This window comes from Streptomyces sp. BK79, from assembly GCF_044142145.1.
GTDB lineage: Bacteria > Actinomycetota > Actinomycetes > Streptomycetales > Streptomycetaceae > Streptomyces.
The window spans coordinates 1-114113 of sequence record NZ_JBHVOC010000020.1 but is presented as its reverse complement, the minus strand read 5'-3'; the positions used below and the strand labels follow the sequence as shown (position 1 = coordinate 114113).

The following is a 114113-nucleotide window of genomic DNA, read 5'->3' as shown; positions in this document are numbered from 1 at the left end:
CCGAGCTGCACATCGTCAACGGCCTGCACCCGAACCTGCCGTGGCGCTACTACCCGCGCTCCCTGCGGGAACTGAAGGCCGCGCTGCCGGACGTCTCGCTGAAGGCGTTCACCGCCACCGAGATCCACCACTTCGAGACCATCTCCGGGATGTCCGCCTCCGACATCCTCGACGAGCTGATCGACGCCGGTCTGGAGTCCCTGACCGGCGGCGGCGCCGAGATCTTCGACTGGGAGGTCCGGCAGCACATCGTCGACCACCGCACCCACTGGGAGGACTGGTCGCGCATCCACCGCCTGGCGCACGAGAAGGGCCTGAAGACCCCGTGCACCATGCTCTACGGCCACATCGAGGAGCCGCGCCACCGCGTGGACCACGTGCTGCGGCTGCGTGAGCTGCAGGACGAGACGAACGGCTTCCAGGTCTTCATCCCGCTGCGCTACCAGCACGACTTCGTGGACATGAAGGACGGGAAGATCAGGAACCGCCTCCAGGCGCGGACGCAGATGGCGACCGGCGCGGAGGCGCTGAAGACCTTCGCGGTCTCGCGGCTGCTGTTCGACAACGTGCCGCACGTCAAGGTCTTCTGGGTCATGCACGGCGTGCAGACCGCGCAGCTCGCGCTCCAGCACGGGGCCGACGACATGGACGGCTCCGTCGTCGAGTACAAGATCACGCACGACGCGGACGACTTCGGCACGCCGAACAAGCTGACGCGCGAGGACCTGCTCGACCTCATCCGCGACGCCGGATTCCGGCCGGTCGAGCGGAACACGCGGTACGAGATCATCCGGGAGTACGAGGGGCCCGACCCGGCGCGCCGGGAGGCGCCGCAGCCGATGCGGGTGTGAACGTCCGGTCGCTCTCCGGGGGCGGCTGAGTGGGGAACCGCGCGGCCGGCCACACACAACTCGCGGCCGACGCGGGTCGGGGCCCCCGCGGCGGGTAGTCGGACCACATGAGCGGCACCGTGTCTCCAGAGGACGCCTACACCGCGGCCCCGTTCGTGCCGGACCGCGGCGGACTCCCCGCCCTGCGCGAGGCCGCCGCCGGGTGCAGGGGCTGCCCCCTGCACCGGGACGCCACCCAGACCGTGTTCGGCGCCGGTGCGGCGACCGCCCGCGTCATGCTCGTCGGCGAGCAGCCCGGCGACCAGGAGGACCGGCAGGGCAAGCCCTTCGTCGGTCCGGCCGGCAAGCTCCTCGACCGGGCGCTCGAGGAGGCCGGCATCGACCCGGCGGACGCGTACGTGACCAACGCCGTCAAGCACTTCAAGTTCACCCGGGCCGAGCCCCGCAAGCGCCGTATCCACAAGTCGCCCACCCTGCGCGAGACGACCGCCTGCGGGCCCTGGCTGGCCGCCGAACTGGCCCGGGTGGAGCCCGAGCTGATCGTGGTGCTCGGCGCCACGGCCGGCAAGGCGCTGCTGGGGTCCTCGTTCCGGGTCACCGAGGTGCGCGGCACGGTGCTGGAGGAGGAGATCCACGGGCACCGCGAGCGGCTCGTGCCGACCGTCCACCCCTCGGCGGTCCTGCGCGCCGAGGACCGGGACGGGGCGTACCGGGGGCTGCTCGCGGATCTGAAAGTGGCGGCACGCGCCCTGGGGTAAGGGTTAGCATGGCTGTGTGTCCCTTACCTTCACCTTCGATCCGCCCGTCACCCCCGACCTGCGCGACGGTGTGCTCGACCTGTGGACCGACGTCACCAACGCGGGCGGTTCCGTGGGCTTCGTGCCGCCCGTGACGCGCGACGACGTCCGCCCCGAACTGGTCAAGCACCTGGTGGGCATGGCCGAGGGCCGCACCCGCCTCCTCGTCGGACGCGACGAGGAGGGGCAGGTCGCCGCCACCGCCTTCCTCACCCTCAACACGCACCGCCTGATGACCCACTGGCTGTGGCTCTACACGGTGATGGTCCACCCCCGCCACCAGGGCCGGGGCTACGGCCGCGACCTGATGGCCGCCGCCGCGGACGCGGCCCGCTCCGTCGACGGCATCGAGGCGATCCGCCTCACCTGCCGGGGCGGCCTCGGGCTGGAGCGCTTCTACGAGTCCTGCGGCTACAAGGAGGTCGGCCGGGTGCCCGGCGCGATCCGGGTGGCGCCGGGCGACGACCGCGACGACATCTTCATGCTGCTGCCGCTGACCTGAGCCCCGCGCCCGGGTGTGACCCCCGTGCGGGGCGCGCTTCCCGGCATGCTTCACTGGACAGTGCCTCTTTGTGCCAGAAACGGAAGAGTGGATTGAGATGCTCCGCTACACGCTGATGCGCCTCGGAATCTTCGTGGGCTGCCTCGTGGCCGTCTGGGGGCTCGTCTACGTCGGCGTGTTCCCGCGCGGACTCGGTGACTCCAACGGCATGTGGATCCTCCTGCTCTCCCTGCTGATCTCGGCCCCCATCAGCTACGTCGCCCTGCGCAAGCAGCGGGACCAGGCGTCGGCCCAGGTCGTCACCCGCGTGGACCGCATGAAGGCCAACCTGGACGCCAACCGCGGCCAGGAGGACGTCGCCGACGACACGGCGCGGGCGCAGGGCCAGGCGCAGGGCCAGACCTCGTAACGTACGTCACGCACGCGCGCGCCCCGGTTTCCGAACTCACCGGAAACCGGGGCGATCTGCGTTTTACGGGCAGTACGCGTCTCCTGCCTCTCAAAGAGAGGCTTTGGGGGTCTCAAAGCACAGGTGTTAAAGTCGTGTGCATGAAGCACGCAGCCGCGCCCCACTCACCCGCGAGCCTCGCGCTCGTGGCGCGCCTGCACGTGGACCTCGGTCGGTGCGCGTCCGCGAACTGTCGCCCCTGACGTTCCCCCTCATCCCGTCGTTCTCCACGTCAGCCCCGCGCGTCCGTCCCCGCGTCCCGTCCCCCTACGGAGTCCGTCCGTGTCCTCACCCGCGTCTTCCTCCGCGAAGTCCTCCGCCGAGAAGTCCCCCGAGAAGCCCTCGAAGTCCTTCGGGCTGCCCTTCAAGGTGCCCTTCTGGGCCCAGATCATCGGCGGTCTCGTCCTCGGTGTCCTGCTGGGCTGGCTGGCCCGCAGCCAGGACATATCGTGGCTGGTCACCACCCTGGAGAAGGTCGGTGACACCTTCATCGGCCTGCTGAAGCTGGCCGTCGCACCGCTCGTCTTCTTCGCGATCCTGGTGTCGATCACCAACCTGCGGAAGGTCAACAACGCGGCCCGCCTGGCGTCCCGCACCCTCCTCTGGTTCATGATCACCTCGCTGATCGCGGTGGCCATCGGCCTCGTCATCGGCCTGGTCACCAACCCCGGCGCCGGCACCGGCCTCACGCCCGCCGACGGCGCCAAGCCGGAGAACACCGGCTCCTGGATCGACTTCCTGACCGGCATCGTCCCGACCGACGTCATCACGCCGTTCACCGAGCTGAACGTCCTCCAGATCGTCTTCATGGCCGCCGTCGCCGGCATCGCCGCCCTCCAGCTCGGCGAGAAGGCCCAGCCGATCCTGAACCTGAGCGAGTCGATCCTCGAACTCCTCCAGAAGGCCCTGTGGTGGGTCATCCGCCTCGCCCCGCTCGGCACCGTCGGCCTCATCGGCCACGCGATCGCCACCTACGGCTGGGACCTCATCGGCAAGTACGCCACCTTCACCGCCGACATCTACGTCGGCTGCGCGATCGTGATGTTCGTGGTCTACCCGGTGCTGCTCGCCACCGTCGCCAAGGCCAACCCGCTCCAGTTCTTCAAGGGCGCCTGGCCCGCGATCCAGCTGGCCTTCGTCTCCCGCTCCTCCGTCGGCACCATGCCGCTGACCCAGAAGGTCACCGAGCGCCTCGGCGTGCCGAAGGAGTACGCGTCCTTCGCCGTGCCGTTCGGCGCGACGACCAAGATGGACGGCTGCGCCGCGATCTACCCGGCCATCGCCGCGATCTTCGTCGCGCAGATCTTCGACATCCAGCTCGGTGTCGGCGACTACCTGCTGATCGCCTTCGTCTCGGTGGTCGGCTCCGCCGCCACGGCCGGCCTCACCGGCGCCACGGTCATGCTGACCCTGACCCTGTCCACGCTGGGCCTGCCCATGGAGGGCGTCGGCCTGCTCCTCGCGATCGACCCGATCCTGGACATGATGCGGACGGCCACGAACGTCGCCGGCCAGGCTCTCGTCCCGGTGATCGTCTCGGCCCGCGAGGGTCTGCTCGACCGCAAGGCGTACGACGAGGCGCACAGCTCGCCGATCGACGAGCCGGAGCGGGACGAGCCGGTGTCGGACCGGGTGCCCGTCGCCGCCTGACCCTCCCGATCCGGGCACCGGCGTGGCGCCGACCCGGCGCCGACCGGCGCCGACGTCCTGGACACCGCCGCACGGACCGTACGCTGATTCGCATGGGTGCTGGAAAGACCAAGCGGATGCCGCGTGCGGTCCGTGAGCAGCAGATGCTCGACGCCGCCGTGCGCGTCTTCGGGCAACGCGGTTACATGGCGGCGTCGATGGACGAGATCGCCGAACTGGCGGGCGTGTCCAAGCCGCTGGTGTACCTGTACCTGAACTCGAAGGACGACCTCTTCTCCGCCTGCATCCGCCGCGAGGCCCGCGCCCTCACCGAGGCGGTGCGGGCCGGTGTGCGTCCGGGGCTGTCCGCCGACGGACAACTCTGGTCGGGGCTGCGGGCGTTCTTCACCCACACCGCGCGCGATCCCGACGCCTGGCGGGTGCTGCACCTGCACGCCCGCACCCACGGTGAGCGGTTCGCGGCCGAGGTGGCGTCGATGCGCGAGGAGATCGTCGCGTTCGTCACGCAGCTGATCGCGGCCGCGGCCCGGGACGCGCACCGGGACCCGCACCTGGCCGAGGGCGAGGTGGCCGGGCTGGCCGAGGCCCTGGTCGGCGCCGCCGAGTCGCTGGCCGACTGGGCGGGCGCCACCGAGGGCGTCACCGCGAAGCAGGCGGCGGCGACCCTGATGAACTTCGCCTGGGCGGGCCTGGGCGGCCTGATGACCGGCCGGCCCTGGTCCCCGCCGGAGGAGACCGGGCCGGGGAGCGGGCCGGAGCCCGTCGCTCAGGCCGCCGGGTAGGGCTCCACCGTGCCGGTCAGGTGCAGGCGCCGTCCGGCACCGCCGCGCAGTTCGAACCGCCCGTCCCCGGCCCCGTACGTCACCGTCCCCGGCAGCAGGACCGGGGCCCGGAACTCGGCGCGCACCACGGCCGCGTCCGGTGTCCCGTGCTCGGCGAGGCACCGGGCCACCGTCCACATGCCGTGCGCGATGGCGCGGGGGAAGCCGAAGAGGCGGGCGGTGAGCGGGTGCAGGTGGATGGGGTTGCGGTCCCCGGAAGCGGCGGCGTAACGCCGCCCGATGTCACCGGCGAGCCGCCATTCGGCGCCGGTCGGCAGGGGGGCCGCGGGGGTGCTCTCGCGGTCGCCGGCGGCCAGGGCTCCGTCCGTCCGGTGCCGGGCCAGGTACGTGCTGCGTGACTCCCACACGAGGTCCGCGCCGGACCGCAGCTCCGTGACGACCGCGGCCTCGGTGCCGCGCCGGTGCGGGACGAGGCCCTCGACGTACGTGGTGAGGTCGTACGCGGCGGTCGCGGGCAGGGCGGCCCTGCGGGTGAGGGCGATCGAGGTGTGGACCAGCCCGAGCAGCGGCAGCGGGAAGTCCCGGCCGCTCATCAGGCGCATGGCCACCGGGAAGCCCAGGACGTGCGGATACGTCACCGGGAGCGCGTCCGCCCCGGTCGGGATCCCGCACACCCGCTCGTAGGCGGCCAGCCGCGCGAGGTCCACCCGCAGGCCGGGGACCGTCAGCCGGGTGCGGGGGAAGTCCGCGTCCGGGCGGGGCCGCTTGAGGGGGGACAGCAGGGCCCCGCGCAGGAGGAGCGGGGGAAGGGCGGGGACGCCGGTCAGCGCGGTGGTGGCGGGCGCGGTGGTCATCACGCCCCCAGCAGGCTCTGGCCGCAGACCCGGACGACCTGGCCGTTGACCGCGCCCGAGGCGGGGTGGGCGAGCCAGGCGGTGGTGCGCGCCACGTCGACGGGGAGGCCGCCCTGGGCGAGGGAGTTCATGCGGCGGCCGGCCTCGCGGATGAACAGGGGGACCGCCGCGGTCATCTTCGTCTCGATGAATCCCGGCGCGACCGCGTTCACCGTCACCCCGTGCCCGGCCGCCGCGCGCGGGGCGAGGGAGCGGACCATACCGACGATCCCCGCCTTGCTCGCGCCGTAGTTGGTCTGGCCCGCGTTGCCCGCGATCCCGGCGATCGAGGCGGTCGCCACGATCCGGCCGCCCCGCTGCACCGCGCCCGCCGCGAGCAGCGCGTCGGTGGTGCGCAGCACGCTCGCGAGGTTGACGTCGAGGACGGAACTCCAGCGGTCGGCCGGCATGTTGACCAGGCGCCGGTCGCGGGTGACGCCCGCGTTGTGGACCAGGACGTCGAGTCCGCCGGGCAGGGCGGCGGCGATGCGCTCGCCCGCGTCGGCGGTGGTGATGTCGAGGGCGAGGGGGGTGCCGCCGAGCCGCTCGGCGACCTCGCGCGCCTCCTGCTCGGCCCGCGGCACGTCGAGGACGACGACGTGGGCGCCCTGGCCGGCCAGCGTCTCGGCGACCGCCGCGCCGATACCCCGCGCGGCGCCGGTGACCAGTGCCGTGCGGCCGGCGAGGGGGAGGTCCCAGTCGTCCGGGGCGGCCGTCGCGTCCGCCGTGCCGACCTCGATCACCTGGCCGCTGACGTAGGCGGAGGCGGCGGAGAGGAGGAAGCGCAGGGTGGACTCGGCGGCGCCGGCGTCGGTGAGCCGGACGAGGTTGACCGTCCTGCCCCGGCCGATCTCCTTGCCGAGCGACCGCGTGAAGCCCTCCAGCGCCTGCTGGGCGGCGGCCTGGTGGTGGTCGGCGGGGTCGAGCGGGGCGCCCAGCACCAGCACCCGGCCGCCGGCCGCGACGGACTTCACGACGGGGTGCAGGGCGGCGTGCACCTCGGTGAGCGCGTCGACGTCGCGGACGCCGGTGGCGTCGAGGACGACGGCGGCGGGGCGGCCGGTGTCGTCCGGGCCGAGTCCCGTGCGGGCCAGCACCGGGGCGAGGCCGAGGCCGGTCTTGCCGGCGGTGAGGTGCAGCAGGCCGCCGTCGAGGGTGTCGCGCCGCAGTTCCGCGGGCTGCGGCAGGCCGAGGCGGCGGGTGAGGAATCGGCCGGGCGCGGTGCCGGTGAAGCTCAGGTAGCGGTCGGCCATGTGCTCTCTCCCCAACGGCTGTGTCGTGTCCACAGGTGCTTACTCTGGAGTAGGGTTACCGAAGGTAAGCCTACGTCACGGGTGAGGAGCAGGTCGAGATGAGCCCTCTGGCACCGCAGCCGACGCGCCGCGTCGCGGTCATCGGCGGCACACGGATCCCCTTCGCCCGCTCGGACGGGCCCTACGCCACCGCCTCCAACCAGGAGATGCTCACCGCGGCCCTCGACGGCCTGGCCGAGCGGTACGGGCTCCAGGAGCCGGGTGCGGTCGGCGAGTTCGTCGCCGGCGCGGTCCTCAAGCACAGCCGCGACTTCAACCTCGCCCGCGAGACGGTCCTCGGCTCGGCACTGGACCCGCGCACTCCCGCCTACGACATCCAGCAGGCCTGCGGCACCGGACTCCAGGCCGTGATCGCCGCCGCCAACAAGATCGCCCTCGGCCAGACCGGGTCGGCCGTCGCGGGCGGCGCGGACACGGCGAGCGACGCGCCCCTGGGCGTCAACGACCGGCTGCGCCGCATCCTCCTGGAGGCCCGCCGGGCGAAGTCCCCCGGCGGCCGGGTGAGGGCGCTGGCGAAGATCCGGCCCGGCCACCTCGTCCCCGACATCCCGCGCAACGCCGAGCCGCGCACCGGCCTGTCCATGGGCGAGCACGCGGCGGTGACCGCCCGCGCCTGGGGCATCACCCGCGAGGCGCAGGACGAACTGGCGGCCACGAGCCACCAGCGGCTGGCGGCGGCGTACGAACGCGGCTTCTTCCAGGACCTGGTGGTCCCCTTCCGGGGCCTGGCCCGCGACCAGAACCTGCGCCCGGGCTCGACGGCGGAGAAGCTGGCCGCGCTCAAGCCGGTGTTCGGCCTGGACGGCCCCGCCCCCACCATGACGGCGGGCAACTCCACGCCCCTGACGGACGGCGCGGCGACCGTGCTGCTGGCGAGCGAGGAGTGGGCCGAGGCGCGCGGGCTGGAACCGCTGGCGTACCTGACGGCGTACGAGACGGCGGCCGTGGACTTCGCCGGCGGTGATGTCGCGGGCGGCGAGGACGGGCTGCTGATGGCCCCGGCGTACGCGGTCCCGCGCATGCTGGAGCGGGCCGGGCTCGGCATCGAGGACTTCGACCTGGTCGAGATCCACGAGGCGTTCGCCTCCCAGGTGCTGGCGACGCTGGCGGCCTGGGAGAAGCGGGGCCTGGCCCCGGTGGACCGCGCCCGCCTGAACACGGCCGGCTCCTCCCTGGCCACCGGCCACCCCTTCGCCGCGACCGGCGCCCGCGTCGTGGCGACGCTGGCCGCGGTGCTCGCCGAGCGGGACGGGCCGGGGCGCGGGCTGATCTCCGTGTGCGCGGCGGGTGGCCAGGGCGTCACGGCCATACTGGAACGAACGTGACTTACCCGCAGGTAACCCCCGGAGCTGCACACGCCCGGCGCGGGACCACCTTGGAACCCGCACCAACTCCCCACGAGGGGCCCGTACGATCCCCGGACTGACCGCCGGTAACCCACCTCTCGCGGACCGGCGATGAACGCCTCGGCGCGCGAGGCACGTACGTCACGCAGCCAAGCAGTGCGGCAGCGGTGTCGCCGCCGCACGTCCCAGGAGCCGCCCGTGTCCACCCCGCTTCCCTCCTTCGCAGCGTCCGCCGCCTACGCCGACTCGCCCGGCCCCGCCCTGGTGGCGCCCGAGATCCGGCGGCTGGACGGGGCCGTACGGGAGGCGTACGTACCGCCGTTCGCCCCGCCCGTGCGGCGCGGCTCCCTCGCCGACCTGCCCTTCGACAACGCGGCCGCGGTCCCCGGCCAGGTGGTCCTCAGCCGCAGGTCGCCGGAGGGGAACTGGTCCGAGGTGACGGCGGCCGAGTTCGCCGCACAGGTGCTGGCGGTGGCCAAGGGCCTGATCGCCGAGGGCCTGACACCGGGCGACCGCATCGCCATCATGGCCCGGACCACGTACGAGTGGACGCTGCTCGACTTCGCCGCGTGGGCGGCCGGCCTGGTCACCGTGCCCGTCTACCCGACGTCCTCCCTCTTCCAGACCCGCTGGATCCTCCAGGACTCCGGCGCGGTCGTCCTGGTCACCGAGACGTCCGCGCAGGCCGCGGCACTCGGCCCCGAACTGGACCGCATGCCCGACCTCAAGCACCTGTGGGTGATGGAGAAGGGCCACGTGGAACAGCTCGCGGAGGTGGGCGGGCGGGTACCGGACGCGGAGGTGGAGGTCCGCCGGGGCATGCTGAGCCCCAGCACCCTCGCCACCCTCATCTACACCTCGGGCACCACCGGCCGCCCCAAGGGCTGCGCGCTGACCCACGGCAACTTCTTCGCCGAGGTCGACAACGCCATCGAGCTGCTCTACCCCGTCTTCAAGGCGAAGACCGGCGAGGAGCCCTCGATCCTGCTCTTCCTCCCGATGTCCCACGTCTTCGGCCGTATGGTCGCCGTGGCCTGCGTCCGCGCCCGGGTCCGCCTCGGCCACGCGCCGAGCCTCAAGCCGGAGGACCTGCTGCCGGACCTGGCGGCCTTCCGCCCGACCTGCCTCCTGACCATCCCGTACATGCTGGAGAAGATCTTCAACACCGCCCGCGCCAAGGCCGAGTCGGGCGGCCGGGCCTCGGCCTTCGACCGCGCCGTCTCGGTGGCGGTGCGCTACGGCGAGGCCATGGAGGCCCGCCAGACGGGCGCGAGCGGCGGACCGGGCCGCGCCCTGAAGACCGCCCGCTCCTTCTACGACCCCCTGGTCTTCCGCAAGATCCGGGCCGCCATGGGCGGCCGGGTCCGCTACGTCATCTGCGGCGGCTCCCCGCTGGGCCGCCGCCTGGCCGCCTTCTACGCCGGGGCCGGCATCGAGATCTTCGAGGGCTACGGCCTGACCGAGACCACGGCCGCGGCGACGGTGACGCCCCCGCTCAAGCCGCGCCTCGGCACGGTCGGCTGGCCGCTGCCCGGCACCCGCATCCGCATCGCCGCCGACGGCGAGATCCTCATCGCCGGCGACCAGGTCCTGCACGGCTACTGGGACCCCCAGGCGGGCGGCGTCGTCCAGGCCGCCCCCGACGGCTGGTTCGCGACCGGCGACATCGGCAGCCTCGACGACGACGGGTACCTGACGATCACCGGCCGCAAGAAGGAGCTGCTGATCACCGCGGGCGGCAAGAGCGTCGCTCCGGCCCCGCTGGAGAACTGGCTGCGCGCCCACCCCCTGATCTCCCAGTGCGTCGTCCTGGGCGACCGCCGCCCCTACGTCACCGCCCTGCTCACCCTCGACCCCGACGGGCTCACCCACTGGCGCCGCATGAACGGCAAGCACCCGGTGCCGCCGGAGCTGCTGACCGAGGACGAGGAGGTGCTGGCCGTGCTCCAGCGCGCGGTCGACGAGGCCAACAAGCTCGTCTCCCGCCCGGAGTCCATCCGCCGCTTCGCCGTCCTGCCCCGGGACTTCACCGAGTGGGAGGGGCACCTGACCCCCTCCATGAAGCTGCGGCGCGAGGCGATCATGCGGGACTTCGCCGAGGCGGTGGAGGGGCTGTACGGGGGGTAGGGGGGTCGGGGGTCGGGGGTCGGGGGTCGGGGGTCGGGGGGTGGGGGCTGGGGCAGAAGGGCTGGGCAGCGGGGCCGGGGGGGAGAGAGAGGCGAGGGGCCTCAGCGGCGGGCGATGAGGCAGGCCTGCGGCACCTTCGCGGAGGTGTCCTCCTCCTGCACGCGCACCGTCCGCGACAGCACGGTGAACCCGGCCCGCTCCAGCAGCTCCGCCATCGGTTCCGGCCGCCGCCGTTCGAAGTGCAGGGCGACCGGCCGGCCGAAGGGGCGGTCGAGGTGCAACGGCTCGTCGCCGACCTGGAAGGCGAGCAGGAAGTGCCCGCCCGGTGCCAGCACGCGCCGCACCTCACCGAAGAGGTCCGGCAGCCGCTCCCACGGAGTGTGGATCGACGAGTACCAGGAGACGGCCCCCGCGAGGGCGCCGTCGGGCAGGTCCAGCTCCAGCATCGAGCCCCGCTCGAACCGCAGGCCCGGGTGCTCGCGGCGGGCGATCGCGAGCATGGCGGGGGAGAGGTCGAGGCCGAACACGCGCAGGCCGAGCGAGGCGAGGTGCGCGGTGACCCGGCCGGGCCCGCAGCCCAGGTCGGCCACCTCGCCCTCGGGCCCCACCAGCTCGGCGAAGGCCCCCATCAGCGCCCGGTCCAGCGGCGTACCGGCGCCCGTGGCACGGTGCAGGCCGGCGTAGTCCTCGGCGATGGCGTCGTAGAAGGCGCGGGTGGTGTCCAGGAAGCCGGAGTCGGAGTCGGAGCTGGAGTCGGAGCCGGAGCTGGTGTCTCGGTTCATGGGCGGGAACCTTAGCGGCCTGCCGGACCGGAAGGGCGGTCGGCCCGGAAAGGGCAGGAGCCCCGTCGCCGTGACCGGCGCGGGGCTCCTTGGGTACTGCTGTGTCGATCAGACGATCAGACAGGAGTGACGTTCTCCGCCTGCGGGCCCTTCGGACCCTGCGTGACGTCGAAGGACACCTGCTGGTTCTCCTCGAGGGAACGGAATCCCTGAGCGTTGATCGCGGAGTAGTGGACGAAGACGTCCGGGCCGCCGCCTTCCTGGGCGATGAAACCAAAGCCCTTTTCGGCGTTGAACCACTTCACGGTTCCGGTAGCCATAAGCCCTCCTTGGGCCCAAAGGGTTGCCCTGCTCCAGAACCAGCAAGTGTGAAGACTTTGAATGCCGCACAACTGCATACGTCTGAGAACGACGAGAGCCCGCGGTCACATGCTCCGCAGGCTCTGTACTGCAAGGGAAACCAAACTGCAACTTGCTGTGAGCCTAGCACGCAGGCCCCCGAGCGCAACAGAGGCCAAGATCACTTCACCCGGATGTTTGAACACCGCCGCCGTTCGGCTGACGCCGGGGCCCGGCGGGTGCGCCTGATGGGCTCGGCGGGTGCGCCCGATGGGGCTCGGCGGGGGCGGCGGGGGGTGGACGCCGGGGGAGGGCTAGCCTCGCGATGTGGACAATTCTCGCACCCGGCCGCGTGTCGGCCACATCCAGTTCCTGAACTGCCTGCCCCTGTACTGGGGGCTCGCGAGAACGGGGACGCTCCTCGACTTCGAGCTGACGAAGGACACCCCGGAGAAGCTCAGCGAGCAGCTGGTGCGCGGCGACCTCGACATCGGTCCCGTCACCCTGGTCGAATTCCTCAAGAACGCCGACGACCTGGTCGCCTTCCCCGACATCGCCGTCGGCTGCGACGGCCCGGTGATGTCCTGCGTGATCGTCTCCCAGGTCCCGCTGGAGCGGCTGGACGGCGCCCGCGTCGCCCTCGGATCGACCTCGCGCACCTCCGTACGCCTCGCCCAGCTGCTGCTCGCCGAGCGCTACGGCGTCACGCCGGACTACTACACCTGCCCGCCCGACCTGAGCCTGATGATGCGGGAGGCGGAGGCGGCCGTGCTCATCGGCGACGCCGCCCTGCGCGCCAACATGCTCGACGGGCCCCGCTTCGGCCTGGAGGTGCACGACCTGGGCCGGCTGTGGAAGGAGCACACCGGCCTGCCGTTCGTCTTCGCCGTCTGGGCGGCCCGGAAGGACTACGCCGAACGCGAGCCGGTCCTCACCCGCAAGGTGCACGAGGCGTTCCTCGCCTCCCGCAACCTCTCTCTGGAGGAGGTCGACAAGGTGGCCGAGCAGGCGGCCCGCTGGGAGGACTTCGACGAGGAGACCCTGGCGCGGTACTTCACCACCCTCGACTTCCGCTTCGGCACCCCGCAGCTGGAGGCGGTCACCGAGTTCGCCCGCCGCGTGGGCCCGACCACCGGCTTCCCGGCGGACGTGAAGGTGGAGCTGCTCCAGCCCTGATCCACCCCTGATCCGCTCGCGGGAGCCTTCCGGAGCCTTCCGGAGCCTTCCGGGGGCCTTTCGCGGGCGGCGCACTACCCTGCTGGCAGGTACTGACGTACTGGCGTACGGGGGAGGGGTGGCGCCATGCGGCCGCTCGACGTCGACGAACCCACCGTCGTGGGGCCCTACCGGCTGCTCGGCCGGCTGGGCTCCGGCGGCATGGGCCGGGTCTACCTGGGCCGAAGCGCCGGTGGCCGCACGGTCGCCGTGAAGATCGTGCACCCGCACTTCGCGCTCGACGAGGAGTTCCGTGCCCGGTTCCGGCGTGAGGTGGACGCCGCGCGCCGGGTGGGCGGTGCCTGGACCGCGCCCGTGCTGGACGCCGACCCCGAGGCGCGCGTCCCGTGGGTCGCCACGGCGTACGCCGCCGGCCCGTCCCTCACCGCGGCGGTCACGGACGGCGGCCCGCTGCCCGCCCACTCCGTACGGGCGCTGGGCGCGGGCCTCGGCGAGGCGCTGGCCGCGGTGCACGACCTGGGCCTGGTCCACCGGGACGTGAAGCCGTCCAACGTCCTGCTCACCCTCGACGGCCCCCTCCTGATCGACTTCGGCATCGCCCGCGCGACCGACGGCACCGCCTCGCTCACCTCGACGGGCGTCTCCGTCGGCTCGCCCGGCTACATGTCGCCCGAGCAGATCCTCGGCAAGGGCGTCACGGGCGCGGCGGACGTCTTCTCCCTGGGCGCGGTACTGGCGTACGCGGCGACGGGCGAGCCGCCCTTCCCCGGGGACTCCTCGGCCGCGCTCCTCTACAAGGTCGTCCACGAGGAGCCGCGGCTCGACGCCCTCGACGGCGCCCTCGGCGGGGAGCTGCGGGACCTGGTGGCGGCGTGCCTGGCCAAGGACCCGGCCGCCCGGCCGTCCCCCGGGGAGGTCGCCCGGCGCCTCGCCCCCGAGGGCGCGGCACGCCTGGTGTCCGGCGGCTGGCTGCCGGGGCCCCTGGTGGAGCGGGTCAGCCGCAGCGCCGTACAGCTCCTGAACCTGGAGGCGGCGGAGTCGCCGTCGGGGTCTTCGGGGCCGTCGGAGTCGTCGGAGGCGTCGGACGGGGCGTCGGGCCCGGTGGGCTTCAGCCGGCCGTCGGTGTGGGCGCCGGAGGCGCGTGACGCGGCCGGACGGCCGGGAGCGGGCGGCGGGGCGGGGCGGGGAACGGGCGGCGGGGCCGGGCCGGGAACGAGTGGCGCGGCCGGACGGCCGGGAACGGGTGGCGGGGCGGGGCCCGGCGTCTTCGGGCCTCCGCCGGTGATGCCGCCCACGCCGACGGCGCCCGGGGCGGCGGACGTACCCGCGCCGCGCGAGGGCGACCGGGCTCCCGGGCGGCTCTCCGTCTCCGTGGCGGCCACCTCCACCCGGGCGGGCGAGGGCCGCGGGGGCCGGCGGCTCAGCTGCACCGTCGCCCTCGCCGTGGCCGGGGCGATGGCGGCGGTGACGGTCGGCTCGGTCCTCGTCCTCGACCTGCTGCCCGGCGGGGAACGCGGCAACGACGCCGACGGGGGCGGCACCCCGTCGGCGTCCGCACCGGCCGACCCCGGGGCGGGCGGGAGCGCCGAGGCAGTCCCCGACCGCTACGTCGGCACCTGGGAGGGCCAGGCCGTCGCCGTCGAGGGCAACCTGCCGCTGGGCACGTTCCGGCTGACCGTCCGCGAGGCCGCGGTGGGCGAGCGACTGGGCACCCTGCGCCACACCGACCTCTTCGGCGGTACCTGCGACGACGTACTGACCGTGAAGAAGGTGACCGGGAAGGAGGTCGTCGCCGGCGCCGTGGGGGCCGAGGGCAACCGCGACGTCTGCAACCAGGCCCTCCACACCGTCCGCCTCACCCCGGTCGGCGACGACCTCCGGTACGAGTCCGACAGCGAGGACTCGGGCCGGCCGAAGGCACGGTTGTCGAAGGTCGAGTAGCGGGTGACGGCCACGGTGCGGTCCACCGTCGCGCTCACCGTCGCGTTCGGCGGTGCCTCCGTCGGGCCCCTGCAACCGGGCCGGTCATTCCTGTCACTACTGTGTCTGCGACAGCGAACACCCCCACAGCATCCAGGTGTTCGTCGACGCGTCGCGACGGAGAAGGCCGGCCATGGAGACACTGCAAGCGGACGACCCGCGGGAGTTGGGCAGTTACCGCCTCCTGCGAAGACTGGGCGCCGGCGGTATGGGCCGCGTCTACCTCGCCCGGTCGCCCGGTGGCCGCACCGTCGCGGTGAAGGTGGTCCGCCCCGATCTCGCGGCGGACGGCGACTTCCGGACCCGGTTCCGGTACGAGGTCGAGATAGCCAGGGCGGTGTCCGGCCGCTTCACCGCCCCCGTCGTGGACGCCGACCCGGACGCGCCGGTGCCGTGGCTCGCCACGTCGTACGTCCTCGGCCCCGACCTGACGGACGTGGTCGCGGTCCACGGAGCGCTGCCGGAGCGGACGGTCCGCGCGCTGGCGGCCGGGCTGGCCGCGGCGCTGAAGGACATCCACGCGGCGGGGCTGATCCATCGCGACCTCAAGCCCTCCAACGTGCTGCTGGCGGCCGACGGACCGCGTCTGATCGACTTCGGCATCGCGCGGGCCGTGGACGGCAGCCGGATGACGCAGACCGGTGTGGTGGTCGGCTCGCCCGGTTACATGTCGCCGGAGCAGGCGATGGGCAAGGACGTCGGCACGGCGGGCGACGTGTTCTCGCTGGGGTCCGTGCTCGCGTTCGCCGCGACCGGGCGCAGCGTCTTCGGCGACGGCACCGCCTCGCACGCCGCGCTGCTCTACCAGGTCGTGCACGGCGAGGCCGACCTCACGGGCGTACCCCCGTCCCTGCTGGGGCTGATCCGCGCCTGCCTCATGAAGGACCCGGCGCAGCGGCCGGCGCCCGCGGAGATCGTGGCCGCGCTGGCCGGGGAGGGCATCGACACCGCCCTGCACGACTGGCTGCCGTCGGCGGTGGCCTCCACGATCGCGACCCACGCCGCGGGGATCCTGGACCTGGAGGGCCCGGGAACATCCGCCGCCGCCCCTCACGCACAGGCCGCCGCCGCGTTCGGTCCCGCGCCGACGATGCCGGCCGGCCCGATCCCGCCCGGTACGCCGCCGGCCGGTACGCCGGCGCACGGGACGCCGCCCCCCGCCGGATACGGCACCCCGCCCGGTGGCACGCCGGCACCGGCGCCCGCCTACGGCACCCCGCTTCCCGGCACGGTGCACGTCGGCGCCGACGGCGCGTCCCCTCCGGCCCCGGCCCGGCGCCGGGTGCTCGGTATGGCGCTCGGCGGTGCGGCGGCCGTCGCGGTGGCCGGCGGCGCCACCGCGTGGGCGCTCACCTCCGGCGGCGACGACTCCGACGGGGCGGTGGACGCTCCGGGCAAGGGCGGTTCGGCCGAGCCGGCGGACGACACCTTCAGCACCCCGCCCGCCGGGGTGGCCCCGCAGCCCCTGTGGCACAAGTCGGCCGCGGAGGACAGCACCAGCACGGGCGTACCGCTCCTCACGCACGACGGACTGCTCCTGGTCAGCGGCGACCCGCTCGTCGCCTACGACGTCACAACGGGCAAGGCCCGCTGGACCCGGCCCGGCATCTGCCGCCCCGGAGCCCAACTCCTCTTCCACGACGGCAAGGTGTTCCTCGCCGACGGCGACTACGACGGCGTCCTGGTCGCCTACGACGCCGGAACCGGCGAGGAGGTCTGGCGCAGCCGCCTCGGCAAGGAACTGTCCGTCGAGGACACGATCGCCATCGACGACAAGAACGTCTACGTCACGGCGACGGACTACGGCCAGTCGCGAAGCGCCACCAAGTACCGCACGGCCGTCGCCGCCATCAGCCACACCACCGGCAAGAAGGCGTGGGTCCAGCACCGCGACTGGGGCACCAAGGACTACGACGTCCAGGGCAGCGTCTCGGGCAGGTACCTGGTCTACGCCGACTCGAACCTCAACCTCACCGTCCGCGACACCGCCACCGGCGGCCAGTTGTGGACCAGGAAGATCGGCGAGGAGTGGACCTGGCGGCCCACCGTCGCGGGCGGCCTCGTCTTCCTCCCGGGCGCCGAACTCACCGCCCTCGACGCGGACAAGGGCAGCACCGTCTGGACCCTCGCCCCGGCCGGCCGCCGCGGCTTCAACAACCCCACGGTCATCGACGGCGTGCTCTACACCAGCGACCACGACGACGGCGTATGGGCGGTGAACGTCAAGACCGGCAAGCGGACCTGGCTCTGCGACGAACTCGACGTCGAGGGCCCGGAAACGTTCCTGCGCGCCGGATCGACCCTGTACGGCGCCACCGGCTCCCTGGACGGCGGCATCGTCGCCCTGGAGACCCGGACGGGCAAACTCCGCTGGACCTACAGCGACAGCAAGGCCACCGGCGAGCCCTGGCAGACCGCCCTCTCGGGCAACCGCCTCCTGGCGACCCACGGCCACGAGATCTACGCGCTGCCAGCCGTCTGAGACACGGGCGGCCGAGCCTGCCGGCGAGGACGGACAGTAGTCTCCGTTTCCGGAGCAACGAACACGGCCGCGGAGGCCGACGGGGAGGAAGACCACCATGCGGATGCTGGTCACGGTCGTCAGCGGGGGCGGTGCACCGCACGATGTCGTCGTCACCGCGGACGACACCGCGACGGCCGGCGACGTCGCCCAGGCACTGTCGACAGAACCGGGCCTGAGCGGCACCCCGGCGGGCATGCCGACGAACGTCAGGGTCCTGCCCGGCATGGCACCGCCCCCGCTCCCCGGTTACGGGGCGGCCGGGACCGGCGGGCCGTCCCTGTGGGCCGACGGCGTGCTCTGTGACCCGGCGGCGCCCGCCGCGCAGGTGCTGCAGGACGGCATGCGGATCACCGTGGACGACTCGATGGGCCCATTGCTGCGCAAGGGCGAGCCCGTCGGCCAGTTCGAGCTGAGGGTGGCCGGCGGTCCCGCCTCCGGGCGGGTGGTGCGTCTCGGCGTCGGTGTGACCACCCTGGGCTCGGCACCCACCTGCACGCTCGCCCTGCCGGGAGGCTCGCTGCCGCCGGTCGCGCTCCGGGTGGCGATCGACATGCGGGGAGACGCCACCCTCACCCCCGAGGGCGGCGCCGACGTCCGGCTCGACGACGAGACGGTGCCGGCGGCCGGGGCGCCCTGGCCGCCGGACGGCGTCGTGCGGATCGGCGACTCGCTCCTGGTCCTGGCCCGCGTCGCCGCGCCGGACGCGCACCTGTCCGCGATGAGTGAGGGCGGCCTCGCCTACAACCGTCCGCCGCGGCTGTCCCCGCTGCGACCCCGCCGCCGGCTCGTGGTGCCGGTGGCACCGAGCAAGGGGGAGCGTGCCCGCTTCCAGCTCCTCATGGCGGTCATGCCCATGGCCTTCGGCATCGGCATGTACTTCCTCACCAAGCAGATCTACATGCTGCTCTTCTGCCTGATGAGCCCGCTGATGATGGCCGCCCAGTGGATCAGCGAGAACCGCGAGGGCAAGAAGAAGCACCGGACCTCCCTCAAGCAGTACAAGAAGGATCTCGCCGCCCATCAGGCCGAACTGGCCGCCCTCGCCAAGGAGGAGCAGCGCGCTCGCCGGGCCGACGCCCCCGACCCGGCCGAGATCCTGCTCTTCGCCACCGGCCCCCGCCGCCGGCTGTGGGAGCGCCGGCTCACCGACCCCGACGCCTTGCAGCTGAGGATCGGGGTCGGCGACCTGCCCTCGGACGTGGAACTCGTCCTCGGCCGCGGCGGCTCGATGTACGAGGAGGACGCCCCGGAACCGCCGGTCCTCACCGACGTCCCGGTCACCCTCCCCTTCACCCAGCTCGGTGTGGTCGGCGTCGCCGGTGACCGGGAACGGGCGCTGGCCACGGCCCGCTGGCTCGCGGTGCAGGCCGCGGTTCTGCACAGCCCGCGGGACCTCTCCCTGGTGTCGCTCACCGCCACCCCGAACGCCGGCGCCGACTGGCACTGGGTCCACTGGCTGCCCCACACCAGCCCCGACCAGGGGCAGGAGTGCGTCGCGCTGGTCGGATTCGACCCGGAGACGGTCACCCGCCGCGTCAACGAGCTGCTGAACGAACTGGCCCGGCGCAAGGCGGCCCGCGAGCAGAACACCACGACCGGCCAGCTCTACCCCGACCCCACCGTCCTGCTGGTCCTCGACGGCGCACGCCTGCTGCGCCGCGTCCCCGGCGTGCCCCAGCTCCTCAGCGAGGGGCCGCGGTACGGCATCGTCGCCCTGTGCGTGGATGAGGACGAACGGCTGCTGCCCGAGGAGTGCAAGGCCGTCGTCGCCTGGTCCCCGGACGCCCCGCACCACGTCCGCGTACGCGGCCACGGACTGGAGTCCGCCGGGGACGTCCTGGCCGACCGGGCCACCCCCGAGTGGTGCGAGTTGCTCGCCCGCTCCCTCGCGCCGGTGCGCGACGTCAGCCGCGACGACGCCGGCGGCGCCCTGCCCACCTCCGCGCGACTGCTGACGCTCCTGGGCATGCCCGATCCGTCCGGTGTCGACGTGGAGCGCGTCTGGCGGGCGGGCGGTTCGACGACCGCCGCGCCCGTCGGCATCGCCGCGGACGGCACGTTCGTCCTCGACATCCGAAGGGACGGCCCGCACGCGCTGGTCGCGGGCACCACGGGTGCCGGTAAGTCCGAGCTGCTCCAGACGATCATCACCTCGCTGGCCGTCGTCAACCGGCCGGACTCCCTGAACTACGTACTGATCGACTACAAGGGCGGCAGCGCCTTCATGGACTGTGCCCGCCTGCCGCACACGGTCGGCATGGTCAGCGACCTCGACGCCCACCTGACCGAGCGGGCCCTCGCCTCGCTCGCGGCCGAGCTGCACCGCCGGGAGAGGATCCTCTTCGACGCCGCAGCCAAGGACATCGAGGACTACAACGACACGCGCAAGCTCCGCCCGGAGCTGGAGCCGATGCCCCGGCTCGTCCTGGTCATCGACGAGTTCGCGTCCCTGGTCGCGGAACTCCCCGACTTCGTCGCGGGCCTGGTCGACATCGCCCGCCGGGGCCGCTCCCTGGGCGTGCACCTGATCCTGGCCACCCAGCGGCCCGCCGGCGTGGTCAGCGCCGACATCCGCGCCAACACCAACCTGCGGATCGCGCTGCGGGTGACGGACGCCTCGGAGTCCATCGACGTCATCGAGGCCCCCGACTCGGGAGCGATCGCCAAGTCCACCCCGGGCCGGATGTTCGTCCGTTCCGGTGCGCAGTCCCTGATCGGCGTGCAGTCCGCCCGCATCGGCGGCCGCCGCCCCGCGACGGGCGGCACCGGCCCGAAGGCGACCCTGCTGCCGCTGCCGTGGCACGCCTACAGCCGCCCGCTGCCCAAGCGCGACGAGGCCGAGGACGACGGCACCATGGTCACCGACCTGGCCGTCCTCGTCGACGCCGTGCGCGACGGCGCGCGGCGGATGGGCTTCGGCGAACAGCGCAGCCCGTGGCTGGACCCGCTGTCCGAACTGGTCACCCTGGACGAGGCGACGGCGTACGCCGCACCGGCCGGTCCGGAACCGGCGGCGGACGTCGCGCCGATCCCGTACGGCCTGATCGACCTGCCGGCGCGGCAGACCCGCATGCCGCTGTCCCTGGACCTGGTCCACGGCGAGCACACCATGATCCTGGGTGGCGCCCGCTCCGGCCGTTCGACGGCCCTGCGGACCCTGGCGGGCTCGCTCGCTCGCAACACCTCCCCGCACGACGTGCACGTGTACGGCATCGACTGCGGCTCCAACGCGTTGCTGCCGCTCATGCGCCTGCCCCACGTCGGTGCCGTGGTCACCCGCGACGAACCGGACCGCGTCCGGCGCCTCATCGAACGCCTGCTGGCGGAGATCGCCCGGCGGCAGCAACTGCTCGCCATGGAAGGCGCGTCCAGCGCCGCAGAGCAGCGCGCGACGGCCGCGCCAGAGGACCGCCTCCCCTGGATGGTGCTGCTGCTCGACGGATGGGAGGGCTTCGCCTCGACCTTCGAGGCGTACAACTACGGCCAGCTCCTCGAAGCGGCTCAGCGCATCTTCCGCGAGGGCTCCGCGGTCGGCCTCAAGGTCGTCATGACCGCCGACCGGACCGGCCTCAGCGGCCACGTCTCGTCCGCTTTCGCCGACCGGCTGATCCTGCGCTTCGCCGACCCGAACGACTACTCCACCGCCGGGCTCCAGGCCCGCGAGGTCCCGAAGAACATGCCCCCCGGACGCGCCCTGCGCATCACGGACACCGGCGTGGACGAGACGCAGATCGGCCTCCTCGCCCCGGATCCGGCCGGTCAGGCCCAGGTACGAGCCCTGCGCGAGATCGCCGAGGAGGCCGTCGCCCGCCACGGCCGCGTGCCCGCGGGCCGCCGCCCGATGCGGGTGGACGCCCTGCCCACGCACATCACGGCCTCCGACGCCCTCGCCCTCGACCCCGACTTCGCACCGCCGTCCGCCCTCTGGGCGCTCATCGGCGTGGGCGGCGACGAACTCCACCCGATCGGCGTCGACCTGGAGGAGAGCGGCCCCGGCTTCGTCATCGCGGGCCCGCCGAAGTCCGGCCGCTCGACGACCCTGATGGCCGCGACGGAGTCCCTGCTGCGGGTCGGCACCCCGGTCGTCCTCGTGGCCCCCCGCCGCTCCCCGCTGCGCGACCTGGAGGGACGGGACGGAGTCCTGGGCCTCCTGAACGCCGACAGCCGCGAGGACGACCTGGAGGAACTGATCTCCAAGGCCTCCGGTGATTCCTACGTCGTGATCGTCGACGACGCCGAACTCCTCTACGACACCAGCCTCGACGAGGCCCTGGAAACGGTGGTCCGCAAGGGTGCCGACGGCGGCGTCGGCCTCATCGCCGCGGGCTCCACGGACAGCCTCTCGGGCCAGTACCGAGGCTTCGCCGTAGAGGCCCGCAAGTCCCGCAACGGCATGCTCCTGACCCCCCAGAGCCCGTCGGAAGGCGAACTCTTCGGCATCCGCCTCCCCGCAAACGCCGGCGGCGGCCCAGCGGGCAGCGGCCTGTTCGTGACCGGGGGGTCCTTCATGCCGATCCAGGCGGTGACGAACGGCTAGCGCCCCTCCACGACGCGACTACGGGCCCCTGCCTGGGAGGCGGGGGCCCGCGGGGGTTTTGGGCGCCTACGGTTTAGTGAGGCGACCGGGGGTGGTGGGGGCTGTGTCGGGCTTCTCGGGGGGCCAATTGCGGAGTACCCAGCGGCGGCGAAGGATCAGCGCGACGGTCCCCACTAGAAAGAACACCGCGATGAGTGAGGTGCCGAACACGGGGAAATTCGTCGGGGGAATGGTGACCCAGTGACGAGAGAGGAGGTGGGAAGGTTTTTGCGGGTCATATGTGGCCCACATGCGGTCACCGATGTGAAAGTCGGGATGCATGCCAGAAAAGTCTGATAGGTCAACTTCTTCCCCGGCCCGAGAGCCAAGGGTGAACTTGATTCGTACGTAATTCGCGTTCTCGTTAACGTCCGTAACGATGGCGGGTGCAGCTACGCCACGCTCGCGCAAATCCTGCAGCAAAGAGTGTGCCGGAATCCAAAGGAAAAGGGCCATGCTCAGAGCTAGTAAAAATCCACCGAATGAGCCCAAGATGTGGCGGTAACCGGGGAGTGGCGGTTGTTCTCTGTAGGCCGCAAGTCGGGCGGCGGACTGTCGATTCATTGCGACTCTCGGCGGTAGTGTGTACTCGCCGGAGCGCTTCCTTCTCTTCTTCTTAGCCAGCCCTGTCTGCTTCATGAAAACCATCCAGTCACGCTCTTCTTGACGTCGGATGCGGCATCGCCGATGGCGGCGCCTGTCTGCTTAACCGCTCCTGTGACCGCATTAACTGCAGGCTTGCCATACTCGCTCTTGATGACGTAAGAAACCCCGTATCCGGCACCGAAACCCACCGCTACGCCTGCGGCGATACCCCAGCCGACTGGCCCTCCGGCCAGCGCTACAAGTCCCATCGCACCCCACGTGCCGACTGCACCGGCCGCCATTCCCCCTACGTTGGCGGCGATGGCAACGTCCGTCTCGGTACCGTGGGTGACATCCCACCCGATCGCCCCGATCGTGAGCACCGTCCCCACCAACGGCAACTTCCCACCCGCATGCAGCGCGCGTCCGAAGAGCGACGCCGAGCTGGGCGGTCGGAGCCCAGGTACCTTGCCGACCAGCCAGCTGCCACCATCCGCCACGGACGCGTCCAGCAGGCGGGAGAACGGCCCCATCCCGAATCGGCCCAGGATCCGTTCCGCCTCCCGCGCCGACTGCCGGGAGGCCCGGGCCGCACGTTTGGTCTCGTTCTTGAACTTCCTCTTTTCCTCCCTGCTCATCGCGGTGACGCGCTGCTCGTACAACCGACTCGCCTCGTCGGAGAACTTCAGCGACCGCTCCCAGAAATGCCCCGCGTACTTCGCCTGCATACCGATGACGGAAGCCAGCAACCCGGCCGTGTCCGACCAGGTGTCCGCAGGATCGCCGAGTTTCTTCACAGCGATCTCCGTGTGCGTCCAGGCCATGTCCCACAGGCCCGGATCGTCCCCTTGCATCAGGGCCCGGTTGAACACGGCGGTGGGCTGGTCCTCGCCGAAGTCGCCGTGGAACAGCGCGGCCGCCTTCTCGAACCCCGGCGCGGGCGCATGCGCGCCGATCGCGGCGGTGAACGCGGAGCCGAACACCTTCACATCGTTCTCGGCGGTCGGCGCACCGGCAGCGGCGACGGTCACCGGAAGAACGGCGAGCAACTCCGGGTCCATCGCGGCGTAGAACGCCGACGTGAAATCCGGATCCCCCTTGTGTTTCGCCAATTCCGCAGCGATCCGGTGAAACGCCGCACCGGCCTGGCCCTCGCCCGGCTCCACAGCGTCATTGATCTCTTCGGCGAGCTTCCTCCCTCCTGCCCGCGCTTCCCCCACGGTCGCGACGGGCTCGCGCAACCGCACCATGGCACCGCGCTTGAGACCCGACTGATCCAGCTCCATCGCCGCCGCCAGCGCGTGCCGGCGACGCAGCATGGGAAGCTCGTCGTCCACCCACCCGGCGATCTTCCCGATCTCCGTGAGGTGGGTGGTCTCCAGCCCGAGCCGCTGGAACCGGGCCGTGTAGGAGGACTTGGCGTCGCGCAGCGTCTTGCTGCCGCGCGCGAGGTCATCAATGGTCCTCCGGAGATGGTCCGGATTGATGCCGGTGAAGTGGGGATCAACCACGGGCCGACTCCTGCTCCTCGCCGTCACCCAGCCGCGGATCGATCAGGACGGACCGGACTTCGGACCCGGCCAGGCAATTCTCCAGTTCACCCGTAGGGATGATCACCCACGGCTGCTGCTCGCCCATCGCCTCGACCAGGAGAGGTACGGACGTGAAGGCCAGAGCGGTGAGTCGAGTCGCGCCGTCGTCGCCGGTCACCGGCAAGAGGGTCACTTCGACGGGATCGCGGCCGGCCGGTGTGCCGTCAGTGATCTGCGGCGCTCCGGTCACCGTGGGCAGCACGAGAAACTCGGGATTTTCCCGAGTTGTGTCGCTGGACGTCATCGCCTCAGATTAGGCGGCGTGAGAGGCGGACCGGCATTCGCTGATGCGCAGCTCACCAGTGCGTTGACCAGGCAATGGTGAAAATACGATAAAAGCGGGAGGGCCTTGTGGCAGACGAAGGGGCGAAAGTAGCCAACCCGAAAAGGGCGGATCTCGAGAAACTCCGCAGCGACCTCGCCAAGGAGGTGGAAGGCCTCCGCAAGACGCTCAAGACCCCGACCGAGGACATCGGCGGCGGCAAGGTCTGGGTCGGCAAGAACGCCCGTGCTTGGCACCGCGAGTTGGACGGACGGCACCGCAGACTCGCGGAACAGGTAGGCAAGTTGCTCCCCGTCGTCGACGCGGCCCTGCGAGGCGAACCCGAAAAGGTGTCGGCGACCGAGGCGCGCTCGTATCACCAGGACCGGTGAACGCCGACGGGGCGCCGAGGCCACGGTCCCCCAAGGACACGGCCCCGGCGCCCCGGCCGGTCACCCGCTGCGCTTGATGCGCCTGCGATCAGGTGGCGCGCTCGATGTTGTCGGCGCTGGTGTTCGCGGACTTGCTGGCGTCATTCAGTGTGTCGACCCACTTGTCGAAGGTGGGCTTCACGTCGCGCCAGTCGTCCCGGAACCGGTCGGCCTTCGGACCCTTCCAGTAGCCGGAGCTGTCCGCCGTGGCCGACTGAAGGTCCTTGATCAGGAGCTGCAGGTCGTGGGCCTTGCGGGCGTACAGCTTCGACAGTTCCCGGAGCCGCGTGAGATCTGCACCGCGATCCATGGGCGTTCCTCCCCGTGTCATCAAAGGCAAGCGGACTGTCCGTTCGCAACAGTGGACGCTACAACACCAGCAGCAGTTCCCGTCCACTGCCGTTGCAGATGGGATCCTCCGGTGAACAACCGGTGTGCACGGGGTGTGACCAGGCAGATCAGGGCTCCTGCGGGGGCCCGGGGGGTGCGACAGTATCCTGGGTCTCCGGAGACAGCGGGGGAGAGCTGCTATGGCAAATCCTGACATACAGGAACTCAACCAGCGCGCCAACCAGTTGCGGTCGCTGGCCGACCACATCGAAGAACTCGTCGACGCCGCGAAGAACCACAGCACCACGGGCATGAAGACCTGGTCGGGCCCGAACGCGGACGACGTGCGCGGCAAGCTGAGGACCTGGAAGACGAAGTGCGGCACGGTCGCCAAGGCCCTGCGGGACGAGGCGCAGAAGTGCGCCCAGGACGCCAAGGACCTTCAGGACAAGAAGAAGTAGGAGAGGAAGAGACCAGTGCCCTCCTACGACAGTTCGCGCGCGCGTTTCCGGCTCGCCGATCGCCACATCGCCGTGTTCGCGCATCTCATGGACGGTGGGACACCGCCGGACGAACTGGGGGAGTCACTTGCCGAACTCCAGGGCATCGGCCTGGTGGGCGAGGAAGGTGAACTGACCCCGGCGCTCGGCGATGTGCTTCGCACGCTCGCCGATCCCGTCGTGGTGATCCAGGTGGAGGTCACCGGTGCACACGGCCCGGTGAACCACGGCGTGGTCGTGGGCCAGGACGCGGTGATCGCCCACGACGGCTGGCCCGGTGAGGAGGAGTCGGAGTACGTCTCCATCGAGCCGAGGACCCTCGTCTGGGAGCTCGCCCGCAAGGTCAACCTGCACCGCGGCACGAGGCCCGAAGAAGGGCTGCCCGAGGTGCGTGTCGAGACGACGATGGCCGCCCTGGACGCAGCATTCGTCGCCCTGGAGGAACCGGGCCCGGACGACGACGCCACCCGCGAACTCGTCCGCGAGGCCGTCGTCGAGGCCGATCCCAGCCTCACGGGCGAAGCTCTCGAAGCCTTCCGCGACCTGGTCGTCTCCCTGAACGCGACCTGGCGCATCACCACGACCTGGGCGGGCGAGCACGACGGCGAACGCGCCGCCATGATCCGCGCTCTCGCCGTATGGGACTGCGGTCCGCTGGACCACTGGATCCGAGAGCAGCCGGAGGAGCCCGTCCTGCCGGGACAGGTCGGCCCCGGCACCCCCCTGGTACTGGTGCGTTCGCACGCCGCGGAGATCTGGCGGAAGATCACCGACCTGCTTCCCGACCGGGAGGAACTGCTGACCGAGGGCGGTTCCACCGCATGACGGCCACCCCCCTGGCCACCGGCGTGGAGCCGCGTCCTGCCCGGACGCCGGGACGGCGCTGGTGGTCGGCGACCCTCTGGGTCCTGATCGGCACCCCGCTCACCCTGGCGGGGTGCGGCTGGCTAGCACAGGACTCAGGTCTGTTCTCGACGCTGGCGGGCGCGTTCGTGGCCCTGGCGGTCCTGGCGGCAGCCTGGATCCTGTGTGGTGCGAAGGCCGGCGCGGGCGTCGCGGTCCTCGGGTTCGCCTTCCTGCTCTTCGTGGGGCCCGCACTGGGTGACCACGTGATGAAGGAACGCGGGGTACGACAGGACGCGTTGGTCGCCGAGGTCAGCACCTACCGGGGGAAGGGCGGCGAGAGACGCCCGGTGTGCGAGGTGGTTCTGACCGGCGTCGACCGAGGACGCACCGTCGAGGTCGGTGACGTCGGTGGCTGCGAGCGCGGCTTCGCTCCGGGCACCCGTGTCACCCTCGTGGAGGACCCGGCAGGTTGGCTCACCCCACGACTGAGCGGCAGGACAACGGGAGTGGCGCCCTACCTGATGTGGACCCTCGCCGGCCTCCTGGTCGCGATGGAGAGCTGCGCCCTGTACGGCAGACTGCGGCGGCGCCGACACCACGCCTGACGCGTCCGGGTATCTCTGCCGGTCTGCCCGCCTCTTGCCCCTCTTCTGGCACTCGCCGAGCGAAGCCACCGGACGAAGCCGCCCGGGCGTTCTTCGCGCCGGATCCCCTGCTAGGCGCTCGTGCGGGTCAGCTCGACGGCCTGTTCGGTCAGCGCGGACACATCGAACAGCACCCCCGCGAACTCCACCGTCTCCCCGACCCGTACGCCCTCGTACCCGGCCACGGGGATCGCCGCGCAGTTGGCGTCGATGCCGGTGGTTCCGGTGCCGGGGTCGATGTAGGAGACGGTGAGGGACAGGCCCGTGGGGAAGCGCTGTACTCCGCCGTTGTCGAGGAGTGAGAGTGTGCCGCCCTTGGCCGGGAAGCCCTTGGCTGCGGCGGCCAGGACAGTGGAGTTGGTGGTGAAGCAGAGGCCGTCGTCGGCGGCGCCCTGCCGGGGCTCGAGCGACTCGGGTGCGGCGGCGAGCGCGGCCCGGTCCTCGGCGGCCTTCGGCTCCAGGACCACCCGGTAGGTGCAGATCTGCCGGACCGTGTAGCCGTGGCCGGAGACGGTGATCTCCGTTCCGGGCTCGACCTTCCACTGCCGCTGGCCGGACGCGTACCTCGCGCCGTCGCGCAATGTCGCCGTACGCGTCGTGCCGTCCGCGTCGGCGGCGGTGTACTGCACGCCACCGCCGCCGGGCAGCTTGAAGCCGCCGCCGCGCAGGACATGTGCCCCGTCGGCCGGGGCGGTGCCCACGCAGGCGGGACCCTTGTCCCGTGCCGCGGGAGTCGCGCCGCCGTCGCCCCCCTCGTCGCCGCCGTCGGACGACGCAGCGCAACCGGTCAGCGCCAGGAGTGCCAGGGCGGCGGCGGTCACTCCCGCGCCCGTGATGCCGTACTTACTCACCGGCCTGAACACTGGTCTCCTCCTCGTCGGCGTCGTCCTCGATCACTCGTTCCAGGACGACACGGGTGCGGTAGTCGACCTCCGCGACCCGCCACACGTCGCCGGTGACCTCCACGGTGTCACCCGGCGTCAGCCCGTCGTACTCGACGGGCGGCCGCCCTTCGCAGCTGATCTGGATACGGCCGTGTACCGACGGCTGCGCGAAGACCGTCGCCACGATGCGGTGCGGTAGTCCGTCGTGCTGGACGGTGTACGGGATGTGGTAGCGCAGCACCCACCGTCCGTCGAACTCGAAGGGGTACTTGACCTGCGGTTGATCGGGCACTGCACTCACCTGTGGGGCATCGTCACGGGACATCGAAGGCCTCGGGTCCCTGGAAGTACTTGTCGAGCTGGTCCTGGCTGACGGTGATCGGCGGATAGCCCTGGACACCCCAGGGGTTGCCGAGGATGACCTTGCCGTCGTCGGTGAAGCCGCGGACGTAGTAGGCGTGGTTGCTGTGGTACGTGCTGCCCCACTCCGCCGGGTGGTCCTTGTCCAGGCTCTCGTCGTCCGGTGTGGAGAGGGTGACGACCTTGCCGGACTCGTAGACGCTCCGGAGCGAGTCGATGTTCTTGTCCTCGTCCTTGCCCATGCCGAGGAAGCCGCCCGACTCCAGGTCGTCCCCCTCCTGGCCGGTCAGGTAGGGGGCGGCCTTCTTCGGGTCGTCGCCCTCGATGCCGCCGTACCCGCGCTCGCCGTCGCCGTCCTCCGAGTAGGTCATCGCGAAGGCCTTCTCGTAGTACGCCGGCCAGGTCTCGCCGTTGCCGTACGTGCTGATCGGGTCGCCGTTCTGGTCGGTCGGCAGATCGGCGGTCATGGTCACCCAGTGGTGATTGCCCTCTTTGTCCCAGACGCGGACGCTGACCGTGCCGTTGGGATTCTCCTTGATGCCGTCCTGGATGAACTTCGGGTCCTTCTGGGCGAGGCCGGCCAGCGAGGCGACGTACCAGCAGTCACCGAACTGGTTCTGGCTGACGTCGTCGGCGGAGACCCCGTTCTGGAACAGCGGGTCGGAGGGGGGTGCCCAGTGGATGCCGTTGTTGGTCTGGCCGTTCTGGTCGTTGCCGCCGCTCTCGTAGGCGCCGGTGTTGGTGAAAGTGGGCTGCATGCCGGGGAAGGCTGCCTGGAACTTCCCCACGTTCTGCGGGCTGACCTTGGACAGCATCAGGCTCAGGGTGTCCCGGCGTGCGGCCTCGGGCAGGCCGTTGTGGTCGAACGGGGTCCAGTTGGAGTCGTCGGTGTCGGTGATCAGCTCGTTGTAGAAGGCGAGGTCCTCGGGGGGCGCCTTCGTCATGAACGCGTCCAGCTCGGCCGCGGTCAGCCCGTCCAGTTCGCCGGAGATCCTCTCCAGGTCGTCCCGGTTGCCGTTGGCGCCGAAGTCCTTGCCGTCCAGGGCCCGGAGGTCGCGCAGGGCGGCGTCGATCTTCTTGGCGTCGGGCGGCTTCTCGTCCAGGAAGACGCTGCCGTCGCTGACCGGGTAACCCAGCTTCTCCAGCTCCCGAAGGCCCTCCAGTTGCCGGATGCGACGTTTCATCGACGCCTGCATGTCGCCGAGCTCCCCCTGGAGGGAGCCGGGCAGGCGCCGTCGGCCACCGAAGAACGACGGCATGGGGATCAGATCGCCCACGAGGGCCTGGAGGCCGGGGTCGCGGGACGCGCTCTGGCCGGGCGGCAGGTTCTGCTGGGCGGTGGTGAGCAGCGACGCGAGCCGACTGTGCAGTTGTCCGGAATGCCCGGCGAGGCGGTCGAGATCCCCGGCCAGCGCTCTCAGCCCCGCGGCGTCGAACCCTCTGAACGTCATCGGTCGCCGCCCGTCCCGGCCTTGGCCTTGTCCTTCTCCTTGGCCTGCCGGTCCAGTTCCTCCGCCTGGCCCTCCCAGCGCGTCGCGTCCGCCAGCAGTGCCGTACCCATGCCGTTCAGCGTCCGCTGTCGCTGCTGGAGCGTGCCGGTGCACTCGTCGGCGAACGGTCCTTGCCAGATGGCGCCCTCGTCGTCACCGGTACGGAACCCGGCGGCGCGCGGCGTGGCCTTCTTCACCGCGTCGTCGAGGTACGGCCCGAGGTGCCGGGCGAGCGCACGCGCTTCCCGGGCACACTCGCGCAACCGCTTCGCCCGCTCCTTCAACTCGGCGCCGTCCTCGCTGGGCCCCACGTCCGCGTCCTCCCCCGTCGTCTGTCTCCCGTGCGGTACCGGGCCCTCAGGGGGTACCTCCAGTACCGGTGGTGCAGCATACGGGGGCAGTACCGAACCCTCAGTGACGGGCGACCCGTCTCCACGGGTGACACACAACCACCACACCTGCCGCGCCGACCGCCTCAGAAGCCGCGCGGACGGAGACGACCCTCCTGCCCGCGACAGGCGTGCTTCTCCCTGGCACCCTGATCTGATGCGCCGGCGGCGAGGGCCGGGCCGGTTGTCGAGGGACGGGGGCAGCGAATGTCGTTCCGAGGGGCGAACCCCGAGGACCTGGAGCACTTGGCGAAGCTCCTGGACGGGCGCGGCGGCACGGCGGAGCGCCTCGACGAGGCGTTCACCCGTGCCGCTCGACTGGGGGTGAGCGGAGAGCTGGCGGTTCTCAAGCCGATGAGATCCTGGGCGCGTGACGGGGCCCAGGACCTGCGCAAGCGTGCCGTCCTCCTGCGCCTCGAGAACGGCGACCCGATGGCCGGCCTGTTGTGGGCGGGGTTCACGGCGAAGGACCTGGAGAAGTACAAGGGCGAGGGGATCAAGCCCGAGACGCTGCTGCTGGCCAACTCCGTGGCGGCGAGCGATCACCCGAAGGCGAAGGATCTGGCGCGGCAGCCCGGGGAGAAGCTCGGTGACTGGGTCGCACGGCTCGAGGCGCACGCGCTGTCGAAGATCCCCGGTCTGGAGCCGCACGAGGAGACCCTCACCGAGATGATCAAGTTCGGCGCCGACGCGTTCAACGTCGCCGCCGCGACGCAGGTCGTGGCGGCGACCGGCTTCTCGGGGACCAAGGTACTGCTGGGCAACGCGATCAAGACCGGCAAGCTCGGTCCGATGAAGGACGCCCTCGCCACACGGTGGACCGCGGCCGGCAGCAACCCCGTCCTGCGCTGGGCGGGCACGAAACTGGGCAACTACAACCCGCCCATCCGCTCCCTGTCCGCCCCCGGCAGCTGGCTTCCCGGACAGCTCGGCACCATGGCGTCCCGGAGCCAGACGTATCAGAGGGTCGCCAATGTCCCCTTGAGCTCCGGCTTCCTGGGCGATCGCTGGGGCGGCGGATGGGACCTGCTGCGCCGACGCGGCTTCATGAACGCCAAGCTGCTGGGTGTCACCCCCAACCAGGCCATCAACTTCTTCGCGGGGTCGGACGACATGGCCCGTATGTACGGCGGACTGACGCACTCCGGGCAGGCGGTCACCCGCGCGGGACAGGCCAGCCTGGTGGCGGTCGGCAAGGCCGGCGGGTTCAGCGCGGCGGCCAAGACCGCCGGTCTGTGGCGAGGGGCGGGCATCGTCGGGTCGGCGGGCGCGACAGTGTTCTCCGTGGCCAACATCGCCACCATGGACCATGAGAAGGAGTGGGAGAAGAGTAAGGCGGGATACCTGGCCAACTACGCGGAGGTCGGTTTCAACGCCACCTTGACCGCTGCGATGGTCGCTCCCAATCCGGTCACGATCGGTCTCGCGGTCGGGACCGGGATCGTCTACGGAGGCCTGAAGGTCGTCGAGCACTGGGACGACATCACGGAAGGCGCGGACAAGGCCGCGGACTGGGTGGGCGACAGGGCGAGCGACATCGGGGAGGGCATCGCCGACGGCGCCAAGGAACTGGGCAGCGCCCTCAACCCGTTCGACTAGCGTGAAGACGCTCGGCACACGTCCGTCCAGAGCTCTGGAAAACCCGATGCACGAAATGAGCAGTCGTCGCCATGGAAACGAGCAGTGAGTCCCTGACGTTCGAATTGTCGCCGTACAGCGTCCGTCCCAAGAAGGAGCTGCCCACCACCGGCATCAAGGGGGACGTGGGGCACTTCGGGGCCGTAGTCGTGGAGCGCTGTCCGCTGCACCGGCCGCTCGCGCAGGGGATGGACACCGCTCGGCTGACCGGTCCTGCCTTCCCGGAAACGATCTTCAGGGGGAAGCGCAGGTCGGGCCGGCCTTCGCTGTTCAAGGCCGAGCTCACGCTGGACGGCCGGCCGGCGAACCTGCGGTTCAATGCCCGTGCCCTGCGCAAGGAGGACCGGGCGTTGCACATCGCGTACGAGGGACGGGATTACGTCTACACCGTGAAGGGCTTGGGCAAGGAGAGGGTTCTGCAGAGAGAGGGCGTTCAGGTCACCATGGCGCCCGGCTGCCACGTCCCCCCGGCAACGACCTACAGCGCCGGTACCGCCACGGGTCCGGTCGACGCCGTGGATCTGGCGATCGCCATCGTGCTGGAAGAAGTGGACACGGACGCTCTGACTGTGGGTGGCGCCGTGCTGTCGTCTCCGTTCGCCCTGATGCAGCGCTGGTCGGACGGGGCCGAGTAGCGGGCGGGTCTCGGCTCCGTGCTCAACGCGGGGCCGAGACCTCGGTGGTCCGCAGTACGCGGCCTGAAGACCACGCGAAGGGCGCGGATCTGCCGCAGGGTGCCGCTTCGAGCGTGGAGTGGTAAGTCCCTTTTGCTACTGGGTCGTCATGTCGATCGCTCGGGTGGTCCGTAGGCCCTCGGCTGTCTTTGCTTTACTGTCCTGTGGCGCGGGGGCCGAATTGGGATGTGCAGTTCGGGGCGCCATCGAGGCGCACCTCCTCTTGCCGGATTGCACGGCATGTGTGTCGACCAGTCCGGTTGGCGAGACAGGTGCGGTCCGGGCTGACTGAAGACAGGAAGGCGTCAAGCGAATGAATGGGGTTTCCTTTGAGCTCCAGCGCGCGGCATCCACTCGAGGGCACCGGGGCAGGGTCTTCTCGTGGAACGGCCAAGTGGACGGCCTTGGCCGCATCGAGTTGACCTTTCCAACGGAGTACAGCGACTATCCGACGGATTACTGCGAAGTCGCGGTGACCGGTGACAGCTTCCCACTTGTCACCTACCTCGGTTTGGGGTATTTGGATCGCCCTCTGCTGGCCAGAGGGGAGCTGCGAGTCGATTGGGATCCAGCAGACCTCTCCCGGAACGTCTACTGGCCTGGACGGCAAGGGCGAGCTCTGCGTATCCAGGTGAAAGGGCGCTCCTACTCTTACGCCCAGCTGAGTGGCAAACGCGTCCATGAACTGACACGTACAGGTGCAGGCGTACGTATGAGGCGTTCGAGTTGGAACAAGCCGCAGAAGCTGTCTGGGACCTGCTCGGGCGCGGCCGATGCCCTAGATATCGGCATCGCTGTCGTTATGGAGGGTGTGAATACGAGGAACCTGTCGGCTCTCGGCGCGTTGGTCTCGTCGCCGGGGCGCTTCGTGAACCGACTCAACGATATTTAGACGCGAACAATTCACAAAGGGGAGTTCAAAGTGCCTTCGGTAGATGCGGCAAGGCGCAGAGTTCGCCTGTCCGACGCTCACATCAGTGTGCTGGGAATTCTGGTCGAGGAGGGGCAGATTCCGGGAGGATTGTCGCAAGCGCGAGATGAACTGCGCGAATCAGGGATTCTCGACGCTGAAGGCAAGATCCTTGCCGACCTGTATCCGCTCGTCTCGACGCTGATGGAGCCCCGAGTCATCGCACGTGTCGAAGTGACCGGCCCTCAGGGCGTCACCAGTAACGGGGCTGTCATGGGTGATGAGTTCATCTTCATCCACGAGGCATGGCCCGGTGCGGCGGAGTCGGAATATGTGCCTGCCGAACCTGAGAGCCTAGTCTGGTCACTGGCCAGAATGGTGGACCTGCACCGCGACTTCAGTGACGAGGTCGACAGCGGTGAGGTGATCGAGGCGACCATGGGTTTGCTCGATCAAGTGATTGAACGCATGGAACGCGGAGGAACTCAGGAACCAGAGGCCGTGGCCGAGGTGACCGGTGCTCCTGTGCGGCTTGCAGAAATTCTCGCCGAATTGAACTGCATGTGGCGGATGACGGTGGCCTGGCAAGGTGACGGTCCGACCCGCGCGGACTCAGGTCTGGGTGTCTCGGCGTTGGCGGTGTGGGACTGTGGCGTCGAGGGTTACTGGGTGCGCGAACAGCCGACCGAGCCAGTGTCGGAAGGACAGGTCGACGCGGCGAGCGAGCTGCGGGTGCGGCGTGCTTCGGCCAAGGAGTTGTGGCGGCGCGTCACCGATCTTCTGCCGGACGGAGCTCAGCTGACCTCCTCGCCCCAGAAGGGCTAGAGGGCCTTCGATAGCCGGTCATCGCGCGCAATACCAGCTTACTTTTGCGGGGAAAAATGGGCGACAATTCCAAACGCATGGGGAATCCTGAAGACCTCGAGCACCTGGCGAAGCTTCTGGACGGAAGAGGGAAACTGCAGGACCGGTTGGATGAGGCGTTCACTCGAGCGTCCAACCTGGGCGTGCGGGACAAACTGATCCCTCTGAAACCTATGCAGTCATGGACCCGGGAGACATCCACTGATCTGAGGCGGCGTGGCGCGATCCTTCGGGCGGAGAACGGTGACCCACTTGCAGCCGCTCTTTACGCAGGCTTCAAGCCAGAGGAGGTGAAAGGCAAGCAACTCCCTCCAGATGTCATGCTCATCGCTAACGCGTCGGTTGCGAACGGCGCTCAGTTCGACAGTGAATGGTTGCAGCGTCGAGACGGTGAGACGTACCAAGATTGGATTCAACGCGTTCAGACGGATGCCGTGGCCAAAATATCAGGCGACGAAAAACTGGGTGAGGTGGTCGGCGATTACATTGATCTGACTGCGTTGGCATCGACAGTGCCAGGTGCCTTTGCTGCGGCGGCCTCGGGGACCATGGGGCTTATCAGAAGGTTCAGGAAGGGTAAATTCCTCAAGGCGCCTGGTACGACACTCGCTCAAATCCTCAAGGGTCATCCGCCATCGTACATCCCGTCTCGAATTGCTCGCCTGGGTGCGAGCATTGGTGCTCGCACACCCGCACCCATCCTTAGCGCCCTCGCAGGTTCGGACCGCTTGGCTCAGATCCATGGCGGTAAGTTGTGGGCCTGGGAAGCCAATCTCCTCAAGGTCGGCAAGAATGTCGGCGTGCTGGACAGGGCGGCCGGCGCCAGTCGACTCAGCGCCTTCACTTCCGGGGCGGGGGCCGCCCTGCGAACCGCCGGCTGGTGGCGGGCCGCCGGTATTGGTGGAAGCGCGGTGACCACCGCGATTGGGGCCTACGATCTCTATCAGGAAGGCCACCCCGTTGAGGCGTTCAAGCGAGACAAGCTGGGCTACGTGTCGAAGGCCTCAGGTGTAGCCTTCAATGCCTCGCTCACCGTAGCAATGGTGGCTCCCAACCCGGTGACCATCGGTGCAGTGGTGGTCACGGGGGCAGTCTATGGCGGCGTGACTCTCTGGCAGAATCGGGACAAGATCAAGGAGTTCCCCGGCAAGGTCGCCGACGCCGGAGCCTGGGCGGGGAAGAAGATCTCCGAAGGGGCCGGCAAGTTGGCGGACGGCGCCAAGAAGCTGGGCAGTGCCCTCAATCCCTTCGACTGACGCGTCAGGACAGTGCGAGATGCTGGGTGCAGCACAGGCATGACCCAGCGCAGGTGCCCACATCGTCGTGGTGAAGGGGATTCTGGCCGCCTCTTGGGTAGGCCGAGCTTCGGGTGAGCTCGTTTCCCCACTGGGTCGGGAGTCATGCTCTCGATGCAGAGAGGGATCGCGGCGCACCTGTCGGGATGCCCCGCAACTTGACGTCGGATGAAGTGCGCAGGGTGCCCGATTTCGGGCCGCCAGCCTCTTCGCCGCGCACTCAAGTACGGACGTCGGCCCGCATTTGGATGCAGCTGAGAGTGGTGGTACCTGCTCGATGAAACTTCAGGAGAGCCCGGACAGTCCGTCCAGGAACCTTCCAGGGGTCGATATCAGCGCGCCTCGGAGAGACAGGTTGCGCGTGTACACGGCCTCGAACAGGATCGAGAGGCTGATGTCAATGGAATCCACTGCCCCATGAGCAGTTCCGGAGATGCTCCTGGGATTTGTCCCGCTGGACCGGGTCACGACGATGTGGGACTCGCGGCGTTCGAGTACGTGGTGCCGTCGGTTCCCTTCCTCTCGGTATCGGTACTCCCGGCCTACGGCCCGGATCTTCAGAGCGCGGGCGCGTCTGCTCATCCGCAGAGTCTTCCGGGAGAGGGACGCCGGCTGCCCGGCCACGGTCAGCTGCCCCTCCGAAAGGCGGGGGAGCCCTCCGTAGCGAAGCCCTTTGAAGGAGGACACCGGGATGTTCTCGCCGGTCACCATGGCGCCGATGATCTCTCTGGACTCCCTCGTGCCCACGACTTCCAGCGCGGGCACGATCAGTTCAACGTCGCCCAGCTGTCCCACAGTGCCGCGCCAAAAGGTCACCCGGGCCTGTTCCCGTGACGTCACGGTGTTCGAGTGCCGCTGCAGGTCGAATGAAAGGTGGGGCATTTTCCGGACTTAACCTCTTTCGTCCTCAAGTGTCAAACGTAGGCACTGTCGGCGAAACGTAGAGCATGTTCCTCATCGGGTCGCGTCCGCCTCCGCCGTGCTCACCGGTTGATGGCCTGGATCTCCTGGACGGTGACCGCCTGGGTGGTCCCGAAGGTTCCGTCGGGCAGGTCGCCGCCCGTGCCGCCGGTGCCGGTCCAGGCGATGTCCCAGGTGATGGTGGCCTGGAGGTCATACGTGCCGTCGCCGGAGGAGCGGAGGTACTTGATTCCGCAGGGCGGGGTCTGGTCGGCCTTGCCCTTGGCGTAGGGCTCGCCGATGGAGCCGTCGGCGTTGATGGTGCATTCGCCGGAGGTTGGGTAGGTCTCGGCGTCCGGCGTGCCGGGCTCCAGTTTCAGTGACACCGGCTTCGCGGTCGTCGTGGCCTGCAGGGCGAAGCCGGGGACGTTGATCGCGGCCGTGGCCTGGACCTCGTTGAAGACGGCCTTGTCGAGCCAGGCCCAGGTCGGCAGGTTCACCTTCGTGGTCTGCTCCGGGGCGAGGCTGACCTCGGTGTCGGGAAGCTGCATGTGCTGATAGGCGAGGGCCGCGAGGATTTCCGGGGTGATGGCTTCCTCGTACTGGGGCGGCGGGGCCTCGCCGTTGTCGACCCAGAAGGGGAGGTCAGTGCAGGAGCTGCGCTTGAGGAGGTCCGGCTCGTCGGGGTTCTCGACGCCGGCCCAGAACATTCCCTCGCCGTCCTTCTCGACGTTGTAGTCCTTGTAGCCGGGGGTGCCGGTCCATCCGTACTCGTCCTCGTAGTGGCGCTCCGTCTCACCGATCGCCGCGCCCGCGGTGCCGCCCATGCCGGGTGTGTTTCTGGCCTTCTCGAACTCCTTGGACATCTTCTTCTTGAAGTCCTTGGCGCCGAGGTAGGGGGCGTACCAGCAGGGTGGCGGCGTCCAGTTGACGTCGGAAGACGTCACGTTGCCCGTGCCGCCGCCCGGGGCTACGGCACCTGAGTACTGGATGCGAGCGGCGGCGTAGATACCGGATTTGTCGCTGCCGGCTGATTGCTCCGTGCTGGCTCCTTCTCCGGACCCCACCGGTTTCGCCGCGTAGGCGGGCATGGGAAACACGATCGCGCTGAGGGCCAGAGTCAGTGTCGCGGCGCGGATGAATGTGCGAAGCGATCCCTTCACCGGCACTTCGCCGCCTTGGTCTCGACGAACACCTTGGACGCCTGCCACAGATCGGTGCCCGTGGGGTACTTGACCATGATGATCTTGTAGTGGTCGAAGTCCTCGATGCTGGGCTCAGTCTTCAGGATCTTGTCGGTCTTGATCTCTTTGCCGAAGAACTTGCCCGAGTCCGCGCAGAACGCCACCTCCACCGACTTGCCGTTGGGGGCTGACCGAGTGGTGGCGTCGTAATGGCGCAGCGTGCCGGTGGCGGTCCAGCCGCCTTCGATCCAGGCGTTGATCTGTGTATTCGCGTAGTTCAGGCCTTCACCGGTCGCATATGTGGTGACGGATGCGTCCTTGGTCGTGCGCTTGTCGACGCCCCTGTAGATGGCACGGAAGAAGTTGGCCGTGTCGGACATCGCAGCCGACTCGTTCGCATTCTTCGGCTTCTCCCAGTCGAAGACCAGGTTCATGTCCTTGGGAAGGGACACGTCCACGCCGTCCGGCTTGGCCTGCGTCGGCGCTCCCGACGGCTTCGGCGACTCCTTCGGTGTCTCCGAACCCTGGTCGGCACCGGCGATCTTGTCGTTGTCGGACGCTTTGTCCTCCCCGCTGCCGCAGGCCGTCAGGAACAGGCCTGCGGCGGCGACGAACGCGGCAGCAACGGGCAAAGAGCGGCGCTTCACAGTGGTCTCCCCGTGAGACATAGGTGCAGTCGAGTGCAGTCGAGGGAACTGAGGCTAGCTGTGGGGTTCTCGGTTTCACCAGAGTGAACTACTTCGAGAAGGGGGACGAACCGGGATCTACGGGCGCCTGAGGTGGTGCTCCGTCAGTGGACATGTGTCGCCTCTCGGACAGCGGACGCCAGTCGGTCGACCCCGTCGGCCAGCACCGACAGAGGGCTGCCCTCCGGCTCGTCGTACGGCACCCGGGTGTCCGCCGGGCCGGGCAGGGTCAGCGTCAGCTCGCGCAGCTCGCGCGGTGCGGCGACAGCGGTGTCGAGGCAGAGGGGGCAGAGCGGCAGCATGCGCCTGCGGTTGCCCTCGGCGCTCACCCGTACGTGGCGGCGGCCTGCCGCGGGGCCGTGCAGCGGGTTGACGGCGCAGCAACGGTCCCCGGCGTCGTTGTCGAGGGCGTCGCGGGCCGCGCGGGCGAGGACGATGACGGTCAGGAGAGTCGCCGGGTCCGTACCCGGTGAGCGCAGGCCGTCGATGTCGCCGCCGACGAGGAGCAGGGCGGCGTCGAAGCGGTTCCGGGCGAGGCCGGTGCGGGACGCCGAGCCCCCGTCCGCCGCGCCGAGCGCCTCGGCGGCAGCCGTGAGCGCCCGCGCCGCCGCCTGTAGCTCCGTACGGGCCGTGCGGCGCAAATAGGTCTCCGACGGTTCCCTCGGGGAAACCAGGGGCAGCACCTCCGTCGGCAGCGGTTCCGGCCTGCGCCGGCGGAGCACCGCGGCCAGGATCCCCAGGGTGCCCGCGACCAGGCCGAGGAGCAGCAGCGCGGCCACAACGCCGACGAACAGGCCGGGCTGGAAGTCCGTGGCGAAGAGCTCCGGGAGTCTGTTCTCCGCCTCGGGGCTGGGGGCGGGCAGGGGCTCGCCCGAAGTGGTGGGCTCGTCGGAGCGCGGCGTCCTGTCCAGGTACGTCATGAGCGTGTCGAGGCGCTCGCCCAGGAGGTGGTCGTCGGCCTCGTCCGCCCGGTCGTCGCCGTACGTGACGGACTCGGGGAGGTCGAAGAGGGGACCGTAAGCGTCCAGGCGCAGGCCGTGGTTGAAGACGTCGATGTAGCCGGTCAGCGGATCCGCGACGACGTACAGACCGTCGGCCGTGCGGACTCCGTCGGCCTTGCTCAGTTTCGACCGTACCGAGGCCGCGAACAGCTCCTCGTCGCCGGCGGACTCGTCCTCCGACAGGTGCGGTACGACGGAGACGTACACGGGGCCGCCGCCGTCCGAACGGCCGAACCGTTCGATGCGGTCGTGCAGCCGGGAGAGCTGGGCGGAGTCCAGGAGCCGTGGGCTCTCCGGGTCGATGTAGACCGGGTCCCGGGCCAGGCCCTCCGCGACCCGCTCGACGCGTGCCGTCATGTCACCGCGGGTGGGCGGCGGAGCGGCGCTGCTTCTCGTCTGGTCGAAGACAAGCGGGGCGGTGAGCGCGATCGCGACCGCGGTGGTGAGGGCGAGGCCGGGGACGAGGAGACGCCGCCGCCACCGGCGGCTCGCGTCCGGGCGCTTCGCGGGCGGGCGGAGTGCGGTCGGCCGGGGGAAGCGGCGTCGTGCCCACCGCACGCACGGCGTCAGCAGCAGGATCGTCAGCGGTACGCCGGTGAGCAGGATGCCCGTGAGGAAGGACTGGTTCTGCCGGTCGGTCGGGCCGATGTACATCTCCTCGGGCTCGCCGGCCCGGTACTTCTCGCGGGCCGCGTCCGCCCGTGCCGCCGCCTTCTCGGGGCCCTGCGCCACGACGTCCACGAAGCGTTCGAAGCTGCGCAGCGCGCCCGCGTCGTAGGGGAGTTCGTAGAAGGACGCCGTGACCGCGTCCTCCGCGGCGGCGCGTACGCCGTGGGCCGCCGCATGCCTCACGCCCGACTCGTCGAGGAGCACGAAGAGGCCGTCGCGCCCGAGCCGGTCGTGCACCGCGCCCAGCAGATCCCCGTCGGCGCCACTCTGGTCCGGGAGGACGAGCACGTACGTCGGGACGCCGGTGCGCTCGGCGAGCCGGGCGAAGTCGGGCGCCATGGACCGTGGGATCTCGCGGGGGAGCTGGTCCGTGAGGTGGACCGGGTGCTCGCGGAGGCGGTCGGCCAGGTAGGCGGCCTGGGTGGACGCCTGGTCCGCCGCAGACGATTCGGCGGCGCGGGCGGGGGCGGCGGCCGTCAGGACCGAGGCGGTCGCGGCGGTGAGGAACAAGGCGGTGAGGCCGCAGAGGGTGAGCAGCAGGCGGGCCACGCCGCCTCGGATATGGCCGGTCCGCGGCCGTCCGGTCGTCGTGGGTGTGGTCACCACTCGCACTCCCCGTGTCCCCCTCGTCCCCGGTCGCGGGCTTCCTGCCCGCGGCACTCTACTTATGGCTTCGCTGCTCCAAATCGCCGTTCCTCAACCCAGCTTCGCGTTCTGGGCTTTCACCACCGTCGCGTTCATCCTCGCGTCGCTCGTCCTGCCGTTGGCGATGGCCAGGCCGTCGACCGAGTAGTACACGGCCAGGACGTCACCGCTGCGTACGGCCTGTGCGTGCGCGGTGTGCGTGACGCCCCGGAAGGTCAGCCGGGACCGGAACGCGAGCGACTCGTCACCGGCCGTCGCCACGGGCTTCTCGGCGGTCACGGAGTCGTACGCGCCCGTGTTGCCGTTCGCCTTGGCGGTGAAGCCGCCGGTGCAGGCGTCCACCGCTTTCGACAGTCCGGCCATGGCGGACTCGGCCCCGCCGGGCTCGTAGGTCGTGAGCATGACGTACGTGAACGAGTCGTTGATGTCCCGGGAGACGGAGCGGGTGACGTCGGCCTGGGAGCGGCCGAGGGGGAGCTGGTTCATGGCGTAGGCCAGCGGGGCGCAGACCGGCTTCTCGACCGTGACCTCCTGCGGGGACTTGGCGAAGGCGAAGTCGCTGTTGTCGGAGGTCGCCACGTCCGCGTCGGACACCTTCATGCCCTTCACGTCCGCCTCCGTGATCACCAGCCGCTTCAGCCGCTCCTCCGGGGTGAGCTGCCTTTCCCCTGCCTCGGTCGCCGAGGGCTTGCCCGCCGCCGCGTCCGCGTCCGAACCGGAGCCGGAGTCCCCGCCGCAGGCGGTGAGCGCGGCCAGGGAGAGCAGGGTCAGGGCGGAGAGGGAGAGGGCGGCTGGTGTGGCGCGCTTCATGGGGGAGGGGCTCCTCAGGGGTGGGGGGAGGGGAGGCCGTTGGGGCGGGACGGACTCGGGGAGAACGCCCTCGGGCCTCCCCGAGTCACCGATCCGAGCGAAGATCATGGCACGGTCGATGCGTTCCCTCGTGAGTGAAACGTGCAGGCATCATGGCCGCGCCGTGACGAACGGCACGGGCGCGGTGCTCGGTGGTGGTGGTTCGGTATTCGCACGCGCACAGTTGGGTCGGTGGCTCGCGGCGGGGTGCGCAAAGGGGGCGACGGGGCGCGGAGTTGCAGATGAGTAAGGGTGGGTGGGTGAGGTTCGCGGGGGCGGGCGCGCCTTGAGGGGCTTATGTGCTGCTGATACGGTGCGATGGCTTGACACTCGCCTCGCTGCTGGTTATTCGCCCAGGTCGGGCGGGTGCGTCAGGGGATGTCCCTGGACGCCACCGGTCGGGCGGGCACGGGTGGAGTGTCCGAATGTGCGGGGAATCCCGCGCACTTGAGCAAGTACTCGAGCAGTGCTGCTCAAGCAGTGACGTGGCAGACAATTTCTTGGGTGTACGGGGAGCGGTTGCGTGAAGATCCAGGAGCGTACGGGGGCGGGCGCGGGACGTTCCGCGGCTCCGGTTCAGCCGTCGGTCGGTGACCGGCTTCCCAGCCCTCCTCGCGAGCGCAAACCGGCGCTGGCCGCACTGGCGGTGCTGCTGATCCTGGTGGGCGCGCTGGGCGCGACGATGCTGGTGCTGCGGGCCGGGGACCGGGTGGAGGTCGTCAAGGTGACGGCGGACATCCAGGCCGGCGAGTCCGTGGGCGACAAGGTCACGTCCGTGATGGTGGCCGCCGACGAGGGCATCAACTACGTCGAGTGGACACAGCTGGGTGCCCTCAAGAAGCTGAAGGCCAAGTCCACGATCTACGCGGACACGGTCGTGATGGGGCAGATGTTCGCCAAGGGTGAGCAGCTTCCCGCGGGCAAGGCGTCGGTCGGCCTCGCCCTCAAGGAAGGGCAGTACCCGGCGGGCATCAAGCCGGGTGACACCGTCGCCGCCTACCGCGTCGGGGCGAACGGCTCCAGCGCCTCCGGCTCCTCCGGCTCCTCTGATTCGTCCGGGTCGTCCGGCAACGACTCGTCCTCGGCCTCCGGTGGCGCCATCGTCGCCGACGCCCGGGTGAACAGCGTCAAGGACGACAGCGACGCCACCGTCAGCACCGGCAGCAAGTCCCTCACCCTCCTGGTGAACGAGGGCGAAGCCGCCGCCCTCGCCTCGGCGGCGTCCGCCGGCGAGGTCGCCATCGTGCGCGTCCCCGGCAAGTAGAAGGCGACCGAAGCAGCCATGGCCCTCATCGCTCTCGCCGCCGACAAGGGTTCCCCCGGCGTCACCACCGCGGCCGTCGCCCTCGCGGCGGTCTGGCCGCGCCGCGTCCTGCTCGCCGAGACCGACCCGGCGGGCGGTGACCTGGTCTACCGGTCCGCCGCCGCGCACGGCGGGCCGCTCAACCCGAACACCGGCATGCTGTCGATCGCCGCCACCGCGCGGCGCGGCCTCGTGCCCGACCAGCTCTGGGACCACGTACAGCCGCTCAGCGGGGGCCTGGAGGTCCTCGTCGGACTCGGCATCGCCGAGCAGGCCGCCGGTCTCGCGGGCCTGTGGCCCACCCTCGGCCGGGCCTTCGCCTCGCTCGCCGACTCCCCGAACGCGCCCGCCGACGTCATCGCCGACTGCGGACGCGTCAGCGGCGACACCCCGGCGACCGAACTGTTCCCGCACGCCGCGCTGGTGCTGCTGATCTCCCGTACCGAGCCGGAGGCCATCGCCCGCGTCCGGGACCGTGCCGCCGCCCTGACGGCCAAGCTGCACGGCGGCCCGCGCGGCGCCGCGAGCCTCGGCATGCCGATGGTCGGCGTCGTCCTGGTCGCCGACACGAACAACGCGGCCAAGCTCTCCGGCCAGGTCAACGACATGCTGGTGCACGCCCAGACCGGCGCCCGCGTGGTCGGCACCATCGCCGACGACCCGGCGGGCGCGGAGCAGCTGGCCGGACGCAGGCGCGGCCGGCTGGAGAAGTCGCTGCTCATCCGCTCGGCCCGCAAGGTCACCTCAGACCTGTACCAGCAGTTCGGCGCCGCCTGGTCCGTACCCACCGGCCACGACATGAACGGCCACGCGGGGGCCGGCCGATGACCGCTGTCGACCACTCGTTGGTCAAGCGGTTCCGGCAGGACGCCGGCGACCGCATCGCCGAGCAGCGCCGCCAGGACCAGGTCAGCGGCGTCACGCCGATGTCGACCGAGGACGAGCGGCAGTACGCGCGCGCCGTCATCGCGCAGATCCTGGAGGAGTACGCCCGCGCCGAGATCAACGCCGGGCGTACGCCGCTGGACGCGGAGACGGAGGAGGCGTACGCCGCCGCCGTGCACGCCGCGCTGTTCGGCGTGGGCCGGCTCCAGCCGCTCCTCGACGACCCCGAGGTCGAGAACATCGACATCAACGGCTGCGACCAGGTCTTCGTCGGCTACTCCGACGGACGCGAGGAGCGCGGCGAGCCGGTCGCCGAGACCGACGAGGAGCTGATCGAGCTGATCCAGATCCTCGGCGCCTACTCGGGCCTGTCCTCCCGCCCCTTCGACTCCGCCAACCCGCAGCTGGACCTGCGCCTGCCGGACGGTTCGCGTCTGTCGGCGGTCATGGACGTCGCCCGCCGCCCCGCGCTGTCCATCCGTCGCGCCCGCATGGGCAAGGTCTTCATCTCCGACCTCGTCGGCAACGGCACCCTCACCCCCGAACTCGGCCACTTCCTGGCCTGCGCGGTCCGCGCCCGCAAGAACATCATGATCGCGGGCGCGACGAACGCCGGTAAGACGACGCTGCTGCGCGCCCTCGCCAACGAGATCCCCCCGCACGAGCGGCTGATCACCGTCGAGCGGGCGCTGGAGCTGGGGCTGGACACCTTCCCCGACCTGCACCCCAACGTCGTCGCGTTCGAGGAGCGGCTGCCCAACTCCGAGGGCCAGGGCACCATCAGCATGGCGGAGCTGGTCCGCCGTTCCCTGCGTATGAACCCCTCCCGCGTCATCGTCGGTGAGGTGCTCGGCGACGAGATCGTGACCATGCTCAACGCGATGTCGCAGGGCAACGACGGCTCGCTGTCCACGATCCACGCCAACAGCTCGCACGAAGTCTTCAACCGCATCTCGACGTACGCCCTCCAGGCGGCCGAACGGCTGCCGATCGAGGCCAGCCAGATGCTGGTGGCGGGCGCCGTCAACTTCGTCGTCTTCATCCAGCGGCGCAACAACTTCCAGAGCGGCGGACGCCTCCAGCGCATGGTCACCTCCGTCCGCGAGGTGAACGGCGTCGACGGACGCGTGCTGTCCAGCGAGGTCTTCGCCGAAGCGCCCGACGGCCGGGTCGTCCCGCACGCCCCCATAGCCTGCCTGGAGGAACTCATCGCCTACGGCTACCGGCCCAACGGAACGTGGGGGTGAGACGGACATGACGACATCCATGGCCTCCATGAGCGGCCTGTTCTCTCCCACGGTCTTGTACGCGCTCGGCTGCGGTGTCGCCGTCGGCGGCGGTCTCGCCCTGCTCGTGATCGCCGTACGCGGTCTGCCCGCCAAGCCCGAGCACGAGAAGCGGCAGGCCAGCGAGCGGGCGAACGAACTGATCCGCTGGGCGGGTCAGCGCGGGTCCCTCGCGGCCATCGTCGGCCTGGTCGTCCTGCTCCTCACCCGCTGGGCGGTGCTGGGCATCGCGGCCGGCGTCCTCGTCTTCTTCTGGGACCGCCTCTTCGGCGGCGCCGCCGAGGAACGCGCCGCCATGAAGCGGGTGGAGGCCCTCGCCTCCTGGACGGAGTCGCTGCGCGACACCATCGCCGGCGCGGTCGGCCTGGAGCAGGCCATTCCCGCCTCGGCCCGCGCCGCCGCCCCCGTACTGCGCCCGCACCTGGACGCCCTGGTCGACCGGTTGCGCTCCCGCACCCCGCTGCCCGAAGGGCTCCAGCACCTCGCCGACGAGATCGACGACGCGTCCGCCGACATCATCGTCGCGGCGCTGATCCTCAACGCCCGGTTGCGCGGCCCGGGTCTGCGCCAGGTCCTGGGCGCGCTCGCCAAGTCGGCCCGCGAGGAGGTCGACATGCGCCAGCGCGTGATGGCCCAGCGCGCCTCGACCCGCCGCTCCGTGCAGATCGTCGTGGCGGTGTCGGTGCTGTTCGTCCTCGGCCTGTCCATCTTCAACCGGGAGTTCGTCGAGCCGTACGGATCGCCCGTCGGCCAGCTCGTGCTGGCCTGCGTGTGCGGGCTGTTCGCGCTCGGCTTCTGGTGGCTGCGCAAGCTCTCCACCATCGAGACGCCGGAACGCTTCCTGGTGCGGGACGGCTCCGACATCCAGTTCGTGCGTCCCCGTACGGCGGACCGGACGGGCCAGCAGGGCCAGCCCGCGCAGCGCCTGCCGCAACCGTCCCAGGCGTCGCAACCGTCCCAGGCGTCGCCGGCGTCTGGGGACGAGGGGGTACGACGATGAACCTGACGATGCCGGTCCTGGTCGGCGCGGTCATCGGCCTGGGCATCTACGCCCTGGTCCGCGCCCTGATGCCGACCAGGCGGAGCCCGCTCCAGCAGGTCGCGCGGATCGACGCGATGCGGGCGCGCGGGACGGCGTACGAGTCGGCCCGCCCGGTGAAGGACACGGGCCGCCTCGGCTCGCTGCGCGCCCAGGTCGGCGCGCGCGTCGCCGAGCTGTACCTCCAGCAGGGCTGGGAGCAGCGGTCGCTGCGCGCCGACCTGGCGGTGCTGGACCGGAGCTGGGAGAACTTCCTGGCGACGAAGGCGCTGCTGGCGGCGGGCGGCCTCTTCTTCGGCCCGTTCCTGTTCGCGATCGTCTGGCAGCTCGGCTTCGGCGACAGCCCGATCATCCCGGTCTGGCTGGCCCTGCTCTGCGCGGCCCTGTTCTTCTTCCTCCCCGACCTGGAGGTCCGCCGGGACGCCGCCGAGAAGCGCCGTGACCTGCGGCGCGTGATCGGCGCGTACCTGGACCTGGTCTCCATGAGCCTGGCCGGCGGACGCGGTCTGCCCGAAGCCCTGATGGCGGCGGCGGAGGTGTCGGACGGCTGGGCGACCCATCGCATCCGCAACGCCCTGGCCGACGCGCGGATCACGGGCATCAGCCAGTGGCAGGCACTGGGTCAGCTCGGCGAGGACCTGGGCGTCGAGGAGCTGAAGGACCTCTCCGCCTCGCTCGCCCTGGTGGCCGACGACGGCGCCAAGGTCCGCGAGTCCCTCGCCTCCCGCGCCGAGACCATGCGGCACCGCGAACTCGCCGAGATCGAGGGCAGCGCGGGCGAGAAGTCCCAGTCGATGCTCGTGGCCCAGCTCCTGCTGTGCGCCGGGTTCCTGGTGTTCCTGATCTACCCGGCGGCGATGCGGGTGTTCCAGGTGTGACGCGGCTTCCTCGGCTCCCCGGGCCCCAGAGGCTCAGGAGCGGCCTCGCTTCCAGAGACTCCAGAAACTGATACGAGAGGACAGAACCCACCATGAACGGACGGAACTTCCGCACCGGCACCACGGGCGTCGTGCCCGTGGACTTCCTGATCACCTTCCTGCGGGCCCGCGTGGAGCGCGCCCGCTCCGGCGAACTGGACCGCGGTGCCTCCGCGGTCGAGTGGGTCATCATCTCGGCGGTCGTGGTCGCGATCGTCGGCGTGGTGGCCGCCATCATCAACGCCGCCCTGAGCGAGGGCGCCAACAAGGTCGGCGACTGCATCAAGGGCGCGGACGCGGGCAGCACCTGCTGATCTGCTCTTGATCAGCTGATCTGCCGACCGCACCAGGCGCGACGAACGGGGTTGACGGGGATGCCGGGCACCATGCTGAGACGGGTGCGCCGCAGGGTGGAGACCGCACGCGAGGCGGCGGCCGCCCGCGGCGACTCCGGCATGACCGCGATCGAGTTCGTGCTGCTCACGCCGGTCCTCTTCTTCATGATCTTCGCGACGGTGCAGTTCGGCCTGTACTTCTTCGCCGACCACGTGGCACAGGCGGCGGCCCAGGCCGGCGCGCGCAAGGCCCGCGCCACGGCCGACGCCCAGCCCGGCGGCTGGCGCGGCGAGGCGCGGGACGTGGTCGACAGCTACATCAGCCAGCTCGGCCCGCAGCTCGTGCTCGCCCCGGACGTGAAGACGCTCCAGCCGGAGCAGAACACGGTCGGCGTGGAGATCACGGCCCGTATCCCCACGGTCTTCCCGGGCCTGGACCTGACGGTGCACGCGCAGTCGATGGGGCCGGTGGAACGCTTCGTGCAGGAGGGGGAGAACTAGATGGATCCGGACCTCTCCCGCAGCGGATCCCGATCCCGATCCCGATTCCGATTCCGATTCCGATCCCGATTCCGGTTCCGCCTGCGCCGGGCCGGGGCGGACGACCGCGGCCTGTCCACCATCGAGGTGGTGATCCTCGCCCCGGTGATGATCCTGTTCATCCTCGTCCTGGTGGGCTTCGGCCAGCTCGTCGACGGCCGGGGCGCCCTCGACGGCGCGGCCCGGGACGCGGCCCGCGCGGGGTCGATCCAGAAGGACCACGGTACGGCGATCGCGGAAGCCCGGAAGGCGGCGCAGGCCAACCTGGAGGGCGTCTGCTCCGGCCCGGTCTCGGTCGTCCAGAAGAGCGCGGGCTTCGAACCCGACACCCTCTTCACGGTCGAGGTCAGCTGCGAGGTGCGCGGCCTGGCGATGATCGGCCTGGACCTCCCCACCACCCTCACGGCGAGCTTCAGCTCCCCGCTCGACCCGTACCGGAGGACGGCGTGAGATCCCTCGCGGCCGAGTGGCTCGCGGACCGCCGCGCCCGGCTGGACGACCGCGGCTCGGGCGCCGGCGCGGTCATCGTCTTCGCCCTGGTCTTCCTCTCCCTCTCGGCCTTCGTCATCGACGGCGGCATGTCCATCTCCAAGCGCGAACGCGCCGCGGACATCGCCGAACAGGCCGCCCGCTATGCCGCCCAGGACATCGACCGCGAGGCCCTCTACGACGACGTGGGCGGCCCCGCCCCCATCAACTTCGAGAACTGCGACGCGAGAGTCAAGGCCTTCGCCGCCGAGATGGACATGACCGGCGCGGACATCGCCGGGACCCACTGCGTGACCGCCGACACGGCCCAGGTGCAGGTCGAGGTCCAGCTCACGTACTCCCCGGTCTTCACCGGGCTGTTCTACGGCGGCGACGTGGTCGTCCACGGACAGGCGGTGGCGGAAAACGAGGTGGGCTGACGCCCCCCACCCCTCCCGCCCCCCGCTCCCCCTCTCCCCCCCCCACGACGGAGGTACCACCCCCATGCGCACACGCCCCACGACCATCGCCGCCGCGGCCCTGACGGCGGCGGTGACCCTGCTCCTCTCCGGCTGCGGAGGCTCGGACGGCGAGGACTCCGGGAAGGACGGGATCGCGGGAGCGGACACGGGCGCCTCGGCGTCCGCGTCACCGTCCCCGTCGGCGAGCGAGGACGACATCGACCGCCCGGAGATCAAGCTGCCGTCCGACGTCAAGAACGTCTTCGAAGGCGGCGAGACGGGTGACCCGGTCAAGGACGCGGTGCTGGCGGACAACGAAAGGCGCGTCAACTCGATCGACGAGGCGATCGTCGTGGACGCGGAGAAGCACCCGGCGCTGGAGTTCTACTCGAAGGACGAGGCGCTCATGTCGGCCGCCACCTACATCAAGTCCTTCTACGACAACGACCGCAGCTTCACGGGCGAGACCCGCTACTACGACCGTGAGGTCACGTTGGCGAAGGACGGCTCGGCGACGGTCACGTACTGCATGGACGCGACCGGCACCTACCCGAAGGACCGCAAGACGGACAAGGTGGACCGGTCGGTCAAGGCGTCACCCAGCGACTACGTCTTCTACAACACCCGCCTGGAGAAGAGCACCCAAGGGGTGTGGCAGACCGTGAGCGTGTCCTCGACCGAGGCGGCGAAGAGGTGCATGTGATGCGACCCCTGTCTCCAACACGCAGGCTCCTCATTCCCGTTCTGGCGTTCGCTGTGGTTTCCGTACCGTCGGTGGCCGTCGCGGGTGGTGGTCGCGACGGTGGCGGCGGAACGGAGGGCAACGCCAGCGGCTCCACGCAGGACGGCGTCATCAGGGCGGAGACCAAGGTCACCACAAGTGTGAACGGCAGCTCCGCCTCGACCCGCACGGGTACCCTCACGCCTGAGAACAGCAACTGGACGCCGCCTGCCTGCTGGTACGAGCCCGCCTTCTCGCCCAAGGAGATCGAGAAGACCGTCAAGCTGTGGCGGAGTATCGACGGTCTGCCGTTCCTGGGGGGCGTGGGAGATTTCGTCGGTGACTCTCTGGACGCGTACTACAAGGACGGCGACCCGTACGAGAACTACAACCTCGACAAAGAGGGCGAGGGGATGTTCTGGGCGGCGGTGAAGAACCCCAACCGCAAGGACGACCCCGAGGCCAATTCCTGCGACAAGCAGCCGTTCTGGGTGGACGAGGGCAACGTTCCCGAAGAACCCCTGGCACTCAGTCCCCAGATACTCGCCGAGTACGCCTACGACGAACTCCCGGTCCCCGGCACCGAGATCGAGATGAAGCCGGCCGGGGCGACGAAGGTGAACCTCCCGACCTGGATCTGGCTGGACAAGGCCAAGTTCAAGAAGATCTCGGTCACCGCGAGCCTCCCTGGTACGGGCCTGTCCGCCACCACCACCGCCGAGCCCGTCTCTCTGCACATCGACCCGGGCACGGGCGACGCGCAGACGTTCCCCGCCTCGGGCGACTGCGGGATCAACGCCGACGGCAGCATCGGCGAGCCGTACGCCGACGGCAGGGCGAACGACACCCCGCCCTGCGGCGTCACGTACCTCCGCGCCTCCGGCTCCGACGGCTCGTACCCGTTGCAGGCGACCGTCACCTGGAAGATCTCGTGGACCAGCACCACGGGCGAGGGCGGCGACCTCCCGGAGGGCACATTCGGTGCGACGCAGGACGTGACGGTCCAGGAGATCCAGTCGGTGAACCGCTGAACCGCTTGGGCCGCGGCGGGGGCCCGGCGGGCGGTGACCGCGGATCGGGCCCAGGACCTGCTCAGCGGTTGATGGACCGGTTTCCGGGGTTGTGTGGGGGTGGTGAAAGGGGATCGGCGGGATGGGGCAAAGGGTGTGAAGCGGGCGGGCGTAGCCGGGGTCGGTGACCGCGGCCTTCGACGCTGTCGGTGGGAGTCCATAAGATCTCTGTAGGCTCAGCACACCCCTCATACCGGACGCCCCAGCCGTCTCCTCCGTACACGGCAGACGGTCACGGGTGGCCGCACGCAACCGTCACCACACGACCCAGGACTCCGCCCATGCCGCGACGCCGCACCTCAAGCTCGTCAAGCTCGACGGGAAGTTCGCCGGCTCCGAGGAACCGGACGCCCCAGCCGGTGCGCGTGCGGCGGCGGTCGTTCGGGGACTTCGTCAAGGCGTTCCTCGCCTTCGTGGTGCTGCTCGTGCTCGTCGTCGGGGTGCCCCTCGCGCTGGCCACGCAGATCGGCTGGCCCCTGCCGGACGGCATGCCGGGCCTGGACTGGCTCCAGCGCGAGATCACCGTCAACACCTTCCTGCACATCCTGACCGTCATCGTCTGGTTCGCGTGGGCGCAGTTCACGGCCTGCGTGCTCGTCGAGGTCAAGGCCGCGCTGTCCGGCGTCGGGGTGCCGGGGCGGGTGCCGGGGGCGGGGCCCAGTCAGCTGCTGGCCCGGCAGCTCGTGGCCGCGCTGCTGCTCGTCGGCGCCACCGCGGCCAGCCTCACACCGGGGCTGTCGCAGCTCGGGCAGAGCCTGGAAGGGAACCAGAAGCCGTCCGTGGCAGCGGCGCAGCAGACGCCGGGGATCTTCGCCCAGCAGCAAGAGCGGGCCGCCGGTGCCGCGAGCGCCCTCGCCGAGCAGGCCGGTCAGGCCGCCGCCCGCGCCGACGGCGGCGGTTCCGCCGCGCACGGGGACACGAAGTACTACCGCATCCAGCCGCCCGAGGGACGCCACCACGACTCCCTCTGGGAGATCGCCGACCGGCACCTCGGTGACGGACGCCGGTACAAGGAGATCTTCGAGCTCAACAAGGACCGCGTGCAGCCGGACGGATCCAAGCTGTCGGAGGCCAGCCTCATCCGGCCCGGGTGGATCATGGAGATGCCCGGCGACGCCCGCGGTGGCGAGCTGGTCGAGATGCCCGACGAGGCACCGAACGTCTCCGAGCAGGTGCAGCAGCAGATCAGCGACTACGCCCGGACCGGCGACCACGCCCAGGGCGGCGGCGGTTCCGGGGCCCAGGGGAGCGGAGGCGACGCCCAGGTCTCGCTGCCCGAGCAGCGGCCCGCGCCCGGGCCCGAGACGCCCGCCACCCCGGCGGCGCCCGCGCCCGGCCACGACCACGCCGCCACCCCCGCCGAGGCCGGGCACTCCTTCGGGCTCCCCGAGGCGCTGCTCACCGCCCCCCTCCTCGCCGCCGGTCTCCTCGGCGCCCTCGGCCGCCGCCGCCGGCAGGCCCTGTGGCAGTCGGCGCTCGGCAGTGTCGGCGGGCGGCGCGGCATGGAGCCGTCCACGCCGACCGGTGACGCCCAGGACGTGCAGGACGCGCTGCTGGTCGGCGCCGACCCCGAGGGCGTACGCCTGCTGGACCGGTCGCTGCGCGGGCTGGCCGCCGCACTCGCCGCCGAGTCGCGGCCGTTGCCGGTCGTGTACGCGGCCTGGCTGGGCGGCAACGGCGACCTGCACCTCCAGCTCGCCCAGCCGGCCGGGAAGCCGCCGGCGCCCTGGCAGGTCGGGCAGGACCAGACGTTCTGGCTGCTGGCCCGCGCCGACGCCGAGCGGTACGAGGACGTCGACACCGCGGCCCCCTACCCGGGTCTCGTCAGCCTCGGCACCATGGACGACTCGCGGCTGCTGCTCAACCTGGAGGCCGTGCCCGGCCTCGTCTCGCTCAGCGGCACGGAGGCCGACCGGGCCGCCGTGTTCGCGTCGGTCGCCGCCGAACTGGCCACCAACGGCTGGTCGGACCGCATGACCATCACGCTCGTCGGGTTCGGGAGCGACCTCACGCCCCTCGCGCCCAACCGCATCCGCCACCTCGACGGGTTCGAGGACCTCTTCGAGACCATGTCCGCCGAGACCCGGCAGCGGCGCGGCGCGCTGGGCGCCGCCGGGCACGACTCGGTGCTCACCGGCCGCACCGGGCCCGCCCAGCACACGCGTTGGGCGCCGCACCTCGTGCTGCTCGCCGCCCAGCCGTCCGACGAGGACGCGCTCAGGCTCGCCGAGCTGGCGGCCGACGCGAGCCGCCTCGGCATCGGCTACCTCGTCGGCACCGAGGGCACCGACCTGCCCGGCGCCGCCTGGGAGATGGAGATCACCGGCGAGGGGAAGCTGCTCGCTCCGCTGCTCGGACTGGAGCTGGAGGCCCAGACGCTGCCGGCCGCCCAGCAGCGGGCGGTCGTCGAGCTGTTCAGCGACGCCGACCCCGAGCGGGGACCCGGCGGCCCGGGCGGTCCGGCCAACACCCCGCCGTTCCTCGTCGACATCAGCGAGCAGGGGCGTCCCGCGGTGTACGCGCGCCTCGTCGGGTCGTACGAGATCATCGGCCTGGACGCGCCCGACGGCGAGCGCAGCGCCCTGCTCCACGAGGCGCTCGCGCTGCTCCTGCTGCACCGCGAGGGCGTCCACCCGCGCGTGCTGTCGTCCGCGCTGTGGCCGCGCGGTGTGACGGCGGACGTGCGGGACGCGCTGCTGGAGCGGCTGCGGGCCTGGCTGGGCACCGACCCCGACGGCACGCCGAGGCTCGGCACCGACGCCACCGGGCGGCTCACCCTCGCCAAGTCCGTCGTCTCCGACCTGGACGTGCTGCGTTCCCTCTACTACGAGGCCACCCAGGGCCGGGGCGTCGGCAGCCGCCAGGTGCGCGGGCGGCTGCTCACCGACGCGCTGGTCCTGGTGCGCGGGCCGCTGCTCGCCGACCGGCCCGTGGGCCGCTACCGGTGGCTCACCCACGAGATCGTCGACGCCCAGCTCCCGCTGCTCGTCGCGGACACGGGCCTCGCGCTCTGCGAGTTCCACCTGGAGAAGAACCGCGCGGAGAAGGCCATCGAGGCGCTGAACGCGGCCCTGCGCACCGCCCCCTCCGACGAGCGGCTGTGGCACGAGCTGCTGCGGGCCACGCATGCCCTGGACGACGCGGAGCGACTGCGTGCTCTCGCCGCCGACCTGGTCGGCCGCAGCGGGGCGCGCGGACTGCCTCCGCGCACCGAGGCGCTGCTGGACGAACTGCTGCCGACCTGGCGCGAGGGCGTCGCCGCCGCCGGATGAGCATCGACGTCGTGGTCGTCCTCGTCGCCGCGCTGTGGGGCGCGGCGGCGGGGGCGCTGCTGCCGCGGGCCGCCTACCGGTTCTCCGCGCCCTCGGGGGAGGCATGGCGCGACCGGTGCCCCCAGGAGCACGAGGTCCCGGGCTGGCTCGGGCGGGCCCGGTGCCGGACGTGCGCGACCGACAAGGCGCACTACGGCCCCCGTACCGCCTCCCTCGCCACCGTCACCGCCCTCGTCTGCGCCGCCCTCGCCGCCGCCACGGGCACCCGGCCCGAGCTGGCCGTCTGGCTGCTGCTCGCCCCGCCCGGGGTCCTGCTGGCCGTCGTCGACCTGCGGGTACGGCGGCTGCCCGACCCCCTCACCCTGCCGCTGGCCGGCGCCGCGCTCGCCCTGCTCGGCGTCACCGCGCTCGTCCCCGAACACGCGGGGGAGTGGACCACCGCCCTGCTGGGCGCGCTCGTCCTCGGCGCCGGCTACCTCCTGCTGTTCCTCATCAACCCGGCCGGCATGGGCTTCGGCGACGTGAAGCTGGCCCTCACCGCCGGCGCCGTACTCGGCTGGTACGGCTGGCCCACGCTGATGCTCGGCACCTTCGCCGGGTTCCTGCTCGGGGCGCTGTACGGCGGCGCCCTCGTCGTCGCCCGGCGGGCGGGGCGCAAGACGGCCATCCCGTTCGGGCCGTTCCTGATCGCGGGCGCCTTCCTGGGCGTCCTCGCGGGCGCCTACGCGGCCTGAGGATCAGCGGCGGAAGGGGCTGGCGTAGGCTGGCCTGGTCCGTCCACAACCCTTACGAACTCTGCGAAAGGGACGCCGGTGACCGAGAAGGCCGACCTTCAGCCCATCCTCGACCGCGCCGCCGCCGGTGGGCGGATCACCCCCGAAGAGGCGCTCGACCTCTACCGCGACGCTCCGCTGCACGCGCTGGGCGCCGCCGCCGACGCCGTACGCAGGCGCAGGTACGCCGGTACCGAGCACATCGCCACGTACATCATCGAGCGCAACATCAACTACACGAACGTGTGCGTCACGGCGTGCAGGTTCTGCGCCTTCTACGCCGCGCCCAAGGACACCGCCAAGGGCTGGACCCGCGACCTCGACGACATCCTGCGCCGCTGCGCGGAGACGATCGAGCTGGGCGGCACGCAGATCATGTTCCAGGGCGGCCACCACCCGGACTACGGCGTCGAGTACTACGAGAAGCACTTCGCCGCCATCAAGAAGGAGTTCCCGCAGCTCGTCATCCACAGCCTGGGGGCGAGCGAGGTCGAGCACATGGCGCGGATCTCGAAGGTGTCGGTCGAGGAGGCGATCCAGCGCATCCACGCGGCTGGGCTCGACTCCTTCGCCGGGGCCGGCGCGGAGCTGCTGCCGGAGCGCCCGCGCAAGGCGATCGCCCCGCTGAAGGAGTCCGGCGAGCGGTGGCTGGAGATCATGGAGATCGCCCACAACCTGGGTGTGGAGTCCACCTCCACGATGCTCATGGGCACCGGTGAGACCAACGCCGAGCGCATCGAGCACCTGCGCATGATCCGGGACGTGCAGGACCGCACCGGCGGCTTCCGCGCCTTCATCCCGTACACCTACCAGCCCGAGAACAACCACCTGAAGGGCCGCACGCAGGCCACGCTCTTCGAGTACCTGCGGATGATCGCCATCGCCCGCGTCTTCCTCGACAACGTCGCCCACATCCAGGGCTCCTGGCTGACCACCGGCAAGGAGGTCGGCCAGCTCTCCCTGCACTACGGCGCCGACGATCTCGGCTCGATCATGCTGGAGGAGAACGTCGTCTCCTCCGCGGGTGCCAAGCACCGGTCCAACCGGCTGGAGATCATCGACCTGATCCGCAAGGCGGGGCGCGTCCCGGCGCAGCGGGCCACGACGTACGAGCACCTCGTCGTGCACGACGACCCGGCGAACGACCCCGTCGACGAGCGCGTCGTCTCCCACATCTCGTCCACGGCCATCGAGGGCGGTACGGCCCACCCCGAGCTGAAGCTGCTCGCCTCCAACTGAGGCCGCCGTGCTGACGATCCACGTCTGTGAAGCCTCGCCCGAGACGGCCGTCGTGGTCGACGGCGCGCGGCTCGCCGCCGTCGGCCCGTACGAGGCACTGGCCGCCGACCACCCGCGGGCGCGGGTGCGCCGGTGGCCCGGCATCCTGACGCCCGGACTGCTCAACCCCTATGGCCCGGAACTGCTGGAGCGGGCGTACCACCCCGACCCGCGCGAGGCGGACCGGCTGGGCACCGAGCCGGTCTTCGGGGAGCGCGGGCTCGCGCTCCTCGGTGCGAACCCGTCCGCGCGGGGCGCCAGCGCGCGCCGGGGAGCACAACGCATGCTGGCGCACGGAACGGTGGCCGTCGCCGGTGAGCTGCGGAGCCGTGCGGCCCTGGACGCGGTGCGCGGAGCGGGGCTCGCCGTGGCGGCCCGTCCGCCCACGCTGCCCGGGCCCGCGTCCTTCTCGCCGGTGCCGCTGGTGCTGCTTCCCGCGCTCGGCGCCGGGAAGCCCGCCCGGTTCGCGGTGTTCGACGTACCCGACCGGGCCGCGCTCGTGCGGGACGGCGCGTCCACGTGCGTGGCGACCGTCGTGGGCGGCCGTCTGGTGTACCGGGGGCGCTGAGCGGGGGGTCTCCTACGGGGCCTGCGCGCGGAACGTCCGACGGGCCTGCGCGCCGAACGCCGCCCCGAACGCCCCGTCCTCCTGCTCCACGCCGCTGCACGTGGTGAGCGCGTCCGTGGCCGACGCGTCCTCGGCGCACTGCCGGTCCCGGAAGGCGGCCCACACCGAGACCCACGCGATGCCCTTCTCCTCGGCGAACGCGCGCACCTCCGCCGCGTCCGCGAGGGTGAAGGTCTCGCCGGCGACGTCGTTGACGCCGAGCATCGAGGTGAGCGCCATGCCCCGCCAGGCGTCCGCGTCCGAGGTGCCGAAGATCCCGCGGAGCTGCGTGTGCGCGGCCCTGGCCGAGGTGAGGGCGTAGGCGCCCATGTCGCCGTCGTAGGACTCCCCGTAGTTCATGGTCATGAGGTTGACCGTGGCGACCTGTACGCCGTGGTCGTCGGCGGACGCGAGCAGCGTCAGGGAGTCGGCGTCCAGGCCCGAGGGCATCACCGGGAGGGTGAAGGAGACCTCCAGGCCGTCGCGTTCCTCCTGGAGCAGCGCGATCGCCTCCGAGCGCAGGGCGACGGAGTCCGTGTCGGTCAGGTCGTCGCCCTCGATGTCGAAGTCGGCCCGGGTGGCACCGGCCGCGTTCAGGGCCGCGCCGTACGCCCGCGCCAGTTCGGCCGCGCTGTCGCAGGCCGCCGCCAGTTCCGTCCCGGAGGCGCCGCCGAAGGAGACGCGGACGTCGGCGCCGGACTGCTTCAGCTTCGCGACGCGTGCGGCGACCGCGGTGTCGTCGATGTCCTGGACGCCGTTCCAGCGCGGGACGCAGTCGTCCCCGGAGGAGATGACGAACGCCAGGTTGTACGTCGCCGGGGACCCGCCGGAGTCGGTCGCGGAGGCCGTGGTGGCGCTGACGTAGGGGGCGTAGGCGGTGGCCGGTGCGGACGACTCGGGCGGTGCCCCGGCTGCCGCGTCGGCCGTGCCGTCGTCCTGGCCGGCGCACCCGGCGGTGGTCAGGGCGAGCAACAGGGCGCACCCGGCCGCCGCCTTTCGATATGCCCTCATGTGCGGCACGCTCCCGTTCTCGTCGTCGGACGTTCTGTCGTCGGACGAGTGAACCTCTCACGCGTTGCTGGGGCTTTCCTGAGGAAAAGGAGCGGTTTCCCGCCGTCCCACAGGGTGCGGACAGGATGCGCGGCCTTTCACCGGGATCTCACAACGAGGTCAGAGTCGGCGGCAGGCAAGGCTCCCTAACGTCCGGGGCATGCAATCCGAGCCTGCCTTCGCCTCCCGCGCCGCGACGCGCGGTCGCCGTCACAAACGCGGTAACGGCTCCGCGCAAGGGCCCGTGTTCGTCGACACCTCCGGACGCCGGGCCCGGCTGCTGCGCAAGCTGGGTCTCCTCGTCGGCGCGGTCTGCGTCGGTTACGCGGCCGTCCTGGGCCTGGCCTTCATGGGGATCGGCACCTCGGTGAGCCCGTCCTCGCTGCTGCCCTTCGGGGGCGGCCAGGACGCCGGCCCGGGTCCCGGCGGCGGTGCGGGGCCGCAGGGCACCCGCGACCTCATGCCGACGGGCACGCCGCCCACCGGTGCGGCCACGCCCACCGCCGCCGCCACCACCGACTGACCGGAACGCGGCCTCCATGACCACGCCATCACCCGCACCCACGCCCGAGCCCACACCCACACCCACACCCACACCCACACCCACGCCACCCTCCACCCCGCCCTCCCGGGGCCGACGCCGTGCCCCCTCCCGCATCGAGCGGGCCGCCGGCCGGGCCGCCGCGCTCCAGCGGCCACGGGTCCTGCTCGCCCTGCTGCTCCTGCTCGCGCTGACCTGCGTGATGCTCCTCGACGGCTATCTGCGCGCGGAGGTCGGCGGCGACCAGCGCGTCCGCACCGGCGCCGGCGCGAGCGACGTACCCGACGAGGTCCTCGACGGCGGGCCGATCCCCACCTTCCGCGGCGGACAGGCCACCACGCTCTCCGTGCCGGACAAGACGATCGCCCTGACCTTCGACGACGGCCCGGACCCCACCTGGACGCCGAAGGTGCTGGAGATCCTGGAGGAGTACGACGTGCCCGGCACGTTCTTCCTGGTCGGCTCGATGGTCGCGCGCTACCCGGACATCGTGGAGGACCTGGTCGAGCAGGGGAACGAGGTCGGCGTCCACACCTTCACCCACGTCGACCTCTCCTACCAGAGCGAGGCCCGCGTCACCCGCGAGATCGAGCAGACCCAGCTCGCCCTCGCCGGTGCGGCCGGCATCACCACCACGCTGTTCCGGGCGCCGTACTCCTCCGAGACCGACGCCATCGACGACTACAGCTGGCCCGTCTACCGGCAGCTCGGCGAGGAGGGCTACACCAGCGTCTTCATCGACACCGACAGCGACGACTGGAAGCGCCCCGGCGTCTCGAAGATCGTCGACTGGGCGACGCCCGAGGGCGACGAGGGCGCCTCCGTCCTCTTCCACGACTCCGGCGGCGAGCGGTCGCAGACGATCGAGGCGCTGCCCCGGTACATCGAGAAGATGAAGGCGAAGGGCTACACCTTCACCACCGTCAGCGGCGTCATGGCCGGCCAGCAGCCCGCCGGCGGGCCCGCCGGGGCCCAGGCCGGTACCGGCGACCGGCTCCAGGCCGCCCACCACGAGGCCACCGGCGCGACCCTCTACGAGGGCAAGGCGCTGGTCGCCGCCGTCGCCGTCGCCGAGTGGACCGTGCCGGCGCTGTCGGCCGGGCTCCTGGTCGTGGGCGTGGCCGTCATGGGCCGGTTCGCGATGATGCTGATCCTCGCCCGCCGCCACCACCGGCAACGCGACAGACGCCGCTTCAGCTGGGGGCCGCCCGTCACCGGCCCGGTGAGCGTGATCGTCCCGGCGTACAACGAGAAGGAGTGCATAGCGGGCACCCTCCGGTCACTGGCGCGGAGCACCCACCCGATCGAGATCGTCGTCGTGGACGACGGATCGACGGACGGCACGGCCGAGATCGCCGAGTCCCTCGGCCTGCCGAACGTCCGTGTCGTCCGGCAGGCCAACGCCGGCAAGCCCGCCGCCCTCAACAACGGCGTCCGGCACGCCCGGCACGACATCGTCGTGATGACGGACGGCGACACCGTCTTCGAGCCGGACACCGTACGGCACCTGGTGCAGCCCTTCGCCGACCCGTCCGTCGGCGCGGTCGCGGGCAACGCCAAGGTCGGCAACCGGCGCACCCTCATCGGCGCCTGGCAGCACATCGAGTACGTGATGGGCTTCAACCTCGACCGGCGCATGTACGACCTGCTGCGCTGCATGCCGACCATCCCCGGCGCCATCGGCGCGTTCCGCCGCGCGGCGGTCCTGGAGGTCGGCGGCATGAGCGACGACACCCTCGCCGAGGACACCGACATCACCATCGCCCTGCACCGCGCCGGATGGCGGGTGGTGTACGAGGAGCACGCCCGGGCCTGGACGGAGGCGCCCGGCTCGCCGCGGCAGCTCTGGTCGCAGCGCTACCGCTGGTCCTACGGCACCATGCAGGCGCTGTGGAAGCACCGCCGCTCGCTGACGGACAAGGGGCCCTCGGGGCGCTTCGGGCGGGTGGGCATGCCGCTGGTGGTGCTCTTCCAGGTGGTCACGCCGGTCTTCGCCCCGCTCATCGACGTCTTCACCGTCTACTCGATGCTCTTCGTGGACTTCCGGGCGGCGCTGCTCGCGTGGCTGGCGGTGCTCGGCGTCCAGCTCGTCTGCGCCGCCTACGCCTTCCGGCTCGACCGGGAGAAGTACCGGTACCTGCTGATGATGCCGCTCCAGCAGGTGGCGTACCGGCAGATGATGTACCTCGTCCTCATCCACTCCTGCGTCACCGCGCTGACCGGCGGCCGGCTGCGCTGGCAGAAGCTGAAGCGGACGGGCGAGGTGGGGACGCCGGCGGGGACCGGGTGATGGGTGCGCACCGCAAGGGGGGTCCGCCGCCGGCCCACGCGCCGGGCGGCAGGGACCGCTACTTCGACGCCCTGCGCGCCCTCGCCCTGGTCCGGGTCGTCGCGTACCACGCCTTCGGCTGGCCCTGGGCCGGACTGGTCTTCCCCTCGATGGGGGTGATGTTCGGCCTCGCCGGCAGCCTGATGGCCAGGTCGCTCGGTGGGCGCCCGGCACCGGCGGTGGTCCGGGGCCGGCTCCGCCGCCTGCTCCCGCCGCTGTGGTGCTGGGGCCTCTTCGTGGTGGGCGCGATGCTGGTGCGGGGCTGGATGCCGGGGTGGCAGATCGTGTTCTGGGTCGTGCCGCTCGGCGACCCGCCGGGCAGCGCCTGGGGCGAGCAGGTCTGGGAGATCCTCTGGTACCTGCGGACGTACCTGTGGTTCGTGCTGCTCTCCCCGCTGCTGCTGCGGGTCTTCCGGCTCGCTCCGGTGCCGGTGCTGCTGCTGTCCCTCGCCCCGGTCCTGGTCCTCCAGTTCGCCTGGCGGCCACCGGAGAACCGCTTCGGCACCGGCCTGCTGGACCTGGCGACGTACCTCTTCTGCTGGCTCCTCGGCTTCGCGCACCGCGACGGTATGCTGGCCCGCCTCCGAACGGCACCGGTCGTCGCCCTCTCGCTCGCGGCCCTGGCCTACGGCGCCTGGTACGCCTTCGCGCACCGGGCCGAGTACGGCACCTACGACCTGGACGACATCCCGCTCGCCCAGGCCTTCTGGTCGGCCGGGTTCGTGACGCTGCTCCTGTACGCCAAGGAGCGGCTCGGTCCCGGCCTCGGGGGACCGGCCCGCCCGCGGTGGCTCGACCGGCTGGTGACCGTCCTCAACGCCCGCGCGGTGACCGTCTACCTCTGGCACGAGCTTGCCCTCGTCCTGGCCGTCCCGCTGATCGACCGGTTCTGGGAGGTGCCCGCGTTCGAGGCGTACCTGCCGCTGGAGAGCCAGTGGTTCCTGCTGGGCGTGGGCTGGGCCCTGATCGCGGTGTCCGTGCTGCTCTTCGGGTGGGTGGAGGACGCCGCCGCGCGCAGGAGACCGCGCCTGCTGCCGTGAGCCCGTCCGCGCCGGACGGGGCGGGTGCTGCAACAATGGGCCGGTGACCCGCGCTTCCCTGAACAAGCAGCCGCACGAAGTCGCCTCGATGTTCGACCACGTCGCGGAACGGTACGACCTGACGAACGCCGTGCTCTCGCTCGGCCAGGACCGCGCGTGGCGCAAGGCGGTCGCATCGGCCGTCGACGCCCGCCCCGCGCAGAAGGTCCTGGACCTCGCGGCCGGCACCGCGACCTCCTCCCTGCCCTTCGCCCGCACCGGCGCCTACGTCGTCCCGTGCGACTTCTCCCTCGGCATGCTCCAGGTCGGCAAGGAGCGGCACGCGTGGCTGCCGTTCACCGCGGGCGACGCGACGCGGCTGCCGTTCCAGGACGACGTGTTCGACGCGGTCACCATCTCCTTCGGGCTGCGCAACGTCCAGGACACGGACGCGGCGCTGCGTGAGATGTACCGGGTGACGCGGCCCGGCGGCCGGGTCGTCATCTGCGAGTTCTCGCACCCGACGTGGACGCCGTTCCGGACCGTCTACACCGAGTACCTGATGCGCGCCCTGCCGCCGGTGGCCCGCGCGGTGTCGTCCAACCCCGACGCGTACGTCTACCTCGCCGAGTCCATCCGCGCCTGGCCCGACCAGGCGGCGCTCGCCCAGCGGCTCGGCAAGGCCGGCTGGTCCCGGGTGGCGTACCGGAACCTCACCGGCGGCGTGGTGGCGCTGCACCGCGGGTTCAAGGAGAGCTGAGGGCGGCGCGGTAGGCGGTACCCGTACCCGGGGGAGCCGCTCCGCGGGGTACGGGCGGAGCCGCTCCGCCAGGTACCGCCCGGAGCCGCTCCGCCGGGAAGCGTCACGTGGCTCACCGCGACACTCGATCACCCTGCGCGAGTGCGGTCAGGGGGAGCCGGTAGCAGTGCCCCTGCTGCTCGGAGACCGGGGTTGTGAAGACCTCGGCGAGCCGCATGCCGAGCCGCTCCGTGACCGCGATCGAGCGGGTGTTGCGCGCGTTGACCATCGCCACGACCTCCGCCACACCGGCGGCCCGCACCCGCTCCAGGGTCTGCCGGGCCGCCGCCGTGACGTACCCCTTGCCCCAGTGGTCCCGCCCGAGGCGCCAGCCGATCTCGATCTCGCCCTTGGGGCCCCAGTCCTGCGGCCACGGCTGGGCCCCGGTGAAGCCGATCACCCGGCCCGACTCGTCCACCATGGTCCACAGGCAGAAGCCGTGCTCGGCGTCGTGCCGGCGCTGGCGGGCGGTGAGCTCCTCGTAGACGGACAGCTCCGCGGACCTCCCGCCGTGGAACTCCATGACGTCCGGATCGTCGAAGATCCGGTGCCAGGCGACGGCGTCCTCGTCGGTGGGGACGCGCAACCGTACAACGGGCACAGCTCGGTTCACTGGGCAGCCCTTCAGCCGGGTGGTCGGTGACGCTGAATAGACTGCCCATGTCCAGTGCCCGTCGGCACGCAGATTTCGAACTCTGGGGAGATCCCGCCGTGACCGAGCCCCTCTCCGACAACACCGCCGATGTGATCGTCGTGGGCGCGGGGCCAGCCGGCTCCACCACCGCGTACTACCTGGCCAAGGCCGGACTCGACGTCCTCCTGCTGGAGAAGACCGCGTTCCCCCGGGAGAAGGTCTGCGGTGACGGGCTCACCCCGCGCGCCACCAAGCAGCTCGTGGCGATGGGCATCGACATCTCCGAGGAGGCCGGCTGGCTGCGCAACAAGGGCCTGCGCATCATCGGCGGCGGCTCCCGCCTCCAGCTGGACTGGCCGGAGCTGGCCTCCTTCCCGGACTACGGACTCGTCCGCAAGCGCGACGACTTCGACGAGCAGCTCGCCCGGCAGGCCCAGAAGGCCGGCGCCCGCCTGTACGAGCGCTGCAACGTCGGCGCCCCCATCCGCGAGGACCGCACCGGCCGCATCACCGGCGTCGAGGCCAAGCTCGGCGAGGAGAAGACCCCGGTCACCTTCCACGCCCCCCTGGTCGTCGCCGCCGACGGCAACTCCACGCGGCTGTCCCTGGCGATGGACCTGCACCGCCGCGAGGACCGTCCGATGGGCGTCGCGGTCCGCACGTACTTCACCTCGCCCCGCCACGACGACGACTACCTGGAGTCCTGGCTGGAGCTGTGGGACCGCCGCGGCGCCCAGGACCGCCTGCTGCCGGGCTACGGCTGGATCTTCGGCATGGGCGACGGCACCTCGAACGTCGGCCTCGGCGTGCTGAACACGTCCGACTCCTTCAAGGAGCTGGACTGGCGTGAGGTCCTGAAGGCCTGGTGCGCGTCCATGCCCGAGGACTGGGGCTACACCCCGGACAACATGACCGGCCCGATCCGCGGCGCGGCCCTGCCCATGGCCTTCAACCGCCAGCCCCACTACACCAAGGGCCTGCTCCTCGTCGGCGACGCCGGCGGCCTGGTGAACCCCTTCAACGGCGAGGGCATCGCCTACGCCATGGAGTCCGGGCAGATCGCCGCCGACGTCATCGTCCAGGCACACGCGCGGGCCACTCCGGCCCAGCGTGAGATCGCCCTCCAGCGCTACCCGCGCGTCCTGAAGGACACCTACGGCGGCTACTACACGCTGGGCCGCGCCTTCGTGAAGCTCATCGGCAACCCGAAGGTCATGCAGATCGCGACCCAGCGCGGCCTCACCCACCCCCTCCTGATGAAGTTCACCCTCAAGATGCTCGCCAACCTGACGGACCCGACGGGCGGCGACGCGATGGACCGCATCATCAACGGACTGAGCAAGGTCGCGCCGAAGGCCTGATCAAACCTGATCAAGCCTGGTCAGTGTTGGCCCTCGTCGAGGGCCCGGGCCTTGGCGGACCGGCGCGCGAACACCTCCGCGCGCCGGTCCAGGTACAGGTGCCCGTTCACGTGGTCGGTCTCGTGGGCCAGGCAGCGTGCGAAGTAGCCGGTGCCCTCGACGACGAGCGGGGCGCCGTCCTTGTCGAGGCCCCGCACGACGGCCCGGTCGGGCCGCGGTACGGCCATGACGGCACCCGGCACCGACAGGCAGCCCTCCCCTCCCTCCAGCAGGCGCCGGCCGGCCGGGTCGAGGGGGTCCAGCACCGGGTTCACGATGTGCCCGACATGTCGGACACCGTCGTCGTCGGGGCAGTCGTACACGAACAGGCGCAGGTCCACCCCCACCTGGTTGGCCGCCAGTCCGCAGCCCTCGGCGACGTACATCGTGCGGAACATGTCGTCGATGAGCGCGGCGAGGTCGGGCCCGAACTCGGTGACGTCCCGGCACGGCTTGTGCAGCACCTCCTCGCCGACCTCGGTGACCCGCCGCACCGACCCGCGCAGGGCCTCCGGTGCGAGCGGGGGGAAGGTGGCGGCGGGCCGCCCCTGGACGAAGACGTTCGGCATGACGTGCTCTCCCTCGGCTCGTGGACGGGCCGGCCGGGCGCCGGCCCGCGCCGAGCATGCCAGGAGGCGCGGGGGAGCCGGGAGAGAACCCGAAGAAGCGCCGCGAGATCGCGGACGAGCGCCGCGAGGTCGCGGGAGAGCGTGGCGAGGTCGCGGGGGAGCGCCGCGCCGTGCCGACGGGGGCCCCGAGATCTCGAAGGAGCGCCGCGACGTCGCGGCGGGCCGCAGGGCCTCGGGGCCCCGGGATGCCGAAGGGCCGCAGCCCCCGAGCGGCTGCGGCCCTTCGTGCGGACGGGTCCGCGTCGTACGTGGTGTGCGCGTGGATTACAGCACGCGCACCGCGCCGCTCGGCGGGTCGTAGTCGAGCGACGCCTTGACGACGCCGGTGGAGGAGTTCTGCGCGCCGACGAACATGCCGTCGCCGACGTAGACGCCCACGTGGTACGCGCTGCCCGCGCCGCCCCAGTACAGGATGTCGCCCGGCTGGAGGTTGTCCAGCCCGACCTGCGTGCCGGCGGTCGACTGGGACTGGGAGACGCGCGGCAGGTCGATGTTGACCTGCTTGAAGGCGGCCTGCACCAGACCGGAGCAGTCCCAGGAGTTGGGGCCGGTGCCGCCGGTGACGTAGGCGTCGCCGACCTGGGCCTCCACGAAGGCGATGACGGCGGCGGCCGAACCGGTGGCCGACGAGGAGCTGCTGCTGCCGACGCTGCTGCTGCCCGAGCCCGAGCTGTCGGAGCCGACGGAGGACCCGGTGTCCACCGAGGCGCTCAGGGTGGCGCGTTCGGCGGCGCGGGAGGCGCGCTCGGCGGCGGCCTTGCGCTCGGCCTCCTCGGCCTTCTTCTTCTCCTCCGCGGCCTTCTTCTTGGCCTCGGCGAGGTCCGCCTTGGCCTGCTTGGCGGCCTTGGCGGCGGCCGCGTCACGCTCGGCCTGCAGCTCGTAGCTCGCGGCCGCCTGCTGCGTGACGTCCGCGGACTGGGCGACCTGAGCGGCCAGGTCGGCCGTCAGGGTGGGCAGTTCGAGGGTCTGCGTCACCGGTTCGGCCGCGTTGGCCGAACCCGACGCCCCGGCCACTGCCAGGGTGCTGAGGACGCCACCGGCAACTCCGGCCCGCATCGCGATGGTCGACGCGCTGCGGCGGGGCTTCCGGTGGCTGCGTATGTGAGCGGTGTGGGACATAGGGACAACCGGTATCAGGAGCTCCTCCATACCTTCAAGAAACGTGTGCTCCGCCACAGTTGTTCAATCGGGCACCGAATCCCGGGTGTGTCGCTCCTTATTGACGCCCTAACGGACATTGCGGGCGGTCCGTAACCAGCCTGTGATCACGGTCTTTGATCGTTACGCCCGAATTGCCCCGCGCTTACCACTTGTTGGGACGGTTGGCCAAGCCCGGTTCTCAGGCGTCTCTCATGAATGTGATGCAGGTCACGGAACGGTTGCGCGATCGACCGCGTCCGTCGTGCGCGACCGGCCTCCGCGGTGCTCGTGAACGCGTGCACGTGTCCACATCGCACTCCGCCCTCCCTCTGAGGTGTGAACGCGCCCTCTATCAAGTGGCCGCGTCCAGCGCCAGTTTGCATGCAAGGGAACCATCTTGATATGGAGACGCCCGCCGCCCACACCCTCTGGCCAGCGGTGACGATCGAAAATGTCACCTCTGGTGATCAACTGAATGCTTCTTGTGTGAAGATCACCGCTCATCCGACTTCATGATCCTTCGTCAGGTGGTGGAGATCACAAAGCTTGTGCAATACCCCGTGTCGCAGATCACAGAGCGGCAGGCATAAGATGCGAGGCAGTTGGGCTTGTGACCTGCTTCACATGTTCGCGATCTTCGCCGGGACGAGCGGGGCTCGTGGGGCTGATGGAGCGGAAGTGAGCCCAGTGCAACCGCCAGCAGTCAGTGCCGACTGAGAGGAGCGAGGAGCGGTGAACGCGTATGCGCCCATCCTCGTACTGGGAGCCCTCGGGGCAGGCTTTGCGATCTTCTCCGTGGTCATGGCCACGCTGATCGGTCCGAAGCGGTACAACCGGGCGAAGCTCGAGGCCTACGAGTGCGGCATCGAGCCGACCCCCACGCCGGCCGGCGGCGGGCGCTTCCCCATCAAGTACTACCTGACGGCGATGCTCTTCATCATCTTCGATATCGAGATCGTCTTCCTCTACCCCTGGGCCGTCACCTTCGACGCCCTGGGGATTTTCGGGCTCGTGGAGATGCTGCTCTTCGTGCTCACCGTCTTCGTCGCGTACGCGTACGTATGGCGGCGCGGCGGCCTGGAATGGGACTGAGGGGCCTTTGACATGGGACTCGAAGAAAAACTGCCGAGCGGCTTCCTGCTGACCACCGTCGAGCAGGCCGCGGGCTGGGTGCGCAAGTCGTCCGTCTTCCCCGCCACGTTCGGCCTCGCCTGCTGTGCCATCGAGATGATGACCACCGGCGCCGGCCGCTACGACCTGGCGCGCTTCGGCATGGAGGTCTTCCGCGGTTCGCCGAGGCAGGCGGACCTCATGATCGTGGCGGGCCGGGTCAGCCAGAAGATGGCGCCGGTGCTGCGGCAGGTCTACGACCAGATGCCGAACCCGAAATGGGTGATCTCCATGGGGGTCTGCGCCTCCTCGGGCGGCATGTTCAACAACTACGCGATCGTCCAGGGCGTCGACCACATCGTTCCGGTCGACATCTACCTCCCCGGCTGCCCGCCGCGGCCCGAGATGCTGATGGACGCCATCCTCAAGCTCCACCAGAAGATCCAGACCTCGAAGCTCGGCGTGAACGCCGAGGAGGCCGCCCGCGAGGCGGAGGAAGCGGCGCTCAAGGCCCTGCCCACCATCGAGATGAAGGGGCTGCTGCGGTGAGCGACGCGAACAACACCGCGGGTGACGCCGACGGGGTCAACCCCGAGAAGGAGCTGTCCGCGGAGAACCTCCCGGGCCAGCGCGGCCAGGGCGGCGAGGAGATCCGCGTCCAGCGCGGGATGTTCGGCGCCGACAACGGCGGCGACACCTCCGGCTACGGCGGCCTGGTCCGCTCCGTCCGGCTCCCCGGACCGGCGAGCAGGCCCTACGGCGGCTGGTTCGACGAGGTAGCCGACGAGCTGGAGGGCGCCCTGGAGGAGCAGGGGCTCCTGCCCGCCAACGCCATCGAGAAGACGGTCGTCGACCGCGGCGAACTGACCTTCCACATCGAGCGCGAGCACCTCGTCCGCGTCGCCCGCACCCTGCGCGACGACCCGGCCCTGCGCTTCGAACTGTGCACCGGCGTCAGCGGCGTCCACTACCCGAACGACAAGGGCCGCGAGCTGCACGCCGTCTACCACCTGCGCTCGATCACCCACAACAGGCTGATCCGGCTCGAGGTCAGCGCGCCCGACAGCGACCCGCACATCCCGTCGCTGTTCGCCGTCTACCCGACGAACGACTGGCACGAGCGCGAGACCTACGACTTCTTCGGCATCGTCTTCGACGGTCACCCGGCCCTGACGCGGATCATGATGCCGGACGACTGGCAGGGCTTCCCGCAGCGCAAGGACTACCCCCTCGGCGGCATCCCCGTCGAGTACAAGGGCGCCCAGATCCCGGCTCCGGACCAGCGGAGGTCGTACTCATGAGCACTTCCCACGCCTCCCCTCGCGAGACCACCGAAGGCACCGTCTACACGGTCACCGGCGGTGACTGGGACGAGGTCGTCCAGTCCGCGGCCCGCGCCGACGACGAGCGCATCGTCGTCAACATGGGCCCGCAGCACCCGTCCACCCACGGCGTGCTCCGCCTCATCCTGGAGATCGACGGCGAGACGGTCACCGAGGCCCGCTGCGGCATCGGCTACCTGCACACCGGCATCGAGAAGAACCTCGAGTACCGGACCTGGACGCAGGGCACCACGTTCGTGACGCGCATGGACTACCTGACGCCGTTCTTCAACGAGACGGCGTACTGCCTGGGCGTCGAGAAGCTCCTCGGCATCGAGGACCAGATCCCGGACCGGGCGTCGGTCATCCGGGTCCTGCTGATGGAGCTGAACCGCCTCTCGTCCCACCTGGTGTGCATCGCCACGGGCGGGATGGAGCTGGGCGCCACCACGATCATGATCTACGGCTTCCGCGATCGTGAACTGGTTCTCGACATCTTCGAGCTGATCACCGGCCTGCGGATGAACCACGCGTTCATCCGCCCGGGCGGACTCGCCCAGGACCTGCCGCCCGGCGCGGTGGACCAGATCCGCGAGTTCGTGAAGAAGATGAACAAGAACCTCCCCGAGTACGACAAACTCGCCACCGGGAACCCCATCTTCAAGGGCCGCATGCAGGACGTCGGCTACCTCGACCTGGCCGGCTGCATGGCCCTCGGCGCCACCGGCCCGGTCCTCAGGTCCACCGGCCTGCCGCACGACCTGCGCAAGAGCCAGCCCTACTGCGGCTACGAGACGTACGACTTCGACATCCCGACCGCCGACACCTGCGACTCCTACGGCCGCTTCCTGATCCGGCTGGAGGAGATGCGCCAGTCGCTGCGGATCGTCGAGCAGTGCCTGGACCGGCTCCAGCCCGGCCCGGTCATGGTCGCCGACAAGAAGATCGCCTGGCCCGCCCAGCTCGCCCTGGGCCCGGACGGACTCGGCAACTCCCTCGACCACATCAAGAAGATCATGGGCACCTCCATGGAGGCCCTGATCCACCACTTCAAGCTGGTCACCGAGGGCTTCCGCGTGCCGCCGGGACAGGCGTACACGGCGGTCGAGTCGCCCAAGGGCGAACTCGGGGTGCACGTCGTGTCCGACGGCGGCACCCGCCCCTTCCGGGTCCACTTCCGCGACCCGTCCTTCACCAACCTTCAGGCCATGGCGGCGATGTGCGAGGGCGGCCAGGTCGCCGACGTCATCGTCGCCGTGGCGTCCATCGACCCCGTGATGGGAGGCGTCGACCGGTGACCACCTCTTCTTCGGAGCGGGGCGTCAGCCTGGGCATGCCGGAACTGCCCGCGCCCGCCTACCCGGACGACGTCCGGGCCCGGCTGGAGACCGACGCGCGCGAGGTCATCGCCCGCTACCCGGACTCCCGGTCCGCCCTGCTGCCCCTGCTGCACCTCGTGCAGTCGCAGGAGGGACACGTCACGCGCACCGGGATGCGGTTCTGCGCGGACATGCTGGGCCTCACCACCGCCGAGGTCACCGCGGTGGCGACCTTCTACTCCATGTACCGGCGCCGGCCGAGCGGTGACTACCAGGTCGGCGTCTGCACCAACACGCTGTGCGCGGTGATGGGCGGCGACGCCCTCTTCGAGTCCCTCCAGGAGCACCTGGGCGTCGGCAACGGCGAGACCACCGAGGACGGCAAGGTCACCCTGGAGCACATCGAGTGCAACGCGGCCTGCGACTTCGCGCCGGTCGTGATGGTCAACTGGGAGTTCTTCGACAACCAGACCCCGGCGAGCGTCAGGCGCCTCGTCGACGACCTGCGCGCGGGACGGCCGGTGACGCCCACGCGCGGTGCGCCGCTGTGCACCTTCAAGGAGACCGCCCGGATCCTGGCGGGCTTCCCCGACGAGCGGGACGGCGCCGTCGCGGCCGGCGGCAGCGCGGGTCCCGCCTCCCTGGCCGGCCTGAAGCTGGCCAAGGGCGAGGCGTCCGCCGCGCGCGTGGTGCACCCGCGGGACGGCGGACCGCACGACGCACCGCAGGACCGGGCCGCGCACGACCCGTCCCCGACGGAACACCTGAGCTCGCACGACGCGCCGCAGGACACATCGGCATCCGACCCTTCCCACCCGGCAGGGCCTACCGCCGAGGAGGGGGAGTGATGACTGTGGCAGCCGAGATCAAGGGCAGCAGCCCGGAGAAACTGCTCGCACCCGTGCTGTCGGCCTTCTGGGACGAGGACGAGTCCTGGACTCTCGACGTCTACCGGAGGCACGAGGGGTACGAGGGGCTCCGCAAGGCGCTGGCGATGTCGCCGGACGACCTGATCGCGTACGTCAAGGACTCGGGTCTGCGCGGACGCGGCGGCGCGGGGTTCCCGACGGGGATGAAGTGGCAGTTCATTCCCCAGGGGGATGGCAAGCCTCACTATCTAGTTGTCAACGCCGACGAGTCGGAGCCGGGGACCTGCAAGGACATCCCGCTCCTCTTCGCGAACCCGCACAGCCTCATCGAGGGCATCGTCATCGCGTGTTACGCCATCAGGTCTTCGCATGCCTTCATCTATCTGCGTGGTGAAGTCGTGCCAGTGCTGCGGCGGCTGCACGAGGCCGTGCGCGAGGCCTACGCGGCCGGCTTCCTCGGCGAGAACATCCTGGGCAGCGGACTCGACCTCACCCTCACCGTGCACGCGGGCGCGGGCGCGTACATCTGCGGTGAGGAGACCGCGCTGCTCGACTCGCTCGAAGGCCGCCGGGGTCAACCGCGGCTCCGTCCCCCCTTCCCTGCTGTGGCCGGCCTCTATGCCTGCCCGACTGTGGTGAATAACGTCGAGTCGATCGCGTCGGTTCCCGCGATCCTGAACCGGGGCAAGGACTGGTTCAGGTCGATGGGCAGCGAGAAGTCCCCGGGCTTCACGCTCTACTCCCTCAGCGGCCACGTCGCGAGCCCCGGCCAGTACGAGGCGCCGCTCGGCATCACGCTGCGCCAGCTCCTCGACATGAGCGGCGGCATGCGCCCCGGTCACCGGCTGAAGTTCTGGACACCGGGCGGCTCCTCGACGCCGATGTTCACCGACGAGCACCTCGACGTCCCCCTCGACTACGAAGGAGTGGGCGCCGCGGGTTCCATGCTGGGCACCAAGGCGCTCCAGTGCTTCGACGAGACGACCTGCGTCGTACGGGCCGTCACCCGCTGGACCGAGTTCTACGCCCACGAGTCCTGCGGCAAGTGCACTCCCTGCCGCGAAGGCACGTACTGGCTGGTCCAGTTGCTGCGCGACATCGAGGCCGGCAAGGGACAGATGGCCGACCTCGACAAGCTGAACGACATCGCCGACAACATCAACGGCAAGTCCTTCTGCGCCCTCGGTGACGGCGCCGCCTCGCCGATCTTCTCCTCGCTCAAGTACTTCCGCGAGGAGTACGAGCAGCACATCACGGGCCGCGGCTGCCCCTTCGACCCGGCCAGGTCGACGGCCTGGGCCGACCGCACGGAGGTGAACGCATGACTGTGACCACCAACGCTCCCTCGGGCGGGGGGCAGGCGGCCCTCCCGCCGGAGGACCTCGTCTCGCTGACGATCGACGGCGTCGAGATCAGCGTGCCCAAGGGCACCCTGGTCATCCGGGCCGCCGAGCAGCTCGGCATCGAGATCCCCCGGTTCTGCGACCACCCCCTCCTCGACCCGGCCGGCGCCTGCCGCCAGTGCATCGTCGAGGTCGAGGGCCAGCGCAAGCCCATGGCGTCCTGCACCATCACCTGCACCGACGGGATGGTGGTGAAGACCCACCTCACCTCACCCGTCGCCGAGAAGGCGCAGCACGGCGTGATGGAGCTGCTCCTCATCAACCACCCCCTGGACTGCCCGGTCTGCGACAAGGGCGGCGAGTGCCCCCTGCAGAACCAGGCCATGTCGCACGGCCAGGCCGAGTCCCGCTTCGAAGGGAAGAAGCGGACCTACGAGAAGCCCGTGCCGATCTCCACCCAGGTGCTGCTCGACCGCGAGCGGTGCGTGCTGTGCGCCCGCTGCACCCGGTTCTCCAACCAGGTAGCGGGCGACCCGATGATCGAGCTGATCGAGCGGGGCGCGCTCCAGCAGGTCGGTACCGGTGAGGGCGACCCCTTCGAGTCGTACTTCTCCGGCAACACCATCCAGATCTGCCCGGTCGGCGCGCTCACCTCGGCGGCGTACCGGTTCCGCTCCCGCCCCTTCGACCTGATCTCCTCGCCGTCCGTGTGCGAGCACTGCTCCGGCGGCTGCGCCACCCGCACCGACCACCGGCGCGGCAAGGTCATGCGGCGCCTGGCGGCCGACGACCCCGAGGTCAACGAGGAGTGGATCTGCGACAAGGGCCGCTTCGGCTTCCGGTACGCGCAGCAGCGGGACCGGCTGACGACGCCCCTGGTGCGCAACGCGGAGGGCGACCTGGAACCGGCCTCCTGGCCGGAGGCCCTGCAGATCGCCGCGCAGGGGCTGCTGGCCTCGCGGGGCCGGACCGGTGTCCTGACCGGCGGCCGGCTCACCGTCGAGGACGCCTACGCGTACAGCAAGTTCGCGCGCGTGGCGCTCGACACCAACGACATCGACTTCCGCGCGCGCGTGCACAGCCCCGAGGAGGCCGACTTCCTGGCCGCCCGGATCGCCGGACGCGGCAAGGACCTCGACGGTACGGGCGTCACGTACACCGCGCTGGAGAAGGCGCCCGCCGTCCTGCTGGTCGGCTTCGAGGCCGAGGAGGAGGCCCCCGGCGTCTTCCTGCGGCTGCGCAAGGCCTGGCGCAAGCACGGACAGAAGGTCTACTCCCTCGCCACGCACGCCACGCGGGGTCTGGAGAAGGCCGGCGGCACGCTGCTGCCCGCCGCGCCCGGTACCGAGACCGAGTGGCTGGACGCCCTCGCGAGCGGCGCCGGCCTGGAGGACGACGGCGCCCTGGCCGCCGAGGCGCTGCGCGCCGAGGGGGCCGTGATCGTCGTCGGCGAGCGGCTGGCTTCGGTGGCCGGCGGACTCACCTCCGCCGTGCGGACCGCCGCCGCGACCGGCGCCCGCCTGGTGTGGATCCCGCGCCGAGCCGGGGAGCGCGGCGCGATCGAGGCGGGTGCGCTGCCGTCGCTGCTGCCGGGCGGACGCCCGGCGACCGACCCGCGCGCGCGGGAGGAGGTCGCCGCGGTCTGGGGGGTGGCCGACCTGCCGCACCGCTACGGCCGCGACACCGGCGAGATCGTCGAGGCCGCGGCCCGGGGCGAGCTCCAGGCGCTGCTGGTGGCGGGCGTGGAGGTCGCCGACCTGCCCGATCCGGCACGCGCGCGTGCCGCACTCGCCGAGGCCGGGTTCGTGGTGTCGCTGGAGCTGCGGCCCAGCGAGGTCACCGCACTGGCCGACGTCGTCCTGCCGGTCGCCGCGGTCGCCGAGAAGGCGGGCGCCTTCCTCAACTGGGAGGGCAGGGTGCGCTTCTTCGAGGCGGCGCTCAAGCCCGACCAGATGACCCGCCGCGTCGCCCCCGCCGACGCCCGCGTCCTGCAGATGCTGGCCGACGCAATGGACGTGCACCTGGGCCTGCCCGATCTGCGCACCACCCGCGCGGAGATCGACCGGCTCGGCGCGTGGGGCGGGCCGCGGGCCGGCGACCCGCTGCACACCGCGGGCGCGCTGCCCCGGCCGGCCGCCGGTGAGGCCGTACTGGCCGGACACCGGCTGCTGCTCGACCAGGGCCTCCTCCAGCAGGGCGACGAGGCGCTCGCCGGCACCCGGCACGCCGCACGCGCGCGCGTGTCGGCCGCCACGGCCGCCGAGGCGGGCGTCAAGGACGGCGACGTACTGGCCGTGACCGGTCCCGCCGGCGTCGTCGCGCTGCCCCTCCAGGTCACCGAGATGCCCGACCGGGTGGTCTGGCTCCCGCTGAACTCGGCCGGCACCGGCGTCGCCTCCGACGCCGGGGTGCTGCCCGGAACCCTCGTCCGCATCGGCCCGGCGACGCCCGCCGGTGAGGCCCCCAAGGAGGTGGAGGCATGAGCCCGTACCTCGCCGCTGAAGACCTCTCGATGTTCGGCACCGACCCCTGGTGGCTGGTGGTCGTCAAGGCGGTGTTCTGCTTCGCCTTCCTGATGGTGACCGTGCTGTTCTCCATCGTGTGGGAGCGCAAGGTCGTCGCCTGGATGCAACTGCGCATCGGACCGAACCGGCACGGCCCCTGGGGCATGCTCCAGTCGCTCGCCGACGGCATCAAGCTGATGCTCAAGGAAGACCTCGTCGTCAAGCGCGCCGACAAGGCGGTGTACGTCCTCGCGCCGATCGTCGCGGCCATCCCGGCCTTCATGGCGATCGCGGTGATCCCCTTCGGGCCCGCCGGCAACGAGGTCTCGATCTTCGGGCACCGCACCGCCATGCAGCTCACCGACCTGCCGATCGCCATGCTGTTCATCCTGGCGGTCGCCTCGGTCGGCATCTACGGCATCGTGCTGGCGGGCTGGAGCTCGGGATCGACGTACCCGCTGCTCGGCGGTCTGCGCTCGTGCGCGCAGATGATCTCCTACGAGATCGCGATGGGCGCCGCCTTCGCCTCGGTCTTCCTCTACTCGGGGTCGATGTCGACGTCGGAGATCGTCGCCCAGCAGACCGACCGCTGGTACATCCTGCTGCTGCCGGTCTCCTTCATCCTCTACATCGTCACGATGGTCGGCGAGACCAACCGCGCCCCCTTCGACATGCCGGAGTCCGAGGGCGACCTGGTGGGCGGCTTCAACACCGAGTACTCGTCGATCAAGTTCGCGATGTTCATGCTCGCCGAATACGTGAACATGGTGACGGTCTCGGCGGTCGCCACCACCCTCTTCCTCGGCGGCTGGCGGGCTCCCTGGCCGGTCAGCACCTTCTGGGAGGGCGCCAACCACGGCTGGTGGCCGCTGCTCTGGTTCGTGGTGAAGGTCCAGTTGCTGCTGTTCTTCTTCATCTGGCTGCGCGGCACGCTCCCGCGCGTCCGCTACGACCAGCTGATGAAGCTCGGCTGGAAGGTCCTCATCCCGGTCTCCCTGGTCTGGCTGATGCTCGTGGCGACCGTGCGGGCCCTCAGGAACGAGAACTACGAGTTCACCGACATCGCCCTCTACATCGGCGGCGGCGTCCTGGTCCTGCTGGTGCTGTCGTTCGTCGTGGACATGTACCGCGACAAGGGCAAGCAGGCCGAGGCCCCCGCCGAGGAACCGGCCGGCTTCGACCCGATGGCCGGCGGGTTCCCCGTACCGCCGCTGCCCGGGCAGGAGTTGCCGCCGGTGCCCAGGCGCCGTCCGCGCCGGGAGCGGGAGCTGATTGTCAGTGGCGGGCCCGATACTCACAGTGACGGACCGCTGGGCGGATCTACGGATGGAAAGGAGGCGTCCGATGGCTGAGGAACCCAAGGAGACCCACCCCGGTTTCCAGAACCCCGTGGCCGGCTTCGGCGTGACCTTCAAGGCCATGTTCAAGAAGCGGCTGACCGAGCAGTACCCGGAGCAGCAGAAGACCACCGCTCCGCGCTTCCACGGACGGCACCAGCTCAACCGCCATCCGGACGGCTTGGAGAAGTGCGTCGGCTGCGAGTTGTGCGCCTGGGCGTGTCCCGCCGACGCCATCTACGTGGAGGGCGCGGACAACACCGACGAGGAGCGCTACTCGCCCGGCGAGCGGTACGGCCGCGTCTACCAGATCAACTACGCCCGCTGCATCCTGTGCGGCCTGTGCATCGAGGCGTGCCCCACGCGCGCGCTGACGATGACCAACGAGTTCGAGCTGGCCGACTCCAGCCGCGCCAACCTCATCTTCACCAAGGAGCAGCTGCTCGCCGGCCTGGAGGAGGGCATGGTCGACTCGCCCCACGCCATCTACCCGGGCACGGACGAGCAGGACTACTACCGGGGCCTGGTCACGGAGGCCGCGCCCGGCACCGTCCAGCAGGTCGCCCACTCCAAGGGGGAAGTCGTCCAGGAGGGCGACTCGACCTTCGGCGGGACGGAACCGGCCTCGGAGGAGGTGATCCGCCGATGACCGGGCAGCTCGCCGCCGCGGCGACTCTCTCCGCCGGCACCTCCACCGGGGAGGCCGTCCAGTTCTGGATCCTCGGCACCGTCGCGGTGATCGGCGCCCTGTGCACCGTCTTCATGAAGAAGGCCGTGCACAGCGCGCTCTGCCTCGCCGGGACCATGATCGTCCTGGCGGTGTTCTACCTCGCCAACGGCGCCTACTTCCTCGGCATCGTGCAGATCGTCGTCTACACCGGCGCGGTCATGATGCTCTTCCTCTTCGTGGTGATGCTCGTGGGTGTCACCGCGGCGGACTCCCTGAAGGAGACCATCAAGGGCCAGCGCTGGCTGGCCCTGCTGTCCGGGCTCGGCTTCGGCATCCTGCTGGTCGCCGGCATCGGCAACGCCTCCGTCTCGGAGTTCACCGGCCTCGCCCAGGCGAACGCGAACGGCAACGTGGAGGGCATCGCCTCCCTCATCTTCACGAAGTACGTCTTCGCCTTCGAGATCACCGGCGCGCTGCTCATCACGGCCGCCGTCGGCGCCATGGTGCTCACCCACCGAGAGCGCACCGAACGCGCCGCGACGCAACGGGAGCTGTCCGAGAAGCGCGTCCGCGAGGGCAAGCAGCTGCCGCCGCTGCCCGCGCCCGGCGTCTACGCCCGGCACAACGCGGTCGACATCGCGGGCCTGCTGCCCGACGGCACCCCCTCCGAGCTGACGGTCAGCAAGACACTCCGTGAGCGCGGCCAGATCCGCGACGTGTCGATGGAGGCGCTCAACGACCTCAAGGCCCTGGAGCAGCGCGCCGAGGAACGCCTGGAGCGCAAGGCGGTCGAACCGGCCAACTTCAAGCGGTCCGAGGAGGCGTCCAAGTGAACCCCGTCAACTATCTGTATCTCGCGGCCCTGTTGTTCACGATCGGCGCCACCGGTGTGCTGATCCGGCGCAACGCGATCGTGGTGTTCATGTGCGTCGAGCTGATGCTCAACGCCTGCAACCTCGCGTTCGTCGCCTTCTCCCGCATGCACGGCAACCTCGACGGCCAGATCATCGCCTTCTTCACGATGGTCGTCGCCGCCGCGGAGGTCGTGGTCGGGCTCGCGATCATCGTGTCCCTGTTCCGTTCCCGCCACTCGGCCTCGGTCGACGACGCCAGCCTGATGAAGCTGTGAGGGGTCGCTGAATCGTGGAGAATCTGATTGCGCTGCTGGTGGCGGCGCCTCTGCTCGGAGCGGCGGTCCTGCTGTGCGGCGGACGCCGGCTGGACGCCGTCGGTCACTGGATCGGCACGGTGCTGGCCGCCGCGTCCTTCGTGATCGGCGCCGTCCTCTTCGCCGACATGCTCGGCGCCGGCGCCGAGGACCGCACCCTGACGCAGCACCTGTTCAGCTGGATCCCGGTGGAGGGCTTCCAGGCCGACATCGCCTTCCGGCTCGACCAGCTGTCGATGACGTTCGTCCTGCTGATCACCGGTGTCGGCTCGCTCATCCACCTGTACTCGATCGGGTACATGGAGCACGACGAGCGCCGTCGCCGCTTCTTCGGCTACCTGAACCTGTTCCTCGCGGCGATGCTGATCCTCGTCCTCGCCGACAACTACCTGCTGCTGTACGTCGGCTGGGAAGGCGTCGGTCTCGCCTCCTACCTGCTGATCGGCTTCTGGCAGCACAAGCCCAGCGCCGCCACCGCCGCCAAGAAGGCCTTCCTGGTCAACCGCGTCGGCGACATGGGCCTGTCCATCGCGATCATGCTGATGTTCCTGTGGTTCGGCACCTTCGCCTTCGGGCCGGTGCTCGGCGGCCACGGGGAGGCGGGACTCGCGGGCTCGGCCGACGAGGGCAAGCTCACCGCGATCGCCCTGATGCTGCTCCTGGCCGCCTGCGGCAAGTCCGCCCAGGTGCCGCTGCAGTCCTGGCTCGGGGACGCGATGGAGGGCCCGACCCCGGTCTCCGCGCTCATCCACGCCGCGACCATGGTGACGGCGGGCGTGTACCTGATCGTCCGTTCCGGCGCCATCTTCAACGGCGCGCCCGACGCGCAGCTGGTGGTCGCCATCGTCGGCGCGGTCACGCTGCTGTTCGGTGCGATCGTCGGTTGCGCCAAGGACGACATCAAGAAGGCGCTGGCCGGCTCGACGATGTCGCAGATCGGCTACATGGTGCTGGCGGCCGGTCTCGGCCCCATCGGCTACGTCTTCGCGATCATGCACCTGGTGACGCACGGCTTCTTCAAGGCCGGGCTGTTCCTCGGCGCCGGCTCCGTCATGCACGGCATGAACGACGAGGTCGACATGCGCCGCTACGGCGGGCTGCGCAAGTACATGCCGGTCACCTTCATCACCTTCGGCCTCGGCTACCTCGCCATCATCGGCTTCCCGGGCCTGTCCGGCTTCTTCTCCAAAGACAAGATCATCGAGTCGGCGTTCGCCAAGGGCGGCACCGAGGGCTGGATCCTCGGCGGCGTGGCCCTGCTGGGCGCGGCCATCACGGCGTACTACATGACGCGCGTGATGCTGATGACCTTCTTCGGCGAGGAGCGCTGGCGGAACGCGCCGACGCCGTCTCCGGCGAAGCCCGACGTGGAGCCCGCCGCCGACACGCGCGGCGAGTACACACCCCCGCACCCGCACGAGTCCCCGAAGAGCATGACGATCCCGATGATCGTGCTGGCCGTCGGCTCGGTGTTCGGCGGCGCGTTCTTCAGCATCGGTGACCGCTTCGTGCACTGGCTGGAGCCCATCACCGGGCACGACCACGGCCACGCGCCGATCAGCGCCCTGACGGTCACGGTCTCCACGGTCGCCGTGATGGTCATCGGCGTGGCGGCCGCCTGGGCGCAGTACGGCCGCCGCCCCGTCCCGGCCGTCGCCCCGCGCGGGTCGCTGCTCACCCGGGCCGCCCGGCGCGACCTGCTCCAGGACGACTTCAACCACGTCGTCCTGGTCCGCGGCGGCGAGCACCTCACGCGCTCCCTGGTCTACGTCGACCACACCCTGGTCGACGGAGTCGTCAACGGCACGGCGGCCTCGGTCGGCGGCCTGTCCGGGCGGATGCGCAAGCTGCAGAACGGCTTCGCGCGCTCGTACGCGGTCTCGATGTTCGGCGGCGCGGCGGTCCTCGTCGCCGCGACCCTGCTGATGAGGGCGGTCTGATACCGATGTCCTTTCCCCTGCTGACACTCACGGCGGCCCTCCCGGCCGTCGGGGCGATCGCCACGGCGGCCGTGCCGGCCACGAAACGCACCGCGGCCAAGTGGCTGGCGCTGCTGGTGTCGCTGGCCACGCTCGCGCTGGCGATCGCGGTCCTGGTCCGCTTCGACCCCGACGGCGACCGCTACCAGCTCACCGAGTCCCACTCCTGGATCGCGGACTTCGGCGTCCGGTACGAACTGGGCGTGGATGGCATCGCGGTGGCGCTGATCGCGCTGACCGCCCTGCTGATCCCGTTCATCATCCTCGCGGGCTGGCACGACGCCGACCCGCTGGAGACCGGCAGCAGCCGGTGGCGGCCGACACAGGGCTTCTTCGCCCTGATCCTGCTGGTCGAGGCGATGGTGATCATCTCCTTCGAGGCCACCGACGTCTTCCTCTTCTACATCTTCTTCGAAGCCATGCTCATCCCGATGTACTTCCTCATCGGCGGCTTCGGGGACCGGGCGCACGAACACGGCGAGAAGACGGCGGCGACGCAACGGTCGTACGCCGCCGTGAAGTTCCTCCTCTACAACCTGGCCGGCGGTCTGATCATGCTGGCCGCGGTGATCGGGCTCTACGTGGTCGCCGGGAACTTCTCCCTCACCGAGATCGCCGAGGCCCGGGCGAGCGGCGAGCTGACCATGGCGACCAGCACGGAACGCTGGCTGTTCCTCGGCTTCTTCCTCGCCTTCGCGGTGAAGGCGCCGCTGTGGCCGCTGCACACCTGGCTGCCCAACGCCATGCAGGAGTCGACCGCGCCGGTCGCCGTGCTCATCACGGCGGTCGTCGACAAGGTCGGCACCTTCGCGATGCTCCGCTTCTGCCTCCAGCTCTTCCCGGAGGCGAGCAAGTGGGCGACGCCGGTGATCCTCGTACTGGCGCTGGTCAGCATCATCTACGGGGCGCTGCTCGCCGTCGGCCAGCGCGACATCAAGCGGCTGATCGCCTACGCGTCGATCTCGCACTTCGGCTTCATCATCATGGGCATCTTCGCGATGACCAGCCAGGGCCAGTCCGGCGCGACGCTCTACATGGTCAACCACGGCATCTCGACCGCCGTCCTGATGCTGATCGCCGGTTTCCTGATCTCGCGGCGCGGCTCGCGGCTCATCGCCGACTACGGCGGAGTGCAGAAGGTCGCCCCGGTGCTCGCCGGCACCTTCCTGATCGGTGGCCTCGCGACCCTCTCCCTGCCGGGGCTCGCGCCCTTCGTCAGTGAGTTCCTGGTCCTGGTCGGCACCTTCACGCGGTACCCGGTGATCGGCATCATCGCCACCTTCGGCATCGTGCTCGCCGCGCTGTACACCCTCGTCCTCTACCAGCGGACGATGACGGGTCCGGTGAAGCCGGAGGTGTCCGCGATGCCCGACCTGCGGGTGCGGGAGCTGGTGGTCGTGGCGCCGCTGGTGGCGCTGCTGATCTTCCTGGGCGTCTACCCGAAGCCCGTCACGGACATCGTCAACCCGGCGGTGGAGCAGACCATGTCCGACGTCCAGAAGAAGGACCCCCAGCCTGAGGTGGAGGCGGCCAAGTGAGCGCAACAGCCGTCCACAGCCTGTGGACAACGGCGGCGGTCGATCCGATCGCGAAGATCGACGCGCCGAAGATCGAGTACGGGCAGCTGTCGCCCACCCTCATCGTCATCGGCGCGGCGATCGTCGGCATCCTGATCGAGGCCTTCGTACCGCGCAGGTCCCGCTACTACGTGCAGATGTTCGTGTCGGCCGTGGCGCTCGTCGCCGCGTTCGCCGCCGTCGTCGCGCTCGCGGCCGGCGGATACGGCACGACCAAGGCGGGCATCGCGGCGATGGGCGCCATCGCCGTCGACGGACCGGCCCTCTTCCTCCAGGGCACCATCCTGCTGGCGGCGCTGGTCGGTCTGTTCACCTTCGCCGAGCGGCGCCTCGATCCGGAGGCCCACGGCAACCGCGTCGACTCCTTCGTCGCGCAGGCCGCGTCCGTGCCGGGCAGCGAGAGCGAGCAGAAGGCGGTGAAGGCCGGGTTCGCCACCACGGAGGTGTTCCCGCTGCTGCTCTTCGCGGTCGCCGGCATGCTGGTCTTCCCGGCGGCCAACGACCTGCTGACGCTCTTCGTGGCCCTGGAGGTCTTCTCCCTCCCGCTGTACCTGCTGTGCGCGCTGGCCCGCCGCAAGCGGCTGATGTCGCAGGAGGCGGCGGTCAAGTACTTCCTGCTCGGCGCGTTCGCCTCCGCGTTCACCCTGTTCGGCATCGCCCTGCTCTACGGCTACGCGGGCTCCATGTCGTACGGCACGATCGCGCAGGTCGTCGACGGCACCGTCCAGAACGTCACCCCGGCGCTCGCCGACACCATGGGCAACGACGCGCTGCTGCTCGTCGGCGGCGCGCTGATCGTCATGGGCCTGCTGTTCAAGGTGGGCGCGGTGCCGTTCCACATGTGGACGCCGGACGTGTACCAGGGCGCGCCGACACCGGTGACCGGCTTCATGGCGGCGGCGACCAAGGTGGCCGCCTTCGGCGCCCTGCTCCGCATCCTCTACGTCGTCCTGCCCGGCCTGCGCTGGGACTGGCGGCCGGTGATGTGGGCCGTGGCGATCGTCACCATGCTGGCCGGCGCGATCGTCGCGATCACGCAGACCGACATCAAGCGGCTGCTGGCGTACTCGTCGATCGCGCACGCGGGCTTCATCCTCGCCGGTGTCATCGCGACCACGCCGGACGGCATCTCGTCCGTCCTCTTCTACCTGGCCGCGTACTCCTTCGTGACGATCGGCGCCTTCGCGGTCGTCACGCTGGTGCGCGACGCGGGCGGTGAGGCGACGCATCTGTCGAAGTGGGCGGGGCTGGGACGCAGGTCGCCGATGGTGGCGGCCGTGTTCGCGGTGTTCCTGCTCGCCTTCGCGGGCATTCCGCTCACCTCCGGGTTCTCCGGCAAGTTCGCCGTGTTCAAGGCGGCGGCGGAGGGCGGTGCGGCCCCGCTGGTCGTGGTCGGTGTGATCTCGTCGGCGATCGCGGCGTTCTTCTACATCCGCGTGATCGTCCTGATGTTCTTCAGCGAGCCGCGCCCCGAGGGCCCGACCGTCGCGGTGCCGTCACCGCTGACGATGACGGCGATCGGCGTGGGCGTGGCGGTCACGGTGGTGCTCGGCGTGGCGCCGCAGTACTTCCTGGACCTGGCGGGTCAGGCGGGGGTGTTCGTGCGCTGACGCGGCGCTCGCGCATGCCGGTACGGCGGCGGCCCGGCACCCTTCGGGGGGTGCCGGGCCGCCGTCGCGTGCGCGGGGTCACTCGCCGCTGCGACGGGCCTTGATGCCGGTCAGGTCCAGATCCACCGGGAACGGCGCGCTCACTTTCATGCGCTCACGGAAGATGCCGACGCCGACGTAGGTGCCGGTCGTGGGCTCCAGCTCGAAGGCGTGGACTACGGCGAGGCCCTTCTCGTTCTCCACCCGCCAGTAGTGGTTGATGCCCGCCCGGGCGTACTTCAGGGGCTTGGTCTCACGGTCGCGGGAGATGGACTCGGCCGAGACGACCTCGATGGCTAGCGTGACCGCCTCGGCGGGGTAGCGGGTCTGCTCCGGGTCGTCGACCACGTCGCCGTGCACGACGATGACGTCCGGTTCGGGCCGGTTCTGCCGATCGATGTCGATGGTGAACTCGCGGATGACCTCGAACTCCGCCGGGGCGAGGGACTGGAGCTGCCATTCGAAGAAGCTCACAGCGCGTGAGTGGAAAAGGGTCTGCGGACTCACGAATACGAGGCTCCCGTCGATCAGCTCCGTGTGCGGAGGCAGGTTCGGAAGCCGGTCCAGGTCGTCCGCTGTCCAGCCGCCCTCCGGCGGGATCGGCCAGTCAGGTGTGGACGCCCTCGGTGCGACGCTCATCAGTGCTCCCATGGGACGGAGTCTCGCGGGCGCAATCAGACTATCCGCCGGAAACGGGCGGGTCTCCCGCGAACGTGTGAACGACTGTCGTGTCCTTGACGCGGGTGACGGCCGTTACGGCGGGCGGGCCTGTGGATAACTCCGGGGCTGTCGGCGCGGACCCCTATCGTTGAGGCAGTGGTCGGGACAGGGCGGACCAGACGGGCCGGAAGGGCCGGAGAACCGGACGGGACGAGATGGCTCGGACGGGCAAGGCAGGACGTACGGGGGACCAGGCGATGGGCGGGACGGGCGTGATCGGCGAGATGGCAGAAGCGGCGCAGGTGCGGGACGTGGACAGCGAGGCGCTGGCCACGCTGCACCGGGTCTTCGGGTACGAGGCGTTCCGGGGTGAGCAGGGAGCGGTCGTCGATCATGTGATCGCCGGGGGCGACGCCGTCGTGCTCATGCCGACCGGCGGCGGCAAGTCGCTGTGCTACCAGATCCCGTCCCTGGTCCGGCCCGGGACGGGCATCGTGGTGTCGCCGCTGATCGCGCTGATGCAGGACCAGGTGGACGCCCTGCGCGCGCTGGGTGTGCGGGCCGGGTTCATGAACTCCACGCAGGACTTCGACGAGCGGCGCGTGGTCGAGGCCGAGTTCCTCGCCGGCGAACTGGACCTGCTGTACCTGGCACCCGAGCGGCTGCGGCTGGAGGGCACCCTCGACCTGCTCTCCCGGGGCAAGATCTCCCTCTTCGCGATCGACGAGGCGCACTGCGTCTCCCAGTGGGGCCACGACTTCCGGCCCGACTACCTCGCCCTCTCCCTGCTCGGCGAGCGCTGGCCCGACGTGCCCCGGCTCGCGCTCACGGCGACGGCCACGCACGCGACGCACCGCGAGATCACCGAGCGGCTGAACATGCCGGCGGCCCGGCACTTCGTCGCCAGCTTCGACCGGCCCAACATCCAGTACCGGGTCGTGCCGAAGTCCGACCCCAGGAAGCAGCTGCTGGGCTTCCTGCGCGAGGAGCACCCCGGCGACGCGGGCATCGTGTACTGCCTCTCGCGCAACTCCGTCGACAAGACCGCCGAGTTCCTGTCCCGCAACGGCATCGAGGCGGTCCCGTACCACGCGGGTCTGGACGCGGGCACCCGCGCGGCGCACCAGTCGAGGTTCCTGCGGGAGGAGGGCCTGGTGGTCGTGGCGACCATCGCCTTCGGCATGGGCATCGACAAGCCGGACGTGCGGTTCGTCGCCCACCTGGACCTGCCGAAGTCGGTCGAGGGCTACTACCAGGAGACCGGTCGCGCGGGACGGGACGGACTGCCCTCGACGGCCTGGATGGCCTACGGGCTCAACGACGTCGTGCAGCAGCGCAAGCTGATCCAGTCCGGCGAGGGCGACGAGGCGTTCCGCCGCCGGGCCCAGTCCCACCTGGACGCGATGCTCGCCCTGTGCGAGACCGTCCAGTGCCGCCGCGGCCAGCTCCTCGCCTACTTCGGGCAGGACCCGGACCCGGCGGGCTGTGGCAACTGCGACACCTGTCTCACCCCGCCGGAGACCTGGGACGGCACCGTGGCGGCGCAGAAGGTGCTGTCCACGGTGGTGCGGCTGAAGCGGGAGCGCGGGCAGAAGTTCGGCGCGGGGCAGATCATCGACATCCTGCTGGGCAAGCGCACCGCCAAGGTGATCCAGTTCGACCACGACCAGCTCTCCGTCTTCGGCATCGGTGAGGAGCTGACCGAGGGCGAGTGGCGGGGTGTCACCCGGCAGCTGCTGGCCCAGGGACTGCTCGCGGTCGAGGGCGAGTACGGCACGCTGGTGCTGACCGAGGCCAGCGGGGAGGTGCTGCGGCGGGAGCGTGAGGTGCCGTTGCGCAAGGAGCCCGAGAAGCCGGTCACGGCACGGGCGGCGGGCGGCGGACGCGGGGACCGCAAGGCCAGGTCCGCCGCGGCGGAGCTGCCCGAGGCACTGGTTCCCGCCTTCGAGGCGCTGCGCGCCTGGCGTGCGGAGCAGGCGCGGGAGCAGGGCGTCCCGGCGTACGTCATCTTCCACGACGCCACGCTCCGGGAGATCGCCACCGCCTGGCCCACGTCGATCGGGCAGCTCGGCGGCATCAGCGGCGTCGGCGAGAAGAAGCTCGCGACGTACGGGGAGGGTGTGCTCGAAGTGCTGGCAGGACTGGCCGCCGCCGCACCCTCTTCCTCCGCCACATCCTCCGACGCCACCGCCACCGCCACCGCCACATCCTCCGACGCCTCCGACCCCGGTGCGGACGACTGGCCCGAGGCGGAGCCCGAGCCGGAGCCCGACGACTGGATATAGGCGCCCGGTGCTCCGCCGGTTCCGCCCGCTCGCTACGCCAGCGCCGTCAGGCCCGGGGCGAAGGTGATCAGCAGGGGGATGAGGGGCACCAGGGCGGCCGTGGCCGTGGTCAGGGCCCGGTGGCGGGGGAGCAGGCGGGGCGGGGGTTCGAGGAGACGGTCGACCCGTTCACCGAGGAGGCGGTGGCTGGAGGCGCAGGAGAGCACGCCCCGGTGCTGGTTCAGCTCGATGAGGGCCAGCGCGGTGGTCAGGTGGCCGCAGCGGCGGGAGGCGGTGTCGTCGGCGGCGAGTTCGACGAGGCGGTGGGTCTGGTCGCAGAAGTGGGCGAAGAGCGGGACCCGCGGGAAGCCGGTGGCCAGGGCGGTGGACAGGTGCAGCAGCCAGTCGTGGCGGGCACGCGCGTGGCCGCGCTCGTGGGTGAGGACGGCGTCGAGCTGGTGGTCGGTGAGGCGTTGCAGGGCGCCCGTGGTCACGATCAGCTGGGGCGGGCTGCCGGGCATCCACCAGGCGTCCGGGTACTCCTCCTCCAGGACCAGCAGGGGACCTCGTGCGGCCGGGAGCCCGGCGGGCAGGTCGGGGGCGCGCTCGCGCAGGTGGGCGCGTGACTGGGCGCGGCGGCGCCGGGCCTCGACCAGTTCGCGGGCGAGCATGGCCGTCGTCCAGGCGGCGCCGCCTGCCAGCAGCAGGGTGAGGGCGGCGGCCCAGGGCGGGCCCGCGGAGAGGTTGTAGGCCGCGGTCACCGCGGGCGGCGCCGGCGCGAAGAGCTGGGCGCGGACGGTGCCGAAGACGGCGGCGGCGCCCAGCACGAGGGCCGTCAGGCAGCACAGCAGCACGGTGGCGACCAGGCACTGCCACACCCACAGGGCGACCACCGGATCCCGTTCGGGCCACGCGGACCGGGTCAGCGCGCGCGGCACCGGTACCGCGGCGGTCACGGCGACGGCGAACAGCAGGAGCAGGCAGACGGTCATGCCACGGGCTCCGGATCCTGGTCGGAAGGGCGGCTCTGGCTGTGGTGCGGTCGTGACGGGCGGCGCCGGGGGCCGCGGCGGGCCCCGGGGCGCGACGTTCTGCCCGTCGCACCGGGTGGACATGCCGTGCCCACCGCCCGACGCCAGTATGACGGTGCCGGGCGGTGCGAGTCAGGACCCGGCGGGCAACGGATCCGGACGTACGGGCGTGGCGGTCGTCACGCTCCGGAGGGCGCCCCGAGGATCCGGCCGGTCACCTCGCCCAGTCCCACGCGGGTGCCGCCCGGCCCCGGCGCCCAGGCCGACAGGGTCACGACGTCCCCGTCCTCGAGGAACGTCCGTTTGCCGTCGGGGAGTTCCAGCGGGTCACGGCCGTTCCAGGTCAGCTCCAGCAGGGACCCGCGTTCCCGCTCGGCGGGGCCGCTCACCGTGCCGGATCCGTACAGGTCGCCGGTGCGCAGGGAGGCGCCGTTGACCGTCATGTGGGCCAGTTGCTGGGCGGCCGTCCAGTACATGGTGGAGAAGGGCGGCTCGGAGACGACGTGGCCGTTGATCGCGACGGAGATGCGCAGGTCGTAGCCTCCGGGTTCGTCCCGTTCCCCGGTCGTGTCGTCGAGGTAGGGCAGCAGGTCGTGGGTGCGCTCCGGCGGTGCCACCCGCGCCTCCTCCAGGGCGTCCAGCGGCGTGATCCAGGCCGACACCGAGGTGGCGAAGGACTTGCCGAGGAACGGGCCGAGGGGGACGTACTCCCAGGCCTGGACGTCCCGTGCGGACCAGTCGTTGAGCAGGCAGAGCCCGAAGACGTGCTCGCGGAAGTCGCCGAGCGCCACCGGGCGGCCCAAGACGGACGGCACGCCCACCACGAAACCGACCTCGGCCTCGATGTCGAGGCGCGTGGACGGGCCGAAGACGGGGGCGGCGTCGGTGGGGGCCTTGCGCTGACCGGACGGCCGCAGGACGTCGGTGCCGGACACGACGACCGTGCCGGAGCGCCCGTGGTAACCGATCGGGAGGTGCTTCCAGTTGGGGGTGAGGGAGTCGGCGGCGTCGGGGCGGAAGATCTGGCCGACGTTGCGGGCGTGGTTCTCGGAGGCGTAGAAGTCGACGTAGTCCGCGACCTCGAAGGGCAGGTGCAGGGTCACCGAGTCGAGGGGGTGGAAGAGGGGCTCCAGCACCTCGCGGTGGGAGGGGACCGTCACCCAGGCCGTCAGGGCGCGCCGGACGTCGGACCAGGCGGTGCGGCCGGCCGCCAGCAGCGGGTTCAGGGTGGGCCGCGCGAGGAGCGAGGCGTACGGCGATCCGAGCGCGTGGGCCGCGGCGCCGGCGTCGAGGACGTGGTCGCCGAGCCGGACGCCCACCGTCCGCTCCTGCGTGCCGGGGACCGAGAACACGCCGTACGGAAGGTTGTGCGGGCCGAAGGGGTCGCCCTCGGGGACATCGAAGGGGGGCATCGGGTGCTGCCTCGCTTTCGTGCTCGCCATGTGCGCCGTGCGCGCCGGGTGCGTGGGATGCGTCGGGTGCGCCACGCGGTTCGTGGTCGGGCCACACGTTACGGGTGACCCACGGGTCTTGGGCAGTGCGTGGTGAGGTGGCGGTGCGTGGCGGGGGGAGAGGGCTCGGGCGGGCTGACGTGCGCGGAGAGGTCCGGCGCGCCGGTGCGGGAGGGGGCGCGGGTGACCGGTGGGGCGGCACCTCGACCGTCCGCGGACCGCCTGTGGACCGCCTGTGGCCCGCCGCGGAAACCCGTCCGCCACCCGCCCGCGTACGCCCGCGTGAACGGCCGGCATCGTGGCGCTCCGCTTCCGCTTGACTGCGGGAAGTTGTCCACAGGCCGGGACGCAATCTTGACGGAGCGGTGCGAACGGGGCGACTCTGGGCGGGTGCCGGAAGGCCTCGGGGAGGGGGCCTTCGACGGCGCACAGGGGGAGCGGATGGCCATTGGGGAGGCCGGTCCGGGTTCGGTGCGGGATGGTTCGCAGCCGAGAAGGCGGCTGGAAGAGACCATGCGCGGCCGACTCGGCCGGGAATGCGTGTATGTACCGTCGTGCCGTCTCGGGTTGTACGCGGCACTGCGCCACTGGTGCGCGCCGGGCGGCAGGGTGCTGATGTCGCCGGTCAACGACGACGTCATCTTCTTCGTCGTGCTCGCGGCCGGGCTGCGGCCGGTCCAGGCGCCGCTCGACCCGTCGGACGCGTCCATCGACATCGATGCCGTGCCCGAGGAGACGTGGGGGTCGCTCGCCGCCGTACTGACGACGAACCTGTACGGGAATCCGGACCCGGCGCCCGCGCTGCGCGCCCGCTGCGACGCGGCGGGCATCCCGCTCTTCGAGGACGCGGCGCACGCCATCGGCAGCGAGACGGGCGGGCGGCCGGTCGGCGCCTGGGGCGACGCCTCCGTTTTCAGCCTGTCCAAGCACGTCGGCGCCAAGGCCGGAGGGATCCTCGCGGTCGCGGACCCGGGGCTGCGCGAGACGCTGGCGAGGGCCTGCGACGACCTGCTGCTGCCGTACCGCGCCCGGGCCGAACTGGCCTACGCGGTACGGCCGTACGCGGAGGCCGCCGTCCGGGGACTGCGGTTGCGGCGGGCCGCCTGGGCCGGGATGCGGCTGCTGGGGCTGATGGAGCGGGAGGAGATCCGGATGCCGCTGCGTCCCCGGGAGCTGGCCCGCGCGTCCGCCTCGGCCGCCGGATCCGATGCCCGGGGATCCCTGGCCGCGCACGATCCGTGGGTGCGTGTCGACATGCACGACTACCGGCTGCGGGCCGGCCGGTACCGGCTCGGGCGCATCGGGCGCGGGCTCGACCGGCTGGACGACGTGCTCGCCGACTGCCGTGCGGGCACGGAGCTGCTGCTGTCGACGCCCTGGGCGACACCGGCCGGGTGGGAGGGCGCGAGGGGCCGGTCACCGGGCGCGGCGCAGCCCTTGTTCCGCGTGCCGCTGCTCGTGGCGGACCGGGACGCGGCGGTGCGGGCGCTGGCCCGGCGCGGCATCGTCGTCGGCTACCTCTACGACCCGCCGCTGGACGACTACGCGGGCGCCGCCTTCACCGATCCGTCGCCGTCGCCCGAGGGGGCGCGCTGGTTCGCGCGGCACGCGCTGCCCGTGGACCCGCTGCGGGCCCGGGAGGCCGTCGCGGCGCTGGAGGAGTCCCGGGTACGGCCGGCCGAGGCACCGGAAGGGCTGGTTCCCGCCGGTGGCTGAGGCCCGGGTGCACGAGACCGCCGCGGCACCCGCGGGCGGCGGCTCGACGCTGCCCGAGAGCGGGCACGGTGGTGACTCGCTCTTCAAGAACGCCTACTTCCTGATGCTCAGCACCGGCGTCTCCGCGGTGCTCGGCCTGGGCTTCTGGCTCGTGTCCGCCCGCTACTACTCGGAGGAGGCCGTCGGGCAGGGCTCCGCCGCGATCGCCGCCATGCGGCTGCTCGCCAGCATCACGGCGACCACGATGATCGGCGCCGTGGTCCGTTTCGTGCCGCGCGCCGGCCGCGCGACCGGACCGCTGGTGTGGCGGGCGTACGCGGCCAGTTCGGTCGTCGTCGCGGTGGCCGCCGTCGTCTTCCTGCTCACCCTCGACCTGTGGGGTGCGTCGTACGCCCCGCTGGGCACCGCCGAGGCGGGTGCGCTGTTCGTCGCGGCGTGCGTGGCCTGGGCGCTGCTCACCCTCCAGGACGGTGTGCTGACCGGGCTGCGCAAGGCGGAGTGGGTGCCGGCCGGCAACGCGGTGTTCTCGGTCGGGAAGCTGATCCTGCTGGCGCTGTTCGCCACGACGCTGCCGGTGCTCGGCATCTTCGTGTCCTGGGCCGTGGCCATCGCCTTCTCCACCCTGCCGCTCGGCTGGCTGATCTTCCGCAGACTCATCCCGCGCCAGGCCGCCGCCGACCACGACGTGGAGCCGCCGGGGGCCCGCGAGATGGGGCGGTTCCTGGCCGGGGACTCGCTGGGCGCGGTGTTCAGCCTGGCGATGATCAACCTGCTTCCGGTGATGGTCGCGGTCAATTTCAGCGCCGCCGAGAACGGCTATTTCTACGTGGCGTACACCGTCGGCGGCACGATGGAGTTCATGGCCATCAACATGGCCTCCTCCCTCACCGCGCACGCCTCGCACGACCCGCGCCGCCTCGCCGACGGCGTCCGGGGAGCGCTGCGCCGCATGACGCTGCTGCTGGTGCCGGTCGTCCTCTTCCTGGTCGTCTTCGCCCCGCAGATCCTCGCGCCATTCGACGAGGACTACGCCGAGCACGGTTCCACGGTGCTGCGGCTGCTGGCGATCGGGGCGCTGCCGAGGATCGTGGTCGAGCTGTACATCGGCGTGCTGCGGGTCCAGGGGCGCACCGGCATGCTCGCCGCCGTGCAGGGTGCCATGTGCGTCCTCGTGCTGGGCAGCGCGGCGGTGCTGTTCACGCCGGCCGGGATCGCGGGCGCCGGCTGGGCGGTGCTGGGCGGCATGACGGTGGTCGCCGTCGGCTGCGTACCCGGCCTGCGCGCCACCCTGCGGGGCGTCGACGGGGCCGGGCGTTCCGGTGGGGCCGGTGGGTTCAGCGGCCCCGGCGGCACCGACGGCACCGACGGCACCGGAGTGCGGGGCGACCGTGAGCCGGACGGTCCCGGCGGCTCCTACGGCACCCGCTGGGCCCGGTTGAACGCCACCGCCGGGTACGGCACGAGCTGGGCGCGGCGGGCGGCGTACGCGCACGGGCGGTCCGACGAGGCGGCGCGGGAGGACACCGTCGCCCTGTTCATAGGGCGTCCGGGGTACGAGCGGGAGGCCCTGGAGGCGGACACGCTCGCGGTGATCCGGCGCCCCCGGCACCCGGATGCCGAGCCCGCGTCCGTGCCCGGGGGTGAGCCCGAGCGCGCGTCAGGGTCCGCCCTCGATCCCGCGCCCGCTCCTGAACCCGCCTCCGCGCCCGAACCCGCCTCCGCTCCTGAACCCGCCTCCGCGCCCGAACCCGCCTCCGCTCCTGAACCCGCCTCCGCGCCCGAACCCGCCTCCGCCGCCGCGTCCGGGGCCGAGGCGGCGGCCCGAAGCGCGTCCGGTGCCGCCCGGCGATCCGGAACCGGTGACGCGGACGACGCGCGCTCCGGCCCCGGTTCCGGCGTCGCACCCGGCACGGGCGCCGGCACCAGCGTCGGCTCCGGCCCCCTCGCCGCACCCGACCGCGAGGCCCTCGGCGGCGGCGACGGCGGCGGGGGTGGCGACGATGACGGTCCGATCCCGGAGCGGCGTCTCAGACCCGTTCTGTGGCTGTCGCTCGGCGTCGCGACCGTCGTCTTCCTGGTGGCGTTGCGCGACATGCCGTGGCTGGGCGGCGCGTCCGAGGCCGGCGTCGAACTCACCGGGCGGGAACTGCTGCGGGAGCTGCCCCTGCCGGCGCTGGTCGCCGGGGCGTTGCTGCTCGTGGTGTTCGTGGCGGCCGTGACCTTGTGCGTCTCGCCCGACCCGTGGCTGCCCGGCACCGCCCTGGGTGCCGCCGTACTCGCCCTGTACGCCGCGCCCCTCGCCCTCGGCCGGGAACCGGAGGCGGTCGGTGGGTCGTTGTATGCCGAGACGGCCGGATTTCTCGCGGACGCGGTGGGGCTCGACGGGCCCGGCCCACTGCTGCGCTGGGCGCCGCTCGTCCTGCAAGTGGCGTGTCTCGTACCGCTGTGGCTGGTGCTCGCGAGGGCGGGTGGCGGTCTGCCGTGGCAGGGGCGCTGGGGGGTCGTGTACCTCGCCGCGGTGGGGGGCTGGGTCTGGCGTCAGGAACTCGCGCCCCTCGTGCCGCCCCTCCTCCTGCTCCTCGTCGTCGTCCTGCTCCTGTCGCTCCGCCGCCGCCCGGCCCCGGTGGCGGACGGCCTACCGGAGGTGGCGGAGTCCCCGCACGGCACCAGACCGAACGACAAGTCCAGGGACTGATCAAGCACAGAGCCGATTCGCCAGGGGGGAACCGTCGTGCGTCCGCCAACAAGTCCGCGGGAGAGATCCGCACCAGAGCCCGTGCCCGGGCAGGAATCGCCGGACGCGTCGAACCGGGACGCGCCCGCGCCCTCGGACGCGCCGGAAGCCGGGGAACCCGCGCATGAGCCCTCCCCCCGGACCCCGCGCGGGCCGGTCCCCCCGAGCGCGCACGAGCCGGGTCCGCGCACCTCGCAGGAGTCGGCCGCCACGACCTCGGACGACGTGTCCGCCCGGCCCGCCCCGGCGATCACCGCACGCGCCCATCCCCCTACTGTGGAGCCCTCCGGCTCCGTCGCCGAGCCGCCCGTGACGGATCTGTCCGATCTCACCCCCGCCGCCTGGCCGGCCCGCGCCGCCGCGGCCTGGCCGGCCGTCCCCCTGCTCGTCGCGCTCGCCCTGTGGGGGTACGCGATGCGGCACACGGACGTGTCCGCCCTGGACGACTTCGGCCTCGTCAGCGCCCTGCACCCCACCTTCTGGGCCGGTCTCGCCGTGCTCACCGCGGGCTTCTGGCGCACGGTCCGCGATCCGCGCCGCCGGGGCGGCTGGCCGGCGGCGTACGTCCTCGGCCTGCTCGTGATGGAGCGGGCCACCCAGGCCGTCCTCTATCCCACCCCGCTGTACGCGTGGGCGTGGAAGCACGACGCGGTCATCGACCACCTGCTGACGTCCGGCGGACTGCAGAGCGCGGACCAGCTCGGCGACATGGCCGTCTACGACCAGTGGCCCGGCTTCTTCGCCGCCCAGGCCGCGCTGGTGCGGCTGCTGGGCGTGGACGACGCGGCGATGTACATGGCCTGGTGGCCGCTGGTCTCCAGCGTGCTCCTGCTGCTGCCGCTGCTGCTGATCTACCGGACCTTCACCGAGGACCGGCGGCTGATCTGGACCGCCGTGTGGCTGTTCTGCGTCGGCAACTGGGTGGGGCAGGACTACTTCTCCCCGCAGTCCGTCGCCTTCGCCCTGCACCTCGGTGTCCTCGCCGTCGTCCTGCGCCGCTTCGGCCGCTCCGGCGGGCGGCGCGACGGGCCGGGTCAGGCCGTGTGGACGGTGCTGCTCAGCGTGCTGGTCACCGCGATCGTCGTCTCGCACCAGCTGACCCCCGGGATGCTCGTCGTCACGCTGGTCGCGCTGGTCCTCACCCGCCGCTACCGCCACTGGGTCCCGGCCGTCACGACGGTCGTGGTCTTCCTGGCGTGGTGCCTCACGGCCGCGCTGCCCTTCCTGTCCGCCGCCATGCCGGACATGATCCGCTCCGTCGGCGACGTCGGCGCCAACGTCGAGACCGGGTACGGCGCCACACCCACCGGCACCGGAGCGGTGGCGACCTCCTGGGCGGCCCGGCTGCTGTCGGGCTCCGTGCTGCTGCTCGCGCTGGTGGGCGTCCTGCGCCAACGGGTGCTGCGTCACCGGGCGTTCCCCTTGCTGCTGGTCGCGGCGGCTCCGCTGCCGATGTTCGTGGCGAGCAGCTACGGCAGCGAGATGATCTTCCGGGTCCTGATGTTCACGCTGCCCGGCGCGGCCTTCTTCGCCGCCGCCGCGCTGCTGCCGAAGGTCCGCACGCTGGCCGCCGAGGCCGAAGCCGAAACCGACGCCGCCACCGCGCGGAAGCGGGGCGGACCCGCCCAGGCCGCCGCCCGGCGCCGCCGCTTCCCGAAGTCCCCGCTGCCTCCGATGTCCCCGCTGCCCGCGTCGTCCTGGCCGGCGAGGCTCCGGCTCGGCGCCTGGGTGCCGTTGCCCGTGTTGCTCGCCGGGACACTGGCGTTCGTGCCGAGCTACTCGGGCAAGGACCGCGTCAACTACTTCCCGACCCGCGAAGTGGCCCTCGTCCAGGGCCTCTTCGACCAGGCGCCCGACGACTCCCTGGTCGTCGCCGCCAACCGGAACTACCCGCTCGCCTACGAGCAGTACTGGAGGGTGGACCACTACTGGTTCCTCGACGACGACCGGAGCCACGTCGACGAGATCGTGCGCGACCCGGCCGCAGTGCTGGCCCGCGACATGGCCGGTGTCGAGTCACCGGCCCGGGCCTACTTCCTGCTCACCCAGGGGCAGGTGGCCAACTCCGAGATGAACGGCCAGCTGACCAAGCCCCAACTGGAGCGCGTGCGCGAGTCGGTGGCGGCGTCACCGAGGTTCCAGCTGATCGCCGAGAACAGCGCCGGCGTGCTCTACGTCCTGAAACCGGCGAGCTGAGGAGGGGCGCGAGCCATGACACCGCAGGACCTCGTGATCCGTATGCTGCCCCCGTTCGGCGGCTGGCTGGCGCTGGCCGCGCTCGCCCTGCCCGGCGGCTCACCCCTGCGCGGCGCGGCGGTCGCCGCCTTCCTGGCCGTCGGACCGGGCGCCGCCCTGGTCGGCGTCTGCGGACCCGCGCTGCGCGCCCACCGCGCCGAGGGCCCCGTCGGGCGCCGGGACGCCGCCTTCGAACGCCACTCCGACCTGCTGGAACGGCTGCTGCTTGCCGTCCTGCTGAGCGTGGCCGCCGCGATGCTCGTCGCGACGGTCCTGATCGCGGCGCACGCCCTCAGCGGGGACCGTGTCCTGCTGACGCTCACCCTGCTGACCACGCTGGCCGCGTTCTGCCCGCGCCTGCGTGCCTCCCCGACGCCCACCACGGCGCCGGGGGCGGCGCCGAGGACACGGAAGGGTTCCACTCTGTGAGGTTCGCCCGTCCCGCCCGCCGTACGACCGGAGACTCGACGACGACCGGACAGCACCGCAGGCCCAAGGCCCCCCAGGGGGCGGGCCGGCGCCGCCTGCTGATCACGTCCGTCGCGGCCACCTGCGCGGTCCTGGTCGCCGTGCTCGCCCTGCGCGACGCCTCAGGCCCGGCCGGCCCGGCCGACGACGAGAGGTGCCGCCCGACCGAGCTGCTCGAACCGCCCTGCGGCGCCTGGTTCGGCGCCTTCGTGCCGCACGACAAGACCGACCTGGCCGAGAAGGTCCGCGCCTACGAGAAGAACGTCGGCCGCAGGCTCGACCTCGTGTACACGTACCACGACATGTCCGCCGTCACGGACACCCGCCTGGAGGGCCAGCTGCTCACCGAGCAGGAGCAGCGCGTCGGCGAGGACCGCATGCTGCTGCTGTCCTGGGAGAGCAAGTGGTGGGGCGGTACGAAGAAGCAGCAGCCCACCTGGAAGCAGATCGCCGCCGGCGAACGGGACGACGACGTGATCGACGTTCAGGCGCGGCGCGTCAAGGAGTACGGCGAGCGCACGGGGAAGAAGGTGTTCCTCTCCTTCGACCTGGAGATGGACACCCGCACGCCGGACAACGGCTCACCGGCCGAGTACGTCCGGGCCTACCGGCACATCCACGACCGGTTCCGCGAGCTGGGCGTCGAGAACGTCGTGTGGACCTGGATCATCACCGGCTACCTGGACCACGCCGACCTGTTCGAGAAGATGTACCCGGGCGACGACTACGTCGACTGGATCGGCTACAACCAGTACAACTACTACCTCTGCCACAAGGCGGACTGGCTCAGTTTCGCCCAGACGCAGTACGCCACCCACGACTGGATCCGCGACCACATCTCCGACGACAAGCCCCTGATGCTCTCGGAGTTCGGCAGCGCCTCCGACCCGAAGCGGCCGGACCGGCAGGCCGAGTGGTACGCACAGGTGCCCCGGGTCCTCAAGGACCTGGAGGGCGTCAAGGCGGCCCTCCAGTGGAACTACCGCGACCCGGGACCGCACTGCGACCTGTCCGTGGCCAACGACCAGGCGTGGGCCGTCCTGCGCGAGGCGGCCGCCGACCCGCACCTGAACCAGCCGCGCGGCTGACCGCGGGCGCACGGCCCCCGCACCCGCCGCCTACCCCGCGAACTCGGGCCCCCGGACCACGGCCCGCCCCCGCCGGTACCACCGCCACGCGACCGTCTTCGGCCCGTCGCGGTAGGGGGCGATCCGGGCGCCCGTCCCCGCCAGCCACGCCTCGACGTCGGCGACCGTGTGGCTGCGGCGCACGATGAGCCGGGCGATGCGGTACCGCTCGTCGCGGTCCGAACTGAGCGCGTGCCGCACCGCCGTCGCCGTCTCGTACCCGGCCCGGGCCGAGAGCGCCCGCACCTTCGCGCTGTTGTAGCCGTGCGGGTAGGCGAGGTGGCGCACCTGGTGCCCGAGGGCGTCCTCCAGTACGGCCTTGGAGGTGCGCAGTTCGTACGCCAGGCCCTTGGCGGACAGCGTGTCGAGCTGCGCGTGGGTGACGGTGTGGCTGCCGATCTCCATGCCGGAACGTTCCAGCTCCGCCGCCGCGCCCAGCGTCATCATCGGAGCGGGCGGCAGCAGACTGCGGCCGCCCGGGGCGATGGCCCCGGTGGTGAGGTAGGCGGTGGCGGGCAGCGCGCGTGCGGCCAGCGCCTCGGCCGTGGCACCGGGCAGGTCGGCGAACCCGTCGTCGAAGGTGAGCAGCACCGGCCGGGGCGGCAGCGGCGCCCGCCCGGCGAGGTGGTCGGCGAGCGCGCTGATGGTGACGGGCGCCATGCCGCTGTCGACGATCGCGTCCAGGTGGGCGGCGAACTCCTTCGGGCGGACGGTGAACTCGGCGATCCACGAGGGCGGGTCGTCCATCACCGCGTGGTACAGGAAGACGGGTATGTGCGCGGTCGATCCGGCGGGTATGTGCGCCGGCGCCCCCTCGTTCATTCCGCCTCCCACCCGGCCGTACGCAGCGCCCGGCGGGCGCGCAGATAGCCGACGGGGCCGTACAGCATGCCCCGGCGCTGGAGCCGGGACAGGCGCCGCGGCCAGGGATGCGTACGGGAGTCGTGCCCGCCCGGCACCCCCGCCGGTGCCGTGCCGTCCCCGGCGGGGCGCGCGTCGGCAGGGCGTACGCCGGTGGCGCGTACGTCGGTGGCGGGCGCGTCGGTGGCGCGCACCGCGGTCAGCCTGCGCGCGTGCGCCAGCCCGCCCGGCACCCGGGCGAGGAGGGCGGGCAGCAGCGCGGGCCGGTTCACCAGGATCGCCGTGAGGTAGGCGGTGAGGCCAGCGCCGTAGCCGTACGCCTGCGTCTCCAGGTCCCGCCAGGTCTCCCGGTGGTGGTGCCAGACCAGCGCGCGCGGCGTGTAGCGCAGCCGGTGTCCCCCGGCCAGGACGCGGACGAAGCCGTAGAGGTCGTCGCCGCCCCGGGCGCGCGTGCCCGCGCCGGTCGCCGGGTCGAAGCCGCCGACGGCCCGCAGCGCCGACGTGCGGAAGGCCATGTTGGCGCCGGAGCCGAAGCGGCCCGCCGTGAACGGGAACAGTGGCTCGTCGGCGGGCGGGTGCGCCGGGTCGTACGTCCGCGGGGTGAAGCCCTTGGCGAAGCCGCCGTGGCTCTCCAGCAGCACCTGGGCCGGGGTGCGCAGCCGGGCCGGCAGGATCAGCCCCGTGGCGCAGCCCAGGCGCGGGTCGGCGGCGAACGGCGCGGTCAGCTCGGTGAGCCAGCGCGGGTCGGCCACCACGTCGTCGTCGGTGAAGGCGACCACCTCACCGCGCACGGCCGCGAGCCCTCGGTTGTGGGCGATCGCGAGACCGGGCACCGGTTCGCACACGTAGCGCACCCGCTCGCCGTACTTCCGCTCGACGAGTTCCCGGGTCTCCTCGGTCACGGGCGCGTTGTCGACGACGACGATCTCGAAGTCCGGGTGGTCCTGCGCGAGCAGCGAGTCCAGCGCGCGGGCGAGCCGGCCGGCCCGCTCCCGGGTGGCGACCACGACACTGGCGGACGGCGGCCGGGGCGACGGCTCGGCCGGCGCCCCGCGCGGCAGCTCCCGGGCGAGCCCGGCCAGCACCTCCGTGGGATCCGCGCCCTCGGGCACCCGCCCGAGCAGGGTGCCGATGGGTACACCGGCCTGCCTGACCAGCAGGAACACCATCCCGCACGTCACCGGCGCACTGCCCGGCCCCGGTCTCAGCTCCGCGCCCTCCGCGCCCTCCGCGCCCCCCGCAGCCCCCTCGTCACCGAGTTCCAGCTCGGCGACCTGCACGGGCTCGATGCTCAGGAAGCCCTCGATCTCCCGCAGTGTCCCCTGCCGCGCACGCCGCACACCGGCCACGCGCCCACCCCCTCCTGATCGCCCTCCGTCATGACCGGCGAAGCCGGGCCACGCCCCTCAACGTCCGTACGGCCAGCGACGCCAGCCGGGGCCGGTCGCGCACGAACCCGTGTACGCGGCGGGCCGGTTCGCGCCCGAGCCAGTGCAGCGCGGCGCCCGCGCCCACCCGCGTCACCGTCCCCTCGTACACGGGCAGTTCGCCGGTCTTCAGCGCGTCCTTGTACTCCGCCGCGCCCCGGCCCATGTCGAGCAGCCCGACGCCCTCGGCGGCGGCGGCCTCCGCCATCCGCAGATGCAGCACCAGCCCCGGCGAGTACTTGGCGAAGTCCGGGTCGTACGCCGGGAACCAGCAGGCCAGGACCGTCGCCGACCGCAGCCCGAAGTGGGCGGCGACGGGCCGGCCGCCGGCGTAGAGCACGGACAGCGTGCCCGTGCACTGCGGCGCCCGGGTCTCGGCCAGGCGGGCGACGAGCCGGCTGATCCACTCCTGGGCGAACCGGTCCCGGCGCCCCGTCCTGCGGTACTGCGCCGACTTCCACGCCATGAGCGTGCGCAGCGCGGCCGGATCGCGCTCGTCGAACACGAAGCGCACGTCCCCGACCTGGCGGCCGAGCCTGCGCTCCTTGGCGAGGGTGGTCTTCAGGAACTTCGGCGACTGCGCGCGCAGCACGTCCTCGTACGCGGCGTACCCCTTCTCCACGTCGATGACGTACGCGGTGTGCTCCTCCGCCGCGTGCGGTAGGAACAGTCCCTGTGCCGCCTCCAGGTTGTCGAAGGCGAAGCTGGACAGGGAGCAGGCCCGCAGCAGGGCGCGGGTGTCCGGGGCGAGGCCCGGGCGCAGCACCGCGCCCTGGCAGTCCGACACGCCGAGCCCGATCGCCCGGCCCTGGCCCAGCGGTCCGCGCTCGTGCGGCAGGAAACCGGCGGGGTCACCGCCGTCGTACACCACCGCCACCCGCGCCCGCGGCCGCACCCGGCCCACGACGTCGGTGAACTCCGGTTCCATGAACGGGTTGCGCGGCGCCGTCGACCCGGCGCGCAGCTCCCGCCAGCGCTCCCGTTCCCCCTCGCCCAGTTCCTCCGGCCTGAGCACGCGTACACGTCCGCCGTTCAACCCGACCCCCCGATCAAGTCCCCCCTGGACAGAAGGAAGGTACCGTCGGGGCCGCCCGACCGGTAGGTAGCGGACCATGTTGTTGCCAACCGGTGCACAGGCCTTTAACCGGCTTTAGCCGATGAACGCGATGATGTGCCAGGTTTCGGACACGAACGTGCGTCCTCGGCCGCACTCGTGCCGGACTCGTACGCACTTGTGCCGTACTCGCGCGTCCTCGTTCGGATGCGATCGCGGGTGAGTCGGACAGGTGCGGTGTCCGTATTCTCTGATCATGGACCGCACCGCATATTCACTCGTCGCCACCGACCTCGACGGCACGCTGCTCCGCGGCGACGACACCGTCTCCGACCGGTCGCTGGCCGCGCTGGCGCGGGTGGCCGGGGCGGGGGCGCGGCACCTGGTGGTGACCGGCCGGCCGGCGCCGAGGGTGCGGGCCCTGCTCGACGGGCTCGGCTGCACGGGGCTCGCGGTGTGCGGTCAGGGCGCGCAGGTGTACGACGCCGGAGCGCATCGGATGCTGTGGTCGGTCACCCTGGACCGGGAGCTGGCCGAGACCGCGCTCGGCAAGATCGAGGCCGAGGTCGGGCAGGTGCACGCGGCGGTCGACCAGGACGGCGTCGACGGCCTGACGCTCATCGAGCCGGGCTACCTGATGCCCCACCCGACCCTGCCCGCGGTGCGGGTCGACCGGCGCGACGAACTGTGGAGCGCGCCGATCAGCAAGGTGCTGCTGCGCCACCCCGACCTGTCCGACGACGAGTTGGCGACGACGGCGCGTTCGGTGGTCGGTTCCCTGGCGACGGTGACCATGTCGGGGCCGGGGACGGTGGAGCTCCAGCCGTGCGGCATCACCAAGGCGACGGGGCTGGCGCTGGCCGCCGAGCGGCTGGGCGTGGGCCGGGAGCGGACGATCGCCTTCGGCGACATGCCCAACGACATCCCCATGTTCCAGTGGGCGGCCCACGGCGTCGCCATGGCCGGCGCCCATCCGGAACTGAAGGCGGTGGCCGACGAGGTCACCACGACGAACGAGGACGACGGCGTGGCCGTCGTCCTCGAGCGTCTCTTCGGATCCCGCTGACCCGCGTCCCTGCGGCTCAGTAGGCGCCGAAGACGTTGTCCATCGAGCCGTAGCGGTCGGCCGCGTAGTTGCAGGCGGCGGTGATGTTGGCGACCGGGTCGTACGGGTCCCAGGAGGTGCCGGGCACGTGGTACGCCTGGAAGGTCGGGTCGATCACCTGGAGCAGGCCCTTGGACGGGGTGCCGTTGACGGCGTTGATGTCCCAGTTGTTGATCGCGAGCGGGTTGCCGGAGGACTCGCGCATGATGTTGCGGTGGATGCCCTCGTACGAGCCGGGGATGCCGTGCTGCGCCATGATGTCGAGCGACTCGCGGATCCAGCCGTCGAGGTTGTCCGGGTAGGTCGTCGCGGCGGTGGCGGCGGTCGGGGCGGCGGCCGGGGTGGCCGCGGAGGCACCGGTGGCACCGAGGAGCGGCAGGGCGAGCACCGCGGCGCCGGTGCCGGCCAGGGCCAGCTTGCGGGCGAGGCGGGTGGTGCGGGCGTGACGGTTCTGACCGTTGGCAGACATGCTTCAGTCCCTCTCCTTACGCCTGCGAGGTGAGCTGTCGGGTTCGGGCGGGGAGGTGCCCGGCCGGGCCCTGACGGGCACGGCTTCACCCCGAGCCGCTCCGGTGGTGACCGGCGCGGCGACTTACCTGGGTCCCCCGCTCCTGCCTGCGAAGTGTGTTGGCGGATGACATGTGTCCGGGCGGTGGCAGGATTCGGCGTCCGCCCGACAGGCCGGGAACGTATGCGAGAGCACATGTCCGGAACAAGTGCAGGAATCACCCAACGCGCCTGTTGACCTTGATCTGGGGCATTTGATGCGCTTGATCCTTTGCTGCTGCCAAGCCTCAACTGGCTTGTGGCGCAAAGGGAGGGCACAGTCGGCGGCAGGGTTGCCCACAGTCGCGGGGGAGTGAGCCAACTCACGGGCGTCAACAAGGGGCGCAAATCGGGCATCAGGCCCAACTTGGCTTCAACCGCCCAGCGGTGCGGAAGGCTTCGGGTCGCGCGGCCGTCGGGCGGTCCGATCGCCCCGTGCGGCGGGTGCCGGTCTCCGCCGTGGCCGGTTCCGGTCCGTCCGGTGTTTCCGCGTGCCGTGCGGGCATCTGTTCGGGACGGAGGTGGAGTGGGCCGTGCGGGTGACGTACTCGGAGTGCGGGGCGTTGGGAGGGGTGATGTGATCTTCGGTGGCGGCTTCCCGTCTCGGGGATGTCGATCAATGTCTGCTCATATCACCTGATCAAAAACATACCGCGCATGATCCGATACCGACCGGCCTGTAACGGTGGGCGCTAGCGGTGATCGAAACGTGACCGGATACGCTGACTTGAGTGGTGGCAGCGACCTATCGACAAACCAGGTAATCGCCAGTAGACACCAGCAGACAGGAGACCCCTCGTGACCGTCGTCGGGCCGTTCGGGCTGAGCGTGCGGGACCAGGCTCTGGAAGCCGATGTCCAGGCCGGATTGGTCGCGGTCGAGGAAGGGTTGCTCGAGGCAACCAAAAGCGAGGTGCCCTTCATCACGGAGGCCGCCCAGCACCTGGTGCGGGCCGGCGGCAAACGGTTCCGGCCCCTGCTGGTCATGCTGGCGTCCCAGTTCGGCGACCCCTACGCCCCCGGCATCGTGCCCTCGGCCGTCGTCGTGGAGCTGACCCACCTCGCCACGCTGTACCACGACGACGTGATGGACGAGGCGGCCGTGCGACGCGGCGTGCCCAGCGCGAACACGCGGTGGGGCAACTCCGTCGCGGTCCTCACCGGCGACTTCCTCTTCGCCCGCGCCTCCCAGATCCTCGCCGACCTCGGGCCCGAGGCGGTCCGCGTGCAGGCCCTCGCCTTCGAGCGGCTCGTCACCGGCCAGATCCTGGAGACGGCGGGGCCCCAGGACGGCCGGGACCCGGTGGACCACTACCTGGACGTGCTGGGCGGCAAGACGGGCTCGCTGGTGGCGGTCTCCTGCCGGTTCGGCGCGATGATGTCCGGCGCCGACGAGACGGTCGTGGACGTGCTCACCCAGTACGGCGAGCGCCTCGGCGTCGCCTTCCAGCTCGCGGACGACGTCCTGGACATCGCCTCGGACTCCCACGAGTCGGGCAAGACGCCCGGCACCGACCTGCGCGAGGGCATCCCGACCCTCCCGGTGCTGCGGCTGCGCGAGCGGGCGGCCCGGCTGGGGCTCGCCGAGGACATCGCCCTGAGCGAGCTGCTGGACTCCGACCTGAGCGACGACGCCCGGCACGCGGAGGCGCTGCGCCTGCTGCGCGCCCACCCCGCCCTGGAGCAGGCGCGCAAGGACACCGTCCGGTACGCCAAGGACGCCCGGGCGGCGCTCGCCCCGCTCAGGGAGTGCGAGGCGAAGGCCGCGCTCGTGGAACTGTGCGACGCCGTGGTGCACCGGGCCGGCTAGCCTCCGCCCGCCCGTGATCCGCGTCACGGGCGGGGCGCTGCCCGCCGGGTGGCGTGCCCTGCCCCCTACGGGTCGGGGGAGTCCACGCCCCTGCGTGTCATCCCGCAGGAGTAGGCGGAGTTGAGTCCGGGGTCTGACGCTTCTGCCCGGCCGATTTGGTCAGATGGTCATCACGGAAAACACCAATCCTCACCGATTCGGGTGAGAATGGCGGCTCACGGATGAACCAGTGCGAGGTCGCGAGACAGCCGCCGCCGACGACGGAGGTAGGGCACACATGGCACCGATCGATTCCGAGGGCACGACGACCGTGGGGCAGAGCGAGGAGCCGCGCACCGGACGGCGCAAGGCCGCGCGGTACGTCGTCCCGGTCGCGGTGATGGGAGTGGCGGCCGCGACGATCGGGCTGGTCCCCGCGCTCGCCGACTCCGGGGACCCCGACCTGCCGAAGGTCACCGCCGCGCAACTCCTCGAGAAGATGGCCGAGTCGGACGTCGAGCAGCTCTCCGGCACGGTCAAGATCAGCACGGACCTGGGGCTGCCGGACCTCGGCGGTCTGGAGAGCGGCCTGATGTCCGGTATGTCCGGTGCGCCGGGCGCGGGCGGTGACGAGGACGGCTCCGCCGCCGACCCGTCGGCCAAGCTCACCGAGCTGGTGACCGGCACCCACACGCTCCGGGTCGCCGCCGACGGCCCCGACCGGCAGAAGCTGTCGCTGCTGGAGAACGCCGCCGAGTACAGCCTGATCCACGACGGCAAGGACGTCTGGGGCTACGACAGCCGGTCCAACGAGGTCTACCACTCCACCGTCCCCGAGGCGTCCGGGCAGCCCGAGAAGGACGTTCCGGCCACACCGAAGGACTTCGCCGACCAGGCGCTCAAGGCGGTCGACGACACCACGTCCGTGACCGTCGACGGCACCGCCCAGGTGGCCGGCCGGGACGCGTACCGGCTGGTGATCGAGCCCAGGCAGGAGGGCTCGACGGTCGGCGCGATCAGCATCGCGGTGGACGCCGAGACCGGGACGCCGCTGAAGTTCACGCTGACCCCGTCGAGCGGCGGCGCCGCCGTCGTGGACGCGGGCTTCACGCAGGTCAGCTTCGCGAAGCCGGACGCGTCGACCTTCGACTTCACCCCGCCCAAGGGCGCGAAGGTCACCGAGGGCGACGAGCCGGCCGGGGCGCCGGGGCACGGGGCGCAGGAGGACGGGGCGTCGGAGCGCGGGCGCAAGGGCGAGGCGGGCGGCCTCGCCAAGGAGGCGGACGGCCTGAAGACCGTCGGCGAGGGCTGGAACACGATCGCCACCTTCGACACCGGCGGCGAGGGCGGCCTGCCCACGGAGGCCGCCGGCGGCGACCTCGGCGGCTTCCTCGGCTCCTTCGGCGACCAGGTCAAGGGCGACTTCGGCTCCGGCACGGTCTTCAAGACCCGCCTGGTCAACGCCCTGATCACGGACGACGGCAAGGTCTACGCCGGTGCGGTCACCAAGGACGCGCTGGTGAAGGCTGCCGACGCCGCGCAGTAGGAGACGGCGGGACACAGCCGTAGGGCGGGCACAGCCGTAGGGCGGGCACAGCCGTACGGCGAGCACGTCGAAGAGGACGAAGAGCACGAAGAGAGGGAGCCGATGGCCGAGCTGTCCGCCACGGAGCCGGAACGCCTGCCCGAGCAGGACAGCGCGGACCGGGACGGCGTGGGCCCCGGCGGTGAGGCCGACGCCGTCATCGCCACCCGCGCGCTCACCAAGCGCTATCGCGGCGGACAGCTCGCCGTGGACGGTCTGGACCTGACCGTCCCGGCGGGCAGCGTCTTCGGCTTCCTCGGCCCCAACGGCTCCGGCAAGACCACCACCATCCGCATGCTGATGGGCCTGATCGAGCCCACCTCGGGCACCGCCCGCGTCCTGGGCCGGCCCATGCCGCGCGCCGCCCGCACCGTACTGCCCCAGGTCGGCGCCCTCATCGAGGGTCCCGCCCTGTACGGCTTCCTCTCCGGCCGCGACAACCTCCTGCGGTACGACGCCGCCGACCCGACCGCCGACCCGAGCACCCGGCGCCGGCGCGTCGGGGAGGCACTGGACCGGGTGGGACTGGCCGCCGCCGCGGGCAAGAAGGCGAAGGCGTACTCGCTGGGCATGAAGCAGCGTCTCGGGCTCGCCGCGGCACTGCTCCAACCGCGCCGCCTGCTGGTCCTGGACGAGCCGACCAACGGACTCGACCCGCAGGGCATGCGCGAGATCCGCACGCTCGTGCGCGAACTCGCCTCCGACGGCACCACCGTCTTCCTCTCCTCCCACCTGCTGGACGAGATCGAGCAGGTGTGCACGCACGCCGCCGTGATGGCCCAGGGGCGGTTGATCACCCAGGGCCCGGTCGCCGACCTGTCGGCCGGGGCGCGGGGCCGGCTCGTGGTGACCACGCCGGACGCGCAAGAGGCCGCCCGGGTACTGAAGGAGCAGGGTGCCGGAGACGTGGTCGTCGCCGAGGACCGGGTGACGGCGGAACCGCCCGAGCGCGACCTCGCCGACCTGAACGCCGCCCTGGTCGCGGCCGGGATCCGGGTGCGCGGCTTCGGAGTGGAACGGGCCTCCCTGGAGGACGCGTTCGTGGCATTGACCGGGGAGGGCTTCGATGTCGCGGGCTGACGTGATCCGGGAAGGGGCGGTACGGGAAGGGGCGGCGGAGAGCGTGCGCGCCCCCGGTCCGCTGTGGACGCTCGGACTGCTCCGCAGCGAGTTGCTGATCACTTTCCGGCGCTGGCGCACCCTCGCCCTGCTGGGTGTGCTGGCCGCCGTGCCGGTCCTGGTGGGGATCGCCGTGCGGATCGAGACGGGCGACGGCTCGTCCCTCGGTGGCGGCGGGGGCGGCGGGGGAGGCGGCGGCGAGGGCCCGGCCTTCATCTCGCAGATCAGCAACAACGGCCTGTTCCTGGTCTTCACCGCGCTCGCCGCGACCCTCCCGTTCTTCCTGCCGATGGCCGTCGGCGTCGTCGCGGGCGACGCGATCGCGGGCGAGGCGAGTGCGGGCACCCTGCGCTACCTCCTGGTCGCCCCGGCCGGCCGCACCCGCCTGCTGCTCACCAAGTACGCGACGGTGATCGCCTTCTGCCTCGCCGCCACCCTGGTGGTCGCCGTCTCGGCGCTCGCGGTCGGGGCCCTGCTGTTCCCGGCCGGTGAGCTGACCACCATCTCCGGCACCCGCATCACCTACGCCGAGGGCCTGGGACGGGCGTTGCTGATCGCCCTGGTCGTCGCCGCCTCGCTCGTCGGCGTGGCGGCTCTCGGCCTGTTCGTCTCGACCCTGACCGGCAGCGGCATCGCGGCCATGGCGACCACGGTCGGGCTGGTGATCACCGTCCAGATCCTCGACCAGATCCCGCAGCTCGACGCGCTCCAGCCGTACCTCTTCTCGCACTACTGGCTGTCCTTCGCCGACCTGATGCGCGAACCCGTCTACTGGGACGACCTGGTGAGGAACCTCGGCCTCCAGGCCCTCTACGCGGCGGTGTTCGGCTCGGCGGCCTGGGCGCGGTTCACGGCGAAGGACATCACCTCGTAGGTCACTTCGCGGCGGCGGCCTCCGTACGCTCGGACGTCCGCTCGTACGGAAAGCGGGCGAGTGGTGCCTCCTGGGCGAAGAAGGTCTTGGCGCGTGCCAGCGCGTCCGCGTCCCGCAGGACGTCACCGGGCCGGCTGCCGTTGCCGAGCAGCACCCCGCCGAAGCGCATGCCCATGTAGGCCGCCGAGTTGTTCAGGGTGCCGATCAGCGGGTCGGCGACCTCCTGCTCCTCGTGTGCGAGCGCGGTCACGCCCCACAGGGTGCGGCCGGCCAGGGTCGCCTTGAAGTCGAGGCCGGGCGTGCGCAGCCAGCCCGACCAGTGGTCGAGGTAACGCTTGACCGGGGCGGACAGCGCGTACCAGTACAGCGGCGAGGCGATCACGAGGTCGGTCGCGTCGAGCGTGGCGTCCAGCAGCAGGCCCGCGTTGCCCTCCGTGGGGCGCCGGTGGTCGCTGTCGTGCCGCAGGTCCTCGAACTCGGGCAGCGGATGCTCGGCCAGGTCGATCCACCGCTGTTCGACGTCGGAGGGCAGTTGCTCGGCGGCGCGGCGGGCGAGCAGCTCGGTGTTGCCGTCGGAGCGGCTGCTGCCCAGCAGGAAGAGGAAGCGGCGGGTCATGGGGTCCCCCAGAGTGGTAGGCGTGCGCGAATACCAGCTCATGCATTATATGTACGTGCATGCAGGTGCGCCAGGGGTTCCGGACCGGCTCAGCGCACCCGCCCCGTGAGGCGGACCAGCGGGCCGGTCCCGCGGGGCGGGCCGGTGGTGGTCTCACCCAGGCGCCAGGCGGGGACCCACGGCACGCGGTGCACGTCCACGGCCGCTTCGAGCAGCCGTACGCGCCGCGCGAGCGGCCGGGGCAGCCGGCCGGGCGCGTCCGCGACCAGGACGACGGAGTCGAGGTCGAGCCCCGGCGGAACCCGCCCGCTCCGGAAGGCGGCCACGGCCCGTTCGGCGGCCGCCAGCCCGGCCGCGTGCGTCCGGGCGACGAGCAGGACCGACGGCGGCTCGCCGGGGCCGGGCCAGTCGCGCCCGCAGTCGTGCCCGCCGTACACCGCGCTGAGCGTCGAGACGCCGGCGCCGCCGTGCACACCGACCCAGGAGAAGCGCCGCGCGCGGTCGGGGGAGGGGGCGTACGGCTCCGTGGGCGGGGGCGTCCCGGGGGCGGGCGGCCCAGGGGCGGGTGCCCCGGCCGAGCGCCCCGGGGCGGGCTCCGGTGTGGTCACCGGTCCGCGGATCCATATTTCCGGTCCCTGACGTCGCATGGCTGACCGCCTGCCCGCACTCCCCTCCGGCCATACCCCCGGCTCGCGCCGCCCCTTCGCCGGCCCGCGGACACGGGCGTGACCTCCTGGAACGAGCCTGTGACACCCCGGTGACGTGAGAATCGGGAGCGAGCGGAGAGACTCGACAACAGGTGTACGACAGGCAGGACTGGCATGACAGGCTCTGGACGGTACGGGTGCGTGACCGCCGACGGAAGCCGCCGATGAGTGGGGGAACGATGTCTCGACTCGGCCGCGACAAGCAGCGGGACCACGAGGGCGCCGAGTACTCGCCCGCCGCCGCGGTGACGCCGATCGACGTGCGGGTGCCGGATGCCGGCCGCGACGCTCGCAGCGCCCGGGTCGACGGCTCACTCGTCGTCGCGGCACCCGGCGAGGAGATCCAGAACGCGGTCCTGAACCGCCTCCACCGACTCGCCCTCGCCGCCGGCCGTCCCGTCCTCGCCACCATCCACGACGAGCGCATCGGCTACTCCGTCCCGCTCCGGGTCGACCCGGACGGCTCCAGCCACCTGACCGCCGACCCGGTGCCGACGGGGCCTGCGGACCGGGTGCCGGCGGGGCTTGCGGACCGGGTTCCGGCGGCGCCCGAGGAGCCGGTGCCGGTGGTGCCCGAGGAGCCGGCCGTACGGCGGGACCGGCCCACGCACGTCCTGCGCTCCGTGGAACCGGCGCGTGACAGCGCCCCGACGTTCCGCCTGCCGACGGTGACCGAGCCCTCGCCGGCGCCGGCCGGCGACTCCGCACCGACGTACACGCTGCGCGCCCTGCCGGACGGGCCCGGGGGCACCGCGCCCGGCACGGTGGCGCCGCCGACGGGGGTGTTCGGGCCGCCACCCCGGATGGACGGCGTACCGGCGACCGGCAGCGGCTCCCAGGGCTCGGGCGGCCCGGAGTACTCAAGTGGCCCCGGTGACCCCGGTGACCCCGGTGACCCCGGTGACCCCGGTGACCCCGGTGGCCCCGGTGGCTCCGGTGGTCACGCCGGTCCCGCTCGCCCCCGTAACCCTGAGCCGGCGCCTCGGCCCGTCCCGGCCCCCGCCCCCGAAGCCGACGTCACCGCCGCACCCGCCCGGGCCCTCGCCCCCGAGCTGATCGCCGACCCCGAACCCAGGCCCACCCCCACCCCCGCCCGCGGCTTCGACGCCGTGGCCGAGGCCGTGCTCGGGGACGAACCGCTCACCGCACCCGGTGACGCCACCGTCCCCGCGATCCTCGCCGGGCCCACGGCCCGCATCAACGAGGCCGTGAAGGAGGGGCGTACGGAGGAGGCGGCGCAGCTCGCGGAGCGGACGGTGACGGAGGCTTCCGGGACGTTGGGGCCGGAGCACCCGGAGGTACTCCGGCTCCGCGAGCTCACCGCGTACATCGCCTACCTGTCCGGCGACCCGGACCGCGCCTTCCGCCTGTCGCTGGACCTGGCCCGGATACACCGCCGCGCGGACGACGCGGAGGCGGCGTACGGCAACGTGCGGAGCGCGGCCACGGCCTGGCGCGCCGTGCGTGACCCGGCGCGGGGCCTGGAGCTGGGGCGTGAGCTGGTCGGGCTCTGGGACGAACTCGCCGCCGAAGGGGGGCCGGCCGCGGAGGACCCCGAGCAACTGGAGTCCGCCCGCGTCCGCATGGACCGCCTGGCCGGCCGCCTCCGCGCGCAGACCGGCTGAACGGCCGGTCCAGGGGTGACCTACTGGGACAGCTCCCACATCGCGTAGGCGATGGCGTCGCTGTTGCGGTTCAGGGCCGTGTCGTTGATGTTCGCGGTCGTGTCGCAGGAGGAGTGGTAGCAGCGGTCGAACGGCTGGCCCGCGGTGCCGCCCCACTTGGCCGCCTGCGCGGACGTCTTGCGGTAGTCGGCGCCGCTGAACAGGCCGCCGACGGGGACGCCCGCGTTCTTGAAGGGCGCGTGGTCGGAGCGGCCGTCGCCCTCGGTCTCGATCTCCGTGGGGACGCCGAGGCCGGCGTAGTAGTCCTTGAAGGTCTTCTCGATCACGGGATCGTCGTCGTAGACGAAGTAGCCGGGGTTGGGCGAGCCGATCATGTCGAAGTTCAGATAGCCGCTGATCTTCGCGCGGCCGGTGGAGCCCAGGCTGTTGACGTAGTACCGCGAGCCGACCAGACCCAGTTCCTCCGCGCCCCACCAGGCGAAGCGCAGGTGCTTGGCGGGCTGGTACCCGGACCGTGCGACGGCGAGCGCGGTCTCCAGGACGGCGGCGGAGCCGGAGCCGTTGTCGTTGATGCCGGGGCCGGAGGAGACACTGTCCAGATGTGACCCGGCCATGACAACCTGTTGGGCGTCGCCACCGGGCCAGTCGGCTATCAGGTTGTAGCCGGTGCGGCCGGACGCGGTGAACCGCTGGACGGTGGTGGTGAACCCGGCCGCGTCCAGCTTGGCCTTCACGTAGTCGAGCGAGGCCTGGTAGCCGGGGCGGCCGTGGGCGCGGTTGCCGCCGTTCGCCGTGGCGATCGACTGCAGCTGCGTGAGGTGGGCCTTGACGTTGGCCACCGGTATGTCGGGAGCGGCGGCGACGGCCGCGGGGTCGTGGGCGGTGGCGGTGGCGTGGGCGGCGGGCGCCGCGCCTGCCGCCGATCCGCCGGTGACCAGCGTGGCGACCGCGACGGCACCGGCCGTCAGCGCGCGCCCGGAAAGGGGGAGCTTCATGTGGGGGGCTCCGAATTCCTAGGGAGTCCTGGGGGACTCCGCAGTGAATGGGGTGCCTGGATGGTGTGGCCGGGCCCGACCCTCCGTCAAGACCGTTATCCGGCCATGCGGTCGCGCATATCGGAGCCCTCTCCCGGCCCACTCCGGCCTACGCCCGGCCCCCTCCCGGCCCTCTCCCGATTCACTCCCGTCCTACTCCCGGCCTCTCCCGGCCCTCTCCCCGCGTCTTACTGGACGCAGAACTCGTTCCCCTCCGGGTCCGTCATCAGCACCCACTCCCCGCCCTGCTCCCTCACCCGCCGCACGGCGCTCGCTCCCAGCGCCTCCAGGCGGGCGACCTCCTCCTCGCGCCGCCCTTCCTCCGCGTGCACGTCGAGGTGGACCCGGTTCTTGACGGTCTTGGCCTCCGGTACGCGCTGGAACAGCAGCCTCCGGCCCAGCCCGGCGCCGCTCTCCTCCTGGTAGGGGTCGTCGGGGTGCCGTGCGGCGGCCAGGTCGCGCCAGGCGCGGCGACCGTGCGACTCGACGGTCAGGTCGGCCGGTACGGCGCCGAAGCCCAGCAGCTTCTCGACGAGCGCGCTGTGGTCCTCCACCTCGTAGTGGAGGGCGGCGGCCCAGAAGTCCGCCTGCGCGTGCGGGTCGGCGGCGTCGATGACGATCTTGAAGTGGAGCGGGGCGGGCCGTGAGGTCGATGTCATGCGACCAGTCATATGGGATGCGCGAGCGGACAGGCGGCAAAATCGCCGGAACCGCCGGAACCGTCTCCGAGGAGGGGGCGGGCTAGGACTTCGTCCCCGACGCGTCGAACTGCTCGATGTCCGGCTCCAGCCCCGTGCTCTCCTTGGCGGGCGGTACGCCGGCGCCCGCCCGGTCCAGCTGCTCCCTGAGCGTCCGGGCCGTCCGGCGGGCGGTGCGCAGGGCGTCCCAGGTGAGCAGCGTCAGCGCCAGCCAGACCAGGGCGAAACCGGCCCAGCGCTCGGGCGGCATGGCCTCGCCGAAGTAGAGGACGCCGAGCAGGAACTGGAAGACCGGCGCCAGGTACTGGAGCAGCCCCAGCGTGGACAACGGCACGCGGATCGCCGCCGCGCCGAAGCAGACCAGGGGAATCGCGGTGACCAGGCCGGTCGCGGCGAGCAGGGCCGCGTGTCCGGCGCCCTCGGAGGTGAAGGTGGACTCGCCCCGCGCGCCCAGCCACAGCACGAAGCCCAGCGCGGGCAGGAACTGGATCGCGGTCTCGGCGGCCAGCGACTCGACGCCACCGAGGTTGACCTTCTTCTTCACCAGGCCGTAGACGGCGAAGGAGAAGGCGAGGCAGAGGGAGATCCACGGCGGCTGGCCGTAGCCGATGGCCAGGACCAGCACGGCCGCGAGGCCGGTCCCCACGGCCGCCCACTGCGCGGGCCGCAGCCGCTCCTTGAGCAGCAGCACGCCCATCGCGATGGTGACCAGGGGATTGATGAAGTATCCGAGCGAGGCCTCGACGACGTGGCCGCTGTTCACGGCCCAGATGTAGACGCCCCAGTTCACGGTGATGACCGCGGCGGCCACGGTGATCAGGCCGAGCTTGCGCGGCTGCCGCAGCAACGCGCCGGCCCAGGCCCAGCGCCGTACGACGATCAGGGCGACGGCGACGAAGGCCAGCGACCACACCATCCGGTGGGCGAGGATCTCCCCGGCCCCGGCGGGCTTGAGCAGCGGCCAGAACAGGGGGACGAGCCCCCACATCCCGTACGCGGCGAAGCCGTTCAGCAGACCTATGCGCTGCTCACTCCTGGACGACCCGGCCACGGGCACCTCCCTCTCGCACACGGCATGCCGGGACGGGGGACGCATGCCAGAACGAAGGTAACGCCGCACCCGGCCGCCTGTCATGCCCGTATCGCAATACGGTCATGACAGGCGGCGGTGGCCGGGCCGCCGAGGCCCGGTGGTTGTTGTCAGCTCCTGAGCGCGGCGGCGACGGCCTCGGCGAGCGGCGTGGCCGGGCGGCCGGCCAGCCGGGACAGGTCGCCGGTGGAGACGACCAGCTCGCCCTTCTCGATCGCCGCGTCCACACCCGCGAGGACGTCCGCCAGCGGCCCGGGCACTCCCGCGCCGGTGAGGATGCCGACGTAGGCGTCGCCGGTGACGGGGGTGTAGGCGATCTCCCTGCCGGTCTGCCGGCTCAGCTCGGCGGCGTACTCGGCGAAGCTCCACGCCTCGTCGCCGCCCAGCTCGTACGCCGTGTTCTCGTGGCCCTCGCCGGTCAGGACGGCGGCGGCGGCGGCCGCGTAGTCGGCGCGGGAGGCGGAGGAGACGCGACCCTCGCCCGCCGCCTGCACGACGGCGCCGTGCTCCAGCACCGGGGCGAGCTGCTCGGTGTAGTTCTCGTGGTACCAGCCGTTGCGCAGCAGCACGTACGGCACACCCGAGCTGACCAGGACCTCCTCGGTGGCGCGGTGGTCGTCGGCGAGCGCGGCCGTGAGGCTGCTGGGGGCGCTGGTGTAGGCGAGCAGGGCCGCACCGGCCCGCTTCGCCGCGTCGATGACGACGGTGTGCTGCCTGACGCGGCCCTTGTCGAACTCGTTGCCGGAGATCAGCAGCACCCGGTCGCCGGCCGAGAACACGCCGTCGAAGGTCTCCGGGGCGTTGTAGTCGGCGACCGCCAGGCGTACGCCCTGGGCGGCGAGGTCGGCTGCCCTGTCGCGGTCGCGGACCACCGCGGTGATCCGGTCGGCCGGCACCTTCTCCAGCAGCTGCCGCACGACGTGGCGGCCGAGGTGTCCGGTGGCTCCGGTGACGACGATGCTCATGACTTCAGCGCTCCTTGTGGGGGTTGATGCAACTAACCCTAAGAGCTGCGCTAACTAATGGAAAGTGCCCACTTTGAGGTAAGTGACTTACGTCTTCGTAAGTGCCAGAAGAGCGGCACGCGAAGAAAACGCCGAGAGGCCCGGACGTTTCCGCCCGGGCCTCTCGGCCGTGATGCCCTCGGCTCGATCCGTCAGCCGACGACGGTCCAGGTGTCGTTGCCGGCGAGGAGGGTGGCGAGGTCGCCCTTGCCGTTCTGTTCGACGGCGGTGTCGAGC

At 71.5% G+C, this 114113-nt stretch carries 101 protein-coding genes and 1 riboswitch (1 of these 102 running past the window's edge); of the genes, 67 read left to right on the top strand and 34 right to left on the bottom strand.

What is annotated here, in order from left to right:
• The 6 genes from mqnE to ACFIF2_RS24355 all read left to right on the top strand — a co-directional run.
• Positions 1-851 carry the 3' portion of an aminofutalosine synthase MqnE gene (gene mqnE, locus ACFIF2_RS24380; protein WP_395575358.1) on the top strand. 313 nt of this gene lie to the left of the window's left edge, so the window shows 851 of its 1164 coding nt (coding positions 314-1164); the start codon falls outside the window, past its left edge; the stop codon is at positions 849-851.
• 107 nt (positions 852-958) lie between these two features.
• Positions 959-1609: a UdgX family uracil-DNA binding protein gene (locus ACFIF2_RS24375; protein ID WP_395575357.1), complete on the top strand. Its 651-nt coding sequence runs from the start codon at positions 959-961 to the stop codon at positions 1607-1609.
• 16 nt (positions 1610-1625) lie between these two features.
• Complete coding sequence (locus tag ACFIF2_RS24370; protein WP_395575356.1) at positions 1626-2150, top strand: GNAT family N-acetyltransferase; 525 nt, start codon at positions 1626-1628, stop codon at positions 2148-2150.
• A gap of 97 nt (positions 2151-2247) precedes the next feature.
• Positions 2248-2559, top strand: coding sequence for a DUF4229 domain-containing protein (locus ACFIF2_RS24365; RefSeq protein ID WP_395575355.1), 312 nt, complete (start codon positions 2248-2250; stop codon positions 2557-2559).
• A gap of 396 nt (positions 2560-2955) precedes the next feature.
• Positions 2956-4248, top strand: coding sequence for a dicarboxylate/amino acid:cation symporter (locus ACFIF2_RS24360; RefSeq protein WP_395575424.1), 1293 nt, complete (start codon positions 2956-2958; stop codon positions 4246-4248).
• Between the two features lie 92 nt (positions 4249-4340).
• Positions 4341-5030 carry a TetR/AcrR family transcriptional regulator gene (locus ACFIF2_RS24355; protein ID WP_395575354.1) on the top strand — a complete coding sequence of 230 codons (690 nt, stop codon included), beginning with the start codon at positions 4341-4343 and terminating at the stop codon, positions 5028-5030.
• On the opposite strand, the gene ACFIF2_RS24350 is transcribed toward ACFIF2_RS24355, so the two are convergent.
• Positions 5015-5884, bottom strand: coding sequence for a MaoC family dehydratase (locus ACFIF2_RS24350; RefSeq protein WP_395575353.1), 870 nt, complete (start codon positions 5882-5884; stop codon positions 5015-5017). The genes ACFIF2_RS24355 and ACFIF2_RS24350 overlap by 16 nt on opposite strands.
• The gene (locus ACFIF2_RS24345) at positions 5884-7176 is read right to left on the bottom strand and encodes a 3-oxoacyl-ACP reductase (RefSeq protein ID WP_395575352.1); all 1293 of its coding nucleotides are present in this window, start codon (positions 7174-7176) and stop codon (positions 5884-5886) included. The genes ACFIF2_RS24350 and ACFIF2_RS24345 overlap by 1 nt, the downstream gene beginning before the upstream one ends.
• A gap of 98 nt (positions 7177-7274) precedes the next feature.
• On the opposite strand from ACFIF2_RS24345, the gene ACFIF2_RS24340 reads away from it, so the two are divergent.
• Both ACFIF2_RS24340 and ACFIF2_RS24335 read left to right on the top strand, forming a co-directional pair.
• Positions 7275-8561, top strand: coding sequence for an acetyl-CoA C-acetyltransferase (locus ACFIF2_RS24340; protein WP_395575351.1), 1287 nt, complete (start codon positions 7275-7277; stop codon positions 8559-8561).
• Positions 8562-8780: 219 nt separating this feature from the next.
• Positions 8781-10709: an AMP-dependent synthetase/ligase gene (locus ACFIF2_RS24335; RefSeq protein ID WP_395575350.1), complete on the top strand. Its 1929-nt coding sequence runs from the start codon at positions 8781-8783 to the stop codon at positions 10707-10709.
• A gap of 101 nt (positions 10710-10810) precedes the next feature.
• Here the strand turns inward: ACFIF2_RS24335 and ACFIF2_RS24330 are convergent, their stop codons facing one another.
• On the bottom strand, positions 10811-11491 hold the full coding sequence (locus ACFIF2_RS24330) for a class I SAM-dependent methyltransferase (RefSeq protein WP_395575349.1): 681 nt from the start codon (positions 11489-11491) through the stop codon (positions 10811-10813).
• A 116-nt stretch (positions 11492-11607) separates the two neighbouring features.
• Positions 11608-11811, bottom strand: a complete 204-nt coding sequence (locus tag ACFIF2_RS24325) for a cold-shock protein (RefSeq protein ID WP_003974443.1) — start codon at positions 11809-11811, stop codon at positions 11608-11610.
• Between the two features lie 346 nt (positions 11812-12157).
• Between ACFIF2_RS24325 and ACFIF2_RS24320 the strand changes: the two genes are divergently transcribed.
• The 4 genes from ACFIF2_RS24320 to ACFIF2_RS24305 all read left to right on the top strand — a co-directional run bounded on the left by ACFIF2_RS24320 (position 12158) and on the right by ACFIF2_RS24305 (position 22047).
• On the top strand, positions 12158-13006 hold the full coding sequence (locus ACFIF2_RS24320) for a menaquinone biosynthetic enzyme MqnA/MqnD family protein (RefSeq protein WP_395575348.1): 849 nt from the start codon (positions 12158-12160) through the stop codon (positions 13004-13006).
• Between the two features lie 126 nt (positions 13007-13132).
• A complete protein-coding gene (locus tag ACFIF2_RS24315; RefSeq protein ID WP_395575347.1) occupies positions 13133-14947 on the top strand; it encodes a serine/threonine-protein kinase in 1815 nt (604 codons plus the stop codon).
• A gap of 172 nt (positions 14948-15119) precedes the next feature.
• Positions 15120-17468, top strand: a complete 2349-nt coding sequence (locus tag ACFIF2_RS24310; protein WP_395575346.1) for a serine/threonine-protein kinase — start codon at positions 15120-15122, stop codon at positions 17466-17468.
• A 97-nt stretch (positions 17469-17565) separates the two neighbouring features.
• Positions 17566-22047, top strand: coding sequence for an FtsK/SpoIIIE domain-containing protein (locus ACFIF2_RS24305; RefSeq protein WP_395575345.1), 4482 nt, complete (start codon positions 17566-17568; stop codon positions 22045-22047).
• Positions 22048-22113: 66 nt separating this feature from the next.
• Here the strand turns inward: ACFIF2_RS24305 and ACFIF2_RS24300 are convergent, their stop codons facing one another.
• The 3 genes from ACFIF2_RS24300 to ACFIF2_RS24290 are packed head-to-tail and all read right to left on the bottom strand — an operon-like array spanning position 22114 to position 24507.
• Complete coding sequence (locus ACFIF2_RS24300) at positions 22114-22734, bottom strand: hypothetical protein (RefSeq protein ID WP_395575344.1); 621 nt, start codon at positions 22732-22734, stop codon at positions 22114-22116.
• The gene (locus ACFIF2_RS24295) at positions 22722-24182 is read right to left on the bottom strand and encodes a hypothetical protein (protein WP_395575343.1); all 1461 of its coding nucleotides are present in this window, start codon (positions 24180-24182) and stop codon (positions 22722-22724) included. Before ACFIF2_RS24295 ends, ACFIF2_RS24300 begins: the two co-directional genes overlap by 13 nt.
• Positions 24175-24507, bottom strand: a complete 333-nt coding sequence (locus ACFIF2_RS24290; protein WP_395575342.1) for an SAV_915 family protein — start codon at positions 24505-24507, stop codon at positions 24175-24177. The genes ACFIF2_RS24295 and ACFIF2_RS24290 overlap by 8 nt, the downstream gene beginning before the upstream one ends.
• A 107-nt stretch (positions 24508-24614) precedes the next feature.
• Between ACFIF2_RS24290 and ACFIF2_RS24285 the strand changes: the two genes are divergently transcribed.
• The gene (locus tag ACFIF2_RS24285) at positions 24615-24917 is read left to right on the top strand and encodes a hypothetical protein (RefSeq protein WP_395575341.1); all 303 of its coding nucleotides are present in this window, start codon (positions 24615-24617) and stop codon (positions 24915-24917) included.
• Between the two features lie 88 nt (positions 24918-25005).
• Here the strand turns inward: ACFIF2_RS24285 and ACFIF2_RS24280 are convergent, their stop codons facing one another.
• Positions 25006-25266 (bottom strand): WXG100 family type VII secretion target, encoded by a 261-nt coding sequence (locus tag ACFIF2_RS24280; RefSeq protein WP_366768461.1) that lies wholly within the window; start codon positions 25264-25266, stop codon positions 25006-25008.
• A gap of 220 nt (positions 25267-25486) precedes the next feature.
• On the opposite strand from ACFIF2_RS24280, the gene ACFIF2_RS24275 reads away from it, so the two are divergent.
• The 3 genes from ACFIF2_RS24275 to ACFIF2_RS24265 are packed head-to-tail and all read left to right on the top strand — an operon-like array spanning position 25487 to position 27237.
• A complete protein-coding gene (locus ACFIF2_RS24275; protein WP_395575340.1) occupies positions 25487-25747 on the top strand; it encodes a hypothetical protein in 261 nt (86 codons plus the stop codon).
• Between the two features lie 15 nt (positions 25748-25762).
• Positions 25763-26611 carry a hypothetical protein gene (locus ACFIF2_RS24270; RefSeq protein ID WP_395575339.1) on the top strand — a complete coding sequence of 283 codons (849 nt, stop codon included), beginning with the start codon at positions 25763-25765 and terminating at the stop codon, positions 26609-26611.
• The gene (locus ACFIF2_RS24265) at positions 26608-27237 is read left to right on the top strand and encodes a hypothetical protein (RefSeq protein WP_395575338.1); all 630 of its coding nucleotides are present in this window, start codon (positions 26608-26610) and stop codon (positions 27235-27237) included. The genes ACFIF2_RS24270 and ACFIF2_RS24265 overlap by 4 nt, the downstream gene beginning before the upstream one ends.
• Positions 27238-27347: 110 nt before the next feature.
• On the opposite strand, the gene ACFIF2_RS24260 is transcribed toward ACFIF2_RS24265, so the two are convergent.
• Genes ACFIF2_RS24260 through ACFIF2_RS24245 form a run of 4 tightly spaced genes read right to left on the bottom strand, consistent with a single transcriptional unit; the run spans position 27348 to position 30321 of the window.
• On the bottom strand, positions 27348-28127 hold the full coding sequence (locus ACFIF2_RS24260; protein ID WP_395575337.1) for a hypothetical protein: 780 nt from the start codon (positions 28125-28127) through the stop codon (positions 27348-27350).
• Positions 28120-28452, bottom strand: a complete 333-nt coding sequence (locus ACFIF2_RS24255; protein ID WP_395575336.1) for a hypothetical protein — start codon at positions 28450-28452, stop codon at positions 28120-28122. Before ACFIF2_RS24255 ends, ACFIF2_RS24260 begins: the two co-directional genes overlap by 8 nt.
• A 22-nt stretch (positions 28453-28474) precedes the next feature.
• Positions 28475-29971, bottom strand: a complete 1497-nt coding sequence (locus ACFIF2_RS24250; RefSeq protein ID WP_395575335.1) for a C2 family cysteine protease — start codon at positions 29969-29971, stop codon at positions 28475-28477.
• Positions 29968-30321, bottom strand: a complete 354-nt coding sequence (locus ACFIF2_RS24245; RefSeq protein ID WP_395575334.1) for a hypothetical protein — start codon at positions 30319-30321, stop codon at positions 29968-29970. Before ACFIF2_RS24245 ends, ACFIF2_RS24250 begins: the two co-directional genes overlap by 4 nt.
• 285 nt (positions 30322-30606) lie before the next feature.
• Between ACFIF2_RS24245 and ACFIF2_RS24240 the strand changes: the two genes are divergently transcribed.
• The 5 genes from ACFIF2_RS24240 (at position 30607) to ACFIF2_RS24220 (ending at position 35741) form a co-directional block, all read left to right on the top strand.
• Positions 30607-31998, top strand: coding sequence for a PE-PGRS family protein (locus ACFIF2_RS24240; RefSeq protein ID WP_395575333.1), 1392 nt, complete (start codon positions 30607-30609; stop codon positions 31996-31998).
• A gap of 71 nt (positions 31999-32069) precedes the next feature.
• A complete protein-coding gene (locus ACFIF2_RS24235; RefSeq protein WP_395575332.1) occupies positions 32070-32672 on the top strand; it encodes a hypothetical protein in 603 nt (200 codons plus the stop codon).
• A gap of 433 nt (positions 32673-33105) precedes the next feature.
• Positions 33106-33603 (top strand): hypothetical protein, encoded by a 498-nt coding sequence (locus tag ACFIF2_RS24230; protein ID WP_395575331.1) that lies wholly within the window; start codon positions 33106-33108, stop codon positions 33601-33603.
• 87 nt (positions 33604-33690) lie between these two features.
• Complete coding sequence (locus tag ACFIF2_RS24225; protein ID WP_395575330.1) at positions 33691-34446, top strand: hypothetical protein; 756 nt, start codon at positions 33691-33693, stop codon at positions 34444-34446.
• A gap of 56 nt (positions 34447-34502) precedes the next feature.
• On the top strand, positions 34503-35741 hold the full coding sequence (locus ACFIF2_RS24220) for a mucin-2 (protein ID WP_395575329.1): 1239 nt from the start codon (positions 34503-34505) through the stop codon (positions 35739-35741).
• A gap of 324 nt (positions 35742-36065) precedes the next feature.
• Here ACFIF2_RS24220 and ACFIF2_RS24215 read toward each other — a convergent pair whose 3' ends face one another.
• The 5 genes from ACFIF2_RS24215 to ACFIF2_RS24195 form a co-directional block, all read right to left on the bottom strand.
• Entirely contained in the window at positions 36066-36575 is a 510-nt protein-coding gene (locus ACFIF2_RS24215; RefSeq protein WP_395575328.1) for a hypothetical protein, read from the bottom strand.
• Positions 36576-36763: 188 nt separating this feature from the next.
• Positions 36764-37771 carry a hypothetical protein gene (locus ACFIF2_RS24210; RefSeq protein ID WP_395575327.1) on the bottom strand — a complete coding sequence of 336 codons (1008 nt, stop codon included), beginning with the start codon at positions 37769-37771 and terminating at the stop codon, positions 36764-36766.
• A 68-nt stretch (positions 37772-37839) separates the two neighbouring features.
• Complete coding sequence (locus ACFIF2_RS24205) at positions 37840-38511, bottom strand: hypothetical protein (protein WP_395575326.1); 672 nt, start codon at positions 38509-38511, stop codon at positions 37840-37842.
• Positions 38512-38654: 143 nt separating this feature from the next.
• On the bottom strand, positions 38655-40823 hold the full coding sequence (locus ACFIF2_RS24200) for a hypothetical protein (protein WP_395575325.1): 2169 nt from the start codon (positions 40821-40823) through the stop codon (positions 38655-38657).
• A gap of 93 nt (positions 40824-40916) precedes the next feature.
• The gene (locus ACFIF2_RS24195) at positions 40917-41675 is read right to left on the bottom strand and encodes a hypothetical protein (RefSeq protein WP_395575324.1); all 759 of its coding nucleotides are present in this window, start codon (positions 41673-41675) and stop codon (positions 40917-40919) included.
• A 562-nt stretch (positions 41676-42237) separates the two neighbouring features.
• Here ACFIF2_RS24195 and ACFIF2_RS24190 point away from each other — a divergent pair.
• From ACFIF2_RS24190 to ACFIF2_RS24120, 15 genes are all read left to right on the top strand, one after another.
• Positions 42238-42978, top strand: coding sequence for a hypothetical protein (locus ACFIF2_RS24190; protein WP_395575323.1), 741 nt, complete (start codon positions 42238-42240; stop codon positions 42976-42978).
• Between the two features lie 18 nt (positions 42979-42996).
• Positions 42997-43845 (top strand): hypothetical protein, encoded by an 849-nt coding sequence (locus tag ACFIF2_RS24185; RefSeq protein ID WP_395575322.1) that lies wholly within the window; start codon positions 42997-42999, stop codon positions 43843-43845.
• Positions 43842-45149 carry a CpaF family protein gene (locus ACFIF2_RS24180; protein ID WP_395575321.1) on the top strand — a complete coding sequence of 436 codons (1308 nt, stop codon included), beginning with the start codon at positions 43842-43844 and terminating at the stop codon, positions 45147-45149. The genes ACFIF2_RS24185 and ACFIF2_RS24180 overlap by 4 nt, the downstream gene beginning before the upstream one ends.
• A 28-nt stretch (positions 45150-45177) precedes the next feature.
• Complete coding sequence (locus ACFIF2_RS24175; protein WP_395575423.1) at positions 45178-46188, top strand: type II secretion system F family protein; 1011 nt, start codon at positions 45178-45180, stop codon at positions 46186-46188.
• The gene (locus ACFIF2_RS24170) at positions 46185-47105 is read left to right on the top strand and encodes a type II secretion system F family protein (RefSeq protein ID WP_395575320.1); all 921 of its coding nucleotides are present in this window, start codon (positions 46185-46187) and stop codon (positions 47103-47105) included. The genes ACFIF2_RS24175 and ACFIF2_RS24170 overlap by 4 nt, the downstream gene beginning before the upstream one ends.
• A gap of 92 nt (positions 47106-47197) precedes the next feature.
• Positions 47198-47458, top strand: a complete 261-nt coding sequence (locus ACFIF2_RS24165) for a hypothetical protein (protein WP_395575319.1) — start codon at positions 47198-47200, stop codon at positions 47456-47458.
• Between the two features lie 60 nt (positions 47459-47518).
• Positions 47519-47980 carry a TadE family protein gene (locus tag ACFIF2_RS24160; RefSeq protein WP_395575318.1) on the top strand — a complete coding sequence of 154 codons (462 nt, stop codon included), beginning with the start codon at positions 47519-47521 and terminating at the stop codon, positions 47978-47980.
• An 81-nt stretch (positions 47981-48061) separates the two neighbouring features.
• The gene (locus ACFIF2_RS24155; RefSeq protein WP_395575422.1) at positions 48062-48469 is read left to right on the top strand and encodes a TadE/TadG family type IV pilus assembly protein; all 408 of its coding nucleotides are present in this window, start codon (positions 48062-48064) and stop codon (positions 48467-48469) included.
• A complete protein-coding gene (locus tag ACFIF2_RS24150) occupies positions 48466-48927 on the top strand; it encodes a pilus assembly protein TadG-related protein (RefSeq protein ID WP_395575317.1) in 462 nt (153 codons plus the stop codon). Before ACFIF2_RS24155 ends, ACFIF2_RS24150 begins: the two co-directional genes overlap by 4 nt.
• A gap of 64 nt (positions 48928-48991) precedes the next feature.
• Complete coding sequence (locus ACFIF2_RS24145) at positions 48992-49651, top strand: hypothetical protein (RefSeq protein WP_395575316.1); 660 nt, start codon at positions 48992-48994, stop codon at positions 49649-49651.
• A complete protein-coding gene (locus ACFIF2_RS24140) occupies positions 49651-50700 on the top strand; it encodes a hypothetical protein (RefSeq protein WP_395575315.1) in 1050 nt (349 codons plus the stop codon). Before ACFIF2_RS24145 ends, ACFIF2_RS24140 begins: the two co-directional genes overlap by 1 nt.
• A 320-nt stretch (positions 50701-51020) precedes the next feature.
• Positions 51021-54011: a BTAD domain-containing putative transcriptional regulator gene (locus ACFIF2_RS24135; protein ID WP_395575314.1), complete on the top strand. Its 2991-nt coding sequence runs from the start codon at positions 51021-51023 to the stop codon at positions 54009-54011.
• Positions 54008-54745 carry a prepilin peptidase gene (locus ACFIF2_RS24130; protein ID WP_395575313.1) on the top strand — a complete coding sequence of 246 codons (738 nt, stop codon included), beginning with the start codon at positions 54008-54010 and terminating at the stop codon, positions 54743-54745. The genes ACFIF2_RS24135 and ACFIF2_RS24130 overlap by 4 nt, the downstream gene beginning before the upstream one ends.
• Before the next feature lie 78 nt (positions 54746-54823).
• Positions 54824-56023, top strand: a complete 1200-nt coding sequence (gene mqnC, locus ACFIF2_RS24125) for a cyclic dehypoxanthinyl futalosine synthase (RefSeq protein WP_395575312.1) — start codon at positions 54824-54826, stop codon at positions 56021-56023.
• 7 nt (positions 56024-56030) lie between these two features.
• The gene (locus tag ACFIF2_RS24120) at positions 56031-56630 is read left to right on the top strand and encodes an imidazolonepropionase-like domain-containing protein (protein ID WP_395575311.1); all 600 of its coding nucleotides are present in this window, start codon (positions 56031-56033) and stop codon (positions 56628-56630) included.
• Positions 56631-56642: 12 nt separating this feature from the next.
• On the opposite strand, the gene ACFIF2_RS24115 is transcribed toward ACFIF2_RS24120, so the two are convergent.
• Positions 56643-57680, bottom strand: coding sequence for a chitinase (locus ACFIF2_RS24115; protein WP_395575310.1), 1038 nt, complete (start codon positions 57678-57680; stop codon positions 56643-56645).
• A gap of 199 nt (positions 57681-57879) precedes the next feature.
• On the opposite strand from ACFIF2_RS24115, the gene ACFIF2_RS24110 reads away from it, so the two are divergent.
• The 4 genes from ACFIF2_RS24110 to ACFIF2_RS24095 are packed head-to-tail and all read left to right on the top strand — an operon-like array spanning position 57880 to position 62368.
• Positions 57880-58242: a hypothetical protein gene (locus ACFIF2_RS24110; protein WP_395575309.1), complete on the top strand. Its 363-nt coding sequence runs from the start codon at positions 57880-57882 to the stop codon at positions 58240-58242.
• Between the two features lie 16 nt (positions 58243-58258).
• The gene (locus tag ACFIF2_RS24105; RefSeq protein WP_395575308.1) at positions 58259-60550 is read left to right on the top strand and encodes a bifunctional polysaccharide deacetylase/glycosyltransferase family 2 protein; all 2292 of its coding nucleotides are present in this window, start codon (positions 58259-58261) and stop codon (positions 60548-60550) included.
• Positions 60550-61629 carry an acyltransferase gene (locus ACFIF2_RS24100; protein ID WP_395575307.1) on the top strand — a complete coding sequence of 360 codons (1080 nt, stop codon included), beginning with the start codon at positions 60550-60552 and terminating at the stop codon, positions 61627-61629. Before ACFIF2_RS24105 ends, ACFIF2_RS24100 begins: the two co-directional genes overlap by 1 nt.
• Before the next feature lie 43 nt (positions 61630-61672).
• Positions 61673-62368: a demethylmenaquinone methyltransferase gene (locus tag ACFIF2_RS24095; protein ID WP_395575306.1), complete on the top strand. Its 696-nt coding sequence runs from the start codon at positions 61673-61675 to the stop codon at positions 62366-62368.
• Between the two features lie 112 nt (positions 62369-62480).
• Here the strand turns inward: ACFIF2_RS24095 and ACFIF2_RS24090 are convergent, their stop codons facing one another.
• Positions 62481-63020, bottom strand: a complete 540-nt coding sequence (locus ACFIF2_RS24090; protein WP_395575305.1) for a GNAT family N-acetyltransferase — start codon at positions 63018-63020, stop codon at positions 62481-62483.
• A gap of 98 nt (positions 63021-63118) precedes the next feature.
• Here ACFIF2_RS24090 and ACFIF2_RS24085 point away from each other — a divergent pair, with 98 nt between their 5' ends.
• On the top strand, positions 63119-64402 hold the full coding sequence (locus ACFIF2_RS24085) for a geranylgeranyl reductase family protein (protein WP_395575304.1): 1284 nt from the start codon (positions 63119-63121) through the stop codon (positions 64400-64402).
• A gap of 20 nt (positions 64403-64422) precedes the next feature.
• Here ACFIF2_RS24085 and def read toward each other — a convergent pair whose 3' ends face one another.
• Positions 64423-65010, bottom strand: coding sequence for a peptide deformylase (gene def, locus ACFIF2_RS24080; protein ID WP_395575303.1), 588 nt, complete (start codon positions 65008-65010; stop codon positions 64423-64425).
• Between the two features lie 324 nt (positions 65011-65334).
• On the bottom strand, positions 65335-66189 hold the full coding sequence (locus ACFIF2_RS24075; RefSeq protein ID WP_395575302.1) for a C40 family peptidase: 855 nt from the start codon (positions 66187-66189) through the stop codon (positions 65335-65337).
• A gap of 753 nt (positions 66190-66942) precedes the next feature.
• Between ACFIF2_RS24075 and ACFIF2_RS24070 the strand changes: the two genes are divergently transcribed.
• From ACFIF2_RS24070 to nuoN, 14 genes are read left to right on the top strand one after another with little or no spacing between them, the layout of a single operon-like run.
• A complete protein-coding gene (locus ACFIF2_RS24070) occupies positions 66943-67302 on the top strand; it encodes an NADH-quinone oxidoreductase subunit A (RefSeq protein WP_003974383.1) in 360 nt (119 codons plus the stop codon).
• Positions 67303-67314: 12 nt separating this feature from the next.
• A complete protein-coding gene (locus tag ACFIF2_RS24065) occupies positions 67315-67869 on the top strand; it encodes an NADH-quinone oxidoreductase subunit B family protein (RefSeq protein ID WP_010041554.1) in 555 nt (184 codons plus the stop codon).
• Positions 67866-68621, top strand: coding sequence for an NADH-quinone oxidoreductase subunit C (locus ACFIF2_RS24060; protein WP_395575301.1), 756 nt, complete (start codon positions 67866-67868; stop codon positions 68619-68621). The genes ACFIF2_RS24065 and ACFIF2_RS24060 overlap by 4 nt, the downstream gene beginning before the upstream one ends.
• Positions 68618-69940, top strand: a complete 1323-nt coding sequence (locus tag ACFIF2_RS24055; protein ID WP_395575300.1) for an NADH-quinone oxidoreductase subunit D — start codon at positions 68618-68620, stop codon at positions 69938-69940. Before ACFIF2_RS24060 ends, ACFIF2_RS24055 begins: the two co-directional genes overlap by 4 nt.
• A complete protein-coding gene (gene nuoE / locus ACFIF2_RS24050) occupies positions 69937-70809 on the top strand; it encodes an NADH-quinone oxidoreductase subunit NuoE (RefSeq protein WP_395575299.1) in 873 nt (290 codons plus the stop codon). The genes ACFIF2_RS24055 and nuoE overlap by 4 nt, the downstream gene beginning before the upstream one ends.
• Complete coding sequence (gene nuoF / locus ACFIF2_RS24045; RefSeq protein WP_395575298.1) at positions 70806-72155, top strand: NADH-quinone oxidoreductase subunit NuoF; 1350 nt, start codon at positions 70806-70808, stop codon at positions 72153-72155. The genes nuoE and nuoF overlap by 4 nt, the downstream gene beginning before the upstream one ends.
• Entirely contained in the window at positions 72152-74656 is a 2505-nt protein-coding gene (locus ACFIF2_RS24040) for an NADH-quinone oxidoreductase subunit G (RefSeq protein ID WP_395575297.1), read from the top strand. Before nuoF ends, ACFIF2_RS24040 begins: the two co-directional genes overlap by 4 nt.
• Entirely contained in the window at positions 74653-76029 is a 1377-nt protein-coding gene (gene nuoH, locus ACFIF2_RS24035; RefSeq protein ID WP_395575296.1) for an NADH-quinone oxidoreductase subunit NuoH, read from the top strand. The genes ACFIF2_RS24040 and nuoH overlap by 4 nt, the downstream gene beginning before the upstream one ends.
• Entirely contained in the window at positions 76022-76663 is a 642-nt protein-coding gene (nuoI, locus tag ACFIF2_RS24030) for an NADH-quinone oxidoreductase subunit NuoI (RefSeq protein ID WP_395575295.1), read from the top strand. The genes nuoH and nuoI overlap by 8 nt, the downstream gene beginning before the upstream one ends.
• The gene (locus ACFIF2_RS24025; protein WP_395575294.1) at positions 76660-77517 is read left to right on the top strand and encodes an NADH-quinone oxidoreductase subunit J; all 858 of its coding nucleotides are present in this window, start codon (positions 76660-76662) and stop codon (positions 77515-77517) included. Before nuoI ends, ACFIF2_RS24025 begins: the two co-directional genes overlap by 4 nt.
• Positions 77514-77813 (top strand): NADH-quinone oxidoreductase subunit NuoK, encoded by a 300-nt coding sequence (gene nuoK / locus ACFIF2_RS24020; protein WP_004927567.1) that lies wholly within the window; start codon positions 77514-77516, stop codon positions 77811-77813. The genes ACFIF2_RS24025 and nuoK overlap by 4 nt, the downstream gene beginning before the upstream one ends.
• Positions 77814-77827: 14 nt before the next feature.
• The gene (gene nuoL, locus ACFIF2_RS24015) at positions 77828-79792 is read left to right on the top strand and encodes an NADH-quinone oxidoreductase subunit L (protein WP_395575293.1); all 1965 of its coding nucleotides are present in this window, start codon (positions 77828-77830) and stop codon (positions 79790-79792) included.
• A 5-nt stretch (positions 79793-79797) separates the two neighbouring features.
• Complete coding sequence (locus ACFIF2_RS24010; RefSeq protein WP_395575292.1) at positions 79798-81369, top strand: NADH-quinone oxidoreductase subunit M; 1572 nt, start codon at positions 79798-79800, stop codon at positions 81367-81369.
• Positions 81366-83018: an NADH-quinone oxidoreductase subunit NuoN gene (nuoN, locus tag ACFIF2_RS24005; protein ID WP_395575291.1), complete on the top strand. Its 1653-nt coding sequence runs from the start codon at positions 81366-81368 to the stop codon at positions 83016-83018. The genes ACFIF2_RS24010 and nuoN overlap by 4 nt, the downstream gene beginning before the upstream one ends.
• Before the next feature lie 78 nt (positions 83019-83096).
• Here nuoN and ACFIF2_RS24000 read toward each other — a convergent pair whose 3' ends face one another.
• Positions 83097-83696 carry a Uma2 family endonuclease gene (locus ACFIF2_RS24000; RefSeq protein WP_395575290.1) on the bottom strand — a complete coding sequence of 200 codons (600 nt, stop codon included), beginning with the start codon at positions 83694-83696 and terminating at the stop codon, positions 83097-83099.
• Between the two features lie 278 nt (positions 83697-83974).
• On the opposite strand from ACFIF2_RS24000, the gene recQ reads away from it, so the two are divergent.
• Positions 83975-86002 carry a DNA helicase RecQ gene (recQ, locus tag ACFIF2_RS23995; RefSeq protein WP_395575289.1) on the top strand — a complete coding sequence of 676 codons (2028 nt, stop codon included), beginning with the start codon at positions 83975-83977 and terminating at the stop codon, positions 86000-86002.
• Between the two features lie 32 nt (positions 86003-86034).
• On the opposite strand, the gene ACFIF2_RS23990 is transcribed toward recQ, so the two are convergent.
• Both ACFIF2_RS23990 and fahA read right to left on the bottom strand, forming a co-directional pair.
• Positions 86035-86973, bottom strand: a complete 939-nt coding sequence (locus tag ACFIF2_RS23990; protein ID WP_395575288.1) for a M56 family metallopeptidase — start codon at positions 86971-86973, stop codon at positions 86035-86037.
• A gap of 218 nt (positions 86974-87191) precedes the next feature.
• Positions 87192-88424, bottom strand: coding sequence for a fumarylacetoacetase (fahA, locus tag ACFIF2_RS23985; RefSeq protein WP_395575287.1), 1233 nt, complete (start codon positions 88422-88424; stop codon positions 87192-87194).
• A 480-nt stretch (positions 88425-88904) separates the two neighbouring features.
• Between fahA and ACFIF2_RS23980 the strand changes: the two genes are divergently transcribed.
• The 5 genes from ACFIF2_RS23980 (at position 88905) to ACFIF2_RS23960 (ending at position 96704) form a co-directional block, all read left to right on the top strand.
• A complete protein-coding gene (locus ACFIF2_RS23980; RefSeq protein WP_395575286.1) occupies positions 88905-90179 on the top strand; it encodes a DegT/DnrJ/EryC1/StrS family aminotransferase in 1275 nt (424 codons plus the stop codon).
• Complete coding sequence (locus ACFIF2_RS23975) at positions 90172-92874, top strand: lipopolysaccharide biosynthesis protein (protein WP_395575285.1); 2703 nt, start codon at positions 90172-90174, stop codon at positions 92872-92874. The genes ACFIF2_RS23980 and ACFIF2_RS23975 overlap by 8 nt, the downstream gene beginning before the upstream one ends.
• A 264-nt stretch (positions 92875-93138) precedes the next feature.
• Positions 93139-95109 carry a glycosyltransferase gene (locus ACFIF2_RS23970; RefSeq protein ID WP_395575284.1) on the top strand — a complete coding sequence of 657 codons (1971 nt, stop codon included), beginning with the start codon at positions 93139-93141 and terminating at the stop codon, positions 95107-95109.
• Positions 95110-95124: 15 nt separating this feature from the next.
• A complete protein-coding gene (locus ACFIF2_RS23965; RefSeq protein WP_395575283.1) occupies positions 95125-95577 on the top strand; it encodes a hypothetical protein in 453 nt (150 codons plus the stop codon).
• Positions 95574-96704: a glycosyl hydrolase gene (locus ACFIF2_RS23960; protein WP_395575282.1), complete on the top strand. Its 1131-nt coding sequence runs from the start codon at positions 95574-95576 to the stop codon at positions 96702-96704. Before ACFIF2_RS23965 ends, ACFIF2_RS23960 begins: the two co-directional genes overlap by 4 nt.
• A gap of 30 nt (positions 96705-96734) precedes the next feature.
• Here the strand turns inward: ACFIF2_RS23960 and ACFIF2_RS23955 are convergent, their stop codons facing one another.
• The 3 genes from ACFIF2_RS23955 to ACFIF2_RS23945 are packed head-to-tail and all read right to left on the bottom strand — an operon-like array spanning position 96735 to position 100046.
• Complete coding sequence (locus ACFIF2_RS23955; protein WP_395575281.1) at positions 96735-97565, bottom strand: polysaccharide deacetylase family protein; 831 nt, start codon at positions 97563-97565, stop codon at positions 96735-96737.
• Entirely contained in the window at positions 97562-98944 is a 1383-nt protein-coding gene (locus tag ACFIF2_RS23950; RefSeq protein ID WP_395575421.1) for a glycosyltransferase, read from the bottom strand. Before ACFIF2_RS23950 ends, ACFIF2_RS23955 begins: the two co-directional genes overlap by 4 nt.
• 37 nt (positions 98945-98981) lie before the next feature.
• The gene (locus tag ACFIF2_RS23945; RefSeq protein WP_395575280.1) at positions 98982-100046 is read right to left on the bottom strand and encodes a GNAT family N-acetyltransferase; all 1065 of its coding nucleotides are present in this window, start codon (positions 100044-100046) and stop codon (positions 98982-98984) included.
• A 295-nt stretch (positions 100047-100341) separates the two neighbouring features.
• Between ACFIF2_RS23945 and ACFIF2_RS23940 the strand changes: the two genes are divergently transcribed.
• Positions 100342-101151, top strand: a complete 810-nt coding sequence (locus ACFIF2_RS23940; RefSeq protein ID WP_395575279.1) for an HAD family hydrolase — start codon at positions 100342-100344, stop codon at positions 101149-101151.
• 16 nt (positions 101152-101167) lie between these two features.
• Here ACFIF2_RS23940 and ACFIF2_RS23935 read toward each other — a convergent pair whose 3' ends face one another.
• Positions 101168-101659: a transglycosylase SLT domain-containing protein gene (locus ACFIF2_RS23935; protein ID WP_395575278.1), complete on the bottom strand. Its 492-nt coding sequence runs from the start codon at positions 101657-101659 to the stop codon at positions 101168-101170.
• Between the two features lie 5 nt (positions 101660-101664).
• A riboswitch (cyclic di-AMP (ydaO/yuaA leader) is annotated at positions 101665-101833 on the bottom strand.
• 701 nt (positions 101834-102534) lie between these two features.
• Here ACFIF2_RS23935 and ACFIF2_RS23930 point away from each other — a divergent pair.
• From ACFIF2_RS23930 to ACFIF2_RS23915, 4 genes are all read left to right on the top strand, one after another.
• Positions 102535-103545: a polyprenyl synthetase family protein gene (locus ACFIF2_RS23930; RefSeq protein WP_395575277.1), complete on the top strand. Its 1011-nt coding sequence runs from the start codon at positions 102535-102537 to the stop codon at positions 103543-103545.
• A gap of 277 nt (positions 103546-103822) precedes the next feature.
• A complete protein-coding gene (locus ACFIF2_RS23925; RefSeq protein ID WP_395575276.1) occupies positions 103823-105070 on the top strand; it encodes an outer membrane lipoprotein carrier protein LolA in 1248 nt (415 codons plus the stop codon).
• A gap of 102 nt (positions 105071-105172) precedes the next feature.
• Positions 105173-106189, top strand: a complete 1017-nt coding sequence (locus ACFIF2_RS23920) for an ABC transporter ATP-binding protein (protein ID WP_395575275.1) — start codon at positions 105173-105175, stop codon at positions 106187-106189.
• Positions 106176-107102: an ABC transporter permease gene (locus ACFIF2_RS23915; protein WP_395575274.1), complete on the top strand. Its 927-nt coding sequence runs from the start codon at positions 106176-106178 to the stop codon at positions 107100-107102. The genes ACFIF2_RS23920 and ACFIF2_RS23915 overlap by 14 nt, the downstream gene beginning before the upstream one ends.
• A 1-nt stretch (position 107103) precedes the next feature.
• On the opposite strand, the gene ACFIF2_RS23910 is transcribed toward ACFIF2_RS23915, so the two are convergent.
• Positions 107104-107718, bottom strand: coding sequence for a flavodoxin family protein (locus ACFIF2_RS23910; protein WP_395575273.1), 615 nt, complete (start codon positions 107716-107718; stop codon positions 107104-107106).
• An 89-nt stretch (positions 107719-107807) separates the two neighbouring features.
• Positions 107808-108365 (bottom strand): DUF6668 family protein, encoded by a 558-nt coding sequence (locus tag ACFIF2_RS23905; RefSeq protein WP_395575272.1) that lies wholly within the window; start codon positions 108363-108365, stop codon positions 107808-107810.
• Positions 108366-108604: 239 nt separating this feature from the next.
• Here ACFIF2_RS23905 and ACFIF2_RS23900 point away from each other — a divergent pair, with 239 nt between their 5' ends.
• Positions 108605-110050 carry a tetratricopeptide repeat protein gene (locus ACFIF2_RS23900; RefSeq protein WP_395575271.1) on the top strand — a complete coding sequence of 482 codons (1446 nt, stop codon included), beginning with the start codon at positions 108605-108607 and terminating at the stop codon, positions 110048-110050.
• Between the two features lie 20 nt (positions 110051-110070).
• Here ACFIF2_RS23900 and ACFIF2_RS23895 read toward each other — a convergent pair whose 3' ends face one another.
• The 4 genes from ACFIF2_RS23895 to ACFIF2_RS23880 form a co-directional block, all read right to left on the bottom strand.
• Entirely contained in the window at positions 110071-111045 is a 975-nt protein-coding gene (locus tag ACFIF2_RS23895; protein ID WP_395575270.1) for a M28 family metallopeptidase, read from the bottom strand.
• Positions 111046-111272: 227 nt separating this feature from the next.
• Positions 111273-111743 carry a VOC family protein gene (locus ACFIF2_RS23890; RefSeq protein WP_395575269.1) on the bottom strand — a complete coding sequence of 157 codons (471 nt, stop codon included), beginning with the start codon at positions 111741-111743 and terminating at the stop codon, positions 111273-111275.
• 82 nt (positions 111744-111825) lie between these two features.
• Positions 111826-112833, bottom strand: a complete 1008-nt coding sequence (gene rarD, locus ACFIF2_RS23885; protein ID WP_395575268.1) for an EamA family transporter RarD — start codon at positions 112831-112833, stop codon at positions 111826-111828.
• Positions 112834-112982: 149 nt separating this feature from the next.
• Positions 112983-113837, bottom strand: coding sequence for an SDR family oxidoreductase (locus ACFIF2_RS23880; protein WP_395575267.1), 855 nt, complete (start codon positions 113835-113837; stop codon positions 112983-112985).
• Positions 113838-114113 lie beyond the last annotated feature (276 nt).

What these genes read in the sequence shown, in the direction of transcription:
- ACFIF2_RS23965 (WP_395575283.1), top strand. Translation starts at nt 95,125, where the DNA reads ATGACACCGCAGGACCTCGTGATCCGTATGCTGCCCCCGTTCGGCGGC.
- ACFIF2_RS24100 (WP_395575307.1), top strand. Translation starts at nt 60,550, where the DNA reads ATGGGTGCGCACCGCAAGGGGGGTCCGCCGCCGGCCCACGCGCCGGGC.
- ACFIF2_RS24130 (WP_395575313.1), top strand. Translation starts at nt 54,008, where the DNA reads ATGAGCATCGACGTCGTGGTCGTCCTCGTCGCCGCGCTGTGGGGCGCG.
- ACFIF2_RS24140 (WP_395575315.1), top strand. Translation starts at nt 49,651, where the DNA reads ATGCGACCCCTGTCTCCAACACGCAGGCTCCTCATTCCCGTTCTGGCG.
- ACFIF2_RS24355 (WP_395575354.1), top strand. Translation starts at nt 4,341, where the DNA reads ATGGGTGCTGGAAAGACCAAGCGGATGCCGCGTGCGGTCCGTGAGCAG.
- ACFIF2_RS24135 (WP_395575314.1), top strand. Translation starts at nt 51,021, where the DNA reads ATGCCGCGACGCCGCACCTCAAGCTCGTCAAGCTCGACGGGAAGTTCG.
- ACFIF2_RS24280 (WP_366768461.1), bottom strand. Translation starts at nt 25,266, where the DNA reads ATGGATCGCGGTGCAGATCTCACGCGGCTCCGGGAACTGTCGAAGCTG.
- ACFIF2_RS24365 (WP_395575355.1), top strand. Translation starts at nt 2,248, where the DNA reads ATGCTCCGCTACACGCTGATGCGCCTCGGAATCTTCGTGGGCTGCCTC.
- ACFIF2_RS24180 (WP_395575321.1), top strand. Translation starts at nt 43,842, where the DNA reads ATGACCGCTGTCGACCACTCGTTGGTCAAGCGGTTCCGGCAGGACGCC.
- ACFIF2_RS23905 (WP_395575272.1), bottom strand. Translation starts at nt 108,365, where the DNA reads ATGCGACGTCAGGGACCGGAAATATGGATCCGCGGACCGGTGACCACA.
- ACFIF2_RS24040 (WP_395575297.1), top strand. Translation starts at nt 72,152, where the DNA reads ATGACTGTGACCACCAACGCTCCCTCGGGCGGGGGGCAGGCGGCCCTC.
- ACFIF2_RS24195 (WP_395575324.1), bottom strand. Translation starts at nt 41,675, where the DNA reads ATGAAGCGCGCCACACCAGCCGCCCTCTCCCTCTCCGCCCTGACCCTG.
- ACFIF2_RS24290 (WP_395575342.1), bottom strand. Translation starts at nt 24,507, where the DNA reads ATGACGTCCAGCGACACAACTCGGGAAAATCCCGAGTTTCTCGTGCTG.
- nuoH (WP_395575296.1), top strand. Translation starts at nt 74,653, where the DNA reads ATGAGCCCGTACCTCGCCGCTGAAGACCTCTCGATGTTCGGCACCGAC.
- ACFIF2_RS24145 (WP_395575316.1), top strand. Translation starts at nt 48,992, where the DNA reads ATGCGCACACGCCCCACGACCATCGCCGCCGCGGCCCTGACGGCGGCG.
- ACFIF2_RS24025 (WP_395575294.1), top strand. Translation starts at nt 76,660, where the DNA reads ATGACCGGGCAGCTCGCCGCCGCGGCGACTCTCTCCGCCGGCACCTCC.
- ACFIF2_RS24110 (WP_395575309.1), top strand. Translation starts at nt 57,880, where the DNA reads ATGCAATCCGAGCCTGCCTTCGCCTCCCGCGCCGCGACGCGCGGTCGC.
- ACFIF2_RS24265 (WP_395575338.1), top strand. Translation starts at nt 26,608, where the DNA reads ATGACGGCCACCCCCCTGGCCACCGGCGTGGAGCCGCGTCCTGCCCGG.
- ACFIF2_RS24210 (WP_395575327.1), bottom strand. Translation starts at nt 37,771, where the DNA reads ATGCCCGCCTACGCGGCGAAACCGGTGGGGTCCGGAGAAGGAGCCAGC.
- ACFIF2_RS24185 (WP_395575322.1), top strand. Translation starts at nt 42,997, where the DNA reads ATGGCCCTCATCGCTCTCGCCGCCGACAAGGGTTCCCCCGGCGTCACC.
- ACFIF2_RS24310 (WP_395575346.1), top strand. Translation starts at nt 15,120, where the DNA reads ATGGAGACACTGCAAGCGGACGACCCGCGGGAGTTGGGCAGTTACCGC.
- ACFIF2_RS24010 (WP_395575292.1), top strand. Translation starts at nt 79,798, where the DNA reads ATGTCCTTTCCCCTGCTGACACTCACGGCGGCCCTCCCGGCCGTCGGG.
- ACFIF2_RS23955 (WP_395575281.1), bottom strand. Translation starts at nt 97,565, where the DNA reads ATGAACGAGGGGGCGCCGGCGCACATACCCGCCGGATCGACCGCGCAC.
- ACFIF2_RS24220 (WP_395575329.1), top strand. Translation starts at nt 34,503, where the DNA reads ATGGGCGACAATTCCAAACGCATGGGGAATCCTGAAGACCTCGAGCAC.
- ACFIF2_RS23940 (WP_395575279.1), top strand. Translation starts at nt 100,342, where the DNA reads ATGGACCGCACCGCATATTCACTCGTCGCCACCGACCTCGACGGCACG.
- ACFIF2_RS23915 (WP_395575274.1), top strand. Translation starts at nt 106,176, where the DNA reads ATGTCGCGGGCTGACGTGATCCGGGAAGGGGCGGTACGGGAAGGGGCG.
- ACFIF2_RS24275 (WP_395575340.1), top strand. Translation starts at nt 25,487, where the DNA reads ATGGCAAATCCTGACATACAGGAACTCAACCAGCGCGCCAACCAGTTG.
- ACFIF2_RS24250 (WP_395575335.1), bottom strand. Translation starts at nt 29,971, where the DNA reads ATGACGTTCAGAGGGTTCGACGCCGCGGGGCTGAGAGCGCTGGCCGGG.
- ACFIF2_RS24305 (WP_395575345.1), top strand. Translation starts at nt 17,566, where the DNA reads ATGCGGATGCTGGTCACGGTCGTCAGCGGGGGCGGTGCACCGCACGAT.
- ACFIF2_RS23895 (WP_395575270.1), bottom strand. Translation starts at nt 111,045, where the DNA reads ATGAAGCTCCCCCTTTCCGGGCGCGCGCTGACGGCCGGTGCCGTCGCG.
- ACFIF2_RS24325 (WP_003974443.1), bottom strand. Translation starts at nt 11,811, where the DNA reads ATGGCTACCGGAACCGTGAAGTGGTTCAACGCCGAAAAGGGCTTTGGT.
- ACFIF2_RS23980 (WP_395575286.1), top strand. Translation starts at nt 88,905, where the DNA reads ATGGCCATTGGGGAGGCCGGTCCGGGTTCGGTGCGGGATGGTTCGCAG.
- def (WP_395575303.1), bottom strand. Translation starts at nt 65,010, where the DNA reads ATGCCGAACGTCTTCGTCCAGGGGCGGCCCGCCGCCACCTTCCCCCCG.
- ACFIF2_RS23900 (WP_395575271.1), top strand. Translation starts at nt 108,605, where the DNA reads ATGTCTCGACTCGGCCGCGACAAGCAGCGGGACCACGAGGGCGCCGAG.
- ACFIF2_RS24375 (WP_395575357.1), top strand. Translation starts at nt 959, where the DNA reads ATGAGCGGCACCGTGTCTCCAGAGGACGCCTACACCGCGGCCCCGTTC.
- ACFIF2_RS24065 (WP_010041554.1), top strand. Translation starts at nt 67,315, where the DNA reads ATGGGACTCGAAGAAAAACTGCCGAGCGGCTTCCTGCTGACCACCGTC.
- ACFIF2_RS24300 (WP_395575344.1), bottom strand. Translation starts at nt 22,734, where the DNA reads ATGGTTTTCATGAAGCAGACAGGGCTGGCTAAGAAGAAGAGAAGGAAG.
- ACFIF2_RS23925 (WP_395575276.1), top strand. Translation starts at nt 103,823, where the DNA reads ATGGCACCGATCGATTCCGAGGGCACGACGACCGTGGGGCAGAGCGAG.
- ACFIF2_RS24235 (WP_395575332.1), top strand. Translation starts at nt 32,070, where the DNA reads ATGGAAACGAGCAGTGAGTCCCTGACGTTCGAATTGTCGCCGTACAGC.
- ACFIF2_RS24315 (WP_395575347.1), top strand. Translation starts at nt 13,133, where the DNA reads ATGCGGCCGCTCGACGTCGACGAACCCACCGTCGTGGGGCCCTACCGG.
- ACFIF2_RS24240 (WP_395575333.1), top strand. Translation starts at nt 30,607, where the DNA reads ATGTCGTTCCGAGGGGCGAACCCCGAGGACCTGGAGCACTTGGCGAAG.
- ACFIF2_RS24115 (WP_395575310.1), bottom strand. Translation starts at nt 57,680, where the DNA reads ATGAGGGCATATCGAAAGGCGGCGGCCGGGTGCGCCCTGTTGCTCGCC.
- ACFIF2_RS23920 (WP_395575275.1), top strand. Translation starts at nt 105,173, where the DNA reads ATGGCCGAGCTGTCCGCCACGGAGCCGGAACGCCTGCCCGAGCAGGAC.
- ACFIF2_RS23910 (WP_395575273.1), bottom strand. Translation starts at nt 107,718, where the DNA reads ATGACCCGCCGCTTCCTCTTCCTGCTGGGCAGCAGCCGCTCCGACGGC.
- ACFIF2_RS24075 (WP_395575302.1), bottom strand. Translation starts at nt 66,189, where the DNA reads ATGTCCCACACCGCTCACATACGCAGCCACCGGAAGCCCCGCCGCAGC.
- ACFIF2_RS24345 (WP_395575352.1), bottom strand. Translation starts at nt 7,176, where the DNA reads ATGGCCGACCGCTACCTGAGCTTCACCGGCACCGCGCCCGGCCGATTC.
- ACFIF2_RS24000 (WP_395575290.1), bottom strand. Translation starts at nt 83,696, where the DNA reads ATGAGCGTCGCACCGAGGGCGTCCACACCTGACTGGCCGATCCCGCCG.
- ACFIF2_RS23990 (WP_395575288.1), bottom strand. Translation starts at nt 86,973, where the DNA reads ATGACCGTCTGCCTGCTCCTGCTGTTCGCCGTCGCCGTGACCGCCGCG.
- ACFIF2_RS24105 (WP_395575308.1), top strand. Translation starts at nt 58,259, where the DNA reads ATGACCACGCCATCACCCGCACCCACGCCCGAGCCCACACCCACACCC.
- ACFIF2_RS24160 (WP_395575318.1), top strand. Translation starts at nt 47,519, where the DNA reads ATGCCGGGCACCATGCTGAGACGGGTGCGCCGCAGGGTGGAGACCGCA.
- ACFIF2_RS24165 (WP_395575319.1), top strand. Translation starts at nt 47,198, where the DNA reads ATGAACGGACGGAACTTCCGCACCGGCACCACGGGCGTCGTGCCCGTG.
- nuoI (WP_395575295.1), top strand. Translation starts at nt 76,022, where the DNA reads ATGGCTGAGGAACCCAAGGAGACCCACCCCGGTTTCCAGAACCCCGTG.
- ACFIF2_RS24350 (WP_395575353.1), bottom strand. Translation starts at nt 5,884, where the DNA reads ATGACCACCGCGCCCGCCACCACCGCGCTGACCGGCGTCCCCGCCCTT.
- ACFIF2_RS24330 (WP_395575349.1), bottom strand. Translation starts at nt 11,491, where the DNA reads ATGAACCGAGACACCAGCTCCGGCTCCGACTCCAGCTCCGACTCCGAC.
- recQ (WP_395575289.1), top strand. Translation starts at nt 83,975, where the DNA reads ATGGGCGGGACGGGCGTGATCGGCGAGATGGCAGAAGCGGCGCAGGTG.
- ACFIF2_RS23880 (WP_395575267.1), bottom strand. Translation starts at nt 113,837, where the DNA reads ATGAGCATCGTCGTCACCGGAGCCACCGGACACCTCGGCCGCCACGTC.
- fahA (WP_395575287.1), bottom strand. Translation starts at nt 88,424, where the DNA reads ATGCCCCCCTTCGATGTCCCCGAGGGCGACCCCTTCGGCCCGCACAAC.
- ACFIF2_RS24055 (WP_395575300.1), top strand. Translation starts at nt 68,618, where the DNA reads ATGAGCACTTCCCACGCCTCCCCTCGCGAGACCACCGAAGGCACCGTC.
- ACFIF2_RS24170 (WP_395575320.1), top strand. Translation starts at nt 46,185, where the DNA reads ATGAACCTGACGATGCCGGTCCTGGTCGGCGCGGTCATCGGCCTGGGC.
- ACFIF2_RS24340 (WP_395575351.1), top strand. Translation starts at nt 7,275, where the DNA reads ATGAGCCCTCTGGCACCGCAGCCGACGCGCCGCGTCGCGGTCATCGGC.
- ACFIF2_RS23890 (WP_395575269.1), bottom strand. Translation starts at nt 111,743, where the DNA reads ATGACATCGACCTCACGGCCCGCCCCGCTCCACTTCAAGATCGTCATC.
- ACFIF2_RS24175 (WP_395575423.1), top strand. Translation starts at nt 45,178, where the DNA reads ATGAGCGGCCTGTTCTCTCCCACGGTCTTGTACGCGCTCGGCTGCGGT.
- ACFIF2_RS23935 (WP_395575278.1), bottom strand. Translation starts at nt 101,659, where the DNA reads ATGTCTGCCAACGGTCAGAACCGTCACGCCCGCACCACCCGCCTCGCC.